Here is a 115,343-nt window from a genome sequence, read left to right on the forward strand (position 1 = left end):
CACCTGGACATCAAAAAAATAAGGATATTGAAAAGAAAGTGAAAGAAAAACTTAAAGAAGAGAAGAAAAAGTGGGAAGAACAATTTAAAAAGAATGGATAATGGAAATGCCCTGCAGACTGGATGCCTGCAGGGCATTTTTTTATCTCTAAGCTCTGTTAAACTTGGCTGTTGATTTCCGTCGCAGGCGCTCGCTTTCCGCGGGGGGGGGCGGTAAGCCTCCTCGCCGCTTTGCGTCTGCGGGGTCTCACCTGTCCCGCTGCTCCCGCAGGAGTCTCGCGCCTTCCACTCCAATCAACAGGTGTTAAAAATCAACACCATGCTTTAACAGAGCCTATCTCTAAAAAAATCGAAATTTATCTCCCGGCAAGCATTAACCCGAATATAGCCGGCCCTCTCAATAAGGGACCAAATAAAAAAACCTGCTCAGCAGGTTTTCGTTCTTACAGCATATTGATAATCCAAGCGATGACAACAATTGCTCCAATAACCATTAAAATTGTACGCAGCATGTTCATTCTCCTTTGCACTTTATAATTTAGTGTATCCATTGCCGGGTTGATTATACTAATTAATGCAGAGGTGAAAGAAGGGCGGAGTTTTCTTTCTCAAACAGTTCGCCTAGCTTTTCACTTACCTGATCATACTTATCTTTGTCGCAAATAATCTGAAGTTCCTTATTTTGAGATACTGTCAGCAAAAATGCGACAAGGGATGGGAGTTTAGATACATCTACTTTAGACCTTTCGTCTGCATTGATATATATGTCAGTATTAAGTGTTTTAGCAAGCTGGTTCAATTCGATTGCCTGTTCCATTTTCAAAGAAGAACCAACAAAATATGTAGCTTTTTCCATTTATAGTACCTCCCGATTTAGGATGTCATTTCTTTTTTTATTGTTGTGTTTCTATTACCTCTTTATTAAAGAAGTGAAACTGAAAAATATGAAAATGGGTAAAAAGGCCTTGTGTTTGGTAAGTGTTGATTACACAAAAAACATCCCCCTTCTTCAACGGACTAAGCCTCAAGTCCAATAGAAAAATATGACTTCAGTTCATTATGGGAAATGATGTAAATAAGTAAAGTGATAAAGGGAGGGAGCTTTTAAATAATAATAGAAATCAGGAATGCAATCAGTTAAACTAAAACAGGTTTAATTAGAAAAAAAAGTAATTTAATGAAAAATTTACAATTTTTTTAAATGAAGAGAACCTTTGTATCGTATTGTAAGGATGGGGTCATTCATTATTTATTCAGGGGGCTAAGAAATGTCGATCTTAACAAAGTTTTCATTAAAAAACCGTGCAGCACTTATCATTATGATTTTATTAGTAACGATTTTAGGGGTTTATTCTGCAGGGCGGCTTCCAATGGAATTATTCCCGAGTGTGGATCAGCCAATGATAAATGTTACAGCATTCGGTCAGGGGCTTGATGCAGAAACGATGGAAAAAGAAGTGACCTATCCGATGGAGAGGGAGCTGAAAAACGTCAAAAATCTGGACACGATGACCTCTTCAACGAGTGAAGGCTTTATTCAAATGACCCTCTTCTTTAAGACTGGGACCAATCTCAAAGAAGCGGGCCGCGACATTGAAAAGGCAACAAATCAGTTGAAATTGCCGCAAGGGGTAGATCGTCCAGTCGTATCGCAGCTTAACACGGATATGATTCCAGTTGTTCAGCTTGCATTAGAATCTGAAAATGGATTCACAAAAGAATTGGAAAGCAAGATTGAAAACGATGTCCTGCCGCAATTTCAGGAGGTGGACGGGGTTTCAACAGCGGCGGCATATGGCATGTCCGTTACCGAACTTTCCATTAAATTGGATGCAGATAAGCTGAAAGAAAAGAAGATTTCTCCCCAGCAGATAGCGATGGCACTGCAATCTCAAAATGCCTCCATTCCCTCAGGGGAAGTAACGGCAGACGGTAAAACGAATGCAGTAAGAATTCTCGGCACCGTAAAAGATGTTAAGCAAATCCAAAACATTCAGCTGAATCCAGCTGCAAAGCTTAAAGATGTAGCGGACGTCAAAATTGACCAGTTTTATGAAGCCGAAACACGCTTTAACCAAAAACAGTCCCTGCTTGTTGCAATCAATAAAGAATCAGGGGCAAATACTGTAACGGTCAGCAAAAAGATTGAAGAAAAAATAAAAGAAATCCGTGAAGATTATAAATCGGATTTTGCGATGAACGTTCTTATGTCATCCGGGGAGCAAGTCGAAAGCTCCGTATACAGTATGGCTAAGGAAGTAGCAATCGGAGCTCTTGCAGCAACACTGATCATCTTAATTTTCCTGAAAAATATCCGTACAACCATGATCGCAGTTGTCAGCATTCCGCTTTCGATCCTAATCACACTGTTCCTGCTTGACCTATCCGGAGTATCTTTAAATATTTTAACGCTGGGCGGTCTTGCTGTGGCAGTCGGAAGACTTGTTGATGACAGCATTGTTGTCATTGAAAATATCTATAGAAGGATGCAGCAGGAAGGACGGTCATTGGATGTTATTGTGAGTGGGACGAAGGAAGTTGCCGTTGCCATTACATCATCAACATTGACAACGATTGCGGTATTCCTGCCAATGATTTTTATCGGAGGAATCGGAGAATTTGCAAGCTCGCTCGTCCTTGCTGTTGTTTACTCCATTTTAGCTTCTTTACTGGTAGCTTTAACAGTGGTTCCGCTTATGAGCTACGGGTTATTGAAAAATATTAAACCGAAAAAGGCATCCCCTGCCAGAAGATATATTGCAGCGCTGACTTGGGCACTTAATCATAAATGGGTAGTGGCAGGCTTTTCTCTCCTTTTATTTATCGGATCGATTACAGCGTATGCCGCGATTCCGCAGACGAATGTTAAATCGGAGGATGAATCGTTCGTAACCGTCACGATGGCGTTTCCCGCAAACTATGATTTAAATAAAGCAAAAAATCAAGCAAAAGAAGTTGAAGCTCTTTTAATGAAAGAAGAAAAGCTTGATGATCTTTATATGAATATGGGAACAGACCGCGCTTCTGCACAGTGGGGCCAAGCCACGAAGGAAAATGAAGCTACCTTTCAGCTTGGATTTAAAGAAGGAAAAAACACGGATGAATTTATTGAAAGAGTGAAGAAGCTTGAAAAAGACTATAACCCGGCCACTCTAGAAGCCTCAAAAATGGACTATGGTTCCTTCGGAGGCGGAAATGGTCTGGAAATCAATGTTACGGCAGCGAATAATCAGGATCTTGTTAAATCAGCAGACAAGGTGATGGCAGAACTGAAAAAAATGGACGGCTTGGAGAAAATTAAAAGCAATCATGAGGATTCCAAGCAGGAGTGGATGATCGATGTCAATCAGGAAAAGGCAATGGCAGCCGGGCTCACACCTGCTCAAATAAGCGGGGATATTCAGCCGCTGCTAGGCCGGGTTCCTGCAGGTGAAATGACGATTGGAGATGAGAAGGTCCAAACGGTTTTATCAGCGGATAGCAGTGATTTCACTGCAAAGCAGGATATTCTTGATTCCCCAGTTTACTCCCAAACTGCCGGCCCCATTCCGCTGAAACAGCTTGCAGCCATTGAAGAGCGCGAAATGAAAAGCTTAATTTACCACAAGGACGGTAAAGAAACCATTCAGATCAGCGGTGAGATTGCAGGCGAGGATATGGCAAAAATCGGCTCAGAAATCAGTACGATACTAAGCAAGCTTGATCTGCCGGCCGGGGCAAAAGCAGATATGGGCGGAGCAACCGAATCCATGCAGGAAAACTTTATGGATCTGTTTAAAATCATGGGAATTGCCATCCTGGTTGTTTACCTGATTATGGTCATCACATTTGGCCAGGCAAGAGCACCATTCGCTATCCTATTCTCTCTTCCTCTCGCGGTAGTTGGAGGCATTTTAGGACTGATTGTGTCCGGAACGCCAGTTGATATTAATTCCCTTATTGGTGCCCTCATGCTTATTGGAATTGTTGTAACAAATGCCATCGTGCTGATTGAACGCGTGCAGCAAAACCGTGAAAAAGGAATGGAAGTGAGAGAAGCACTTCTTGAAGCCGGCTCTACAAGGCTGCGTCCAATTATCATGACCGCCATTACAACAATCGTGGCTATGCTGCCGCTATTATTCGGTTCAGCAGAAGCGGGAAGCTTAGTATCCAAAAGCCTTGCGGTCGTTGTAATCGGAGGACTAACCGTTTCGACTGCGCTTACCCTGCTCGTCGTTCCGGTTATGTACGAATTGCTGAATGGAAAGAGAAAGAAGAAAAAACATAGTGATGAGGAAACTAGCGCAGCTTAGGCGAGGGCTTTAGCGAACTCCAGCGCCCCTTGTTCGGAGGCCTGCAGGAGGCAGGTCAGTTCTGCGTTGCGACAGTACGTCGCGAACTTTGCAGAACTTCCTTTAATTAGTGCAGCGCTCGTACTCCGTCTAGCTCCGGCGGCTAGGCCTTCGGACGCTTCACTCCCTCGAGGCCTGCAGTAGGCAGGTCAGTTCTGCGTTGCGACACGACGTCGCGCTTTTAGCAGAACTTCCTTAGATAGCGCCCTTCGGTCGGGAGTTCCACCGTCCTTCAGGCCTGATCAAGCCGCCTCCGCTTTTGTGTGAAAATTTACAATTGACAAAAAGCTGTCACAAATGATATCTTTACAAAGACATTAAACAATAATTGGAAAGGAGGGACGCGTCATGAAGAGAGTGGATATTGTTAAGTTTAATTCTGTTCGTCAATCAGCGCGGCCTTCCTTTAACGTATATACAGCTTGAATATATGAGCTGTTATTAGTTAGGGCATGGTCCGTGATACAATGCGGTGCCATGCCTTTTTTATTTGGAAAAGGCATATCCTCTAAGGTGTGCCTTTTTTTTGCTTTTTTAGGCCTTTAACGGTCTTTTAAAGATAATAAAACGATTTTTAAGGAGGAAACGAAATGACCCGAAAAACAATATCCAGAATGCTTTTAAATGAAGGAGATCCAGATAGCGGCTAGTTGTAAAAATGAAGTAAAGGAGATGAACACATGTTTTCGGTTTTAGGTAAATTAAAATGGTTTTTCAAAAAGTATTGGCTTCGCTATACCATTGCGATTGTTCTGCTGCAAATGGTTAATATCCTCGAGGTCATCCCGCCAAAGCTTTTAGGTACAGTTATTGATGAAATTAAAGCGGGGAGTTTTTCATCTGAGTCTCTTATAAAATATGTTTTCTTTTTCTTGGGACTCGGAGCTGTGACTTATACGATGACATACTTTTGGATGTACAATTTGTTCGGCGGAGCGCAATTAATTGAGAAAATTCTCCGTTCGAAATTTATGGGGCACTTAATTAAAATGACTCCAAGGTTTTATGAGAAAAACCGGACGGGTGACTTGATGGCCCGTGCAACTAATGATTTAAAGGCAGTCTCGCTAACAACAGGCTTCGGGATTTTAACGCTCGTTGATTCCAGTTTATTTATGTTAACGATTCTTTTTTCGATGGCAGTGTTAATCAGCTGGAAGCTGACGATTGCTGCGGTTCTCCCGCTCCCGCTTATGGCGATTGCGATGAACATCTACGGGAAGAAAATTCATGAACGCTTCATGCTTGCTCAGGACTCATTTGGAGATTTAAATGATAAAGTACTTGAATCTGTTCAGGGTGTCCGTGTACTAAGGGCTTTCGTTCAGGAAAAAGAAGATGTAAAACGGTTCAGCTCGATGACAGATGATGTGTACCGGAAAAACGTGGCTGTAGCGAAAATTGATGCCCTTTTTGATCCGACCATAAAGCTTCTTGTTGGAATGAGCTATATGATTGGTCTCGGATATGGAGCTTATCTCGTTTTTAATCAGGAGCTGACGCTTGGAGAACTGGTTTCCTTCAACGTTTATCTTGGAATGATGATTTGGCCTATGTTTGCAATTGGTGAGCTGATCAATATCATGCAGCGGGGAAATGCTTCATTAGACCGTGTAAATGAAACATTGGCATATGAAGCCGATGTGAAAAATCATGAGCATCCGATTCAAGTCGATACTCCGGAAACAATTGAATTCCGGAATGTAACATTTACTTATCCCTCGTCAACAGTTAATAACTTAAAGGGGATGTCCTTCAAAGCCGGAAGAGGAGAAACAATTGGTATTGTCGGAAAAACAGGCAGCGGGAAGACAACCATTATCCGGCAGCTTCTAAGACAGTACCCGCTTGGCGATGGAGAAATTCTGATTAGCGGGGTTCCTATTCAGCGTATTCCATTGGAATCGCTGCAGAGGTGGATTGGGTATGTACCGCAGGATCATATTCTCTTCTCAAGAAGTGTCCGTGAAAATATTCTTTTCGGCAAGAATGACGGCACCGAAGAGGATGTGCAGCACGCAATCGATTCCGCTTTCTTCAGAAAAGATGTTGACATGCTGCCTGAAGGCTTGAAGACACTTGTCGGGGAAAAAGGGGTCGCTTTATCCGGCGGGCAAAAGCAGCGGATTTCAATCGCTCGTGCTTTAATCGCTAATCCTGAAATACTGATTTTGGACGATTCCCTTTCAGCTGTTGATGCTAAAACCGAGACGGCTATTATTGAAAACATTCGCCGTGAACGTAAAGGGAAAACGACATTTATCACAACCCATCGTCTTTCCGCTGTCGAGCATGCTGACCGGATTCTCGTTCTTGAGGATGGCAGGGTCATGGAAGAAGGAACGCACCAGCAGCTTATGAAAGAAGATGGCTGGTATAAAACACAATATGAGCGCCAGCAGGTTGAGGCGCAAAATGAAGGCGGGGTGGGCGCATGAGCACCGGGAACCGTTTAGTCCAATACGCCCTCATATACAAAAAAACATTATTGGCTGCTCTGCTAATGCTTGCGGTTGCCGTGGGCGCAGAGCTGACAGGTCCGATTATTGCAAAGAAAATGATTGATGATCATATTATCGGTATTGAAAAGCCTTGGTTTGAGACAGAGTCTAGCGGAAAGGATTCCGTCAGTTATAAAGGCAAAACCTATAAGAGAGAGAACCGATTTGCAGAGGGAGAAACAAAAGGCAAACAGGTTCACGTCCTGCAAACCAAATTGGATTACTATTTTATTCCTGAGGCAGTGAAGGAGGACGGGGAACGAAGAGCACAAAATGGAGAGCTTGTTATAAAAAACCGTGATGGAGAAACCTCTTATCCGGCAAGTAAACTGAGCAAGCAGGAACTTTTAGCATTCTACGAGCCTGAAGTCAGCGGGCTGATTTTCCTGATGGGGCTGTATTTTGGCCTTCTTGTTCTTGCATCATTCTTTAACTATGGCCAGCGATACTTCTTGCAGGTAACCTCAAACCGCATCATTCAAAGAATGAGAGAGGATATTTTTGAACACATCCAGCGTCTGCCGATTAAATATTTTGATAACCTGCCTGCTGGAAAAGTGGTAGCAAGGGTGACCAATGATACGGAAGCGATTAGAGAACTGTATGTAGCGGTTCTGGCTACATTTTTTACAAGTGCTATATACATTACTGGTATTTTTATAGCTCTCTTCCTGCTGGAAGCGAAACTGGCGCTGATTTGCATGGTTATTTTACCAATTCTGGTTTTATGGACGATTGCTTACCGGAAATTCTCATCTAATTACAATGAGAAAATTCGTACCCTTGTCAGTGATATCAATGCAATGGTGAACGAATCGATTCAAGGCATGACCATTATTCAGGCATTTCGCCGCCAAAAGGAGACGACAGAAGAGTTTGAAAAGCTGAATGAAGAGCATTTCCATTATCAAAACAAACTCCTTAGCATCAATGCCCTTCTTTCTCACAACATGGTTGGATTTATCCGGAATGTGGCCTTCGTTGCCCTTATTTGGTACTTTGGGGGAGCATCCCTGAATCCGGGATCCATGGTTTCGCTTGGTGTCCTTTATGCATTTGTTGATTACCTGAACCGCTTGTTCCAGCCGATTTCGGGAATCGTCAACCAGTTTGCGCAGCTGGAACAGGCACGTGTCGCGTCAAACAGGGTTTTCAGTCTGCTTGATGAGAAAGGAATCGACGTAGAAGAAGCCAATAACAGGCGTTATAAAGGAAATGTTGTCTTTGACCATGTCTCCTTTGGCTATACGGAGGATCATGATGTACTCAAGGATATCCATTTTGAAGCGAAGCAGGGGGAAACCGTCGCACTAGTTGGCCACACAGGTTCCGGAAAAAGCTCAATTATGAATCTGCTGTTCCGTTTCTATGATGTCAGGACGGGGAAAATTACGATTGATGGTGTGAACATTCAGGATCTATCGAGACAGGAAGTACGCAAGCATATGGGGATTGTCCTGCAGGATCCATTTCTGTTTTCAGGGACCATATCTTCGAACGTAAACCTTGAAAATGAGGAAATCACCGGAGAGCAAATTGAAAAGGCACTAACCGATGTCGGTGCGGAAAATCTGCTGAAGAACCTGCCAAAAGGTTTTGATGAGCCAGTGATTGAAAAAGGAAGTACCCTGTCTTCAGGGCAGCGCCAGCTCATTTCATTCGCGCGTGCCCTCGCATATGATCCGGCTATCTTAATTCTTGATGAAGCGACAGCAAGCATTGATACCGAAACGGAAACAATTATCCAGGAAGCTCTGGAAGTCCTGAAAAAAGGCCGTACGACATTTATCATAGCCCACAGGCTGTCAACGATTAAAAATGCAGATCAGATTCTCGTTCTGGATCGCGGACAAATCGTGGAAAAAGGGAATCATGATGAACTAATGAAGCTTGAAGGAAAATATTATCAAATGTATAAGCTGCAGCAAGGAAAGCAAAATGCAGGCAGCACCCTTGCAGGATGAAGGAAAGAGCCAGCTAATTAAAATTAGCTGGCTCTTTAAATTTTTAGTACGCTAACCCGACCCGTGTGCAGGGGTAATGATGTTTCTGCCACTCTGTATATACAAAGTGAGCCGTATCTTGAACAGAGATAGAGGTGCCATCTTCGGGAAGGAAGCCGGCTTCGCACCGATACGACTTTGTTAGTTTTCCATCAGGTAAATAAGTTGGGCAGGCAATCGTCCAGTCTAAATCAGATTTCAGGAGCATTTCATACACCCTTGCATGTTCCTCTGCAGCTCTTGTAGAGCGCCGCTTGGATTCGTTTGATTGAAAACGGTAAAGCGAGGGTTCGGATCTTGCCTGCAGAATTCCTGCCGTGCCCACGGTAATGATCCGCTTTATTTTGAACTCGTTTGCAACAGTCAAAATGTTCCTCATGCCAGCTGTTAGAGTGTCGTCACCATCGGTATTCAAACAGCTGATGATTGTGCTGCAGCCTTCAATTGTGCTATGTACATCCTCCGCATTCCTGACGTTTCCTTTGATGATTCTCACCTTGGATTTTGGAGGAAGCTTTTCAGGTGATCTGACCAGTGCTTGAAAAGGTTGTCCAGCTTCAGTTAATAAGGAGGTAAGCTCACGGCCTACTCTGCCTGTGCTGCCAAAAAGCGCGATGTTCATAAATGCCACTTCCTTTTTCCCCATCATACCTTATTGGATAGAAGGAAGGATATTTTACAGTTTTCTTAATATGATAAACCGGTGAAGAAAATCTGTTTCCTGCACGATGAATAAAAAGATAAAGCTGAAAAGACCCCAATCCAGCTGGCCGAACATGAAAAAACTCCTTCCATTAATTTTATTCCATTATATGGAGGAGTTGTTCAATTGGAAACGGCAAAAATAAAAGAAGGGAGATGCGCTGGGCATCCCCCTTCGAATCCATGTTATGAAATTAACGAGCTCCGCCGAAAGACTGTTGAGCCATTTGTACTAGGCGTTTTGTGATTTCTCCGCCTACAGAACCGTTAGCGCGAGCAGTAGTTTCTGCTCCAAGGTTTACTCCAAACTCAGTAGCGATCTCATATTTCATTTGATCGATAGCTTGTTGTGCACCTGGTACTACTAGTTGGTTTGAGCTAGTGTTGTTTGCCATGTTTTTCAACTCCTATGAGTGTATTTTTTGGTTGGACCAGCTGGGCTTGCACCAGCCGGAGAATCAGCGAGTGAACCTCCTGCCTCTATCGGCTTGACCCATCGCGCTTGCTACAGTACGTATTATGTTTCGAATGCGAATTTTTCATCCAAATTTAAATTTGGTAAATTATTCAACGGGCAAAAAAAGGGCACATATTTAATAAACACAGGTGAAAAATACGAACAGAATGACAGGTGAAGGAGTTGGATCTGATGAGCATGTGCCCGCTTTGCAATGGTTTCGAGGCAAGGGAGATTCTCTGTCCCAATTGCGGGACAATCATGACGGATGAAGGCAGAACGACGGATTATTTAGATGATTACAGTGCCTATATGGAAATTGATACAATGAAGCTGTTTGACGGGGTTCTTCATTCCTTGGAACGGCATGAATGTGTTCATGAGTACAGCTGTCCAAATTGTTTGCATGAGGAAAGTGCGGTTATAAAAGAATGAGGGTTCTATGTGAAGGTGTTTTAAAAAAAGAAGGAGCTGTCCAGAAAGTAGTTTTCAAGGCTGCTTTCGCTTTTTGAAACTGGATTGGTTTTGGCTGATCTCCGCTGCAGGCTGCTCTAAGCTGGAGTCGCGCACCTTCCGCTGCAATCAGCCTTACCAATTATGGGTAAAGAACAAAGTAAAAAAACAGAAAACAAAAACCCGGAAATGCTCTGCTGCGTTTCCGGGTTTTCATATTATTGCACTTGGCAAGGCTTTTAAAAAGCCCATTCTTTTTAATTTAAATTATACTAATACAGCTTTCGCTTCACTTGCAGGACGGATTCTGAATTCAGAATCTTTGTCGAAGAAGTGAACTTTGTTCATATCAAATGCAAGCGGAAGAACCTGTCCCGGATCGATATCTGTACGGGAATCGACGCGTGCGATGAATTCCTGGCCTGCTACTTGAGAATAAAGCATTGTTTCAGCCCCCATAAGCTCGGATACTTCGATTTTTGCATCGATTTTAGATCCGATGGAAGCGTCAACGAATACCGGCTCATCATGGATATCTTCAGGACGGATTCCCATGATAATTTCTTTGCCGACATAGCCTTGCTCGCGAAGGAACTTCATTTTTCCTTCAGGAACGGTTACTTTTTCGCCGCTCATTTCAAAGAAGCCGTCTGAAAGTTTCCCTGTCAGGAAGTTCATTGCAGGAGATCCGATGAACCCGCCTACGAATACATTTTCAGGCTTTTCGTAAACTTCTTTCGGAGCTCCAACCTGCTGAATCAGACCGTCCTTCATAACAACAAGGCGCGTTGCCATTGTCATTGCTTCCGTTTGGTCATGCGTTACATAGATTGTCGTTGTTTGAAGACGCTGATGAAGTTTGGAAATTTCTGCGCGCATTTGTACGCGAAGCTTTGCATCAAGGTTGGAAAGCGGCTCATCCATAAGGAAAACTTTTGCATCGCGCACGATCGCACGTCCTAGTGCAACACGCTGGCGCTGACCCCCGGAAAGCGCTTTTGGTTTACGGTCCAGGTACTGTTCAAGACCGAGGATTCTTGCTGCGTCTTTAACGCGGCGATCGATTTCATCCTTAGGGAATTTGCGAAGCTTTAAACCGAATGCCATATTATCGTATACATTCATATGTGGGTAAAGTGCATAGTTCTGGAATACCATCGCGATATCGCGGTCTTTTGGTGCTACATCGTTCATGCGCTTGCCGTCAATCACGAAATCACCTTTGGAAATTTCTTCAAGTCCTGCAATCATTCGAAGAGTCGTAGATTTTCCGCACCCTGACGGTCCTACGAATACGATAAATTCTTTGTCCTTAATGTGAAGGTTAAAATCGCTAACCGCGGTTACTTTATTGTCATAAATTTTATGGATGGAATTCAATACTAATTCTGCCATGTCTCTTCCTCCTATTTTGTGCAGGTTTTTTCTGAAAGTTGAAAGCGTTTTATCTATGCTTTCATTCTAGAAAAAGGAGGTGCAGACGTAAATAGACAAGTTGCACAAAAAAATGAAAGGGCTTTCGTGCAATTTGCCTATTCTGCGGAAGGAAGAGGGTTTTCCCTGTGAATGATCAGCAGATAAACGGCTAAAGCATTGGTGAAATACTTGATATCAATGCCGGTTCTTTCAATGAAACGGTCAATTCGATACTGCAGGCTGTTCCGATGCATATATAGTGCTTTGGAGGCGGAAGACACATTTAAATTGCAGGAAAAAAATACATTTAAGGTCGAAACCAGTTCTTCTTCTTCCAATGTATCAAGCAGCCGATCGGATATAGCATTCCGAACGCTAAAATAGCGCTGACCGGTCAGAAAGAGAGGACAGGCTTCATAAAAGGTTATGACCTTCCCTTTAGGAAGCTTACCGGGATATTCCCTGAACAATTGTCTTTCGGCTTGGAACTTCTCCCTGAGTTTAGGATTACTCTCGTGAATCTGTCCTATAAAAAACGCTGGCTCGATGAAGAAATCGCTTAAAAGGGAGGAGGAGAGAGCTGTAATGGATTCCATATCGAGCAAACCAGAAGGAGCCTTCTCAATGATGACTCCTGATTGATCAGAAAGCCAGATGACAATGGCTTCTTCCATGAATCCCGCCACTGCTTCTAACAAAGCAGGCTTATCCTCGATCCTCTCGCTGAATTCTGCGTGGATAAAGCGGACGGGAAGGTCATCTGGAGGAGAGTCTGCTTTGCCGGTTAAATAATGGAACCAGCTCTTTTCCTTATGGCTGACCCCGGATAAGAAAAGACGGTCTGAAGATGCTGCTTCTGCAAATAGGGCTTGAAGCAATTCTTCTTCATTCTGTGCCAGTCTTGATTTCCGAATCCCAAAGCTTTCTCCATCCGCCGTTTCAAACCATTTATATTCATCCAGCATCCTTGGAGGTCCGGATAAAAAATCATTATGAAAGTAAAGCATCAATTGCTGAAGCATAATCAGACTCCTTTGCCTGGTGATGCTTATATTATAGCAGGTAGTGAGACAGGCATGAAAATTGCGGTTTTCACTTTCAAATGCAAAAAAGAACGGAAGTGCTCCGTCCTTGGTAATAGTTATTCATAAACGTGGAAAAGCATTAGTTCATGAATCTGGGAGACCAGATGCTCCTCTTCATCCCCGGGAGGAATCGCTGTTCCCCACTCCACCTGCCCGTTCTTATGATAGATGCCATCGTAATGAGTTCCTTTAAAGTAGAAAGAAATCCGCCATCCCGGCAAATTTGCCTGCTTGAAAAGAGGTTTCCATTGAAAATGCTGGACCATCTGTTATCACTCCTTGTGTCTCTTATCTGTATTAAAATAAATACGGCATAAAAGAAACAAATCCTCTTGCCAATAAATGGTCAAAAGGATTTGTTTTCCGCTAATTGGATAAAAAGACGGCTAAGTTTGGAAATTCTTGCTTCTTCTATTTCAGGTTCATCAAATTTCATGGGCTTTGAGTTGATTTCATATATATAAAGGTTTCCGTTTTGGTCAACGCCTGCATCGATCGAAAATTCTCCGATAAGCCCGTAGCGATCGGACAACGCTTTGCCGGCGTTTTCCGTGATGAAATGGAGCTGCTCCATATCAATCCGGTTTTCAACGAATCGGAATGGGACCATTTGTCCTCCTGCAGGCACGTGGGTAGTCAAATTCTGTTTTTTCGAAGCGCGCACTCCGGTACCAACCAAAACGTGTGTGGTTCCATCAAAAATCCCCAGCAGGCGCAGGTCATATTTTTTTCCGTTCAGTAAATCGGAATCAATCGACTGCTGAACAATGGCAGGAGTATCAGATATTTGCTTCCACACTTCCCCGATCGTTGATTGATAGGGAGGAGCATCGATGGATTCTGCCATCACATTCTGTCCGCTCATCGCGGTTACTTTCATAATTCCTTTTCCTTGGCATTGGTTCACGGGTTTGATGTAGATCTGGCCAAGCCTTGCTGTCCATTCCATAAGATTCTCCTCGCTTTCAATAAGCGAAGTGATTGGAAGAAAGGGACGCAAAAGGGGTATTTCAGACAGCGTGTTCCAGATTTCCCATTTGTTAAAAAATGAAGGATTAAAGATGGTGACTCGCTTTTCCTTGAGCTTCTTCAGGCAGTCTTCTGCTTTTAATTCTGCAATTCTTGAGGGAATCCGGTTATAAATAACATCGGGGAGGGGTGCTTTAATCAATTGCCATTGATGCTTTTCAGCAAAAAAACTGAAGCCCTCCGCGTATTTTTCCTTTATCCCCTCTGTAGTGACTACGTAGCAGAGGCCCCCCAGCCTTGAGACCTCTCCAATTAACTTTTTAAAATAGAATTCACTTCCATAAAACGTACGGCTTTTTTTCCCTGGAGCTGTTAAAATTGCAATCCGCGGCTGTCCGCTCGTCATTGGACAATATCCTCAGGTGATTCAATCGATTTTTTCATCAGAAACATGGCATAATCTAAAAATTGTCTTCTGGAAAGCAAATCTCCTTCTTTTAGCTTTGGATGGGAGAAAATAGAACGCCCGGGTTTGGAATTGGCTTCAAACAGCCAAATCTTTCCTGCCTGGTCCAGACCAAGGTCAAAGCCAATTTCGCCGATAAATCCGGGAACATTTTCATCAATATATTGGCTGAGGAGAATGGAGGACTCTGTTAAATTATGAAGCACGCGAATCCGTTCCTGCGGATCCTCAAAGAGTTCTTCAAGGGTTTTGACAATCCCCCCGCTGTTCAAGTGGGTGGTCACACTCCCCTTTCCGGCTATCTTAGCAGCAATCGCTGTAACGCTCCATTCGCCCTCTGAATCTTTGTTCGTATGAATGCGGAAATCCACTGCCTGACTATTCTGCCGGAAAAGCTCGATTCCCTGCTGTGCCAAATATGAATCGAGTATTCTTCCATTAAAGGAATGCTTGAAAAAATGTTCAAGCGAAGGATATTTCCGAAGCTTATTTTGAAAGGCTTCATCCCGGTATTTACAGTAGTAGCATTCTTCCTTCCGGCTGTACATGAGCTGAAACACGCCAAGACCAAGACTGCCATTAGCGGGCTTTAAGTAAACACTTTTATAAGAGCTTAGCATTTGCTCGATTTGCTTAAGATCCGGTCCGAGGACGGTTTCAGGTAAAAATTCCTTCGCTTTTGGAATACGGGAAAGTGTTTGATGAATATCCCATTTATTAAAGAATCCCGGATTAAACCATGGAATGCCGTATTCTTCAATCAAACGCCGTTTAACGAGCTTCAATGCGTGATGATTTTCAGCTTTTCGGTTCGGAAGCCGATCGTAAACGACATTCGGGATGGGTACCTCAAGCTCACTCCAGCCTTTTTGGCCATATGTATAGCCAGTGACCGTCCCGTTTTCCCAGTTAATGTGATGTGCTCCAAACACCACTGTGTACATACCGGCTGTCTGATCCATACTCATCATTTTCGCGAAAAATAAAGACCGCTCGCCGATCGGTCTGAGTAAAGAATCGGTAAAACCTGCTGTGAAAATTCCAATTAAAGGGCCTAAATAAAGAATCCCGTCATGTATGAGCACCCGGGTTCTACCTGGAAAGGGAAGCTTGAGCTTTTCTGCCATCGCTGGATGCACTCCGATTTCCCATCCGTTTTGCCCTGTTGCCTGTGAAGTGCATGGAAGGCAAAATGTGCCAAAGGCAGCGTGGCTTACATCTTCAAATACATCATGTCCGGACGGAAAGACAAATTCCGGTCCGTTGTCTTTTTCACTCAGCAAATATAGCGTGTAAATATCGGACATAACGGCATTCAGGCTCCTTTCATTCTATTGCTCTTGTTCCTTTCCGCTGGTTGAATCTTCACGGGCGGTGTTAGCAATCAGGTGCTTGCAGTATGCAAGCGGCGCTTCATATAAATGGTTCTTTTGATCTGGCTGGGTCTGCATGATCAGCTGGCGTCCAGGCTTCGAATTCACTTCCAGAATCCAAATTGACCCGTCTCTTGAATACCCAATATCTATGCCAAGCTCAAATAATGAAGAGAAGGACTGCTCAAGAGCAACCGGCAACCTCGAAAGAATGGTTGAGAGGTCGTCATGGAATAAATAAGCCTGGCGGCGGGATAGTCTTTGGAACCAATCCTCGTAGGATAGTGCCTCACCGCCGCTTCCAAGATTGGAAATGAACGAGCCCTGATAGCCGCGCCTGATTCCGCGTCCGCGTTCTGCCCAATTTCCGTCCCCATCCTTTTGCATTAGAATACGGATATCAAATGGATAGCGGCTCCGGTCTGTGAGCTGAAGCAGAGGCTGAATGAGATAAGGAGAAGGGGATTGCTTGAGAAACAGGTTCATCCATGCTTCAAATTCCTCAATTGAAGAAAATCCTTTAGTCTTCTTATTTGCTCCGTTATGGTATACCGCTTCAATGGTTTTTCCGCTCAATGACAGTGCGATTATTCCGCGTCCTTGTGCACCTTTTACAGGCTTTAACATGCATTGCCTTTCCCTGAAGAGAAGGGGGAGGACGTCTTTAGCTGCTTCAATCTGTGCCGTATCCGGTAAATAAAAGGAGAGAGTCGAATCTTTCATAATCGCCTGATACACTGCCCATTTATCAGGCAGGCCTTTACCGAGGAATACGGTATCCGGTCTGTTTTTCAGCCATTCCGCGATTGGGCGGGATTTGGCTGAACGGTCGCCTTTGCTGTAGAAGCACCGATCATAAATAAAGGCTGGCAGCGGCTGAAGAGAAGGCTTCCATTCTTCATTCTCATAAATGAAGCCTTTTAAAAGAGCAGTGCCGGGCTGAATGTCTGCTGGACAAAACCTGAACACAGTCAGTCCAAACGAATCGGCTCTTTTGGCAATTTCAGTGGAATACGATTTTTCCGCTTCCTGATGAAGCGTCATAAACCCGAGAGTAGACTTCATTCCCTTCACACCCCATTTAGCTTACTTAAATAAATTCCATACTCCACTACCGCTTTGGCAGATGGCCTGACCTTCATCTGCCCAGGGACATACTCGCTGCTTTTGGAAGGCTTTGAATTAATTTCAATCAGCCATAGCCGTTCATCCTGATCCAGTGTTAAATCAATCCCAAGCTCGCCGTAGTAGCCGTTTGAATTCCGTTCGACAGCGAGACAGATTTCCCGGGACAGCTCAGCAAGCATATTCCGGATATTCCGGCCCTTTTTCTCACCATATAATTCTGCAAGAATCTTTTTAACAGGAAATGCAGCACCGCCTTGATAGAGATTTGAAACGAACGTATTTTCCGAAGAAACCCTTGCTGTCATAGAAGTGACGGCCCAATCGTGATCATTTTTTTTATGGCAAAGGATGCGGAAATCCATTGGCTTATGATGATACGTAATGATTCGGATCGTCTCCTGCAGCATATAAGGTTCCTTTGTAAGACGAGGATACATGTGCCTGAACATTTCATCCGTTTCTTTGAACAAAGCAGCAGGGTCAAGCGAAGAGGTATCATCAAGCAAATAGCCAGCATCCGTTTCCCTTATGCGGAATATTTTTTTGCCCTGGCTGCCGTAAATCGGCTTAACAAAAAAATCAGCGTAGGAGGCGGCATACATTTCGTAATCTCTTTTGGACGAAAGCTTTCTTGAAGCCGGGACATAGGGGAGTAAAACGGGATCGGCCTCCAGCCATTGATGAACTTCCCATTTGTTCAAAAAGCGGTGATTAAAATAAGGAATCTCAAGCTGATGAAGGTCCTCCGCGAATGCCGCAAACCGAACGTCGAGCTCGGTTCTTCTTTGGTGCAGGCGGTTATGCACGGCGTTAGGAAACGGCAAATATGTCTTCACCCATTTCTCCTTATGCCGGACCCATCCGCTGACATGGTTATCCGTCCAGTCCTTCAATGAAAAAAGATAAAAAAGATAGCCTTTCTCTTCGCAATAAGCGGCAAGCTCTTTGCAATAATCATCCATATTCCCGAGAGAAATGTTTTCCTTGGCAGACCGGATATCTGTGAGCAGGGCAAATATGGGGCCAATCCAAATCCTTTCAGCTTCGATACTTACTGACCAGCTCTGTCCGCCCATTAGCCAATCCGGAACAAAAGCGTCTTCAAGAGCCTTTATTGAAATGGAAAGAAAAAAATTCTTATCATCTATAATTACGAAGCGGACTTTCACACTATTCCTTCCAATCGAAAGGAAACTCCACCTGGAGTGAGAGGACTGGCCAAATTGATTCAGCAGTCCGCTGCTGATCTTTACGGAAGGGGAAGTATCCTCATGAAGAAAAATATCAGTTTTTATCCATTTCATCGCAATCCCTCATTTGCCGTATGGCGTAACTAGAATTATAATTTGTTCTAGGCAGATGTCCTTATCAGCAGTTTATGGAAAAGATGAAAAGTATGTGAAGATATGGAGTGTTAGAATGAGCGTACTATGGACTTTTATTTTTATGATTGGTATTGGAGCGGCAATTGGCGGAATTACAAACCACCTTGCCATCCAAATGCTGTTCAGGCCGTATAATCCGGTCTATGTATTCGGAAAAAGGCTTCCTTTCACACCAGGTCTCATTCCAAAAAGAAGAGACCAGATGGCTGAGCAGATGGGGAAAATGGTAATTGAGCACCTGCTGACTGCAGAAAGCCTCAAAAAGAAAATAATCGATTCCTCTTTCGGCCAAGCAGTCGAAAACTGGGCAGAAAAAATGGTGTTTGATTGGATGAATCAAAATCAGACCCTCCTGGAGGTCCTTGAAAAAGCAGGGGTCGAACAAGCTGATGAAAAAACGGAACAGCTGATTCTTTCTATGATTGAAAGCAAGTGGAGAGAATTTGAAGCGGAGAACCGGGAAAAAACGCTATCGCAAATGATGCCTCCAGCACTTGAGGCAAAACTCGATGGAAAAGCAAAAGAAATTGCCCATTATATTGTTCTCTCAGGCATCCAGTATTTTGAAAGCTTCGAGGGAAGAAATCGCATTAAAAATATGATCGATGATTTTCTTGCAGAACGCGGCCGCTTAGGCAGCATGATTCAAATGTTTACAGGAAACATGAATCTATCAGACCTTGTTCAGCCTGAGCTGATCAAATTCTTGAAAAACGGCGAAACTGAAGCGTTTATCGGTGACCTCATCACAAATGAATGGGAAAAAGCGAAGCAAATGAAGTTCGGGGAAGTTCAGGAGAAGCTGAATATGAATGAAGCTGCAGCTGAGCTGAAAAACCGTGCCATTCGCTCTCTGGGAATTAAAGACTGGTATGGAAAAACGGTTTATGACATTACAGCTCCATACCACAATTCAATTCGCGAAACCTTCATCCCGAACATGGTTTCCATGGCGATCAGCGGCTTAACAAACAACATGGAGACTCTTATGAATCAGCTCAACATCGAGCAGATCGTCAAAGAACAGGTGGATACATTTTCCACGCAAAGGCTTGAACAAATGGTGTTGTCAATAACAAGCAGTGAACTGAAAATGATTACCTATTTAGGTGCGCTCCTGGGCGGGCTGATTGGGATTTTTCAGGCTTTAATTGCGGTATTTCAAGGCTAAATAGCCAGGCGGACTCCTCCACCCATGAAAAACAGATCGATTTCTGTTATAGTGGGTGGGGGTCCGAAACGAGGACCGAAATCAAAGGAGGGCGATCACATGTCAGAGAACCTGTACAATGAAGCCGGCAACCTGGAAAAAGCACTGCGCGAAAGCACAGAATACAAGCAGCTTAGAGCGCTTTACGATCAAGTGAACGCAGATGAAGCAGCAAAAAATATGTTTGATAACTTCCGCGACATCCAGCTGAACCTTCAGCAAAAGCAAATGTCCGGACAGGAAATCTCACAAGAGGAAGTTGACCAGGCGCAAAAATCGGTTGCACTTGTCCAGCAGCACCCAACCATCGCCCAGCTGATGGAAGCCGAACAGCGCATGAGTATGGTCATCGCCGAACTGAACAAAATCATCATGAAGCCGCTTGAAGACCTTTATGGTGCGGTGGAATAACGAATAGAAAAAATCGCCTTCTTGGGGGCGATTTTTTTGTTGTATGGAGAGGGGATACTGAAAATCCGCCGGCCTCAGCATTAAACCTTGCTGTTTGGTCAAAGTCAGCATATATCGGAAAAAGTCAGCATATATCGGAAAAAGTCAGCAAAAACCCATAAAAAGTCAGCAAAAAGTTCAATGGACCCTGAATTCCGCTCTGACTTGGTCTCCTGATTTCCGAAATCCTCTTACTTTTTATCCATTTTCACCATAATTTCTATTTAATCTCCTCAAAAAGTTCATCCCTCACGTACTCCAGCATTCTCCGCTGCAGGTGCTCAGTCATTTCATGTGCGGTAAAAGGATGGACAGCGAGCTTTTTACGGGATGGGATCCTGTTGTATACAGCAATGATGGTTTCTGGAATGCAGACCGGATCCTTTAATCCCACTTGGATATGTACGGGAACTTTAATAGCCCGGGCATGATTCAGCACATCGAACAGGCTCAGCGTATAAAGGACTTTACTTAGATGCTCCGGGTGTTTGCGGACAAAAAAAGCTGCTTCGCTAAGCGAGCCAGTGGATTTCATTATCCCCAGATCCATGTGGCACATGCCTGGAAAAGCGGCAGATGTAAATTTTAGTTTTTCACCGCATAAGGCAGCCGTCATCAGCGCAAGTCCGCCGCCCTGGCTGAGACCGGCAGTGAACAGTCTGCTGCCGTCCACTCTCGGGTGGGAGGCTGCTGCGTCCACTGCTCTGACAGCATCCAGTACAATCGCTTGAAAGTAAGAATTTTCAGGATCCAAAATTCCTTGTGTGATCCAGCCGGATGCCATTCCATATGTACTCGTTAAATGGTTTCCTGTCTCGCCCCCTTGCCCTCTTACATCCACTGCAAATACTGCTACCCCCATTAAAAGAAGGGCTGCGTGTTTTTCAGGGAAGCCTTTGCTGTCCCCATACCCGTGATAGACAATCGCACAGGGCAGCTGCTCATCTTTTGCAAATCGCGGGATAAGGAGCTGGGCGTGAAGCGGTGTATCATCAGAGCCATAGAAAACAGCAGAATAAATATCAACCGAAGGAAATAGATCAGCAGTCTTTGAAAAACGTACATCTACTGGAATTCCATTAAACTTTGTCAGATTCTTTTTCCAGAAATCAGATAGTTTTTCCGGCGAAATTGTAGGAGCGGCTGAGTAAGCCAAAAGCTGCTCTATCTGTGTTTCCAAAGCGTTCATCGTTTATCACCTTCCTATAACCAAGTTTCTCGCTGAAAACTGAATTTCCTGCTATTTCAGATTGTTTACTTGACGTATCGGAATTATCAACTTTACAATATACCTATAAAATATATGGCTGATCAGAGAACTGAAGGCCCCTGCTTTCACTCGTTTGCAAGCAGGGGGTTTTTGCATTGCGGGTTATGTCCTTTCAGTATAAATCATAAATTGATAGAGAGACAGGCAGTTCTCATCAGAGACACAGGAAGGGGTACATCATGAATTTATTCTGGTTTTTTCCAACAGCTGGAGACGGCCATTATTTAGGAACACGTGCGGGAGAAAGAAAACCTGATATCACCTACCTAAAGCAAATTGCAAGTGCATTGGACAGCCTTGGATATGATGGGGCATTATTGCCGACAGGGGCGAATTGCGAGGATTCCTGGGTAACCGCTTCCTATCTCGCTTCTGTGACAAACAAATTGAAATTTTTAATCGCGCTTAGACCAGGTCTCATGTCTCCAACCCTGTCAGCAAGAATGGCTGCAACCTTCGATCATTTTTCAGGAGGCCGCCTTCTTTTGAATGTTGTGACAGGCGGGGACCCTGCAGAGCAGGCAGCGTTTGGCAGCTATCACAGCCATGATGAACGGTATGAAGTAACGGACGAGTATTTGGATATTTGGAGAAAAGTAATGGAAGGCAACCGGGTAGATCACAAAGGGAAACATCTGGAGGTAACAGGTGCTTACATTCCGGAGCCGCCTGTTCAGGAGCCGTATCCTCCGCTGTATTTTGGCGGATCCTCTCCGGCAGGGAAAGCAGTGGGGGCCAAGCATGCGGATGTTTACCTGCTATGGGGTCAGCCGCCCGCTCAAATTAAAGAAAAAATTCAAGAAATGAAGAAGATGGCAGCTGCTGAAGGGAGAACGCTTACCTTTGGTATTCGCTTGCATGCAATTGTCAGAGAAACTGAACAGGAAGCATGGGATGCGGCTGAACGGTTGATCAGCCATGTAGATGATGCAACCATCCGGGCCTTTGAGGAGCGGCATGCTGCCTTCGATTCGATTGCTCAAAGAACACAATCGTCCTTGCATGGAGGATCCAAAGTTCGTGAAAATCTCGAAATTTCTCCTAATCTATGGGCTGGAATCGGGCTGGCACGCGAAGGAGCGGGAACAGCAATCGTCGGCGACCCTGACATTGCAGCAGAACGGATGAGAGAATATGAGGAGGCTGGAGTGGATACATTTATATTATCCGGTTATCCGCATCTGGAAGAAGCCTATCGATTTGCAGAGCTTGTGTTTCCGAAACTGAATAAATAAAGTGTACGGCTCAAAAACCCGCAGGACTGCGGGTTTTTCTATAGCCTGAATGAGAATGAATCAACATTACAGAAAGCATCTTGTCAAAATCAGGAACGCTTGCGATAATGTATGTAAGTGCTTACATAAGATACCTTGCAAAATTAACTTAATTAACGAAGGGGGAGAGGCGGAATAAACGAAAACGAGTCTTTTAATTGTAGGAGAAATTTCTGCTGTCATAGTTTTGCATCGAAAAAAAGCATTTTCCTTTTGGTGTCAGAACAAGCGGTTAGGTGAGATTTCCACAACACTGTGAGGCACTGGACCCGTTAATCCGAGAGACAGCTTAAAGAAGTCATGAATTAAAATGGCTTTGCAGAGGGGGAAAAGCGGTGGCTAATCATTTAATCGGGAGCTTTCAATTAATGAAATCCCTGAACCGATCCCTGATTCTGAATATTATCCGCTCTTCAGGGACGATATCCAGGGCAGAAATCGCGAAGAAAACGAGGCTTACTCCGCCGACCGTAACAAATATCGTTCATGAACTTCTGAGCGAGGAATTAGTGATAGAAGGTCAGACCGGGCCTTCGAGCGGTGGCCGAAAGCCTATTATGCTGAGGATCAATTCCAGAAACTTTTATATCATCGGGGTGGATGTGGGTGTCAAAAAAGTCCGTTTTGCCGTTACTGATTTAAATGCGGAGATTCTGATGAAAAGCATCGTATCCATTAGCGAGAGAATGACAGAAGAAGAGCTTGTAAAAATGCTGATAAAGCAGATTTATATTCTGAAAAACAAGGCCGCTATTTCTATGGATAAAATTATGGGAATTGGAATCGGCATGCATGGAATTGTTGATGCCGAGCGCGGGATTTCTATTTTTGCTCCCAATCTTCATATGAAGAACATTCCTCTGAAAAGCATGCTGGAATCTGAATTCCTGATTCCTGTAAAGGTAGAAAATGATGTGAGGGCGATGGCTCTTGGCGAAGCATGGTTCGGCAGCGGCATTGGCTTTGAGGATCTCATCTGCATCAACGTTGGATATGGGATTGGGGCAGGAATTATTATGAACAACAAGCTGTTTAGGGGACGTCATGGCCTGGCGGGTGAAATCGGGCATACGGTCGTTGATTTAAATGGACCAAGGTGTACATGCGGAAGCTATGGATGCCTTCAAACCCTTACGGCACACGACGGATTAAAGAATGCAGCCATGAAGGAGATCATTCTTGGGAGGAGGACCCTTATTTCTGAGCTGACAGATGGAGATGTTGATAAAATCAGCGGGAAAATTATACATGAGGCAGCAAAACTGGGAGATGATTTGGGGATTGAAATATTACAGACGGCCGGCAAATATCTTGGGGCAGCCATTTCCAATTTGGTTCACATCTTAAATCCTCCCAAAATCATTATTGGAGGCGGAATTTCAAAGGCAGGTCCTTTTCTATTTGAACCTCTTAAGGAAGTGGTTCTTAAGCGGGCGCTGAGTGATGAGGCAAGGGAAACGATCATCGTCGAATCAGGACTTGGAGACCGTGCGGGACTTGTTGGGGCCGTCACTTTAATTTTAGAGGATATGTTTTCATTAAACTATGAAAATAGAAAACAAACTGTTTGAGAAAGCCCTTACATTTTTAAAAAAAGTGTGCTATTTTAATAGTAGTTCGTTATATTATTTAATTAATTAAGTAACACCTTTTATTTTGGGAGAAATGAAAGCGGATACAAAAAAGGGGGATTTATATGAAAAAGGTTTGGGCATTATTGATGGCTGCAGTCATGACAGTGGGGATGCTGTCTGCATGCAGTTCACAGGGATCAGGCGGTTCCGCTGGGGATGGCGGAAAGCCTAAGGGAGAAATTACCGTTTGGGGCTGGAATGTTGCAGCAAGCTCAATGGAATTGGCTGTAGATAATTTCAAGAAAAAATACCCGGATGTAGAAGTTAAAGTCCAGGATATCGGGCGTTTGGATTTATACGATAAGCTGACAGTCGGGCTTGCTGCCAATGGTGCCGGACTTCCGGATGTACTGATGGTTGAAAGCGACCGTCTGGATAACTATAAAAAGCAGTTCCCGAACGGTTTTATGGATCTTTCTGAAAAAGGGTTTGATAAATATGAAGATAAATTCGGGAAATCAAAGATTGCTACAGCTAAAAACAAAGATGGTAAATTTGTTGCTATGCCTTGGGACATTGGGCCAACCGGCGTTTATTACCGAACTGATATTTTTGAAAAAGCAGGAGTAGATCCTAAATCGATTGAAACGTGGGATGATTTTATCGAAGCGGGGAAAGTGATCAAAGAGAAAACAGGTTCTGCGATGGTTCCGGTGGATATCGCAAAGGATGATGCCCTGTACCGTATGATGCTGAACCAGCAAAGTGCGTTTTACTTTGATGATAAAGGCAACATTGACTTCCAGTCTGACGAATCCGTTAAGGCCATGTCCATGATTCAAAAGCTTCAGGAAAACAAGCTGGTAGCTAATGTGGACGGATGGGATGGAACCGTAACCGCGACTGTAAACGGAACCGTTGCAACCGTTCCGTTCGGCGTTTGGTATACAGGAACAATCATGGAACAGGCAAAGGATCTTGAAGGGAAATGGGATGTAATGAAGCTTCCGGCATTTGAAGCCGGAGGAAACCGCGATGCCAATCTTGGAGGATCGGATATCGTTATACCAGCAGCCTCCAAAAATAAAGACGCCGCATATGCATTTGCTGAATTTTTTACTACAGATAAAGACACACAAGTCAACGTGCTGAAAAAATATGGAATATTCCCGTCGCTGCTTGAAACATACGATGACAAGTACTTTGATGAGCCAGTTGCTTTCTTTAACAATCAGCCAATCTTCCGTATGTTCGCAGACGAAGTGGAAAATATTCCTCCTGCCAATTACACAAATGATTACCCTCGCGGACTGAAATATGCAGCAGACGCTCAGGCTGCGGCTCTTCTTGATAAGAAGGATCCGGCTGAGGCGCTGAAAGCAGCTGCAGATCAGCTTGCAAATGAATCGAAACGCGAAATTAATAAGTAAGTAATAGAAGGGAGGGCTGCTTGTTTAAGGGCAGCCCTCTTCTTTACCCGGTTCCTAAATTTAATTAACAAACGCGTTTCATTCAAGGTCCCGAGAGGAGGATTTCACAATGGCAGAGCTTCAAAAAGAGACCGCTGCCAAGCAGGTCTATGAACCAAAAGCTCATAAGAAAAATTGGATTACACCGAAAAACTTTCCGTATATTCTCATTGCCCCTACCGTGATCCTTTTCTGTTTATTCACGGTATACCCGGTTATCTCATCGTTTATCATGAGCTTTCAAAAAAGTGATGGGGCCGGGATGGCATTTGTCGGCTTAGAAAATTATGTAAGGCTATTTAGGGATCCTCTCTTTTTAACAGCCTTAAAAAATACGTTTTTCATCTTAATCATTCAGGTCCCGATTCAGCTGTTCCTGGCATTGATCCTTGCCGCAGCCCTGAATTCGAAGCTTGTCAAAATGAAAGCTTTTTTCCGGATTTCCTACTTTATGCCGGCCATCACAGCACTCGTTGCTTATTCCATTGTTTTTATGATCATGCTGGATGAAAATTATGGAATTATCAACTACTTTCTTTCCTTGCTTGGAATGGAAAAGGTCGGCTGGCTGACTAGTACGACATGGTCCAAAGTTGCTCTAATGATAGCCATTACATGGAGATGGACAGGCTACAATATGGTGATTTACCTCGCCGGACTTCAAAATGTATCTGAATCCTTATATGAGGCGGCAAGCATTGACGGCGCGGGCAGGATCCGGCAGTTCTTTTACATTACCATCCCGCAGCTGCGTCCGATTATTTTGTTTACATTCGTCCTGTCTACCATCGGAACACTGCAGCTGTTTGATGAACCGTTTATCCTGACAGAAGGCGGACCGAATAACTCCACGTTAACGATTTCGCTGTACTTGTACCAAAACGGTTTTAAATACTTTGATTTTGGCTACGCATCTGCCATTGCTTACGTGCTTGTGATTATGATTGCGATCCTTTCGTGGATTCAAATGAAAGTCGCAGGTGATCAGGACTGATGAAAACACAGAAAAACATTTCAAAAGTATTGCTGTATACCCTGCTAATTGCTGGTGTCATTTGCTCCATCGGCCCGTTTTATTGGATGGTGATCGGAGCTTCCCATACGAGCGGCGAAATTTTTAAAGTTCCTCCGAATTTTCTGCCTGGCAGCGAGCTATGGACCAACCTTAAAAACCTGGATGAATCCATAGGTATTCTAAAGGTTCTGGGTAATTCCTTAACGATAACCCTGATATATACAGCATTGGCCCTGATGATTTGTTCTGCTTCAGGCTATGCTTTTGCCAAGTTCAAGTTTAAAGGAAGAGATGCCATCTTCTTTGTTCTGTTATTAGCTATCATGATTCCGTATCATGTGACGCTGATTCCGCTGTTTAAAATGATGGCTGCTTTAGGCTGGATCAATACTTATCAGGCCGTTATTCTGCCGAATCTGGCCTATCCTTTCGCGATTTTCCTGATGAGGCAAAATATGAAGGCGCTGCCGGACTCGCTGCTTGAGGCAGCTAGAGTGGATGGAGCAGGGGAATTTAAAATCTTCTTTACAATTGTTTTGCCGACAATGAAACCGTCTCTTGCAGCGGTTGCGATCTTCCTATTTATGTTTCAATGGAACAACTTCCTATGGCCGCTTGTTATTTTAAATGAACAAGATATGTACACATTGCCTGTCGCATTATCCAGTCTGATTGGCCTGTCGAAAGTGGATTACGGACAGCTGATGATGGGAACGGCCATTTCGACTCTGCCGATTATGATTTTCTTCCTGCTGCTGCAGCGCCAGTTTATATCCGGGATGCTTGGAAGCTCTGTTAAAGAATAAATCGTAATATCTATAGATCAGAAAGCAATTTTTACATTTTGAAATTTGTGTATGGCTGCAGCAGCTCCAATCAGTCTTCCTTTTAAGCTCTGTTAAACTTGGCTGTTGATTGCAGCTACCAGGCGTGCGCCTTCCGCTCCAATCAACAGGTGTTAAAGAATCAAACACCATGCTTTAACATAGCCTTAAAAATAAACCCGGAAATGCAGCTTTGAGCGTTTCCGGGTTTTCATATTCGTATTTACCTTGCAGTAATCAGCCGCTCTATTTCCGCTCTTAATCTATCTCTCAATTTTTCTAATTCATCTTCCTCAGGCTCTACTTCCTCAGCAAACATATCTTCCCGGTCTACCTACCATACGGGTCCTTTTATAGGGGCATCGTTTTTCTTCCTGGGAAATAAATTCCAATGCATATGAGAATCCCCGTTTCCAAGCAGTTCATAATTCATTTTTTCAGCACCAAAAGCTTTTTGAACCGCTTCTGCAAAGATGCTAGATCCGCTTTGGGCACTTTGCCCCGTTCATAATGTAAATTCAGCTTCTCTTTTTGTTTACAAATATTATAAAAAATAGTTGTTATTGGTATAAGTAAAAGATATTGTAAATGTAAAACCGATTTTTCTAGAATTAAACTTATTATACGGGGGGAGGTTATTTATATGAAATATACTCTTTTAATCGTTCCATATATACAGATCTTACTGAGAATACCCTATTATCTGCAAAATTACGATTATAAATTATTAATGTTTTCTCATTTCATTACCAGCATTATTAACAGTACATTCGTTGCCATATTACTTTTTTTCCTTTTAAAAAACACCAAAATCAATAATTTTTTGAGCATTTTAGTTTTTGGGACTTTCTCATTTTATTTAAATTTCTTATTTACTGGGACTATTGGATTTCCTTTTCATTCAATCGTATTAAATCAAGTACACCCAACATACTTATTTACAGATAAAATGCAACTCCCTATAAACATAGTCCCTATACTCCCCATGATATCCACTTTGAACAATTCACTGGCGTTATTATATCTTTTTTATAATTTGATGTTATTAGCTCCTGCTACATTCACAATTCTTTACTTTGGATGGATAAAAAACATTAAAAAAATACTACTTTTAGCTTTTATTAGTAGTATATTTATAGAACTAATTCAGTTAATTGAAATGGTCATATTATCTTTTTATGAAATAGATGAACTTAGAGCTGCAGATATTAATGATGTTATACTCAATTTCATAAGTGGAGTAATCGGAATAATTGTTTTTAAAGTTTATTTTAAATTTTCTACTAAATTTAAGTCCGACAAAACTTTCTTAGTTTTTTTTAGAAGCTAAAAATCAAAACGCCATTTAAAAGGGGCGTTTGTTTTTTATAAAAGGACCAATAGTATCCGGGTCATTAAAATCTACCTTAAATGAATTAAAACATAAACACCTAATTAAGTCTTGCAAAATATGAAAACGCTTGCCATAATACATGTAAGTGCTTTCGTAAAAACATAATTAAATTAATTAATTTTCTGGAATAGAAAGGAATTAATTGTTTAAGCAGCAGGGAGGATGAATAGATGGCTAGCCATCTTGTCGGAAGCTTTCAACTAATGAAATCGCTTAACCGGTCTTTGATATTAAATATTATTCGGTCAACGGGCGGGATTTCTCGAGCAGAGATCGCAAAGAAAACGAAGCTGACTCCCCCTACCGTAACGAATATCGTCAGTGAATTGCTGAACGACGGACTGGTAGTTGAAGGCCAGCAAGGTCCTTCCAGCGGAGGAAGAAAACCGATTATTCTAAGAATCAATTCCAGGAACTTTTTCGTTGCAGGAATTGATGTAGGAGTAAGTAAAATTCGTTTTGCTCTTACAGATCTGGAAGCGGAAATTGTGATGCAGAATACGATTCCAATTGATGATTCGATGACGGAGGAGGATTTTGTCCAGATTATCATCCGGGAAATTCATCGTCTCGTGAAGACAGCAGCCATCCCAAAAGATAAGCTGATCGGCATCGGTATCGGCATGCACGGTATTGTCAACTCTTCCAAGGGGGTAGCATTGTTTGCGCCTAACCTTAATTTTAAGAACATCCCGCTAAAGGAGAGGCTCGAAGAGGCATTGCTCGTTCCTGTACGAGTGGAAAATGACGCAAGGGCAATGGCTCTTGGCGAGTCCTGGTTTGGAAACGGTGTTGGAGCAGAGGATCTGATTTGCATCAATGTCGGCTACGGAATCGGGGCCGGGATCCTGATGAACAATGAATTATTCAGAGGGCGCCATGGACTGGCAGGGGAAATCGGGCATACGGTCGCAGATTTAAACGGCACGAAATGCACATGCGGCAACTATGGATGCCTGCAAACTGTGGCAGGACATGATGGGCTAAAGCGAGCAGCCATGAAGGAAATCTCCTTCGGCAGAAAGACGATGATTACTGACCTGATCAATGGAGACGAGAACAAGATCAGCGGAGAATTGCTGCACAGAGCTGCACTACAGGGGGATGAGCTGGCGATTGAGATTTTCCGCAATGCCGGGAGATACATCGGTACAGCTGTAACGAATCTGATCCATATTATGAACCCTTCAAAAATTATTATCGGCGGGGGCATTTCTAAAGCAGGACCCTTCTTGCTTGATCCTATCAGGGAAGTAGTAAAACAACGGGCATTGGATGATGAAGCAAAGGAAACACGGATCGTTCAGTCCGGTCTTGGAGACCAGGCAGCCTTGATTGGAGCAGCCACGCTCATACTGGCAGAAATGTTTGCGGTGCAGTACCAAAATCAAAAAGAGATTATATAAGTCTAAATAGTTTGTTTCATAAATTAATTAAGTAACTAGATAGCCAGAATAATAAGGAGGGAAATCATGAAAAGAAAATTGAGCATGTTACTGTGCCTCGTTTTAGGAATCGGACTGCTGGGAGGATGTTCAGGTAAGGCTGATAATCCAAATAAATTAACAGCCTGGGTCTGGAATGTTAACGTCCCGGTATTGGAGGCTGCTGAAAAGCGATATCAGGAAGATCATCCTGAATTTGATCTTGAGATTGTTGAAATGGGTACAAGCGATGTTTATCAGAAACTGACCACGGGCCTGCTTGCAGGCGGACAGGGCCTTCCGGATATTGTTCTTGTGGAGGATGACCGTATACAAGGCTACATCGATTCCTTTCCGGATGCATTCCTGAACTTATCAAAACACGGATTTGATGAAAAGAAAGAATCCATGTTTCCCGAGTTTAAAAGAGATTTAGTTTCAAAGGACGGAGATATGTATGCGTTTCCTTTTGATGCGGGTCCTACCGGGGTCTTTTATCGAAAAGATATATTCGATAAAGCCGGCGTAAACGCAGAAGATATGAAAACATGGGCTGATTTTATTGAAGCTGGAAAAACAATTAAAGAGAAGACAGGCAAGGATATGATCGGACTCGATTTAAACGGGGATGACGGTCTCTACCGTATGATGCTGAATCAGCAAGGAACCTTTTATTTTGATGAAAATGAAAAGCCGAATCTGACTTCACCAGAGTCAGTTAAAGCCATGAAGGTTCATAAGCAGCTGAAGGAAGCGGATCTTGTGAAAAATACGGTTGGCTGGGACGCTTGGATCAGCTCCATGGTTCAGGGGGACGTAGCGACAGCTCCTTCGGGTGCGTGGCTTGCAGGCTCGATTACCCAGCAGGGGAAAGATTCGGCTGGCAAATGGGGAGTCATTCCTTTACCGGCATTTGAGGAGGGCGCAAACCGTGCCTCAAACCTTGGCGGGAGCAACTATACGATCATGAAATCATCTGAAAATGCGGAAATGGCGTATGACTTCCTGGAGTACTTTTCAACAGATGAACAAACACAGATTGAAGCAATGAACGGAGGGCTCTTTCCTTCACTGACCACCATTTATGATGAAGATGTGTTCACTAATGGAGTAGATTTCTTTGGCGGACAGGCTGTATGGAAAACGCTTGCCGATCAGATGACAGACATTCCTTCGGTTAACTATACCGGCGATTTTCCGTATGCCAAGGACGAAGCGGTGAAAGCGCAATCCCAGGCAATGGGAGGAAAGCTTACGATCGAAGAAGCATTTAAAGCAGCTCAAAAGCGTTTGAAGAATAGAATGCTTTAGAGTAAAAAATCCGGAAAGAGCTGGAGGGATTTAGCTCTTTCTCTACTAAAGGCGGGATTGCAGATGAGTCGTTCACGATTGTTTCCTTATTGGTTTTTAGCTCCGGCACTGGTTTTGTTTCTCATATTTACCGTATACCCTGTCGCTGCTTCATTTATTTTAAGCTTTCAGAAGTTTGAGGCAGGATCTTATGCATTTAACGGATTAAACAACTATATTCGTCTCTTTAATGACGAGATTTTTTGGACAGCACTGAAGAATACGTTTATCATTTTCGTTTTTCAGGTGCCGATCATGCTGCTGCTCGCCATAGTCTTAGCAGGAGCATTGAACAGCCAGCTATTAAAGCTGAAAGGATTTTTTAGGGTTTCCTTTTTCCTTCCAGCTGTAACCTCTCTTGTTGCCTATTCCATCCTTTTCTCGATCATGCTTCAGGAGGAAGGGATTATCAACAACGCGTTGAGCTATCTTGGAATTGCAGCCGTCCCCTGGCTTTCGGATGGGTTTTGGGCAAAGGCATCGATTATTCTTGCGATGACATGGAGATGGACGGGCTACAACATGGTCATTTTCCTTGCTGCTCTTCAAAATATTCCTGAGGAAATTTATGAAGCAGCCTCATTGGATGGTGCAGGAAAGATCCGTCAATTCTTTCATATCACCATCCCTCAGTTAAAGCCCGTCATCCTGTTTGCCGGTACATTGAGCACGATTGGAACACTGCAATTGTTCGATGAGCCATTTAACCTGACTAAAGGGGGACCGGCAGATTCAACGATGACGCTGGGACTTTACATTTATCAGAACGGTTTTGAATATTTCCAATTTGGCTATGCATCCGCCATTGCTTATGTGGTAGTTGTACTAGTAGCAATCTTGACCTTCATCCAATTTAAAGTGGCAGGTGATCGATAATGGAAGCAGTAAAAAGTGTACCTATGACACAGGAAAAAAAGAACAGGAAGCTTCCGCAAAAAATAGGCATGTATGCAATGCTGGGAATTTTTCTAGTCGTCTCTATTTTTCCTTTCTACTGGATGTTCATCGGGTCTACAAATGAATCCGGGAAAATGTTTACGAATCCTCCAACGCTGCTTCCCGGAACGAAGCTCGTGGAAAACTATCAGAACCTGAATTCCGCTATTGATGTATCAAGAGTGTTATTTAACTCATTGTTTGTTTCCCTGCTGTATGTCGTTTCCGCATTGATTGTATGTTCTCTCGCTGCTTATGCACTGGCGAAGTTAGAATTTAAAGGGAAAAATCTGATCTTTACAGCTTTTCTGCTTTCCATGATGATTCCTTATCAGGCAACCTTGATTCCGCTCTTTCAAATGATGTCTTCGGCAGGATGGCTGAATACGTATTTTGCGGTCATTGCTCCGCAAATCTGTTATCCTTTTGCCATTTTTCTGCTGCGGCAGAATTTCCTGGCTTTTCCGACTGAGCTGATTGAAGCGGCGCGTCTTGATGGGGCGAGTGAATTAAAGATTTTCGCAAAAGTCGTCATGCCGGCTATGAGGCCATCTCTTGCGGCTGCATCCATTTTCTTATTCATGACTCAGTGGAATAACTTCCTATGGCCGCTCGTTGTATTGAATGATTCATCTATGCATACTTTCCCTGTAGCTCTTTCCAGTTTAATGGGATTATCGTACATTGATTATGGACAAGTGATGATGGGTGTTTCCATAGCGACCATTCCAATCATTATCTTCTTCCTTGTTCTACAGAAACAATTTATATCAGGAATGCTTGGAAGTGCTGTTAAATAAGGAGGGTTTCTATGCTGACAGCAAAGGACGGACAATTTTTTCTGAACGAAGAACCTTTTCAAATCCTATCAGGAAGCATCCATTATTTTCGAGTGGTGCCGGAATACTGGGAAGACCGATTGAAAAAGTTGAAGATGCTCGGTTTGAATACGGTTGAAACGTATATTCCATGGAATGTGCATGAGCCGAAAAAAGGAGATTTCCAGTTTGAAGGAATGGCAGACTTGGAAAGATTTATTCAGACAGCGGATAAATTGGGTCTGCATGTGATCCTGCGGCCAGCGCCATATATTTGCGCGGAGTGGGAATTCGGCGGTCTGCCTGCCTGGCTGCTGAAGGGACAGGATATGGAGCTTCGAAGCTCCGATCCTGCGTTTTTGAATCACTTGACCGAATATTTTCACGTTCTCCTGCCGAAGCTGGTGCCTTATTTATCTGGAAATGGCGGACCGGTCATCGCGATGCAAATTGAAAATGAATATGGAGCCTATGGAAATGATCAGCAATATTTGAAATATTTAAGGAAGCTTTATCAGCAGGAGGGAATAGATGTCCTGCTCTTTACTTCTGATGGTCCCGAGTTTATCCAGCATGGTTCGCTGGAGGAAGCGGTAACTACGCTGAACTTTGGCTCCAGGCCGGAGGAAGCGTTCAGCGCGCTGGAAAGGTTCAGGCCGGGCTCGCCTCTAATGTGTGCGGAGTTTTGGATCGGCTGGTTTGACCACTGGGGCGGTGAGCACCACAGAAGGGACGCAGCGGAAATGACGGCTGTATATGAAACCATCCTTTCCAAAGGGGCATCCGTTAACTTTTATATGTTCCATGGAGGAACGAACTTCGGCTTTATGAATGGAGCCAACCATTACGAAACGTATACTCCGACGATCACAAGCTATGATTATGACGCATTGCTGACAGAATGGGGAGATCCCTCAGATAAATATTTTGCAGTGAAAGAGATATTGACCAGGTATAAGGAGGTTCCTGAAGAGGATCCGGAGCCCGGTGAGAAAAAAACATACGGCAAGGTGGCATTATCGGAAAGCACCAGCCTGTTTGATGGGATTCAAAATCTATCGACTCTTAAAGCCATTGCTCCCAGAGCAATGGAAGAGTTTGATCAAAGCTATGGAATGATTCTTTATCGTACTAAGGTAGAGAAGCAGGGAGAGCTGGAGATGGATATTTCGCCGATCAGAGACCGGGCGCTTATCTATATAAATGGAAAGCATGTGAAGACCATCTATCGGAATGATACGGAGAAAATGATTACGCTGCCCTTTGATCAGTCCATAAATGTCCTTGAAATTCTGGTGGAAAATATGGGCCGGGTAAACTACGGCAAGCATTTAAAAGACCGGAAAGGCATTATTCAAAACCTATGGATCGGCCAGCAGTACTGGTTTAATTGGGAAGTAATTCCGATTGAACTGAACCCTGAGCAAGTTGATTGGCTTCAGGGAACAGATACAAGGTTTCCGCGATTTTACAAAGGTACCTTTAAGGCAAAAGAATGTGCGGATACATTCGTCGATTTAGCCGGATGGACAAAAGGATATGTATGGGTGAACGGCTTCAACCTGGGCCGCTATTGGCAAACAGAAGGGCCTCAAGTAAGCCTTTACATACCGGCGCCCCTTTTAAGAGAGGGAGAAAACGAAATACTTGTGCTGGAGCTTGAAGAGACTTCATCGAGCATGGTTGAATTGTCAGATCAACCCGATATCGGATAAGAGGAGGAACCCCCATGCCAATCCATACCAACGAATCAACAAAGCAATTTCACTTAACGAACGGACAGATCAGCTATATTTTTCACGTGATGAAAAACGGGGAGCTTGGCCATTTATACTATGGAAAAGCGCTGAAGCACCAGGAGGATTTTTCCCATTTTCAGAATGCGTTTGTTCCCACAGCGGCTAGCTGCCATGTTGAAAAAAACGACCCTGCCTTTTCCCTGGAAACATTAAGACAGGAATATCCGGGCTACGGAACTACAGACTTCCGGGAGCCGGCTCTTTCGATTAGAAGAGAAAACGGAAGCTCTGTCCACCGCTTTGAATACGAGGCATATGCCATTACGGATGGGAAGGAACGAATTCCAGGCATGCCAGCTACCTTTGCGGAGCAAGGGGAAGCGAAGAATCTCGCTATTACTCTGATCGACCGGACAGCCGGACTGAAGCTGATCTTGAACTACACCCTATTCGAGCATCTTCCTGTTATTGCAAGGAGGACGACAGTAGAAAATATCGGCACTGAAAACGTTCAGCTTGAACGGGTGATGAGTCTGTCGCTTGATTTAAATGACCGTGACTATACGATGATGCATCTTTCCGGGACCTGGTCAAGGGAGCGCCATCTGAAGGAGCGTGTGCTTGAGACCGGCATTCAGTCCATTTCAAGTGCAAGAGGAGCGAGCTCGCACCACCATAACCCATTTATAGCACTTCGCCGCCAGGAAACAACCGAGACACTGGGAGAAGCAATTGGCGCTCATTTCATTTACAGCGGAAATTTTCTCGCCCAGGCCGAGGTAGACCATTACGACACGACGAGAATCACAATGGGAATTCATCCCTTCCAATTTAATTGGAACCTGAATCCAGGTGCGGTTTTCCACTCTCCTGAGGCTGTATTGACCTATTCGGATCAAGGGCTGAACGGATTAACAAAAAGTGTGCATGATTTATTCCGGAAACATTTGATTTCGCCAAACTGGCGCGATAAAGAAAGACCGGTTCTCATTAATAATTGGGAAGCTACGTATTTTGACTTTAGTGCAGAGAAGATTACGCAAATTGCGAGAAGGGCAAAAGAACTTGGAATCGAACTTTTCGTTCTCGATGACGGGTGGTTTGGAAAACGGAATGATGACACATCTTCACTTGGAGATTGGTATGTGGATGAAAACAAGCTGCCGGAAGGAATAGAAGCCCTTTCCAAATCGATACGCGGAGAAGGTCTGCAGTTTGGTTTATGGTTTGAGCCGGAGATGGTTAATGAGGAAAGCGATTTATTTGAGAAGCACCCGGATTGGGTGGTTCATGATCCCGAGCGTCCTAAATCCTATGGACGAAATCAATGGGTGCTCGATTATACCCGCAAGGAAGTCGTTGACTATTTGTATGAACGGATGTCTTTCTTTATCCGCTCTGCCAAACTCAGCTACATCAAATGGGATATGAATCGGAATATTACAGAAGCTTATTCTGCTTCTTTGGGCAGGGATCGGCAGGGTGAGTTTTTTCATCGCTATATTTTAGGCGTTTATGATCTGTACGAACGGCTCACCTCAGAATTCCCGGACGTCCTCTTTGAATCATGTGCGGGAGGAGGAGGCCGCTTCGATGCCGGCATGCTTTACTACGCTCCTCAGGCATGGACGAGCGATGATACGGATGCAGCTGAAAGAATGAAGATTCAATACGGTTCTTCTTTTGTGTATCCTATCTACAGCATGGGCTCTCACGTATCGGATATTCCGAATCATCAGACCATGAGAAAGACATCGCTTAAAACACGGGGAGATGTCGCGTATTTTGGAACGTTCGGCTATGAACTGGATCCCAATCGCATGACAGAGGAAGAGAAGGAAGAAGTGAAAGGGCAGATTGCGCAATACAAGCAGCTTCGCACCCTGATCCGGGACGGAGATTTTTACAGACTGATCAGTCCGTTCACATCGAACGAATTGCTTTGGATGATTGTGGCGAAGGATCAGTCTGCAGCCATCGCCGGCTGGTATAAAACACTGGCTGTTCCGAATCCGAAAAAAGAGCAGGTGATTAAGCTGACCGGGCTTAATCCTCAAGCAGCCTATTCGATTGAGGGCCGTTCCAGGACCTATATGGGTGATGAACTAATGAGTAGAGGACTGAACTTATCGACTGAATTCAACGGAGTCAATGCCAAGCACGCTGAAAGAGGCGGAGACTTCCAATCAGAAGTCTTTCTTTTGAAAAAAGTCTGACGCGGGCAAGCCGTCTTGTTCTACCCTCATAATCCTCTTCATACGCTGATAAGGGAACAACTTCAGACATCAAGAGAGGGGGAGCCTGCGTGGTTTACCGCATGCTTGCATTGAACATAGACGGAACGCTGCTTCGCTCAAATGGCCGCCTTCATCAGGCGACAAGAGAAGCCATTGAATTTGTGCAGAAAAAAGGTGTGTACGTCTCGCTTGTAACAAACCGCCATTTCCAGTCCGCCAGAAAACTTGCGAGAGCCTTAAAACTAGAATCGTTTTTGGTTACTCACAGCGGCGCCTTTATCGCAGAAAAAATAGATGAGCCGCTTTTTGAAAGAAGACTTGGAGAAACGCTGACGTATAGCCTTGTTCAGGTGCTCGAAAACTATGAATGCCATATCCGGATCATTCATGAGCGCTACAGCATCGGGAACAGGGTTAAGGTCACGCCTCATATGACAGGCAGTACGGTCATCCAGTCCTCTGAACCGCTTTTCTATCCGAACCAGTATGTAGAATCACTTGGTGATGCATTAAGAGATGAACCAATTGATGCTCCAAAGCTGGAAGTGCTTTTTCAGAGCAAAAGGGAGAAAGAGGCGGCTGCTGCTTTTCTGAATGAAACTTTTAATGAGGTGACCATTTCAGACCGGAATGCACTCCGCTTTGATCTAATGGCTAAAGGAGTGACCAAAGCAACCGGACTGGAGCTTCTTTGCAGCCATCTTAAGATACCGATGAGCGAAGTTGTCGCGATTGGAGACAGCTCGGATGACAGGGATATGATTGCAAATGCCGGACTTGGTGTCGCTATGGGCCAGGCGCCGTTTGAAGTTAAGCAGGCGGCCGACTGGGTCACACGCTCCAATGAAGATTCCGGAGTTGCCTACATGATCAAAGAACATTTCAGAAAACAGTACCGGCTTGGATACTTGGACAAAATTAAGCTGGACCAATAAGAGAAAGGCTGACCCTGAGGGGTTGGCCTTTTTTGGGGGTACAGACCATGGGGAAGGGGGGGAGACGAGAACGTTTTGCCAGGGTCAGGATCCATAATGTATGGCCTCTGCATAAGAACTTATGAAGGTCGAACACCTGGTTCAAGAATGGTGAAGGTATTAGCAGATGTATTTAAATTTGCGCGGGCCCCGATTGGAATGGCTGCCTTATAATATCCGTGTGCCGTCGTTACGTTTGTCATAAGCGGTTTTCCAAGAGGAATAAAAAATTCATTGATAAGGTCTTCATAGGATTTTCCGTATGCAGTTTCGCATTTTGTGCATTCACCGAGAACAATTCCGGCACAATCTTCTAGTTTTCCTGCAAGCTTAAGATGGTTAACATATCGGTAGATTTTATTAATGGGTTCTTCCGTCTCCTCAATAATGAGAATCTTTCCATTTGTATCAATGTCATAAATCGTTCCAAGCACATCCGTAAAGGAAGTTAGGTTCCCCCCAACCGTTTGGCCTGTTACATTTCCAGGTATTCTGCTGACCTGAGGAATCCCGGGAGGATTTGTAATTTGACGAGGGGATTGGAGGGTAGCCGTGGCGGCAAAAAACTGCTGAAAATTATAGGCCGGGGTTTCCGGCACAAAATCAAGCAGCAGCAGACTCTGAAACGTAATTAAATCTGCATATTGGAATAAGACATTTTGCAATACCGTAATGTCACTGTAGCCGCTCAGTATTTTTGGATTTTGACGGATAATTGAATAATCAAGATAAGGAAGAATTCCGGCAACACCCACCCCGCCTCTTGTCGGCAGGATCATTTTAACTTCCGGATTGGAAAACATCTTCATTAAATCCGCTGCCCTCTGTTCATCGGTTCCGCCCAGAAAACCGTTTACAGTGTATACGTAGTCACCAAGGACAACCTTAAATCCCATGCCTCTTAAAGTTGCAATCCCCTGGTTGATTTTTGCCTCATCAAGCGGACTGCCAAGTGTAACGATTCCGATGGTATCACCCTGCTGTAAAATAGGCGGTCTTTCTGCCATATCCTTCACTCCTTCAATCCAAATCATGCTGTAACATGTATATGTGGCAGTGATGCGAAAAAGAAGAGCCTTTATCCTGAAGTGCATTGCGTAGGTTTTTCATTGACCAGAAGTTCAATCATAAGATAGGATGGACATGTCAGATAAATTAGGAGGGCTTATATGGATTTGCATGCCGAAGTTCAAGGCAGCGGCCGCCCCGTTATTCTCATTCACGGGCCTGGAACGGATTTGCGTGAATGGGTTTTCATCATCCCTTATCTTCTTAAAACGTGCCAAGTCATTGCTTATGACGTCAGAGGGTCAGGAAAGTCTCCGTCTCCGGTTGAACCGATGAACTTAGTCGACGATTTAAGAATGCTTATGGACGGTCTTCACATTGAAAAAGCCACATTGGTCGGGCATTCAAGAGGCGGGCAGGTAGCTGCAGATTTTGCATTAACAGATCCTTCACGCATTGAGAAGCTCATCTTAATTTCTCCCTCATTAACCGGTTATGAATATTCACAGCAGTATAACTTTTGGATGAACAAAATAAATTCAGCACCCCGCGATATCAACGGCATTGCTGAACATATTATGAACGGCCCCCATCACTCAATCATTAAAACTTCCGAGCATTTTGCTCTTTTTGGAGAAATGATGAGGACGTATGTAAGAAAAGCTCTTACCGAATGGAAAAGTTACGAAATCATTTGGCCCGAGCCTCCGGCGATTCAAAGACTTAAAGAAATGCAAGCCGCTACTCTTTTTATTCAGGGAACGAAGGAATTTGAAGATATGTATCAAATAAGAGAACATTATGACAAAATTCCGTCCATTGAATTTGTCATTATCCCCCGTGCCGATCATATGTCCACCTTGACTCATCCTGAAGAAATTGCCGAAAATATTTTAGAGTTTATAAAGGAGGAAGCTAAACACTAATGCCGCGCACCCCTGAAGCTTATGAGAAGATAAGAAAGCAAAGCAGCGAAAGATTATTAACTGCTGCTTTAGACCTCTTCATAAAAAAGGGATATCACTCCACCTCTATTGAAGAAGTGACTAAACTTGCCCAAGTCTCAAAAGGGCTGCTTTATCATTATTACCAAGGCAAGGAAGGCCTCCTTGAGGCAATGATCCAGATGAGGATTGAAAACCTTCGGGCTGTGATGGATGGTGCCCTCACCAAAAGGACACCTAAAGAAAAGCTTTGCCACATAGCGGAAGGAACGCTGGATAACGTGTTTCAGAATCCTGAGCTTTACCGTTTTTATATGAATCTTCAAACCCAGCCCCATCAGGATCAGGTACTCGCAAAATATGCGGATATCCTGAAGAAGGAGTTTGAAAGAAATTTTGAAATTCAGAGCAGGATTTTCGAAATGCTAGGTATTCAAGACCCGAGGAAACGTTCCCTGCTTTTTTCCTCCACTCTCAATGGCATTATGCTGATGATTTGCAGCTATCCGGATCACTTTCCGATTGAAGAAATGAAGTCCCAGGTGATTGAGGAGTTTTGCAAGTAAGCCCTTATTGTGTTCGCATCCCCCATCATGTACACTAAGGACAGTTTTTAAATTTTTCCTAAAAGGTGATTATGTTGCGTATATATATAAAAGGAAATCAGGATGAACGGTTTCATCGGCCGCTTAGACTGATTTCCAATTTGTTTTTTGAAGAGACAGAACTTTTGTTTGAAGAAGGTGAAGCAGATTTAACCGCGTCTATTGTGATTGAAGACCGCGGACAATCAGTTCTCGTTTCCGGAATCGCGGAAGCAGGCTGCCGCACCTATACGGCAAGCCACGAAAAGGATCTGACTGCTTTCTCTATAGAAAAGGAACGGTTTAAACAGATTAAAAACACATTGGCCCGCGTATACCTCATGCTGCTTCAAGAGCATACCGGCATTATTCAGCAGTGGGGCATCCTGACAGGAATGCGCCCGGTCAAACTGCTTCACAAAATGCTGCAGGACGGCATGACGAAAGAAGCAGCCCACCATAAGCTGCGGGAAGAATATTTAATTACCGAACAAAAAATACAGCTCATGCAAAGCATTGTGGACCGTCAATTAAAGGTGATTCCCGATCTCTATGACCTCGGCAGGGAAATCAGCATTTACATCGGAATTCCATTTTGCCCGACTAAATGCGCTTACTGCACATTCCCTGCGTTCGCTATGAATGGAAAACAAGGCAGAGTCGATTCGTTCCTTGGAGGTCTCCACTACGAAATGGAAGAGATCGGAAAGTACCTGAAGGAAAGCGGCATCAAAATTACGACTGTCTATTACGGCGGAGGAACGCCAACAAGTATTTCTGCAGAGGAAATGGACATGCTGTACGAACGCATGATGGAAGTCTTCCCCGATGTGAAGAACATCCGGGAAGTGACCGTTGAAGCAGGACGCCCTGATACGATCACACCTGAAAAGCTGGATGTCCTGAAGAAATACAGCATTGACCGCATCAGCATCAATCCGCAGTCCTATACACAGGAAACACTAAAGGCAATCGGACGCCACCATACTGTGGAAGAAACGATTGAAAAGTTCCATCTTGCCCGCAAACACGGCATGAACAATATCAACATGGACCTGATCATTGGACTGCCAAATGAAGGGGTGGAGGAAATGGCGCACTCTCTTGCTGAAACGGAAAAGCTTATGCCTGAATCGCTCACCGTTCATACGCTCTCATTCAAACGCGCATCCGAAATGACCCAGAACAAAAAGCGCTATAAGGTGGCGAGCCGAGAAGAGACAAGCGACATGATGGGACTGGCTGTTGACTGGACTGCGAAAAACGGATATGAGCCGTATTACCTTTACCGTCAAAAGAATATCCTCGGGAATCTGGAGAACGTAGGATATGCGCTTGAAGGACAGGACTCCCTTTACAACATCATGATTATGGAAGAACAGCAGACCATACTCGGACTTGGCTGCGGAGCCGCCAGTAAATTCCGCGATCCTGAAACGGGAAAGATCTCACACTTCAACAACCCGAAGGATCCAAAATCGTATAATGATGGGTATAAGCATTATACAGAAGAGAAAATTCGGATTATGAGGGAACTGTTTGGTGTTAAGGAAGAGGTATAAGGTTTTTGGAAAGCCCGGCCGGAGAGCCGGGCTTTTTTCAGTTGTGCAGGATTGATGGTAGCGGGGGAGATATGTTTGGGGAGGTGAAAAAAGGATGAGGCTTTGAAAAGATAATAGTGAATCAGATTGGGTAAGCGGGCGTTATAATGATGGTCGGCGGGGCAAAAACCTGTGTGGAGTGCGGCTGTATAGTTTAAGTTTGCTACTGGATCGGAATCCGGCAGGTCGAAACGTCCCGAATCGAAAATATATTGAAGTTTTCGATCATAAAGGACGCGATGCCAGGCAATGCGGACCGGACCCAGGTACTGATTTGGTTTATGATGAAAAATTTTCGGTTTATGATGAATTTTTTTGGTTTATGATGAAATTCCTCCGGGTTATGATGAATTTTTCCAGATTATGATGAAATTCTGAAATATATGATGAAATTGCAAATTATATGCTGAAAACGCATTACCCAGGCATCATGCAGTAAGTAGTCCAAATACTGCGAACCGCGTTCAGACCTGCTGAACTGCATCCAGCCAATCTCTTCATTTCTCACAATCTGTAACTTTACATCCCCCGATACGTCTTTTAAAATAGAATTTCCTATAGGTTTTGCTTTAGGACAGGAGGATCTTATTATGTTTGAGATAAAACCAATTCAATCAATGGAAGCGATTCCGCTTCGCCAGATGGTGATTTCACCGGACTCGCCATTGGAAGAGAGCAAGTATACCGGAGATGAAAACGAAGATACCATACATATTGGAGCGTTTGCGAAGGATCAGCTTGTCGGGGCAGCCTCTTTTTATAAGGAGCAGCATGCTAAATTAAGCGGTAAAAGCATGTACCGCCTTAGAGGGCTTGCAATTGATCCCGGTCACCGCAATGAGTTAAGAGGGCAGACACTTATTCTGTTCGGTGAGAACCTTTTAGCACAAAATGGAATTGATGTGCTTTGGTGCACGACAAAGCTGTCAAATCTGCCATACTATCAGCATCTTGGATTCCAGGAGACAGAGCATACCTTCAATGAAGGAGAAAAAGGTCTTCAGGTTTTGATGGTTAAGCATATATGATTATTTCAGCCGAGCGGGCATGATTGAATGCCCGCTCATTTTTTATGGCGCAAAAGAAGGATTTTACCAGAATGATAGGAAAGTATATAGAGAGACATTCATTTTTACAGAAAAAATGAAAGCGATTCCAAATTTGGAGGGGATACGATGTATTCATCAATCGGGAAGCTTTTTGATTTAGCGGCGGAAAAGGGCAGGGATAAAGAGGCGCTTGCTGATGTTTCTCGCGGTATAAGAAGGACTTTCAGCGAATGGAAGACAGATGTGAATCAATGTGCAAATGCTCTTCATGAAGCTGGGGTGAAAAAGGGAGACCGTGTTTCCACTTTCCTTTTTAACTGTGCGGAGCTTGCGACGGTGTTCTTTGCCTGTGCAAAGATTGGGGCAGTGCTGAACCCGATTAATTTTCGCTTGAAATCACAGGAAGTAGCATTTATTTTAACGGACTGTTCTCCGAAGCTCGTACTGTTTGAGAAAGCTCTCACACCTGAAATTGATGCGCTGCATGAGCAATTCCCCTATACGCTTTTCTGGTCCATTGATTCGGCTCCTCCATCGTATGCGTCCTATTATCATGACAAGGTGAAATCCGCTCCTGTTCATGATGTGCAGACAGAGGTTGCTGAGGATGATTTGTATGCCATTATGTACACGAGCGGGACAACGGGCCGTCCAAAAGGCGTGCTTCACAGGCACCGTGACATGATTGATCAGGCGATGGTTTGCGCTATGGCACTTCGGCTCACTCCAAATGACTGCGGTCTGACAGCCGCTCCGATGTTTCACTGTGCCGAGCTTCATTGCTGCTTCCTTCCAAGAGTATTGATTGGGGCTAAAAATGTAATTCTGCACCATTTTGATCCTAAGCAGGTCCTGGATGTTATAGAAAAAGATCAGGTTACTATTATGTTCGGAGCCCCGACGATGTGGAATATGCTCCTGCAGGAAGACTTGGGGTTAGCTGACTTCAGCAGTATGAGGGTTGGTCTTTATGGTGCTGCCCCAATGGCTCCTGCTTTAGTAAAAGCCCTAAAAGAGGCGGTTGGTATTGATCTGGTTCAGGCATATGGCATGACGGAGATGGGTCCGGCTGTGACCTTCCTTGCTGAGGATGAACAGCTGACAAAGGCCGGTTCTGCAGGAAGAGTATGCTTTGGGCATGAACTGATTATCGCACGTCCGAATGAAGAGGGACCGGCCGAACCGGATGACCGGCTCAAGCCTTATGAGGTGGGGGAAATTCTCGTTAAGGGCCCATCCGTAATGGCAGGCTATCATCAAAGACCGGAGGCGAGTGAGAAGGCTTTGTATAAAGGGTGGTATCACTCTGGAGACCTCGGTTATTTGGATAAAGACGGCTATTTGTTCGTTGCAGACCGTGTGGATGACATGATAATCAGCGGCGGAGAAAACGTATATCCGCGCGAGGTGGAAGACGCTCTGTATGAGCATGAAGGTGTTCTTGACGCAGCCGTTCTCGGAGAGCCGGATGAAAAATGGGGCGAAACCGTGGTGGCGTATATTGTAAAGAAAAATCCAGAATTGACAGAGGATGATCTTGAAATTTTTTGCAAGGAAGGAAGCCGGTTAGCGGCCTATAAGCGACCGCGAAAATATATTTTTACTGAACAGCTGCCAAGAAATGCAAGCGGGAAAATCCAGAAGTTCCTGCTGAGGGAGCAGCTTGCCGCACATACACAAGCGTAACGGGAAGGATGAAGCAGCAATGACAGCAGCCGTCTATGTAAAAGAAGAGCATGCCATTTTCAGAAGTTCTTTGAGGAAGTTTTTGCAGAAGGAAGCCGTGCCTTTTTATGAGAAATGGGAAAAGGACCGTCTTATTCCAAGAGATTTTTGGATCAAAGCGGGGAAGGAAGGTTATTTATGTCCATGGGTCGATGAAGAATACGGCGGACTGAATGCAGATTTTGGCTATTCCGTCATCTTGAATGAAGAAATGGAGAAGGTCGGCTCAAGTCTGATCGGTTTCGGACTTCATAGCGATATCACCGTCCCATATATTCATGAATTCGGAACAACAGAGCAAAAGCAGCGCTGGCTGCCCGGCTGTGTAACCGGCGACTTGATTACCGCCATTGCCATGACCGAACCCGGAGCAGGTTCGGATTTAGCGGGGATCAAGACCACTGCGGTGAAAGAGGGCAATTCCTACAGGCTGAATGGTTCGAAAACGTTCATTACGAACGGTATACATGCGGACCTTGTGATCGTCGTCTGTAAAACAGATCCGAAGGCGGTTCCTGCGCATAAAGGAATCAGCCTGATTGCTGTAGAGAAAGAAACCATCGGTTTTCACAAAGGGAAAAAGCTCGACAAGGTGGGGCTGCATGCCCAGGATACAGCTGAGCTGTATTTTGAAGATGCGATCGTACCTGCAGAGAACCTGCTTGGGGAAGAAGGAAAAGGCTTCTACTATCTCATGCAGATGCTTCAGCAGGAGCGGCTGCTTGTCGGAATTTGTGCGCAGGCTTCTGCGGAACGGATTTTGGAACTTACGACCGATTATGTGAAGGACCGTGAAGCCTTTGGAAAATCAATCAGCAAGCTCCAAACCGTTCAATTCCGTCTTGCTGAAATGGCGACCGAAGTGCAAATTGGCCGTTCATTTTTAAATGAAGCCATTCAGGAGCATATGGAAGGAAAGGATGCCGTTCAAAAGGTATCAATGGCTAAATGGTGGCTCACTGACATGGCAAAGCGCATAGCCGCAGAAGGAATACAGCTGCATGGCGGGTATGGATACATGGAGGAATACGAGGTTGCCAGACGGTACCGTGATATTCCGGTTATGGCCATTTACGCCGGCACAAACGAAATCATGAAAACGATTATTGCGAAAAAGATGGGACTTTAAATAGGGGGAGAAGCTTATGGGCCTTACAAAAATAGCGGTGATCGGGGCAGGGTTAATGGGAAGCGGCATTGCCCAGTCGCTTGCAATGGGAGGGAAACGGGTCAAACTCTATGATTCCTCCAAACAGTCTCTGAAAAGGGCAGAAGACTCTATTGAAAAAAGCCTGCAGCGCTTCGTTAAAGCAGGGACAATGAATGAAGAGGCTGTTTTCACGGTTATGGAGCATATTCATCCCGTTCATGATGTGTGGGAAGCCGTAAAGGATGCAGAGCTTGTCATAGAGGCGGTTCCGGAATCACTCTCATTAAAAAAACTAGTATTTGAGGAAATCGACCGGCTGGCGCCGGAGGAAGCCATTTTGGCCACAAATACATCTGAATTAAGTGTTACAGCGATTGCGGCTGCGACAAGCCGGCCGGATAAAGTACTCGGTATGCACTGGTTCAATCCTGCGCCGGTCATGAGGCTGATTGAAATTGTGCAGGGCGAGGATACATCACCTGAAACCATTAAAGCCGTTGAAGAGGTTTCACAGGAAATAGGGAAGGAAACGGTTCTCGTCAAGGATCGGCAGGGCTTTGTCACGACAAGGGCTCTTACTGCACATCTGCTGGAATGCATAAGGATGCATGAAGAAGGGGTGGCAAATGCCAAAGATATTGATAAAGCCATCCGATTGGGTCTGAACTATCCAATGGGACCGCTGGAGCTTGCCGATCTTATAGGACTTGATACGATGCTGTTCGTCAGCGAAGGAATGACCGCTGCCTACGGCGATCGCTTTTTGCCCCCTCAGAGTTTGAGAAAAATGGTTGAAGCAGGTCATTTTGGACGAAAAACGGGAAAAGGTTTTTATACTTATACTGTTCAAAGGGAGACGAGTAAGCAATGAGCAGAGAAGCCGTCATCATTGAAGCGGTCCGCACACCCGCAGGCAAGAGAAAGGGAGTCTGCCGCGAAACGCATCCGGTGCATCTGGCTTCTGGAATCCTTAAAGAATTGACTCGGCGTTCGGGATTAGATCCAAGCCTAATCGAAGATGTGGTCATGGGATGTGTCAGTTCTATCGGGGAACAGGGCTTAAACATTGGCCGCCTGGCTTCTCTGGATGCTGGTTTTCCAGTAACCGTGCCATCTGTTCAGCTGAATCGGATGTGCGGTTCAGGATTGCAGGCGATCCAGTTTGCCTGCCAGGAAATTACGTCCGGAGATATGGACATTACGGTCGCCGCAGGAGTGGAGAGCATGACTAAGGTGCCGATTTTGAGCGATGGAAATGATCAAACCATTCCCCCTTCTTTAAAGGGAAAATATGACTTTGTTCATCAGGGAGTATCGGCCGAACTTATTGCAGAAAAATACAACCTTACACGGGAAGAACTGGATCAATTTTCATTTGAAAGCCACCAGAAGGCGCTTGCGGCTCAGAAAAATGGAAGATTCGATGCGGAAATTTTCCCTGTAACAGGAATTGACCGTGACGGAAATACTATCACAGTAGCACAGGACGAAGGACCTCGTGCTGATACATCAGTGGAAGCCCTGGCAGCATTGAAGCCTGTTTTTAAAGAAAATGGTGTCATTACAGCGGGAAATGCCAGCCAGATGAGTGACGGGGCTGCGGCTGTGCTGCTGATGGAAAAAAACAAAGCGCTAGAAATGGGATTCAAGCCCCGCGCGAGAATTGTCGCAAATACAATCGTTGGGTCAGATCCGATTTTAATGCTGGATGGAGTTATCCCAGCGACGAAAAAAGTGCTCGGTAAAGCCGGGCTGAAGATTGAAGACATCGATCTGTTTGAAATAAACGAAGCCTTCGCGCCTGTCGTTTTAGCCTGGATGAAGGAATTGGGACCGGACAGAGCGAAAGTAAATGTAAACGGAGGGGCCATAGCACTCGGTCATCCGCTTGGAGCAACTGGCGTTAAACTAATGACGACACTGCTTCATGAACTGGAACGCAGAAACGGCCGCTATGGACTTTTGACCATCTGCATCGGCCACGGAATGGCTGTCGCAACCATCATTGAACGATTAAACTAAAGGGGATGAAGCAATGAACACAGTAAATGTAGTGTATGAGGGAAGAGTTGCAAAAGTCGAAATGAGCAGACCGGACGTACTGAATGCGATGGACAGTGAGATGCTGAGTGAGCTTCTTGCAGCATTTAAAGAAGTGCGCGATAGTGAAGCCGATATTTTAGTGATTTCAGGAGCGGGAAGAGGATTTTCTTCTGGCGGTGATATTAAGTCGATGCTTTCGGATATGGATGAGTCCGCATTTTCATCCGTCATGTATACCATCTCGCAAATGATTACGGAGCTATATACGATGCCGAAACTCACCATCAGTGCCATTCACGGTGCGGCGGCGGGACTTGGTTTCAGCCTGGCACTTGCATGTGACCATGTAATCGCGCATGAAACGGCGATTCTCTCTATGAACTTCATCGGAATCGGTCTGATTCCAGACGGCGGCGGCCACTTCTTTATGGAAAAACGTTTAGGCGAAACGAAAGCGAAGCAGATGATCTGGGAGGGAAGAAGACTCTCAAGCGAAGATGCGAAGCAAGCAGGCCTTATCGATCAAATGGTGGCAGGGGATATGAAAGCGGCAGTTGAAGAGAAAATCTCTGAATGGCTTGAAAAACCAATTGCTGCCATGATTGAGACAAAACGCATTTACACATCCAGAAGTGCAGCAGATCTTGAATCCATTTTAAGTCTAGAAACCTCTTCTCAATATAAGATGAGACAAACAAATGATCACAGAGAAGGAATTTCTTCTTTCTTAGAAAAAAGACAGCCTCAGTTTTCAGGTAAGTAATTCAAATGCTATAGAATAGGCAAACACACAAAAGAGGTGCATATAGCACCTCTTTTCCTAACGCTCAAATAACACCATCTTGCCGGCCGCATTCACACAGCGGTGCGTTTTCTTTGTATAATTTTTTTCCTCGAGTTTTTGAATTCCGAGATCCTTTGCTTCCTGCTCGCTGGCTGCCTCGAAGCTTTCATCCAGCAGCTTTTCCCCATTTTTTTCAAATACTGTTAAGTAGTACTTTCCCATCGCTGTCTCCCCTTTGCATCATTAAAATCGTCATCTATTATTATTTCGGAAACGAATTCCGAAAATCCTTCTTCTAACTTCAGTTTTAATCATTTAAGATAAAATTGAAACTTTTTACCAGCAGGCACGTAACTAATCATTAGAGGAGGGATACTTATGGCTTTGATGTTAAATAAAGTAACGAAGAATTTCGGTGCACATACAGCTGTCAATCAGCTGAATCTTGAAATACCAGAGAAAGAGATTTTCGGCTTTTTAGGAGCGAATGGTGCGGGAAAAACGACCACATTCAGAATGGTTCTTGGGCTTCTGCATCCAAGCGGCGGTGAAATCAGCTGGCAGGGAGAGCCCATTAATTACAAGACCACTGATCAAATCGGCTATTTGCCAGAGGAGAGAGGCCTTTACCCGAAACTTAAGGTGAAGGACCAGCTTGTATATTTGGCTAAATTAAAAGGTATGAACAAAAACGAATCAGAAAAAGAACTGATTAGATGGCTTGATCGCTTTAAGGTGCCAGAGTACTTGAATAAAAAAGTAGAAGAGCTGTCTAAAGGAAATCAGCAGAAAATCCAATTTATCACGGCAGTGCTTCACAAGCCGAAGCTGCTAATTTTGGATGAACCTTTCTCAGGGCTTGATCCGGTGAACGTTGAGCTTTTGAAAGAGGCGGTTGAAGAATTGAGGGAGCAGGGTACGTCGATCGTTTTCTCAAGCCACCGAATGGAGCATGTTGAGGAGATGTGCAACCATTTATGCATAATGCATAAAGGAAAGCCGGTTGTTCATGGCGGACTAAAGGATATCAAACGGTCCTTTGGAAAGAAAAATGTAATCATTCATGCTGATTTTGATTTAGCTTATCTCAGTGATGTTCCAGGTGTAATCAAGCATAAGAAAACGTCGGAAGGCATCAGGCTCCAGGTAACCGGCGAGGAAGTGTCCCAGGATGTGCTGGCAGCCATTCAAAATAAAGGATTTATCCGGAAATTCGTCTTGGAAGAACCGTCTTTAAATGATATTTTCATTGAGAAGGTAGGTGCATCCTATGAGTAAATTTTGGGTTGTTATGATGTATACATACCAAAACAAAATTAAGTCAAAATCTTTTCTGATTACAACCGGTATTTCCCTTCTTTTAATATTCGGCATTTCCAATCTGCAGAATGTAATGGAGATGTTCAATAAAAACGAACCGAAAAAAATTGCTGTAATTGACGAAAGCGGCTCACTTTTCGAGCCGTTCCGCCAAAATGCAGAAGCACTTGATAAGGATTTGGAGATTAAGCCATCATCAGAAAATGAAGCCACTCTCAAAAAACAGGTGCTTGACGGAAAGCTAGATGCTTATGTGGTGCTGAAAATTGATGCAGAAGGCTTGCCGGAGGGAACCTTTAACGCTGAATCTGTCGTTGATACCGGTTTCGCGTACAGTCTTGATCAGTCGCTGCAGCAGACAAAGGTGGCGATAGGTACAGAAAAACTCGGTGTGGATACTGCTCAGATTTCAAAGCTTCTTGCTCCAGTGGAAATGGAAAAGATCGCACTTCAGGAAAATGCAAAGTCTGAGGAAGAATTGAATCAGGCCCGCGGACTTGTTTATGTCATGCTGTTTGTCATTTATTTCTCTGTCATTACGTATGCGAGCATGATTGCCATGGAGGTAGCAACGGAAAAATCCTCCAGAGTAATGGAAATCCTGATCTCAAGCATCTCGCCGATTCAGCAGATGTTCGCTAAAATTTTGGGAATTGCTCTTGTCAGCTTAACGCAGCTTGCGATCATGATTGGTGTCGGATTCCTTGCTGTCAAAGATAAAATGGCTCAAATTGATGCGATGAGCGGCGGGGTAATGGGCATTTCAAATACATCTCCTGCAACCATTGCGTATTGCTTCATTTTTTTCCTTCTTGGCTATTTCCTTTTTGCTACACTGGCGGCGTTCCTTGGCTCGCTGGTAAGCAGAATCGAAGACGTTCAGCAGATGATTACCCCGATGATATTCATCGTCGTTGCCGGCTTCATGATTGCGATGTTCAATCTTGGCAACCCGGATAATACGTTTGTTACGGTAACATCCTTTATACCATTTTTCGCTCCGATGATTATGTTCCTAAGGGTAGGGATGCTGGATGTTCCGTTCTGGGAGGTTGGACTGTCAATCTTTATTTTGATTGTTTCCATTTATCTGCTTGCTTATTTCGGTTCGCGTGTATACAAAGGCGGGGTGCTCATGTATGGAAGTTCAAGCTCGCTGAAGGATATAAAGAAAGCGATTAGCCTCGGAAGGGATCACTAAATAGAGAGCCCAGGTGTGAAGTCGGGCTCTTTTTTCTATACGGGATGATAATTAAAAGAACGGTACCGGCAGAAAACTCAAAGGTTACGAAGGGGCTGAAATCTAAAAAAACCTGCTTCATGAAAGCAGGCCTGTGCTTATTTCATTTCATGCACCTGTACAGATTGAACCTTTTTGCTTCCCGTTTTGTAATGAATCACAACAATCACTTGAATTGTTCTCTGTCCTTCTGCAAGTGTCAGATGATACTGTTTCAGCGATTGGTCTTTTTTTGTCTGCTCGAAAATTTGTTTCGCCATAATGACCTGGCTTAACGGATAAACTTTTACCGCTTCTTTTTTCGCTGCAGCCGTGAAATCAGGGGTTTTCGCTGCTTGTGCTGAATAACTGGAAAATGAAACCTTTTCCAGGTTCCAGCCGTATATAATTACAAGGGAAGCAAAAAGGGAAATCCACCACTTTTTCATTTTTATCACCTTCCTGCTGGATAGTCTTCCCTTATATCTGGTTGATATTCTATTAAATTGGAGGATCCGGACATGGAGGTTCGGGCGGTGGATTTTAATCGGAGAATACTAAAAGATTGGGGGAATCGTCATATGGCATGGATAGGTTTGGCTATTATAGCGGGAATAACATTTATCATTTATAAAGCGATTAAGGGAACGAAAAATCATCAGGGAAACAGAAACAGCAGCAGCTCAGGTTTTACCCCGTTTTTTTACTCAGGTGACTCAGGTGACTCGTCATCAGACGGCGGAGGCTTTGACTGCGGCGGGGGCGGAGATGGCGGAGGCGGTGGTGGAGGCGATTGACGCTTCCTCTTTTTATTCCCTTTTTTCAATAGTGTTCTTAAAGGATTTCCAGTACCTCACAGAGAATGACTAAAACAGACAAAAGGGGGACAATCATGCTTTCAGAAGAACAATTGTCAGATATAAAAAAGCTTCAAGCGGTATGTGAAGAAGCGGATGGAATTCAGTTAAAGCTCAACTGGGACATGCTGGAGTACCGGGAAAACGGAGTAAAGCAGGACTTCTTTCATTATGAAACAGATGGATTAGCGGCTTTCATAGGATTATATGGATTCGGCAATAAAGTCGAGGTGTGCGGGATGGTGAATCCAGGGTACCGCCGTAAAGGCCTGTTTTCTGCAATGTTTAAGGAAGCCCTGGAAGAAGCACGAAGTCAGGGATATCACACAATCCTGTTAAATGCGCCTTCTAACTCCAAATCGGCAAAAGGTTTCTTAGATGAGATCCAGGCCCCTTTTGCTTTTTCCGAGCATCAGATGAAATGGATGGGCGGGCCGCTTCCAGTTTCAGAGGACGTCATTCTCCGAACGTCGGAAAAAGAGGATTTTGCACTGGAGGTTCAGCTAGAAGCAGACTGCTTTGGATTCTCGTTTGAAGAAGCAGAAGCGTTCACAAAGCAGAGGAAACAGGAGCAGGACCATGAGTTCTGGATAATTGAGTACAATGGAAAAGCGGTTGGAAAAGTGCGGGTCGCAGGTGAAAAAGGAGAAGCGTGGATTTATGGGTTTGCTGTTTCTCCGGAGCATCAGAAAAAAGGGATTGGCCGAAAAACACTGTTCCGCATCCTGAAAGAGGAAACAGCTAAAGGCAATTCTGTTTTTCTAGAGGTGGAGGCAAAAAACACCCGCGCATTGAAGCTGTATGAATCGTGCGGATTCAGGGCTTATTATGCACAGGATTATTATTTATCGAAATAATCGTAAACGGAACTTCCTTAAGTGGAGGTTCTTTTTACTATTATGTAAGGAAATGTATAAGAACGTGCATTCGCCTTCCTGTGATGATAGAATATATGCAAAGGTCTAAAGAGAGTAGGAATTACCATGCCACCTATTAAATTTATTCATGCCGCTGATTTGCATCTGGATAGTCCATTCGCCGGGCTTAACCATCTGCCTGAATCCATTCTGCACCGGCTGAAGGAAAGCACGTTTGCAAGCTTTTCAAATCTGGTGTCATTCACAATAGAAGAAAAAGCAGATTTCCTTCTTTTAGCCGGAGATTTATTCGATGGAGAAAATCGGAGTTTAAAAGCGCAGCTCAGGCTAAAAAGAGAGTTTGAGAAATTGAACGAGTTTGGAATTCCGGTATATGTTATACACGGTAATCATGACCATTTAGGCGGAAAATGGCTTCAAATAGAGTGGCCCCAAAATGTCCATGTTTTCAGTCATGAACAGGTAGAGTGCCTGCCATTTTATAAAAACAAAGAACTGGCTGCACATCTTTATGGGTACAGCTATCCGGAGCGCTCAGTTACAAAAAACCTTACATCGCACTACATAAAACAGTCTGGGGCACCCTTTAATATCGGACTCCTCCATGGTTCGCTTGAAGGAGGAACGGAGGAGCATGATGTATACAGCCCCTTTACTATCCGTGAACTGGAGTCAGCCGGTTTTGATTACTGGGCACTTGGCCATATCCACAAAAGAGCCATTCTCCCTTCACACGAAACCACAATTGTTTATCCGGGAAACCTTCAGGGCAGACACCGGAAGGAAACGGGAGAAAAAGGGTGCTATACAGTCACAATAAATGAACCAGGTGTGAATACTGCTTTTTCGCCGCTCCATGATGTACTGTGGCTGGAACGTACCATCATTTTAGATGAAACGGAAACAGCGGATCAGCTATTGGAACTCATCAAAACAGAAAAAGAAGCCCTCCGGAAAGAGGGGTGTCCGGTTATCTTAACCATTAACCTGTCAGGAAAAACACAGCTTGCAGCAGATTTAAAGCGGGCCGAAACAGCAATAGACTTGCTTGCTGCGATTAATGAGGGCGAGGAAGATCGCCGCGAATTTGTTTGGACTGGAAAAATAACTGACAATACGGTCATTCATGCGGATAAAGAAAAACTTAAGCAGGATTCCGTTTTTTACAGGGACTTTTTGAACGTTACAGAACAATACGAATCCTTTGCAGAAGCGGCTGCACCTTTGTACGGAAATGCATTGGTTCGAAAATACTTAGAAGCGTTTTCGGAGGAAGAGCAGCAGGAAATGATCCGGGAAGCGGAGTCTCTCGTTTTAGCAGAGCTTTTGAAGGAGGGAGAGCTTCATAAATGAAAATCCGCGAGCTTAGAATTTATGGATATGGCCAGTTTACCAATCGGCACATCGTACTGGAGAATGCTCCGGCTGCTTTGTTTTACGGGCAAAATGAAGCGGGTAAGTCTACGATTATGTCCTTTATACATAGTATTCTTTTCGGGCTGCCTCAAAAACTGCAGACTGACAGCAAATACGAACCGAAAGATGGGCAGGTTTTCGGCGGGGCTATTATCGCTGAAGTGAGCGGTTCAGGCCTTGTGAAAATAGAACGTGTCCGCGGCCGCTCAGGAGGAGAGGCAAGAATTGATCTCCCGGACGGCAAGACAGCGGGTGAAGCCTTGCTGCGCGAGTGGACAGGGGGGATGGATAAAGCGTTCTTCCAATCTGTTTTTTCATTTGATCTGCATGGCCTTCAGCAAATTGAACGGCTCAACGAAGAGGAGATAGGCAAATTCCTTTATGTAACGAGCATGGTAGGGACAGATGCTATTTACAAGCTTGAGCAGAGGCTCGGCAAAGAACAGGATCGGTTATTCAAGCCCAATGGCAAGAAGCCTGTTCTAAATGAGAAGCTGGCAAAAGTGAAGAAAACGGCAGACGCAGTAAAAGCAGCTGCTCAGGCAGCCAGTGAATATCAGCCTTTGATAAAGCAGAAGGAAGATGCCGAGAAGGAAGTTCTTCAGCTGGAGTTTGATTTAAGAGAAGGCAGAAAAAAGCATTCTTATTTAAGCAGAGCAGTTTCTTATTTGCCGCTACTAAGGGATCAGAAAGTTTTAGGGGAAGAGCTTGAATCTTTGCCGGACACGAGCCGCTTTCCGGCAGATGGGATGAATAGACTTGAAAAACTATTAACAGAGATTGAACCCCTTAAAGCCCAAACTGAACGATTGAGGGAACAAATTCAGCAGCTGAAGGAAAAATCCGAAGCTTTTAAAGCGAATGGGAACATTCTTGAAAAAGAAGCACATATAGTTGAATTGAAAGAGCAGTCGGGCAGGTATCAGGCTCTGATAGACGAGCGTTCAGCACTGGAATCAGCCATTCAGGTTTTGGATGAGGAGCTGGCTGTTCTCGCAGGGCAAGTGTATGAAAACCCTCCAAGTCAGGAAGAAATATGCCGAATTGATACGACGATAAAAATGAAATCCGCCATAGCTGATTTAACGGAAGAAGCCAAAACTTTGTCCATGCAAAAAAAACAGCTGGATGAGCAGTTTGACCGGGCTAAAGAGGCGCTTGATATAAGTGAAAACCGCCATGCTTCCCTTTTAGAAAAAGGGATGGATCAGGATGAGCGGACTGCTTTGGAACAGGAGCTTTCTAATTTAGAAAAGGCGGATAACCACCAGCAGACCGGGCAGCTCAAAAAGGAACTTGAGAATATGAAGCTGGAGCTTGAAAACCAGCGGAAACGATCAGATAATAGCAAAAAACGAAGCTCTGCAAGCCTGATGTTCGTTTTACTTATTGCGGCTGCCGGCTGTATATGGTCGGTTATCCAGCAGCAATGGGTATTGGGAGGCCTTCTTTTTACAGGTTTGGCTGCTGGAGTGCTTTTTTTCCGAAGCTTACAAACTGACAGAGATCCGCTTCTTGAGCATTTGCGGAAAAGAAAGCGGGATTTGGAGCAGGAGCTGCAGGAACAAACAGATCCATCCCCTATTGTTTTACAGCGGCTGGAAGAGCTTAGGGGCATTCTGTGGAAGGATGAGCAAATAAAGCAAATGGCGGAGCTTGAGAAACTTAGAACAGAGCAGGAGACAAGAGTCTGTGACCGGGTCATTGCAAAGTACGAAGAATGGGAAAAGGAGCGTTTTCAGCTTGATCATAAGGTGAAGCCGGTTCTAAAAGCATTCTATTTACCTGAAACAGCCCCAGCTTCTTCTCTGGCGGAGTCACTTGCCATTCTTGAAAAATACAAAGAGAAGATATCAGAAAAACGCAGGAAAGAGGAACATAAACAATCAGGTTTATCGGATACCGCACAGTATGAGCAAAAAGCAGCCAGTTCCCTCAATCTTGCTGGAGCTTCCGGCAATGGCCTTCTCATACAGATCGATGAGCTCTATTCTGATCTAATACAGGAGAGAGAGAAAGCAAGAAAGCTTGAGGATCTGGATCTTCGCTTAAATGAGCTATCAGGAGAGTATGAAGAAAGGCTTCTGCTTCTCAATAATAAGAACGAAGCTTACCGAAAGCTTTTAGAAATGGCTTCTGCTTCAGATGAAGAAGCATTCAGAAGCATAGCTATTCAGCATGGGAAACGGGAAGAAATCAAAAAGCAATTAACGTGGACCTCCAGACAGCTTCAGACAAGTAACATCACTCAAAGTCTGGCAGAGGACTGGACCACGCTTGAAGACGAACTGGCTAAAGTCACGCTGCATATCGAAGAGCTGGAAAAACAGCTGAAATCCCGGCAGGAACAGGTGTCTTTTTTACAGGCAAAGCTTGAGGCACTGGAAGCAGATGGAAGCTATTCGGACCATTTGCATTTGCATGAACTGCAAAAGGAAGAGGCAAGACGAACAGCGAGAGAATGGATGATTCATACTCTTGCAAGGGATTTTCTGCTGCGGACGATTGATTATCATCGGACAGTTCGGATGCCCAAACTGCTGGAAAAGACCGTTCATTTCTTTACAAGCATAACTGACGGACGCTATGTGAATGTTTACCTGCCTGATCATGAACAGACGTTTATAGCAGAAAGGGCGGATGGACAAAGGTTTAATGCGGGTGAACTAAGTCAGGCTACCTCGGAACAGCTTTATCTTTCGCTAAGGCTTGCTCTTATTTCAAGCTTAAACGAGTCATTGAATATGCCGGTTCTGATTGATGACGGGTTTGTGCATTTTGATGCAAAACGAACCGATAAGATGCTTGGCATTTTAAGAGACATATCGGTTGAACAGCAGGTGCTGATGTTTACATGCCAGACGCAGCTGGCTAATCAGTTCTTAGGGCCAGTTACGGTTTTAGAGCGGCAGGGCCTTCTAGGTGAGAGGAAAGAAACCGTATAGAAAGGCAGACGGTTTAAAGGTTATGGTATACTTATTCACAGATAAAAACAGGGAGGAATCAGCATGTCTAAAGGAGTTATGCATTTTGATGTAGGGGAGCAGGTTGAACTTTATCTGCTCATTAAATCATCCACCAAGGGGGTAGCAAGCAACGGGAAACCCTTTTTGACCCTCATCCTCCAGGATCAAAGCGGAGAAATCGAAGCGAAGCTCTGGGATGCAAGCCAGGGGGACGAACAAATTTATGGAGCTCAGGGCATTGTGAAAATCGCAGGGGATATCCATCATTACAGAGGAAGAAACCAGCTGAAAATCAAAAACATCCGTCCGCTTCATGACCATGAAACGTTTGACGTATCGGACTTTTTGGAAACAGCCCCTCTGAAAAAAGAAGACATGATGGATACCATCACTCAATATATTTTTGAAATGAAAAATCCAAGTGTCCAGCGCATCACAAGACACCTTGTGAAGCAGCACCAGCAGGCATTTCTGGAATATCCGGCCGCGACGAAAAATCACCATGAATTCGTATCCGGTCTTGCATACCATGTAGTATCCATGCTGAACCTGGCTAAATCCATTGCAGCACTTTATCCGTCCCTCGACACTGACTTGCTCTATGCAGGCGTAATACTTCATGACCTTGGAAAAGTAACTGAGCTAAGCGGACCAATCAGTACAACCTATACGGTAGAAGGCAACCTGCTTGGCCACATTTCCATTATGGTTAATGAAATAGCGCAGGCAGCAAAAGAATTGGGAATTGAATCTGAGGAAGTAGTCGTTTTGCAGCATCTTATTCTCTCCCATCATGGAAAAGCAGAATGGGGAAGTCCGAAGCCCCCAATGATTAAGGAAGCGGAAATCCTTCATTATATTGATAACCTTGATGCGAAAATGAACATGCTTGACCGTGCGCTCGAACGAGTAAAACCCGGCGAGTTTTCCGAACGGGTCTTTGCCCTTGAAAATCGTTCCTTTTACAAGCCGGTTTTTCACAACTAGCATAAAGCTTTCTCCTTCAGCATAAGCATGAGATAAAGGCTTGGGCTAATGAAGGAGGAATATTTGGATGCTGACGTTGCCGTGGTGGATTTATCTTTGCATGGGCGGAGTGCTTTTCAGCGGTTTTAAATTTGTAACACTCACGAGAGAAGATATACGAACAGATGAGGAATTCATTGAACAGGAAGGACAAATTTATTTGGAGCGGATCAAAGCGGAAAGAGAGCGGAGAAAAGCTGAAAAGATGACTGTCTGAATCGTAAAGCTATTCCTTAAATGCAAAAAAAGACTCCTGCTTGCAGGAGTCTTTTTATATGGGTAAAACTTATGCTTTTTCTACGTTAGCAGCTTGGTCGCCACGGTTACCTTGAACGATTTCAAATGTAACTTTTTGGCCTTCTTCTAGAGTTTTGAATCCGTCGCCTTGGATAGCGGAGAAATGTACGAATACGTCGTCGCCATCTTCGCGCTCGATGAAACCGAAACCTTTTTCTGCATTAAACCACTTAACTGTACCTTCTAACATTTTGTTACCTCCTAGTGCATGACGCACAAACGTGTTACTATTCTTGCTCTAAAAATATCAAGCTGAAACGTATTCGATCTTAATATCCGAACAAAAATAATTCTTAATAAGGATAACAGGTACAGCAATAAATAGCAAGTGTCTAAAGCCGGGTGGAAAGAAAACGGTCCGGATCGGGACCAAAAAAGAGAGGAAGCCCAAATGGCTCCCTCTCTTTAATGAACTCTATTATTGAGCCGGCTGAGCAGGCATTGCTGGCTGTTCAGGGGCTTTAAAGGTATCTTTAAGCTGTTTGTCTTTTACTTCAACCTTAGCGTTTTTTAGCGCTTTATCGATTGCAGCCTGCATCGCTGCAGGGTCCTGGGTTTTTTGCTCTTTTACTTCAGCTTCCAGGCTTTTCTTCATTTGATCATACGATTTGTATGTTTCATCAATACGGATAATGTGGAAACCGTATTCTGTTTTAACAGGCTGACTGACTTCGCCTTCTTTAAGTTTAAAAGCAGCTGCTTCAAATTCCTTTACCATTTGGCCTTTACCGAACCATCCTAAAGATCCGCCGGTTTGTGCAGATGGATCCTGGGAGTATTCCTTAGCAAGGTCTTCGAATTTAGCTCCGCCATCCAGTTTAGTTTTAACTTCTTTAGCTGTTTTCTCATCCTTAACAAGGATATGGCTTGCTTTCACTTTGTCTTTTAAGCTTTCATGGTACTTTTTAATGTCTTCATCTGTCACTTTTGATTCAGCTTCTGCAGCTTTTTTACGCAAAAGTTCAGTTTTTACCATATTGTCCACTGCGGCTTGACCTTGCTTTTTAACTAGCATGTCAATTTGCTCAGCGCCATATTGAGCTTTAATGGATTCAAGCTCTTTTTTAATCTCATCTTTGGAAACTTTGTATTTTTCACCCAGCACTTTGTTATGAACTAATTCAGTCAATACTTGTTCACCTGCGCGGGATTTCATAGCCTCGTAAAGCTCGTCCTTCGTAACGTTACCAGCTTTCGTCTCAGCCACAACATCAGAACCGCCTGCTGCTCCGTTGCTGCATGCGCCAAGTGTGAAAAGGCTCGTAGCTGTAATAGCCGCAATAGCCATTTTTTTCATTAGTCGATACAACTCCTGCCCTAATAGTGTTTGTACTAAATACTATAAAACATTGTGCCATGTTCAGGGGACTTTTGCAACCTAATCTGAAAAGAGGAGAGGGAAGAGTGGAAAAAGATCATAAACACTTGAAAACCCCGATGCAAAGGGATTCTAGACAAGCTCTGTGTTTTCTGGGTTTTTTCATATAAGAACGGCAGTAATCTTACCGTGAAAATCCTAATATGTGAAATTATGTGAAATTCATGGGATATGCAAGAAAGTTTTTTGGATGTGGGCGAAAGGCCCAATCAAGCAAATTCCGTCTTCATATAATGAGTTGACTGCGAAAGGAGGCTATACGTCATGGGAGGATATAATTCCGGCTTTGCGTTGATTGTTGTTTTGTTTATTTTGCTGATTATTGTGGGTGCAGCTTATATTTGCTAGTCAATAAGGGCTGCTGATAACTGCAATATGCAGGATGAACGCCCATTCGCAATACAAGAAAATTGCATAGTATATCTTAACCATCAGTAAGGAGGTGTGTTCAATGGGCGGTTCTTACGGCGGAGGTTTCGCGTTAATCGTTGTACTATTCATTTTGTTGATCATCGTTGGTGCAGCTTGGCTATAAGAAAAGTGTAAGGCGCTTGCTCAGCCCTGAAAGACGGTGGAGCTTCTGACAGAAGGGCGCTTTTTGCCCTGACAGAAGAAGCGAAGCGGCCGAAGGGCTAGCGCCTGGAACTAGACACCAGTTCCAGGTGAAAAATGAACAGCTTTACATGAACAGAGCGCTCCTAATTGGGGGTGCTTTTTCCTTTGGTAATGACCTCGAGGGGCGAGCCGCAGCAGTGGTATTTAGCACCCAGCCAATAAATGCGGCGCTCCCAATCCGGGGTGCTGCTTCTAATGAAATATTGCTAAAAGAGGGGCGTGATGCCGTGCCGCAGAATGATCTTTGCACTGACCTTCAGTGCATCACCGCATCGGGGGAATAAGGAACAGACCGAATATTGCATGAGGCTCATAGGTTTTCAAGAAAGGGGGACGGAGATTTAGTGCTTTAGCAAAGCGGGGGTCAGTGCTAAAACTAATCCCAAACAAAAAAACCGACCACCAAGTGGCCGGCTTTTCTGTGTATAACTCGATCGGAGCTGCAGATTCCGAGTTCTATGTATAAAGAATTTCAATATACGAAGAGATCAGCAGAATCGTAACAAGGACATTAATCATACGAAACACTCTCGTTTGACGGTCTTCAGGAATCTCACGAACTAAACAAAGCCTGTTCGTTAAAGTGTTGATGTAAAACAGAATGAAGACAGCAAAGAAAATGAACAAGATGATCACATGAGATCCCCCTTTCCTTACTGATACATATAAGATTACCAAATATTCGCTGAAAAAGATAGGAAAAAGCCGGCTCATGCATGCGTTCTTCCTAAAGAAAAGAAGGAACCGTTATTACAGGGTTTCCTTCTCATTTCAAATCTTATTTTCTATTAATATCTCCAAAGCATTCCGGTCCTCTTCAACAATGCAGGTTCTTGGTGCGGCAATAATTAGACGGGCGTAAATCAAATCAGGAACACACCAGCCGATATGGAGGGCTGCAGCCATGCAGAAGTAGTGAACGTATTCCGGCATTAGTATGCTGGCCTGAATGCTGATTGCCGTAAATATGAGAAATGGAGAAAGCAGTGTTGCAAGCATTACTTGCTTTGTAATTCCCGCACATGGTTTGAGACGGATAATTGGAATCATTGCTGCATATTCCATTTTCATTTTTGGCATTTTACCGCAAAGCATTAGCGGAAGGGCATGAAGAATTTTATGCAAGGGCAAAATCACAAGCAAAATCGCTAATAGGTAAAGAACGTGTCCTGCATCAAGCTTGCGGCTGGAGTCTACCAACGACAGAGGAAGGTAGAGGATAATAAAAGCCGTAATCGATGCTAAGACAAAATATAAAAAGAGACGCTGAAACCCATAATCTTTTGATAGGTCGATGGTTTTCCAGCAGTTCATAAACGATCACCGTCCATAGAAAAATAAATCCTTACCTACTGTACTGCCGGCCGGTAAAAAAATCAACACGTTAGAAGGGAATGTAAGCGATTTAAATAAAAAAATGCTCAAAATCTTTTTCTGAGGGAGCACATCCGCTAAAATATGAGTATGAAAGAGAGAGAAAGAAGGGGTTTGCGTGGACTCATTTGAAGAAAGGCTGAATCGGATGGAATTTCAGATTCGTCTTTTGGCCTCATTGATTACCAAGGATGAGCATCCATATATGTATATGATTATTGAAAAACAGCTGTCTGAAAAGGAACATCAGCAGGTTATGGAATTGTGCGGCCGGCTGGAACAGCTTCACCAAAAACAAAAAGCGCAGGGATTTGTCCATTTTGAAGGACTCCTTACGCTTTTTGTTCAGGAATTAAATGAAAATCTGGAGGTTAAGGAAACGGCTCAAGCCCTTTTCAAACAGGGATTGTTTCCTCAGCTGATGAGTGATTTCCTGGTCATGCTGGACGATTATTGATTAGCTGCAGCTTTAGGCTGCTCCTCTTCAGTAATTTTCTTTAAGCGTCCATTCTCTTCGCCGAATTCCTTTTCGATGTTGCTGAAAGAACGTTCAAATATCTCCATAAAATCATCACCGTAAATGTTTCGGATGATGGCCATCATTTCGATAATCTCAGGAAATTTTCCGTACAGATTCTGCAGAGGCATGGCGCCTTTAAATACCGCATTTCGGGTAGGATCATAGTCCTCCATGAGCTGAAGAAGGATTCCCTCTCCTTTAGGAGTCAGCTCAATATACGTATTCCGTTTGTCATCCAGCTTTTTGGAAAATTCCAGATAGCCTCTTTCCTCGAGCTTTTTTGAAAAGTTGAAAGCTGTCGAGACATGCATCACTCCGAATTTAGCAATCTCGGAAATGGATGCTCCTTTCAGGTGGTAAGCAATCCAAAGAATGTGATGTTCGTTTATGTTCAAATCATAAGGCTTGATCCATTGCTGCCAGTCTTTTTCGATTGATTTCCACAAGGCTTTGCTTAACTGAGCGATTCTCTGGCTGAAGAGCAATGCCTCTTTTACAGTGTAATCCTTTTCATTTTTCTTCAAATTCACTCACCTACTTTTCCGCATTTCTAATATTCTCTATTATCCCAAAAAAGTAAAGATTAATAAAGATGTAAATTAACAAAATTTTTAAAAAAATATTTTGAATCCAGTATTGTTATAAAAAAATACGGAAAAAAGGTGCTAAACCGACAAAGTTTGAGCACCTTTTTGTTACAGATATTTCTTATATGGAAATATTCATCAATTTTTAATCGTATCTTCTAATTGTTTGATTTTTTCTTCAATTGCTTCAATCTCTTTTTGGAGGTTCTCGCGGTGGGGCTCTATTTCCTCCTGAAATTCTTTCAGAGAGGTTTGAAGTTCTGTAGACACCTCTTTAATAACGTCTGCACTTTCCTTAGCAGCCTGAACTACCTGCTCCTTGAGCGCAATGCTTTCTTGTTTTAGCTGATTGATGGTATCCAGCATGCGGTCTTTGCTGTCTTTAATTTGTCCTCTTAAATCTCTGCCGGAAGATGGGGCTGAAAGCAAAGCTGCTGCGCCTCCAGCAACGGTTCCGGCTAGAATTCCAAGTAAAATGGATTTGGCTTTTGACATTAACTCATCACTCCCGTTCTCCGTTCTCTTTACACATTCAACATCATCATGAAAAATTCCTTCTTTACATGATACCCCTCATACGGTGACTTAAACGGAAATTCATACAATGAAGAAACGCAGATTTGTCTTCCAAAACCAAACATGTCTCATAGCGCGGATTTTATGGCATATACATAAGCGTAAAAGGAGGAGAATGGGATGTATGCTAGGGATACTATTCTACTTAATTAGTCTTGTTTTCTTATTGGTTTCTTTGCATTATATAAGACAGGCGCAGCAGGCCGCTTCCTATCCGCCTAAATGGATTCTCAAGCAACGGGCTATGATTATGGCCGGCGGGGCCGGGGTCACGCTGCTGATTGGGATCATGCTGTCTTTTCTGCATTGACATAAAGAAAGGGACTGGCCGCAATGGGTCAGTCCCTTTAAGTTTAAGCTGAAATTGGTTTTGATCGTCTGTGAATGGATGTAACAATCGGATAAATCAAACTGATTCCAATCGTATTAAGAGCTGTTGTAGGAAGAACAACTGCAATAAACAGAGCTGTAAATCCGCCAGGAAGCCCAACAATCAGCAGCGCGCTTCCAAGAAAAATTACTCCTGAAATGATTGTTCCGGCTGCAGTAAGGATGGATACTGTTACAAGTTTAGATGCCAGTTTGCCAGCCAGCGTCAGCAGCAGGAAGAATGCTAGTGCTGTAATCGGCTTGTCAATGATGTTCGGCAGCTGTCCGCCTGGGAATCCAGTCGTCAAGGCTGATAATATACCCGTTAGTACTCCCAATAGCAGTGTGTTTTTAAGCGTTGGAAAAAGGGCAATTCCCAAAAACATCATCGTCAGCATCATGTCCGGCTTCATTCCAAGGAATATAGGCGGGATAATACTGTGCAAAGCAAGACCAATGGCAACAAACAGCGACATTGTAACAAGTTCTCTCGTTTTCATAACTCAACTCTCCTCTTCTTGGCTCAAAAGTATGCTTTCCAATGGTGAACTATTTTCCCATTGCAAAAGCGGTTAAATAGATTATAACAGGGGCCGCACTTATTGAAAAGTAAAAGAACGGGCCGGATGATTTTTCCTGTAGCTGTTCATAAATTCGGCCAGTTTCTCACATGCTTCATATGGGACTGCATTATAGATGGAGGCGCGGCAGCCTCCGATACTGCGGTGACCGTTCAAACCGATAAATCCATGTTCGGAAGCTTTTGCAAGAAAATCCTTTTCAAGATCTTGATCGGGAAGGGTAAAGGTCACGTTCATATGACTCTCGCTTTCTTTTAGGGCATGCCCGCTGTAAAAGCCTTCACTGCTCTCAATTGAATCATAAAGAAGAGCCGATTTTTCCTTGTTCTTCCTTTCGAGACCTGCGGTGCCGCCTTGTTCCTCTGCCCATTCCAGTACAAGCCCGAGCATATAAATCGCAAAAGTCGGCGGTGTATTATAAAGAGAATCAGCGGAAGCGTGAGTGTTGTAATCCAGGAATTTAGACAGGCTGTTTGTGCTCTGGCTCAGCCACTGTTTATTCGCGATTATGACGGTCACTCCAGAAGGACCCAGATTTTTTTGAGCACCGGCGTAGATGAGTCCGAATTTTCCAATGTCGAGCGGTCGGGACATGATATCGCTGGACATATCCGCAACAAGAGGAACATCTGTGTCAGGGAACTCATGCCATTGCGTTCCATAAATAGTGTTGTTGGATGTAATGTGGAGGTAGGCAAGACCTTTCTCGTCACTCCACTCAGAACGGGAAGGGATGGAACGGTACAGACCTTCTTTTGAAGAAGCGATCACTTTTGTCCGGCCAATCCTCTCTGCTTCTTTCAATGCTTTTTCCGACCATGAACCAGTCAAAATGTAGCCGGCGGTCTCATTCTCTTTTAGAAAATTAATCGGAACCATTGAGAATTGAAGACTTGCTCCCCCTTGGAGGAACAGGATCTCATGTGAATCAGGAACTTCCATCAGTTTTTTAAATCGTGCTTTAGCCCCGCTATGGACTGCATCATAATGCTTGCCTCTGTGGCTCATTTCCATGATCGACATACCGGTGCCTTGGTAATTAACGAATTCCTTTTGTGCTTTTTCTAGTACTGGCAGCGGCAAGGCAGCAGGTCCTGCGCTGAAATTCAAAGCTCTCACCATGTTTATAGCCCCCTAAAGCGTTAATTGAATAAATTAGTTTCATGGTAACACAAATAACTGAGAGTTTTGAATATTAATTGTTTTTTAGCACCATGTTGAGTTGCATTCAGCACAATTTACGAAAACAGCCTAAAAAAATAAACAGCCCATTGAAGAGCTGTTTGATAAGTTAAATGTGAATTCCATCACGGATTTGGGAGGCAATTTCCTGAAGCTTTTCAGGAGTATAATCATTTGTATGAGTTTTCCATACTGCCCCAAAACCATCGCCTTTACCATAGCGCGGGAGGATGTGCATGTGATAGTGAAAGACGGACTGTCCAGCAGCTTCACCGTTATTGTTAAGCAAATTTAATCCTTCAGGCTGAAATTGTTCTTTAATGGAGCGTGTAATAGCAGGGATTGCTTCAAAGAAATGACGGGAAATTTCAGGTGTCATTTCATAAATGTTTTCTTTATGTACTTTAGGAACAACAAGAGTGTGACCTTTCGTCACCTGGCTGATATCCAGAAAAGCAAGAACATGTTCATTTTCAAAAACTTTCGCTCCGGGAATTTCTCCATTAATAATTTTGCAGAAAATACAGCTCATCGAATCATTCCTTCCATAGGACTTGTTTAGGGGTATTTTACCATAATGAATAGATAGAATGAAACTTCAGCGGAAGTTCAGCGTATAAAGTCAAAGCAGGGAATTGGGCAGCAAAAACTACCAAGGCTATCCTGGAAAAGAGTAAAACGGTAACGGCAGTACGAGTTTGAAAAATGACCTGTTAAAGCACTATATGAAAATTACGGGGTTAAGAAGAAAGGGGAACACCCGGCCTGAGGATTATTAAATACGTGCACAATAGGAAAAGCAGGGCCAAGCCGATCAGCTAGCCCTGCTTAAGAAGAAGGGAAGGACTCATTTATTACGGTAACATGTCTTCGACAAACACCTCATTTACAGAAGTGACTGGCTTAAATTCGTTTCAATCAGAAATCTTGCCTTTAACAAACACCTCATTTTTAAGCGATGTGCTCGCGGATAAAATCCATGACTTTCCCTCTGGTGAATAAGTTTAAGCTAATACGTCTTTGACAAACACCTCATTCGCAAAAGTAAATGAACTTCCTTCTTCCTTAACTAGAATGTGCAGTTATCATAATGGTTATGCTTGGATTATTTTAGCAATAATCTGGCCAGCAGCAAGACATGAGTCCTTCTGTTTTGATATGATGGGAACACAAAGTCTTATATATAGAAAGGAATAACGAGATGACACTTTTACATGTAGATGGCATAACGGGTGGATATACCCGGAATCCAGTTTTAAAGGATGTTTCGTTTACCTTGGAAAAAGGCCAAATCGTCGGACTGATTGGCTTAAACGGAGCTGGAAAGAGTACAGCGATCAAGCACATAATCGGATTGATGGAGCCCAGGAAAGGCAAAATTTCCATTAATGGGCAAACGTTTGATGTAAATCATGAAGCTTACAGGCAGCAATTTACATTTATCCCTGAAACGCCGATTCTTTATGAAGAAATGACGCTGCATGAGCACCTTGAACTCACGGCCATGGCATACGGTCTTTCTAAAACGGAATTTGAAGCAAGACTCACGCCGCTAATCAAAGAATTCAGGATGGAAAAAAGGCTGAAATGGTTTCCGGCTCACTTTTCAAAAGGAATGAAGCAGAAGGTAATGATCATGTGTGCCTTCCTGGTAGAGCCTGAGCTCTATATAATCGACGAGCCGTTTGTTGGTCTGGATCCGCTCGCAATCAATTCATTGCTTGAGCAGATGAACACGGCTAAAAAAAGGGGAGCGGGCATCCTCATGTCCACACATATTCTGGCAACAGCAGAACGATACTGTGATGCCTTTATTATTTTACATAACGGAAAAGTCCGTGCAAAAGGGACGCTTAGTGATTTGCAGAGAGAGTTTGGAATGACGGGAGCCAATCTTGATGATTTATACATTCAGCTGACAAAGGAAGAAGAATATGAAGAACGTTCTTGACCTTTGGGGAGCCCGTCTTAAGGAGCATATTAAAGAAATCCGCTCTTATCTAAAATACATGCTGAACGATCATCTGCTAATTGTTATGATTTTCCTTCTGGCTGGCGGGGCTCTTGGCTATCAATCATGGCTGAAGCAGCTTCCTGACGATTTTCCGGCTGAGATCATCATATCAATTGTATTCGGGGCATTGCTGGTTCTCTCCAGCGTGAGGACGCTCTTCAAGGAAGCGGATCTTGTTTTCCTGCTCCCGCTTGAAAAGGAGATGGGAAAATATATAAAGAAGGCGAAGCAGTTCAGTTATTTTCAGTCACTTCTTCCGCTGATTGTTTTATATCTCCTGCTTGGTCCGCTTTATCTGTCTGTATCAAATGATGGGACGGTTTATATGTACACAGGGGTTCTGCTCCTCGTCCTGAATTATGTGAATATGGAATGTGATTGGTATGTTTCCTTTTCCCAAGAGAATTCCTCCGGCCTTTGGGATCGTGCCGTACGGTTTGCGTTGAATACTGTGCTGCTGTTTTTCGCGCTCTCTCACATGCTTTTATATGCATTGATTATAGCCGTGCTGATTGGTCTGTTTGTGCTCTATTTCAAACGGATTTCAAAAGGGAAAGGTCTTAAATGGGATCGCCTCATCCGTTCTGAAAACCGGAAAAAGCAATCATTCTACAGGCTTGCCAATCTTTTCACAGATGTTCCAAAACTGAAAAAAGAAGCCCATAGAAGAGCGTATCTGGATTGGATATTACAAAATATTCGCTATGGAAAAGAACATGTATATATGTACATGTTTGCCAGAGCTTTTATTAGAGGCACCGACTATCTGGGAATCTTTTTCAGGCTAACGGTTATAGCCGGTCTTATTTTGGGCTTTGTGGAAATGAGCGAAACCGGGGCTGTCCTTCTAACAGCTGGAACGATTTTTTTAACAGGTGTTCAGCTGATTGTGCTCGTCCGGCATTTTGATATGCTATCTCTGCCGGATCTATATCCGGTTGCAGAGGATAGCAAAAATAAAAGCTTCCTTGCTTTGCTGCGAAATATCCTGTTTGTACAGGGCTTTATTCTGGGAGTCATTCTTTTATTGAAAATGGAATGGATCCAGGGAGCGGCTGCGATTGGAGGAGCCATCGTTTTCGTCTTTATTTTCGTAAACGCTTATGCGAAGAAACGAATAGATAAGATGAACAGGGGGTAATTCATGAGCTATGAAAAAGAAGTGCTGGAGGAAGTTTTACTCTGGAAAAAGAGATTTTCGAAGCGTCCGGCAAAATGGCAAAGAAAATCAAAGGACATTCAAGCATTCATGACTGACCGAATACCCGGAAAAGTCCATGATGCTCTAACGGAAAGTATCCGGCTCATGACGGAGATGACGATTAAAGGATCCCAGTGGACCAATATGGCAGTGACGGACCTGGAAACTCTTAAGGAAAAAGATGTAGCCGTCCGATCGCTTCTATCCACTTATAAAAAAGCAGCGGCACTTGAAGGAGCAGCAACAGGTGCAGGAGGATTCGCAGCGGGTATGGCCGATTTTCCTCTGCTGCTGGGCATAAAAATGAAATTTTTATTCGAAACAGCGGGCATCTATGGTTTTTCCCCAAAAAGCTTACAGGAGAGAGTTTATATCTTAATGATTTTTCAGCTCGCCTTTTCAAGTGAACCTGTAAAGGGGAAAACGCTCAGCATTTTGGAACAATGGGAAACGCAGCCTCTGCCTATCGGGGATATGAACTGGCGGGAATTTCAGCAAGAATACCGGGATCATATTGATTTGGTTAAAATGCTTCAGCTCGTTCCGGGAATCGGAGCGGCTGTTGGAGGTACAGTAAATTACAGACTGCTAGACAAGCTCGGAGAAACCGCGATGAAGGTTTACCAGATGAGAATCCTGACCAATGGAGATTTTGATTAATCGAATAAAATTAAAGCGCCTGCCACATTCCGGCAGGCGCTTTCGTTTAATTTACTGCTGCGTTTTCAGTAGTAGTCTGATCGGCTCCGGCATGCTCATAATTCACAAACAGAGAGGCAAAGGTCTTCGCTGCAATCAGCATGGCCTTTTCATCAAAATCAAATTTGGGGTGATGGTGAGGCTGGGCTGCTTCTGGATCCGCGGGCATTGCTCCTGTGAAGAAGAAGCTGCCTTTCCGCTCCTGAAGATAGTAAGCAAAATCCTCTCCTCCCATTTGAAGCGGACTTTCCTCGACAGTGGCTACACCCGGAATGCTGCCTGCGATTTCTTTTAAAAAAAGAGTTTCTTTTTCATGATTCACGACAGCCGGATATCCCCGGTCATAGAGGCAGGTATACTCCGCATCATAAAGCAGGCACGCCGCCTTTACTGCACGTTCAACCTCCAGCTCTGCCTGGTCTCTTACTTCTCCCTTAAAGGTTCTGGCTGTACCAATTAATTTTGCTGTGTCCGCTATTACGTTAAAGGCATTTTCCGCTTTAAAAGTACCCACTGAAACAACTGCCGCTTCCACAGGATCCACTTTTCTGCTGACAATCTGCTGCAGGTTCGAGATTACCTGAGAACCAATCACAATCGCATCTTTTGTTAGGTGGGGCTGTGCGCCGTGACCGCCTTTTCCTTTTATGACAATTTCAAAACGGTCAGCAGCGGCCATAATGGGTCCAGTACGATATTGAATGGTTCCAAGAGGGGCTATGGACCAAAGGTGAGTGCCAAACACAGCATCTGCACCTTCCAGGCATCCCGCTTCCACCATGCTTTTTGCTCCGCCTGGCGCATATTCCTCTGCATGCTGATGGATGAGAAGGATATTCCCGCTAAGCTGTTCCTGATGCTTCAGCATGACCTTTGCAAAAACAAGCAGCAGTGCGGTATGTCCGTCATGGCCGCAAGCATGCATGACACCTGGAACTGTGGATTTATAAGGAACCGATTTTTCATCCTGAATAGGAAGAGCATCAAAGTCTGCACGGAAAGCTACCGTTTTACCTGGTTTGCTTCCCTTAATTACCGCAGTGAGGCCGTTGCCCCCGACTTTGTCTTTTACTTCAACCCCCAGGTTCTCGTAATACTCCTTAATAAAAGCGGCCGTTTTCCATTCCTGAAAGGAAAGCTCAGGATGCTGGTGCAAATGCCTGCGGATCTCGACCATTTCTTCATAAGAACGGTCTAGTTCCTCGTAGATCTCTGTAAGCATAAAACTCCCCCTATGTAAGATTTTACTATTCATGTTATAGGTAAATTCGGAAAATTACAACAATAAAGAAGGGGCTATATATGCCCCCTGGTTTACAGCATGAATATAGCCGTTATTGTAGCTGCAGCAAGCCCAAGCAAAACTGGAATCAGATTTCGGCGCGCAAGCTCGAAAGGATCGACTCCGCATATGGCAGCAGCAGGGATAAGGGCCCATGGCACGAGTGTGCCGCCTCCAACCCAAATGGCTGAAATCTGTCCAAGGGCTGTCAATACAGCTGTATGGCTGTCTGATTCCCCGAAAATCTGAGCCACTGAGCCAACAAGAGAAATGCCGGAAAAACCGGAGCCATCCAAGCCGGTTATAGCCCCGATACCCGCAACAGCAAGCGCACCTGTCTGAGCGGCGATTGGCACGGCAGAGGCAAGGGCTGCTCCGAGATCATTCACAATCCCATGGGAAGCATGAGGGAGGTAATCACCAATGATTTTTCCAAATCCCGCATCCCCAAGATAAAAAAAGGCAGCAATCGGTATGACAGGAGCGAATACTCTAAACCCGAATTGAAAACCTTCGATTAAATAGGCTGTTGTTTTTTCAAATCCTTTTCCTTTATGGGTAATTAAAGAAAAAATCAACAGAAGTAGAATCGCCGTACCGCCAATAAGGGCAGTAGCATCCCCTCCTTGAAGCTTGAAATGAAACATAATGGCTACATCGCACGTAAAAACAAGCAGAACGGTAAGGGCAAGCCATTTTCTCATGATGCCGGTAAGGATTCCTTCCTCAGCTGCAGCGGTTTTTTCCTCTAGGACCGGAAATGGACGTTCTAGCTTCATATCTTTTCTCAAGAAAAGAAAAGCAGAGATGGTTGTTACGGCACCCATTACGATGACGAGGGGAATACTTGCCTGGATAACCGTTTCTACTGGAAGACCGGCTGCATCTGCAGTAAGTTTAGGTGCACCCTGAATAATGAAATCGCTGGAAAGCGCGATACCATGGCCGAAAAGATTCATCGCCATCGCAGCACCAAGCGCAGGCAATCCTGCTCTGATGGCTGCAGGCATGAGGACTGCACCAACTAAAGCAACAGCAGGGGATGGCCAGAAAAACCAGGAAATCACCATCATGAATAATCCAATGATCCAAAAAGCAAGACCAGGACCCTTTATTAATTTTGCAAATGGAGCAACCATTGCTTGATTAATTCCTGCAGCAGAGAGAATTTTACTCATCGAAACAATGATGGATATGATGAGGATGGTCGGAAGCAATTCCGAAATAGCATATATAAAACTGTTAAACAGACTGCTGATGGCCAGTGTAAAGGAAGTGGTAGCTACGAGGGCAAGGATGAAGATACCGGCAATGCAAACAATAGATGTGTCTCTTCTGGCAATCATGAAAAAAATGATGGAACCTATGACAAGCACGTACAAACCGTGCAGAAGCGTGAGCTCTACCCCAATACAATCAACTCCTGGAATACGTATTAATATAGTTTACGCCCGCAGTGAAATTGGGTGAATTTCTATCCTGGGTTATGAAAATATGGCCAAAATTTGTCATTTCCCAGGGAATATCATGGTGAACCAGAAGTCATATACTGTCAAAATAACGCCGTCGTGGTATATTGTTTCTTATTAAACAGAAAAAAAGATCCGCATGAGCGGACCCTTCACCGTTATTTTAGTACTTGATAGGTTGTGACATAGGATGGACGAGGAAAGATTGATTTTTGGTCCACTCCATCGGATGTGCCTCTTTTTTTATGAGCATGTTCATAAGCTTTAGATTGCTGCCAATTTTTGAAGGATGCTTCATCCTCCCACAATGTCAGGATCACGTAAGTGTCATCGCGCAGAGGTCGTAGAACCCTGATTGCCGCAAAGCCCGGCTCGTTTTCAATCATTCTTGCTCTTTCGCTAAATCGCTGTTCAAAGAGCGGTTTCCCTTCTTCCGTAACAGGAATGTTGTTCAGTACTGCAAAACCTGCCTGTTCGAAGGAACCGGAAGAATCCAGAACCTCATACTTTTTAGGTTCCTTCAGCACTGTCTCTCCGTCCGTTTCGTGAATCAGCATCGCATTGTCATCTGTATGCATTAGCAGCATGGTTTCATTCGAATTCGATTTTACGATTCCTTCTAAATAATCAGCCGTTCCAAACGTCATGTACAAGTTCATCTGAATCACCTCGTTATTAATTATATACTTTTAATGGGGTTTGAAAACAAATATGCCATGCAGGAAAATGCTGTCCAGTTCCATCCGCGGGGTTTTATTTGAAAGCGGCAATCTTGCAGGACTGTATAAATCGGTTCAGCTTTTCCGCGTACATATTAATACCTTTAATTAACAATCCTAAAACATAACAGATTGGCCACATAATGAATCGGGGTGAAATGATGAAAAGTCTAATTGTAAGGGCAGGTAGTGCAGCAGCCATTTTAATTGTTATTTCCATCGCCGGATACTTATTTATCCTGCTCGCCGGCAGTGCAATGATTGACGAGAAGAAACTGGTTCTTCCATCAGCTACGAGGCTTGTAGATAAGAATGGAAAGGAAATCACCCGGCTGTATGAGCAGAATCGGGAAATTGTCTCCATTAAAAAGGTTCCGGAGCATGTTCAGCAGGCTTTTATTGCCGTAGAGGACCGCAGATTTTATGAGCATAGCGGAATTGATTTGAAATCAATCGGACGAGCTGTTTACAAGGATCTTACCGCTGGAAGCAAGGTAGAGGGCGGAAGTACGATAACACAGCAGCTCGCTAAAAATAGTTTTTTATCAAGCGAAAAGTCCTGGCTTCGTAAAACGAAAGAAGCGATGATCGCCATTAATCTCGAAAACAAATACAGCAAGGAAAAGCTGCTGGAAATGTATTTAAATCAGCTGTATTTCGGTCACGGAGCCTATGGTGTCGAAGCCGCTTCCCAGTATTTTTTCCAGAAGAACGTGTCCGAGCTGACCGTTGCCGAAGGAGCCATGCTCGCCTCCCTTCCGAAGGCACCGTCCTCTTATTCTCCCATTTTGCACCCCGTAAAATCGAAGGAACGAAGAGATACGGTTCTTTCATTAATGCAGGAACAAGGTTATTTGTCAGCTGAGGATACAGTCAGACTTCAAGGAAAGACCCTTGCACTCAACCTCAGCAAAAAAATGGATCATCCCTGGCTTTACAGTTATGTCGACCTCGTCATGGATGAAGCAGAAAATTTGTACTCTCTCTCCAATCAGGAGCTTTTAAGAGGAGGGTATACCATCCAGGTTCCCTTGCAGCAGGATATCCAAAAAAGAGCGTATGACATGTTTCAATCAAACAGCTATTTCCCGGGAACCGATCAGCATGCACAAGGATCATTCGTCTTGCTGGATAACCGTTCAGGAGGTGTCATGGCGGCAATTGGCGGAAGGGATTATACGCCTAAAGGCTATAACAGGGTAACGTCGAAAAGGCAGCCAGGCTCTACCTTCAAGCCGCTCGCGGTCTACGGTCCGGCAATGGAGGAAAAGCTTTATGAACCCTATTCGCTGCTCTCTGATTCCTATCAAACCTATGCTGGAAGCTATGCTCCGGAAAACAATGACGACCGCTATTCAGGTCAGGTTACGATGTATGATGCATTAATCAAGTCCAAAAATGCTCCTGCCGTATGGGCTATGAATGAGCTTGGTGTGGAAAAGAGCAAATCCTACCTTGAAAAACAGGGGCTTCCTGTTCCGGATAAAGGGCTGGCCATTGCTCTCGGAGGGCTGAAGGAAGGAGTCAATCCTTTGCAGCTCGCTAACGCATACCGGATTTTTCCGGAGGCAGGGGTTTATTCTGAGCCTTATTTTATTGAAAAAATAGAAGACCGTGACAACAAAGTGATTGCTGAGAAGCCGCAGAAAGAAGTAAGAGTATACTCTGCTCAGACTGCCTGGAACATGACAAGAATGCTGCAGCATGTTATCTCGGAAGGGACAGCTAAAAGCGGCAGTTACCCTGGAGAATTGGCAGGTAAAACAGGGACAACCTCTTATCCTGAAAAAGAAGGGGCGGTCATGGATGCCTGGTTTGCAGGGTATACGCCGGACGTAACCGGTGCTTTATGGATGGGCTACGATCAAACCTCCAAGGATCAGCATCTTACTGGTGGAAGTGCCTATCCGGCCAGGCTGTTTAAAAAAATCCTGAGCGAATCGGAAACCGTACGAAAAACGGCGTTTGCCGTTCCTAAGGGAGCAGATGATCTCGAAAGTCCGATCCGATTAAAGCCGCTGGAACAGGTAGACGCGGATTATGCATTTGATCCGCTGGGACTCATAACGGTTTCGTTAAAATGGAAAAAGCAGGAGGACCCGCGTGTAGAATACAGAATCTATGAAAAATCCGGAGAAAACGAGAAGCTGATTGGAAAAGTCAAAAATGACAGCACCTATGAAATCCCATTCAGCAATGTCTTCTCATCAGCATCCTATAAAGTCGTCCCGTTTAATGAGCAGACCAAACAAGAGGGGAAAGGAACCCCATACGCAGAACCTAAAATCTTTTCAGGCCGATAAAACAGGAGCTTCCGGGCTCCTGTTTTTACGGCGATTTTTTGACAATTACAGTCATCTGCTATACTAATGGAACGATAAAGTTTATATTGATAACAAATACATACGAGATCAAGTAAGGTGGGAGAATCATGGAGTCTAAACAATTCAATGATGCTTTTTTAAAGGCATGCAGAGGGGAAAAAACAGATCACGTGCCGCTATGGTTTATGAGGCAGGCAGGACGCTCCCAGCCGGAGTACCGCAAGATAAAGGAAAAGTACGGCTTGTTTGAAATCACTCATCAGCCTGAGCTGTCAGCTTATGTGACGAGGCTGCCAGTTGAGCAATATAATACAGATGCAGCCATCCTGTATAAAGATATTATGACGCCGCTTCCTGCAATCGGTGTAGATGTAGAAATCAAGACAGGCATCGGTCCGGTAATCAGCAATCCAATCCGAAGCCTTCATGATGTTGAAAAGCTTGGAGAGATTCATCCGGAGCAGGACATCCCCTATATTCTTGAAACCATCCGGATCCTCACTCAGGAACAGCTGAGTGTGCCGCTTATCGGCTTTGCAGGAGCGCCATTTACCCTTGCCAGCTACATGATTGAGGGCGGTCCATCGAAAAATTACAATAAAACGAAAGCGTTCATGTACGCAGAACCGAAAGCATGGTTCGCTCTGATGGACAAGCTTGCTGATACGATGGTTACCTATGTGGAGTCACAGGTGAAAGCAGGAGCAAAAGCGATCCAGATCTTTGATTCCTGGGTTGGCGCCTTGAATGTTCAGGATTACCGCACCTTTATTAAACCAGTGATGAATCGGATCTTTACAAGCCTGGCACCTCTAAATGTTCCGCTTATCATGTTCGGCGTCGGCGCGAGTCATTTAGCGAAGGAATGGCATGATCTGCCGCTCGATGTAGTGGGTCTTGACTGGAGATTGCCGATCAGTGACGCGCGTGCGATGGGTCTGACGAAGACACTTCAGGGCAATCTCGATCCTGCCATATTGCTTGCTCCGTGGCATGTCATTGAGGAACGTTTGAAGGAAATCCTGGATGAGGGAATGAAATCCGACAGCTATGTGTTTAACCTAGGGCACGGCGTATTCCCGGAAGTTCAGCCGGCAACGTTAAAAAAAGTAGCCTCCTTTGTTCATGAATATTCCGCTTCAAATAAATGATTGAAAAACATTCCAAGAGCATCCCGCTTGGAATGTTTCCGTCTGAAATGGCAAAATGGATTACATAGGGAAAAGGATTGTGTTTCTTTTCACAAAACAGAAGAGGTGCATGAATGATGAAAAAGAAGATGGGACTTCTTGTGATGGCTTACGGAACTCCATATAAAGAAGAGGATATTGAGCGCTATTATACGCACATCCGCCGCGGCAGACCGCCTGCTCCTGAAATGCTGCAGGATTTAAAAGACCGCTATGAAGCAATTGGAGGCATCTCTCCTCTTGCTAAAATTACTCAGGATCAGGCAGAAAAGCTTGAGCAGCACTTAAACAGCATCCAGGATACTATTGAATTTAAAATGTATCTTGGCTTGAAGCATATTGAACCTTTCGTCGAAGATGCAGTGAAGCAAATGCATGAGGACGGCATAACAGAGGCTGTCAGCATTGTTCTTGCTCCGCATTATTCTACCTTCAGCATCAAATCCTATAATGGACGCGCACAGGAAGAGGCCGAAAAACTTGGCGGGCTGACCATTACTTCTGTTGAAAGCTGGTATCAGGAGCCGAAGTTTATCCGCTATTGGTCGAACAGAGTTAAAGAAACCTTCAATTCCATGTCCGAAGAAGAACGGGCAAAAGCAGTCTTAATCGTTTCAGCCCACAGTCTTCCGGAGAAAATCATTGCAGCAGGCGACCCTTATCCGGATCAGCTCCAAGAGACAGCTGAGCTAATTACAGAGGCAGCCGGCGTCAAAAATTATGCCATTGGCTGGCAGAGTGCAGGAAATACCCCGGATCCTTGGATTGGTCCGGATGTTCAGGATTTAACACGCGAGCTTTATGAGGAAAAAGGCTTCCGCAGCTTTGTCTATACTCCTGTCGGATTCGTTGCGGATCACCTCGAAGTTCTTTTTGATAATGATTACGAATGCAAAGTTGTAACAGACGAACTTGGTGCAGCCTACTACCGTCCTGAAATGCCGAATGATCAGGCTGAATTTATCGATTGCCTGGCAACAGTCATAATGAAGCATCTTCAAATGTAATGTAAAGAAGGCGAAATGATGGAAAAGAAAAAAAGAGTGGCAATCCTCGGCGGAGGTCTAACCGGTTTATCCGCGGCTTACTATCTTCAAAAAGAGCTGCAAGAGGACGTAGAAATCACACTAATTGAAGCTAGTCCGCGGCTTGGAGGCAAAATTCAGACGGTCCGGAAAAATGGATGCATCATTGAAAAAGGACCTGATTCTTTTCTTGAGCGAAAGGCGAGTGCTCCGCAGCTTGTGCGGGAACTCGGTCTTGAAAACCAGCTGGTAAACAACTCTACCGGCCGTTCGTTTGTCCTGTTAAAAGACGGTCTTCATCCCATTCCGGGGGGAGCTGTTATGGGGATCCCTACTCAGGTTCGCCCATTCGTCACATCAGGTTTGTTTTCGTTCTCCGGGAAACTGCGTGCAGCTGGAGACTTTGTTCTTCCTAAGGGAGAGCGTAAAGGCGATCAATCGCTCGGCCAGTTTTTCAGAAGAAGACTTGGAGATGAGGTCGTTGAAAATCTGATTGAGCCGCTCCTCTCAGGCATCTATGCCGGAGACATAGATAAGCTTAGCCTGATGTCTACATTTCCGCAGTTTTATAAAACTGAACAGGAGCATAGAAGCCTGATTTTAGGAATGAAAAAATCATTGCCTCCAACGAGTCAGAAGCATGATCCTTCTAAAAAAGGAATATTTCAAACTCTGACCGGAGGACTTCAGACACTAATTGAGGCTCTTGAAAAAAATCTCAGTTCGGTCAAAGTGACGAAGGGCACAAAGGTCACGGGTCTTCAGAAGAAGCCGTCAGGGACGTATTCATTAGAACTAAGCGGGGGGACCATGATGGAAGCGGATGCGGTTATTATGACAATCCCGCATGCGTCCGCCGGCAGTCTCTTGAAGGAGAGCGAGTTTGATTATTTCAGGACAATGGAATCTACGTCGGTTGCAAACGTAGCGATGATTTTCCCCAAAGAGAACGTTCGAATGCTAAAAGAGGGAACTGGCTTTGTCATATCGAGAAACGGCGGGTATTCAATCACTGCCTGCACATGGACGAATAAAAAATGGCCGCATACAGCACCTGCTGATAAAGTGATTTTGCGGGCGTATGTCGGCAAAGCAGGAGAAGAAACCATCGTTGATCAAACAGATGAACAGCTCGTGAAAATTGTTCTGGAAGATTTTAAAAAAGCAATGGAAATTACCGGATTGCCGGAAGACTATGTTGTAAGCCGCTGGAAAAAGGCGATGCCTCAGTACAATGTCGGCCACATGGAAAATGTTCGGAGAATCTATAGCTTTGTCAGCAAACAATACCCTGGTCTTTTCCTTGCAGGAGCCTCGTTTGAAGGAGTGGGACTGCCAGATTGTATTGATCAGGGAAAAGCCAGCGTTGAACAAGTAAGGCAATATTTGCATTTGTAGAGCCAGCTGAAAAAGCGGCTCTTTTTTTCTTGCATTGTTTGCTTAAGGCGTGTATATTAAAAGTACTAACTGACTAAAATGTTCATTTGGTCATTTTTAGGAGTGGAACTGAAGTGAGTGTAGACCGGAAGCAATTAATTATCGAGGCGGCAAAGAAATCCTTTACGCAGTTTGGATACAAAGCAACGACGATGGACATTGTAGCAAAGCATGCAAATGTAGCAAAAGGGACGATTTATACATTCTTTAAAAACAAGGAAGAACTGTTTGGTGAAATCATTACGACTCTTTTAGCCGAAATCAAGCATGCAGCTGATGACGCAATCAGTCCGGAATGCAGCTTTTTTGAAAATGTTCACCGTGCACTGTACAGCGTGCTTGAATATCGGAAAAAGCATCAGCTTACCATCAAGATCTTTCAGGAGAGCACCGAGCTCGGTACTCCTGCCGTCCAGGAAGTTGTAGCCCGTCTCGAAGGAATGGTGATCGGCTACATTAAGCAAAAGATTCATAAAGCAATAGCTAAAGGAGAAATCCGCCCATGCGATCCGGAGCTGACCTCGTTCCTCATGCTGAAGCTTTACATTTCTCTTATTTTTGATTGGGAAAAACATCACGATCCGCTTCCTAAAGAAAAAATAGCTGAACTATTTGAACTTTATTTTCTAAAGGGATTATCCGCTTAGGATAGCCTATCTTTTTTGGTGAAAAATGACTAAATGAACAATATAGTCAGATGTACATTTACAGGAGGTTTTATACATGTCACTGCTCGCAAAAGAGTGGAAGGCGCTAGTTACAAACAAGAAAATTTTGATTCCCGTCATAGCGGTTCTCTTTATCCCTGTATTATATGCAGGAATGTTCTTATGGGCATTCTGGGATCCATATGAGAATCTTGAAGATCTTCCGGTAGCCGTTGTCAACCAGGATAATGGCGCTGAATATGAAGGAGAAAATCTGCAGGTAGGGAAAGAGCTTGTGGATAATCTAAGGGATAATCCAGAGTTTAAGTGGAAATTTGTTGATGAAAAAACAGCAGATCAAGGTCTTAAAGATCAAAAATACTATATGAAAATTGAAATTCCAGAGAATTTTTCAGCAAATGCAACAACCCTGCTGGATGATCAGCCGAAAGAGCTTGAAATGAAGTATGTTCCAAATGAAGGATTTAACTTCCTTTCTGCTCAAATTGGTAATACGGCAGTCGAACAAATTAAAGAAGAAGTGGCAAATGAAGTAACTAAAACGTACGCAGAAAGCATCTTTGGTAAAATTGGAGAGGTTGCAGACGGCTTGGGTGAAGCAAGTGATGGCGCAGCTGAAATCGATTCCGGAACTGGAAAGCTTAAAGATGGATCAGGAAAATTGAAGGAAAATCTGGCTAAGCTTGCAGAGAGCTCAGTTACCTTTAAGGAAGGTCTTCAATCAGCTTCTGACGGTACAACCCAGCTTTCTAAAGGAGCTGCAGATCTTGATAAGGGACTTGGCCAATTAAACCAAGGATATACAAAGGTTGAAGATGGCTCAAAGGCTCTTGCAGATGGGAATGCTAAGCTGGCAGCCGGTTCGAATGAACTGTACAGCAAAATGCAGGAACTAAACCAAGGTGTGCCTCAGCTTACGGATGGAACGAAAAAAGTAAGTGAAGGAGCCACTGCCCTTAACCAGGGATTGACACAATTTGATGCAGGCCAGCAGGATGCCAAAAAAGGTGCAGAGCAGCTTGCAGCCGGCATCGATCAGCTTCAGGCAAATATGAAGCAGCTGGAACCTGTACTTGCAGCTCTTCCGGAAGAAAAGCGTAACGAATTGACCGCTGCTCTTGAACAGCTCAACCAGGGCAGTGATAACCTATCAGCCGGAGTCGGCAAACTTGCTGAAAATTCAACGGTCATTGCCGGAAAATCAGGTGAGCTTGCTCAGGGAGCTACTGCTGTTTATGAAAACCAGCAAAAGGTTCAAAACGGCGTCAGCCAGCTAACCGAGGGCCAGAAAAAACTAAACACTGGTTTGAATGATGCTTCCAAAGGGGCTAATGAATTCAGCCAGGGCGTAGCGTTATTCGGCACGAAACTAGGTGAAGCAAAAGAAGGTTCCGCGCAATTGGCAAGTGGGAGCACGGAACTGAATTCCGGAATTTCCAAGCTTTCAGATGGATCTGGCCAACTTGAATCCGGAGCAGGCAAGCTTGCAAATGGAGCCGCTGATTTAGATAAAGGGGTCGGCGAACTTTCCGGCGGTACTTCCGAGCTCAGCTCTGCACTTGCAGATGCTGCAGATCAAACAAAAGAAACAAAAGGGTCTGACCCGCTTTATGACATGATGGCTAAGCCTGTTGATGTTAAAAATGAAAAAATTAATGAAGTGCCGAACTATGGTACAGGGTTTACGCCTTACTTCCTTTCACTGGGATTATTTGTAGGAGCATTGCTGATCTCTATCGTTTACCCTCTTAAACAGTCGGTGGGAGAACCTAAATCAGCGCTCTCATGGTTCTTTAGTAAATTTGGCGTATTGCTTGCCGTGGGAATAATTCAGTCCTTAGTGGCAGACGCGGTTCTGCTGATGGGCCTTCAAATTGAAGTCCAGAATGTCGGTTTGTTCATCCTGTTCAGTATTCTGACAAGCTTAACATTCCTTGCACTGATTCAATTCTTTGTAACTTCCCTCGGCGATCCGGGACGATTTGTAGCTATTGTTATTTTGATTTTGCAGCTGACAACCTCAGCAGGAACTTTCCCGCTTGAGCTTATACCGGAGCCTCTGCAAATCTTTAACTACTGGCTGCCGATGACGTACTCTGTTGCCGGATTTAAAGCCGTTATTTCAAGCGGCGACTACGGTTATCTGGGTACCCAATCCCTTGTCTTAGCCGGTATGATGCTGCTCATGATCATTGGGACCATCACGTATATGTTTTTCCAGGTTCGGAAAAACAAGCAAGAAGTTTCTGAAGAAGCACTTTAATAGAAAGCAAAACCCGGCTCCTTTATAGGACCGGGTTTTTGTATGTGTAAAATCATCCTCATCGCAACAGTGGATGAAGCAGAAATCAGCGGCAGCGGGGAAGAAGTCAGCAGAAAAAGTATTCTCTATGAATCTTTTATTGAAATTATGAAAGCATTTTCATATAATGGAAAATGTAAGCGCTTGCTTATGTTGGGGAGAGGTGGGAGAGAAATGGCAACGATCGAAGACGTGGCAAGAAGGGCAGGGCTTTCCCGGACAACTGTGTCAAGGGTAATTAATGAACACCCCTATGTATCAATTACGAAAAAAAAGAAGGTAATGGAAGCCATGGAGGAGCTTGGGTATGTTCCTAACTCGGCAGCGAGGAGTTTAAGAAACCAGCGGACAGGTGTTATTGCCGTTCTGATTCCACGGGTGATGAATCCTTTTTTCAGCCAGCTCATTGAGACACTGGAGCACGCAGCATCCGAAAGCTTCCACCAGCTCATTATATGTCAAACACAATATTCCGCTAAAAAGGAATTAACGTATTTAAATCTGCTGAAAACAAAGCAAGTGGATGGAGTCATCCTCACATCAGCCGAGAATGACTGGAGTGTTATTGAGGAATACCTCGATTACGGACCAATTGTTCTGTGCAATGAATTCGAAGAGAGAGCCAATGTTCCGATGGTTTTTATGGATCAAAAGGAAGCAGGCTACAAGGCAACGAAACACCTGATTGAAATGGGGCACCGGAAAATTGCCTACTGCTGTGGAAGGTACCGAAGCAACGTTGCGAGTGCCCGCGAGGAAGGCTTTAGTAAAGCGCTGGCAGAAGCAGGACTTGTTTTCGATGAACGAGATGCATTTCGTGAAGCAATAACTAGTGAAGATGGAATCGATATTTTCAATAGCATTCGAACAAGAGGCTCTAACAGGCCAACCGCTATCTTTACAGGCTCTGACGAGGTTGCAGCCGGCATCGTATCAGAAGCGGCCCGCAGCAATTGGAGCATCCCGCGCGACCTTGCCGTAACAGGCTTCGACAATCAGGTGATCACTGAACTGATGAATCCAAGAATTACGACTGTAGAACAGCCTGTTTGCGAGATGGCTCTGAAAACGATGGAAGTCATGATGGCTAGAATCAGATTGAGGCAATTCACAGGCAGGGAAATGCACAAGTTTTATATGAAGCTGATCATACGTGAATCAACGAAAATGCAGGCTGAACTGGCAAGGATTCCATATTAAATGGAGGAAGCCGGTTTGGCTCTTTTTATTAGGGCAGTGAGGGAATGAAACAAACAAAAAAAGAGCCTCGCCGGCTCTTTTTTCATTTACAGATCCTGTACATTCATACAATTGCTGCAGGTATTTCCATAGCATTCATGCTGCTCTTCAATTTCTTTTCCACATTCTGCACATTGTTTACCGGGCAAATTTCTGAAAAATTCAGTCAAATTAACTAACATGTTATCCCCTCCATGTTGTTTTGATATTTATATTGTATTATAACAGAAACAAAAGGTCAACTCCTGTTTTGTAACAAACTGCAAAAATAGCAAAAATGGGCAGATGGTCTTCTCAGAATAATTTATCGCACAGAACAGAAATGCTTTCAGCTTGCGGTTCCACGGATGTATTGGGTATATTGAAGGGTAGGAAATCATTTAGGAAGCAGGAGAGTGAACGATGAAATTAACCATAATCGGACACTGGGGCGGTTTTCCCGGCCCAGGAGAAGCCTCATCCGGGTATTTGCTGCAAAAGAACGGTTTCAATTTGCTGATCGATTGCGGAAGTGCTGTATTATCACAGCTGCAGTTTTATATGCCTTTGAAAGAGCTGGATGCTGTTCTGATTTCCCATTATCACCATGATCACGTTGCAGACATTGGCCCGCTTCAATACGGACGGCTTGTTGCCGGTTTTCTGGAAGAGGACATTCCCGTTTTGCCGATTTATGGACATAATGGAGATAAAGAGGGGTTCAGCAGGCTAACCTATAAACATACGACGCTTGGGAATGCTTATAATCCAGATGAAACACTTGAAATTGGACCCTTTCAAATAAGCTTCCTAAAAACAAATCATCCCGTGGAATGCTACGCGTTCCGGATTACAGATGGAGAGTCTGTCATTGTTTATACGGCAGATTCAAGCTTTAAAGAGGAATTTATTCCTTTCGCTGAAGGGGCTGACCTGCTGATTTCCGAGTGCAATTTCTATGCAGGGCAGGATGGAAAAAGCGCTGGACATATGAACAGCCTCGATGCTGCGGCTATTGCGAGAGATGCCGGTGTAAAACAGTGCATCCTGACCCATTTGCCGCATTTTGGGAATCATGAAGAGTTACTTGCAGAAGCAAAGACCCTTTACAAAGGTTCGCTGTCTTTAGCATCAAAAGGTTTAACATGGTACCGAGACGAAGGAGGAAAAGCGAATGGCCCAAATGCTGTTTATTGATAATAACCATATTACGGATCCAAGAATGAATCTGGCAATCGAGGAGTACTGCCTCAAAAATTTAGACCCCGAACAATCCTATCTGCTGTTTTACATAAATGAACCTTCCATCATCATTGGGAAAAATCAGAATACGATTGAAGAAATTAACACGAAATATGTGGAGGAACAGGGACTTCATGTAGTAAGAAGGCTCTCAGGCGGAGGCGCGGTATATCATGACCTTGGCAACCTGAACTTCAGCTTTATCACGAAGGATGATGGTGACAGCTTTCATAACTTCAAGAAATTCACCGAACCGGTGATTGAAGCGCTGAAGAAACTTGGTGTTAACGCAGAACTCAGCGGACGGAATGATATCCTCGCTGAAGGCAGGAAAATCTCAGGCAATGCCCAGTTCACAACGCGAGGAAGAATGTTCAGTCATGGAACGCTCCTGTTCGATTCTGAAATGGAGAATGTCGTGTCTGCCCTCGTCGTGAAAAAAGATAAGATTGAATCAAAAGGGATAAAATCGATACGCAGCCGCGTTGCAAACATCAGTGAGTTTTTGGAAAAGAAAATCACAATCGAAGAATTCAGATCGCTCTTGCTCAGCTATATTTTTGATACAAACGGGGAAGTCCCTCAATATGTCTTAACAGAAGATGATTGGGACAAGATCCGCAAACTTTCAGAAGAACGCTATCAAAATTGGGAGTGGAATTACGGAAAGTCTCCGAAGTTCAATCTTCAGCACTCCCATCGCTTCCCAGTCGGACAAATTGATGTCCGGATGGAAGTAAGCAAAGGAATCATCCATGAGTGCAAAATCTACGGGGATTTCTTCGGCGTAGGCGATGTTGCTGAAATTGAGGAGCTGTTGACGGGAGCCCGCTATGAAAAATCCGAGCTTGATAAGCTGATGAGACCAGTCAATGTCCAGCAGTATTTCGGAAATGTATCGAAGGAACAGTTTTTAGATTTGCTTTATTAAACGGGTGACTGGCGTAAAAGGGATTCCTTTTACGGCAGTTTTTTTGTGAGGAAAGGTGAGGTGGTGCCTGACCCGCGATTCTTCACCGCAATGGGGGACAGAGACAGAGGCTATTGAACCCTTGTGTATCAACAGATTGAAGAGAGCGGTGCCAGAGCTTTAGTACGGTGAAATTTTTGGGGACTGACACGGTGCCAGTCCCGTTCTTCTTCACCGCAGCGGGGGACAGAGACGCAGGCCGCTGAATCCTTACGTATCAACAGTTTGAAGTGGGTGGTGCCAGAGCTTTAGTACGGTAAAATATTTGGGGACTGGCACCACCACCGCCACTGTCATCAAATAATTCTTTCCTCTGCGTTCTAATCAATAATTTTCAGCAACTCGTCTTACCGTTTCCTGCTGTGACTTGTTAAGCTTCCGCCTTCCTTACTTAGATTCAAAATTCTCGAAGCGGGTATTGAAGAAAGTAAGCTTTCTCGATATAGAAAGGGATGAAATATCATGGCGAGAACTGGGGAAATCATGGCTGAGATCCTGGAAAAGTGGGAAATCGACCACCTTTACGGAATGCCGGGGGATTCCATTAATGAGTTTGTAGAAGAATTAAGAAAAGCGAAAAACGAATTGCGATTTTATCAGGTTAGGCATGAAGAGGTGGGGGCCCTTGCAGCGTCTGCCTATGCAAAGCTCACAGGAAAAATTGGAGTCTGTCTTTCTATTGCAGGGCCAGGAGCCATTCATTTGCTTAACGGACTATATGATGCAAAAGCCGACGGCGCTCCTGTATTGGTATTGGCAGGGCAGGTACATAGCACACAGGTAGGAACCGACGCCTTTCAGGAAGTCAATTTGGAGCGTATGTTTGATGATGTCGCCGTATATAACAAGCGTGCCGAATCCCACGAGCAGCTGCCGGATATGCTGAATCAGGCAATCCGAACAGCTTATGCTGAAAATGGGGTGGCTGTTTTAATTGTGCCGGACGATCTGTTTGCTGAAAAAGCGGAATGGGATCAGCCCTTAACTTCAGATATATTAGCAGATACAACCGGATTCCCTGATCAAAAAGACATGAAGCTTGCTGCAGAAATGATTGAGCGGGCCAAGCGTCCTGTTATTCTCGCAGGAAAAGGCGCGCTCGGGGCAAAAGAGGAATTGGCCTTATTTGCCGAAAAAATCGGCGCACCTGTCGCCGTTTCCCTTCCAGGGAAAGGCGCGATTCCTGATTTGCATCCGCATTGCCTTGGGCATATTGGCCAGCTTGGGACAAAGCAATCCTATCAGGCGATGCAGGAAACCGATTTGCTGATTATGATCGGAACGTCTTATCCTTACCGGGAGTTTTTGCCGGACAGGGCGGACGCGATTCAGATTGATCGTGAGACAAAGTTTATTGGCAAGCGGTATCCGGTTGCCTGCGGGCTAAATGGTGATTCCAAACGAGTCTTGGAGGCGCTGACGGCAACCGTTTCTTATAAAGAGGACCGGAAGTTTCTCGAAGAAAGTCAAAAGAGGATGAAAAGCTGGAGGAAGGAAATCGAAAAAGATAAATCAGAAAAAACCGATCAGCTCATGCCCCCGCAGGTCATGGCAGAAGTTCAGCAGGTTCTTGATGACGACGCGATTCTGTCCGTTGACGTCGGAAATGTTACAGTCTGGGCGGCGCGGTATCTTGACCTCGATCGTCAAAAAATGGTCATTTCAAGCTGGCTTGCAACCATGGGCTGCGGTCTTCCGGGTGCAATAGCTGCCAAGATTGCCGAACCGGATAAGCAGGTTTGGGCGTTCTGCGGAGATGGCGGTTTTTCAATGGTCATGCATGATTTTGTAACAGCCGTCCGCTACAAACTGCCCATCGTCATCGTTATTTTCAATAACCAGAAGCTCGGTATGATTCATTACGAGCAGCAGGAAATGGGCCACATTGAATATGGAACCGAGCTCGGCAGCATAGATTTCGCAAAGTTCGCGGAGGCATGCGGCGGAATCGGGGCCCGCATCCAAAACCGCGAGGAAATGAGGCTGGCTCTCAAGCAGGCGCTCAAAGCTGATAAACCTGTGATTCTGGATGTTCAAGTTGAAGAAGAACCGCCTCTTCCGGGAAATATATCATACGGTCAAGCTATTCATTACACTGAATATATGGTGAAGAAATTCTTTTCCGATAAAAGTGTGACGATTCCTCCCATTGGTAAAAGCATCAAGAGGTTGTTTTAAAGAAAAGCCTGCGGGTTTTTCTTTTTTGTTTTATGAGATTTTCGCAAACTATGTGCTTTGAATAGATAGGCTAAACAATTTTGTCAAATAATCAATTTTAAAGAATCTTTTATACAAGAAGGATTATTTTTGAAAAATTCCGCCTTTTTCCATGTTAAAATGGAATTATCAAGAAATCGGGAGGCGGAAAATGACATTTTTAACATGGATAGGTATGTTATTGCTTGCTGTGCTGATCTTTATGGTTATCAGGCTTCATGAATCGGTTAGAAGAAAAATTGCCATTGGAGCCGCTGGAATTCTTGCTGTTTTTTTCCTCATGCTCGACCAGCCGGCGACAAGCAGACAAGCCTCTGTGATAGAGGAAACGCCGGTAAAGACAGATCCCTCTTCTGACGAAGAAATTCAGAAGCTAAAGCAGCAGCTGGAGGAGGCTGAGAGCAAGAAAAAGGAAAATGAACAAGTCGCTGAAACGCTGAAGCAGCAGCTGGCTGATGCAGAAGCGAAAAAAACGGAGGACATTCAGGCAGCCGTTAAAGCAGCGGAAGAGAAAATGGCTAAAGCTCATCAGGAAGAGATGAAGCAGGTTCTGGATCATGCCTTCAAGCAGTCAAATGAAAAAGCAGAGCCTGTCCAAGCCTATGATGACAGTACCGGTGATCCTGAAACACCGTCGGATAAGCCTTCCGAATTCGATCCTTTTGGGCCTGATTTGGATTGCGGAGACTTTCCGTCACAGGCGGATGCACAGTCTGTTTATGAGACTGCCGGAGGGCCGGGGAAGGATCCGCATGATTTGGACCGCGATAATGATGGAATGGCTTGTGATGTCAACTAAGCTCTCCATTTTTAGGAATATAGTCGGTTTTATCCCTTGTTCAATTCGTTTTCTTTTAATATAATATATTTAGAATTTTTTTAAAATATAATGAATGACTATTCATTCATTGTTAGGGGTTGGGAGAATGAATGTAAGTTCACGGTTATCTGAAACAGCTGGGCAATATGGGGAAAAGCCAGCTTATTATTTTGAAGGGCAAGCTGTTTCTTACAGTCAGCTTGATGGGATGGTCAGCCAGTTTGCAGCCAGTCTGCAATCGATGGGTATTGAAAAAGGAGATCATGTAGCGTTATTGCTTGGAAATTCTCCATATTTTGTTATTGGTATGTATGGGGCATTAAGAGCAGGTGCAACCGTTATTCCGGTGAATCCGATTTATACGCCGGCTGAGATTGGGTATATCCTGAGCAATGGAGATGTTAAAGGGGTCATTGCACTGGATTTGCTGCTGCCGATGTTTGAGCAAATGGATGCGCAGCTCCCTGTACTTGAGCATATTATTGTTTGTGAAACTCCTCCATCAGAGAATAAGCAATTTAATCTGGAGAACGCATCGATTCGGCCAAAAATGAAATCGTTTACAAGTATGCTGTCAGCTAGCAGTACGGGTTATAGCCATCCAGAGCTTGAGCCAGAGGATCTTGCAGTTATTTTATATACATCGGGTACAACTGGGAAACCGAAGGGCGCGATGCTAACTCATAAAAATATTTACAGCAACGCATCAGATGTTGCCGCGTATTTAAAAATGAATGACCAAGACAAAGTCGTTGCAACTCTGCCGATGTTTCATGTCTTTTGCCTGACAGTGTCCTTAAATGCTCCGCTAATGAACGGTGCTTCGCTCATTATTGTGCCGCGGTTCAGCCCTAAAGAGGTCTTCAGGCTGATCAAGGAGTATAAGGCAACCGTGTTTGCGGGAGTGCCGACCATGTATAACTTTATGCTCCAATATGAAAATGGACTTCAGGAAGATGTTGAGTCATTAAGGCTGTGCATTTCCGGAGGAGCCTCCATGCCCGTTGCGCTCCTGAAGGGCTTCGAACAAAAATTCAAAGTCGTTATTTCAGAGGGATACGGATTATCTGAGGCATCACCGGTAACGTGCTTTAATCCTCTGGACCGTCCGCGAAAAGCCGGTTCAATCGGAATGAATATCCTAAACGTTGAGAACAAAGTGGTGAACGAACTTGGCGAGGAACTCCCTCCGAATCAAGTGGGAGAACTGATTGTGAAAGGGCCCAATATTATGAAGGGCTATTATAAAATGCCCGAGGAAACCGCCCACACCATTCGTGACGGGTGGCTCTATACGGGTGACCTTGCCAGAATGGATGAGGAAGGCTACTTCTACATCGTCGACCGCAAAAAGGACATGATTATTGTCGGCGGGTATAATGTATATCCGCGCGAGGTAGAAGAGGTGTATTACAACCATCCTGAAATTACAGAGGCTGCGGTGCTTGGAATACCGGACCCAGAGCAGGGGGAAGCGGTTCTGTGCTACATAGTGACGACCAATCCGGATTTAACAGGAGAGGCCCTGATCGAGTATGGAAAGGGCCAGCTTGCCAAATACAAAGTTCCGTCCGTCATCGAATTTTTGGATGAACTGCCTAAAAATACAACCGGAAAAATCCTCCGCCGTGCACTCAAGGAGCAAGTGGCAGAGCGATCGCGATTATGAGTCTGATTGATTTTTCAAAGGTAAATGGTATAGCCCATATCACCATTAATCGTCCGGACGTACTGAACTGTTTCAGCTACCAGACGCTGCTTGATCTGGAACAGGCAGTGGAAGAAATCCGGATTGACCGGGAAATTCGAACAGTCATTATCAGAGGCGCCGGAGAAAAAGCGTTTAGTGCAGGAGCGGATCTGAAGGAAAGAAAGACACTCACAGATGAACAGGTGAAACGGAATCTGTTTAAAATGGGCGAAGTGCTGACTAAAATAGAACAGCTTCCTCAGCCTGTCATTGCGGCTATTAACGGCTTTGCATTCGGCGGAGGACTGGAGCTTGCATTAGCCTGCGATTTCCGGATTATGTCTGATCATACGCAAATTGGCCTTACCGAAACAGGACTTGGAATTATACCAGGAGCTGGCGGAACACAGCGCCTGCCGAGATTGATCGGTACGTCCAAAGCACTCGAACTAATTGTAAAAGCGAAAAAATTGAATGCAGCGGATGCGCTTGCTTACGGTTTAATTAATGAAGCCGTTCCATCTGAGCAGCTGATGGATACGTGCATGGATTGGTCCGCAGCTATCGCCCAAAACGCGCCTATTGCGGTGCAGCAGGCTAAGTTCGCTGTGAAAAATGGAATGAATACTGATTTGCAGACAGGCATGCAGATTGAACGGAAGGCATACGAAGTAACAATTCCAACGGAGGACCGGTTAGAAGCGCTTCAGGCATTCAGCGAGAAACGCAAACCGGAGTTTAAAGGAAAATAATGAAGGAACGGCTGGCTTAAAAAGGGGTAACGGTGCCTCTTTTTGGGGCAGCTTTTTTGTGCGGGGGCGGTGTGCAGTACATAGACCTTAGGGTTTCGCCGCTCAATCGGTGTGAGGTGCCAGACCCGTCATGCTTCACCGCATCAGGGGACAGAGGCACCATCCGATAAACCCTTGTGGCTCAATGGCTTTCGGAGGAGGTGCCGGAGCTTTAGTTCTGTAAAAACTTTGGGGACTGGCACGGTGCCAGTCCCCTAATCCTTCACCGCAGCGGGGGACAGAGGCATCAGCCGATAAACCCTTATAGCCCAACGGTTTTCAAAGGAAGTACCAGAGCTTTAGTACGGTAAAATACTGGGGGACTGGCACCACTTCTTTGAGCTCCGACTTCCATCCTCTTTTCATTCCTCATTTCCCCCAAGCCTCATCTGCAATAGATGCAACATCAGGATCAGAATGAAAGTTGTAGTCTTTTATACGGCTGGTATCAAAAAACAGGGTCTCCTTTTTTCCTTCAAAAAGCTTGATTGAATAAGCATATCCGGCCCCTTTTTCCTGGTTTTTATCCGTTATGAATTTTACGTTTTTCAGTTTGGCAAGGAAATCTTTTACCTTTGATTTGTCCTTGATGTCCTTTGTTGTGCCATCTCCTTTTGTAAGGTAAACCGCGGTCACCTTATTCAAATCCTTCCCGTAAATTTCAGAAAATGTTTCGGTCTGAGGCTTACAGCCGGCTGCAATGCCTGCAAACAGAATCGCCGATATAAGAATTTTTCTCATGAATCTCCCCCCCTAATAATCAAACTTGTTCGAAAAATCAAACAAATGTATACTATATAAAACATTGTGAAGGAGCAGAGATGATCGATATTCAAAAGCAGATTTCGATGAATCTAAAACGGATCCGTAAGATGAGGGGCTTGAGTCTGGACAGGGTTTCTGCCCTTTCCGGGGTGAGCAAAGGGATGCTCTCCCAAATTGAAAATGGGGATTCGAGCCCGACCGTGTCCACTCTTTGGAAAATTGCCAATTGTCTGGAAGTCTCCTTTTCTTCTTTAGTCGAAGAAAAAGAGAGTGAGGTTTCAGTTGTTAGGGGGATAGAAGCGGCGGCGATCAAAGGAAATGAAGATTTGTATCAAGTATTCTCCTATTTTCCTTACGAGGAATCCCGCCGTTTTGAAATTTACCGTATGGAGCTGCTGCCAGGCTGCCGTCAGGTATCAGAACCGCACCATGGAGGAGCAGAGGAATATTTGTATTCGGCAGAAGGCAGTATTTCGGTTACAATTGGAAGCCGGGTAATCACCCTGGATAAAGGGGATGCGTTGAGATTCAGGGCTCACGAGAATCATATTTATGAAAATATTACCAATTACAAGGCGGTTTGTCATCTGCTAATTTATTATCCATGATAGGAGGGGATCGTATGCAGCCAGCTGCTGCATATGAAAGAAAATCATCGTTCGGAGAGGGTATGCAAGCGGGCATTTCGATTGCGGTCGGATATATGCCGGTTGCCCTGACGTTTGGGTTAATTGCCAAATCAACCGGCTTAAGTCTTGGTGAAGCGGTGATGATGAGCTTGTTTGTTTTTGCAGGAGCCGCTCAGTACATATCATTAAATCTGATTGCAGCGGGTACGGGTGCTTTTGAGATTGTTTTTACGACATTTATTATGAACATCCGCCATTTCCTTATGGCTGCATCTCTAAATGAGCGGGCGGAGGACGCACCTTCGTGGAAAAAAGCTTTATACGCATTCGGGATAACGGATGAGACGTTTTCGGTTGCATCCTTGAAACAGGGCAGGCTCACCGCAGGCTACTTGTTTGGATTAATTTTCATCTCTTATTCGAGCTGGGTTGTGTTTACCGGGATTGGCCACTGGGCAGGGAATCTGCTCCCCGTTCTTCTGCAGGAGAGCATGTCGATTGCTTTGTACGCCCTCTTTATTGGTCTCCTTGTGCCTTCACTGAAGGGACAGCGCAAAGTCATGGTCCTTGCGGCAAGTGCGGCTGTCATCAATACCCTCTTTGTTCTATCCGGCTATTTATCGGCAGGCTGGTCGATTGTGCTTGCCACGCTTATCTCCTCTGTCGGGATTGAATTGATCTGGAGAGGGAGAAAGGAGGAGGCGTCAATTGAATGAATCCATGATCCTCCTAATTGCGGGAATGGCTGTTGTAACCTACATTCCAAGGATGGTTCCCTTCCTTGTTTTCAGAGTTGCGGTTCTTCCTGATTTCCTTCAGAGTGTATTGAAAAATGTGCCTTACGCCATCCTCGGGGCTTTGATTGTTCCCGCCATTTTCATGACGGATGGGGGATTCATGTTCGGTGCGGTGGGAGCGGCAGCCGCATTGGCAGCCGGGTATTTTGGATGGAATGTTATTTTCGTTGTGCTTGCTTCGATTCTAGCTGTGATGGGATATGGCTACTTTTTTAGCTGAGCAGTTCTATTTAGGCCCTGTTTGTCTTACACTAGTACAAACAGGGCTTGGTTCATGAGGAGGACGGCAGCATGCGAAGATGGCTGACTGCAGCGGTACTGGGTTATTTTTTATACGGCCTTTTTATTTATTGGTATTTATTTATGACGTCAGACGGAGCTCTCCCGCAGCATCTGGAAGGGACCCCCGCTGATCCGAAAACCTTTATGAACGGCAGGGAGCTTCTGCTTTCTGAACAATATTCGAAAATAAAAGACTTTCTCTTTTTTGTGACAGCGCCATTTGAATGGTTTTTGTTTTTAGTCATGCTCATAACCGGACTTGCGCGGAAGTTTCAGCATTGGGCAGAGGGAACATCCCGTTTTTTTGCAGTGAGAACAGCCATCTTCTGGTTCTGGGTTTCGCTTGTCATAAGTGCGGTTTCTCTGCCGGTTGAATACATCAGTTATCATTTGTCCAAATCCTATCACATTTCCACACAGACATTCCCGAGCTGGATGAAGGATCAGCTCATTGATTTCTGGACGAATTACGCCATTATGGTTCTCATTGTGGGAGTGCTTGTTTTTCTGATCCGCAAATTTAAAAAGCGCTGGTGGCTGGCAGCCTGGGGGCTGTCTGTGCCGTTTACCTTGTTTCTTATGTTCCTTCAGCCGGTCGTCCTTGACCCGCTTTACAATGATTTCTATCCGCTGAAAAATAAAGAGCTTGAGACGAAAATCCTTGAAGTGGCAAAGCGGGCTGATATTCCAGCCGAGCATGTGTATGAAGTGAATATGTCGGAGAAAACGAATTCGATGAATGCATACGTTACAGGAATCGGATCGAACTCAAGAATTGTCTTATGGGATACAACGCTTAAAAAGCTTGATGAAAAGGAAATTCTGTTCATCATGGCTCATGAAATGGGTCACTACGTAATGAAGCACATTTACGTAGGGATTGGAGGATATCTGCTGCTTTCGCTTGCCGGATTGTACCTCGTAAAACAGCTGATGGATTGGCTGATCCGCCAAAGAGGAAAAAGGCTGAATATCGAGTCCCCCAAGGAACTTGCGGCCATGCCTCTTTTCTTTCTGCTGATTGGTGTGCTTTCTTTTGCATCCAGTCCGCTTACTAACGCGGTTTCCCGCATGCAGGAAAAATCTGCGGATATGTACGCGATTGAAATGACCAGGGATAAAGAATCCGCAGTGCGGAGCTTCCAGGAGCTATCACGGAGCGGATTAAGCCGGGTCAATCCTCCGGAACTGGTCAAGCAATTCCGCTACACCCATCCTACGATGGCCGAACGGATTACGTATATGGATGAACTGGTTATCCTGGAAAATAAAAAGTAGCATCGCCGAGTGTTCAATCCTTTTAGGGTTGGCACTCTTTTTCATATGAAAGGAAAAAAGGGAATGGGAGAGGAGATGAAGAAGGTAGTAAGGTAGATCATTCGAATGGGGGGATGGAATGAGGACATCTAACGCATCACAAATATTTTTGAATTTCTCAGCAAACGAATGCAAAGGCTCGAGCAGGCTGTACGAAATCCTGTCAAAAGAGATGGCTCAAGACAGGGAATTGCTTGAGCTTTCATTAAAAGCCAGAGCGGGGCAGCCCCTTCCGAACCTGTTTTTTGGAGCAGTCCATTACCTGCTGCTGAAAGGCACAGATAACAGGCTATCTGAGATTTATCAAAATTCTGTAAATGAGGAGAGCTGGTTTCCGGCGTTTAAGGAGTTTTGTCAGGAACATAAAGATGAAATTGTCTTCCTGCTTAAGACGAAGCTTGTCCAGACGAACGAAGTCAGAAGATGTGCTTACCTTTTTCCTGTTTTTCAATACATATATGAATTGACGAACAAACCGCTTGCCTTGCTTGAGATAGGGACGAGCGCCGGGCTGCAGCTGCTTTGGGATCAGTATGCCTATTCGTATGGAACGGAAGATGTGTATGGAAACCCCTCATCCGATTTTCAGATCCAGTCGGAATGGATTGGGAACAAAGAGCCTCCTTTGAAAAAGTACGTTCCTCCCGTCTCTGTAAGAATGGGATTTGATTTAAATATTGTGGACGTAAAGGATCAAGAGGAGTACTTGTGGATGAAGGCGCTCATTTGGCCCGAACACAAAGAGCGCCTTGCAATGTTTGAGCGGGCAGCAAGCTTAGCGGGCTCGCAGCCTGTCCAATTTTTTGAAGGGGACGGGACGGCGCTGCTGGCATCCGCTGCTGAAGCCGTTCCAGCTGATTCCGTCATCTGTGTGTTCCATACACACGTTGCCAATCAGATGCCTGACGAAGCAATAGAGCGGCTGCTTTCAAGCATACAGGAAATAGGACGTAGACGAGATGTGTTCCACCTCTACAATAATATAGAGGATCGTCTTCTGCATTTGGATTATCGATTGGAAGGGAAAGCGTATACGGAAACAATAGCGGAAACCGATGGCCATGGGCGCTGGTTTAAATGGCTGCTGGAAAAATAGCTAACTATAGGAGGCATGCATAATGAACGTTATTCAGCTAGGAAAAGAATGGTTCAAGGAAGCAACGAAGCTATCAGAATATGCATTTATTTATAAGGTTCCTGAATCTGAATTGGAAGAAAGACTGCAAGTAATGGAAAGGCATCATCAGCTATTTGGAATTTTAGAGATGGAGGAGCTTGCCGCAAAGTTCCATTTCCTGACCCATGATATATATTTTAATGGACAGAAATTGAAAATGGGCGGCTTGGCCGGTGTAGCGACCTATCCTGAATACAGAAGACAGGGGCATGTAAGGGAAATGCTGACGTTTGTCCTTGAAAAAATGAAGAGTGAAAATGTGACGGTATCCATGCTTCATCCGTTTAACGTTGCGTTTTATAGAAAATACGGATGGGAGCTGTTCAGCAGCCGCCAAAAGACCACGCTATCGGCAGGTGACCTGAAAATCCAGAAGCATGTCGGCGGTACGGTTAAGCGTTATAACAAAGAGACACATAATGAAGATATTGAGCAAATTTATGAGTCCTTCGCATCCCGCTACACCGGAATGCTCGTCCGCGACCGTGAGTGGTGGATGCGTGCCATTTATGATGAGGAAACAACAGCCGTTTATTATAATGAAAATGGAGAGCCGACCGGATACATCCTTTATCAGTTTAAGGAAAAGAAACTCCTTGTAGATGAATTTGTCCCGCTCGATCCAGAGGCAAGACACGGCCTTTGGAATTTCATTTGCCAGCATGATTCCATGGTTAAAGAAGTAGAAATGGACACCCATGAAGCGGAGCCGCTCTTTTTTGCCCTGCCTGAGCCACGACTAAAAACCGAGCGCAGACCATACTTTATGGCGAGGATTGTAGATGCGGAAGCGTTTCTTGCAAACTATGCATTTACACCTGGAACAGAGGTGCTGGTTCATGTGACCGACCATCATGCACATTGGAATAACGGATCATACTTAATTGGACAAAACGGAGCGGCAAAAAAAATATCAGATGCCGAAGCAGTAGCATCGGACCTTGAGGGGGTAGATCTTTCCATTAACGCACTGACAGCCATTCTCTTTGGCTATAAAACCCCTTCAGAGCTTTTTCAGCTTGGAATGGCAGGAGGCAGCGCCGAAGAAATCATGCTGATGGAAAAAGCTGTGCCTAAGCATGAGCCATTCTTTTATGACTTTTTTTAAATGATGATGAAATAGCAGGAGGATTCCTACATGATAACAGGCAAAAAGATTTATCTTAGATTTTTTACGCTCGAAGATGCCTCTGAAAGACTTCGTCTGCAGCAGGAGAACAGAGCTTTTTTTGAAAAGTTCTCTATGGAGCGGCAGGAAAGCTTTTATACATTGGAAGCCCAGGAACAAGCTATTGCCAATCAGATAGAAGGCAAGGAAAATGATGAGGAATACCAATTTGGTATTTTTACAAAAGACGATGTTCTTATTGGAACCATCAATCTATTCTTCGTTGCGCGCGGAGCGATTCAGAGCGGATTCATCGGTTATTTTATGGATGAACGGTATAACGGCAGAGGGTATACAACAGAAGCAGTAAATTTGCTTGTTCAATACGCATTTGAAGAATTAAAGCTTCACCGTATTGAGGCGGGAGTGATGCCTCACAATATCGGTTCCATTAAGGTCTTGACCAAGGCCGGCTTTCATAAAGAAGGTCTGGCGAGAAAAAATGTGAAAATCAATGGCAGGTGGGAGGATCATGAGCTGCTGGCGATTGTGAATCCGAAGGACTGAAAAAAGTACTAAGATTAGCAGCGCAACCCAAGGACATGGATTGTGCTGCTATTTTTATGAAAAGGTAGAGATTAGGCTGTGACAGCCCCTGAACTTTGAGTTCGCATTAAAAACAGACATGCTTAAACACCTTCGCAAAATAAAGGTACATTGCTGCCGCTATTTTTCGGAGGTTTTTTTGCGTGGGCAAACAACTATAGTACTGCGTGAAACCCTCTAATTCTCTCATCATTTTCCCATTATTAGGTTTTAACAAGATCAACTTTTAAAAAATAATTCTACAAAATTATCAAAAAAGTGTTTCTTTTTCAAATTATCTGTTATATATTAATCTTAGATTTTTAAATCTGTATTATAACAATTTGGAGAGGTGATTTCGTGGCAACCCAAACAGCAGGTATTCGAGTCATTGGAGAATGGGAAGATGCGTACAAGGATTTGCTCACACCTGAAGCTCTTGCATTTATAGGGCAGCTTGAGGAAAAATTCGGGCCCAGGCGCAGAGAACTGCTTCAAAAAAGACAGGAACGTCAGACTCAGCTTCAAGCAGGAAAACCATTCGATTTTTTGAAGGAAACCGAAGATATTCGAAACGGACAGTGGACCATTGCTCCGCTGCCGGCCGATCTCCTGGACAGACGGGTTGAAATAACAGGCCCTGTCGACCGAAAAATGATCATTAATGCCCTAAACTCAGGTGCGAAAGTCTTTATGGCGGATTTTGAAGATGCAACTGCGCCTGTCTGGAGCAACCTAATGGATGGTCAGGTGAACTTAAGGGATGCCATAAGAAGAACAATCCGTCTTGAACAGGCGGACGGAAAAGTTTACAAACTAAACCCGAAGCCTGCTGTCCTGAAGGTCCGTCCAAGGGGCTGGCATTTGGAGGAAAAGCATGTCCTGCTTCATGACGAGAGGATTTCGGCAAGTCTGTTCGATTTCGGATTGTATTTCTTTCATAATGCACGGACACTCATTGAAAATGGAAGCGGTCCTTATTTTTACCTTCCAAAGCTTGAAAGCCGCCTTGAAGCAAGGCTTTGGAACGATGTGTTTATTTTTGCACAGAAAGAGCTTGGAATTCCGAACGGTACAATTAAGGCAACGGTGCTGATAGAAACGATACCGGCAGCGTTTGAAATGGATGAAATTCTCTATGAACTGAAGGAGCATTCAGCGGGACTTAACTGCGGGAGATGGGATTATATCTTCAGTTATTTAAAAAAACACCGCAGCCAATCGAATGTGATTTTGCCAGACCGGGTTCAGGTGACCATGACATCTCCATTCATGAGAGCGTATTCACTGCTCGCCATTAAAACGTGTCACAAACGAAATGCTCCGGCAATCGGGGGAATGGCTGCACAAATTCCCATCAAGGACAATCCGGAGGCAAACGAAGCAGCGATGAATAAGGTCAAAGCTGACAAACTCCGCGAAGCAAGCGACGGGCATGATGGCACATGGGTTGCCCATCCGGCACTCGTTACTGTTGCAATGGATGTGTTCAATGAATACATGCCTGGAAAAAATCAGATTGAAAAGCAGCTTGACGAAATGGAAGTAACGGCAGCTGATTTGCTTGAAGTGCCCGACGGTACGATAACAGAAGCAGGTCTCAGGATGAATATTGACGTTGGCATCCGCTATCTGGCTTCCTGGCTTTCCGGCAGAGGAGCCGCCCCGATTCATCATTTGATGGAGGATGCGGCCACAGCTGAAATTTCCAGAGCCCAGGTTTGGCAGTGGATCCGGCATGATAAAGGGATTCTGGATGATGGAAGACCGGTAACGATGGAGCTTTATGACCAGCTTAAGCGTGAAGAAACGGCGAAAATTGCGGAAGAACTCGGGGATAAGTTCTATGCGCAAATGAAGTTTCCTGAAGCCGCTGACGTATTTGACGAATTAGTAAAGAACGATGAATTTACCGATTTTCTGACATTGCCAATCTACGAAAAAATCTAACGAAAACAAAGGGGATGGATTTACATGGAGAGAAATGAACGGATCAATAAGCTGAACGAACAATGGGAAATGGACAGCCGCTGGAAGGGCGTTACCCGCACATATACAGCAGAGGAAGTAATCAGGCTCCGCGGCTCACTGGATGTGGAGCATACATTGGCGAGACGCGGATCTGAAAAGCTATGGGACTTGCTTCATAAGGAAGACTATGTTCATGCGCTTGGAGCCCTGACAGGAAATCAGGCAGTGCAGCAGGTGAAAGCGGGTTTGAAGGCGATCTACCTGAGCGGATGGCAGGTGGCAGCCGACGCCAATCTTTCCGGCCATATGTATCCGGATCAAAGTCTGTATCCGGCCAACAGCGTGCCAAGCGTTGTGAAGCGAATCAATCAGGCGCTGCAGCGCGCAGATCAGATTCAGTACTTGGAGGAAGATGGAGAGATTGACTGGTTCGCACCGATTGTGGCTGATGCGGAAGCAGGCTTCGGCGGGCAGCTGAATGTGTTTGAGCTTATGAAAGGCATGATTGAAGCGGGAGCGGCAGCTGTTCACTTTGAAGACCAGCTTTCCTCTGAAAAAAAATGCGGCCACTTGGGTGGGAAGGTTTTGCTTCCAACCCAGACAGCCGTTAAGAATCTTATTTCCGCTAGACTCGCAGCTGATGTGATGGGTGTACCAACCTTGATCATTGCGCGTACGGATGCGGACGCGGCTGACTTGATTACAAGCGATGTGGATCCTGCTGATCACCCGTTCATCACAGGTGAACGCACGCCGGAAGGATTTTTCCGCACAAAATCAGGCATTGAGCAAGCAATCGCACGAGGACTTTCCTATGCGCCTTATGCCGACCTGATCTGGTGCGAAACAAGTGAACCAAACCTTGAACAGGCTCAAAAGTTTGCGGACGCCATTCACGAAAAATTCCCGGGCAAGCTGCTTGCCTATAACTGTTCCCCATCCTTTAACTGGAAGAAAAAACTGGACGAAGCCACAATCGCAAGCTTTCAAAAAGAACTTGCTAAGATGGGCTACAAATTCCAATTCGTTACACTTGCCGGCTTCCACGCCCTGAACCATGGCATGTTCGAGCTTGCGCGTAAATACAGAGACCACGGCATGGCCGCTTACTCCGAGCTGCAGCAGGCTGAATTCGGCAGCGAGCAGTACGGCTACACTGCAACCCGCCATCAGCGCGAGGTTGGCACCGGCTATTTTGATGAAGTATCGCAAACGGTAAGCGGAGGAACCTCCTCTACCACAGCTCTGAAAGGATCAACAGAAGCAGAGCAGTTTACGTCGGAAACGACGACAGTATGACGACAGTATAAGGAAGGAAAGCGGGCTGAGGCCCGCTTTTTTGTGTGTTTTGGAAGTACTTAGCGGGACGGGGAGATGCAAGTCGATTGCAGGCCGTACTTTGCCGCTTATGGGCAGGTTCGTGTCGATAACGGGCAGGTTCGTGTCGATAACGGGCAGGTTCGTGTCGATAACGGGCAGGTTCGTGTCGATAACGGGCAGGTTCGTGTCGATAGCGGCCAGGTTCGTGTCGATAGCGGGCAGGTTCGTGTCGATAGCGGGCAAAACGGCCATGATCACCCAATAAAAAAGCCAATCCAAAAGGATTGGCTTCGTTATTGTAGACACTGAATCACGTTGGCGTATTGCTTGGATAAATCCATAAATAATGGCTTGTTTCTTTGGTCAAGAGCATCATTGATTTGAGTTTCGAGGAGCGCCAGTTTTCGTTTCAGTCCTGCTTCGTCCAGAATCATTTGAATGTAGATATCCAGCATTGTCGCGGCTTCTGCTTCGTTCTTCATTGTGTGACGGGACTTCATAAGCTCTGCATACGATTTTTTATTTTTCATAGGATCACCCCTGATGCCTTTTTCTTATTATATGGACTGAGTGGAAGAAAATCAACTAAATATTTATAATTTTTAGACAATTAATACTGCGGGTTATATTTGCAGTAGATAAGCATTAAAAACACAATTCGAAATGAGTTTTTGTTAAAATATTACACTTATGTGGGTTTTGTGTAAATTTGTGGATCCGTGTGATGGTTGCGTGTTAAATTTTTCTTGGTTAAATATACCTAACAAATTTGAGGTGAATCAATCATGGAAAAAATCAGTCAATATGAGGCAAATCGGTTAACGATGGCAATTTTAAGCAGTGAAGCGTGCGGGACTCTATCCTCCTTTGTAATGGAGGTAGAAAAGGAATACGAGGTTTCCATGAAGCCTCTGGACATCGTTGATCGAAGCTGCCGTTATTTCGGTTCAAGCTATCAGGGGAGAAAGACTGGCACGAAGGACACGATCGGCATCACCCATAAGCCTCCGATTGTTGTAGACGCAGGAAACTCCATCTATCTTTTCCCGACAGCCGCATCTTCCAGACCGCATTGCTCATGGATTTCGCACCAGCACATTGAAGATTTTTCACCTGCCGGGGAAGCGGAAACGCTGGTGACGTTCTCGAACAGGAAATCGCTTACCCTCCCAGTATCCATCCATTCTTTTGAAAATCAGCTTTACCGGACTGCCCAGCTTCGCGCGGTGATTACATCCAGGGTGGAAAATGAAAAGCGGATATTCACCCAGCTTTTATACAGCAGAAGTCCAGGTGAAACGTTTCATACTTAAACCTTAACCAAATATTCCTGCAGCAGCTCGCACACTTTATTGCGGATGCGCGGATTAAAATAGTTGTGCTGTTCCTCATACCCCTGGTAGAGGAAGGAATACATCGTAAACGCTTCGTCATGCTTAATTTTGCTGACTTTGATTTTCTGGCGGTGAAGCTCCCGTTTGACCTGCTGGAGATCTTTTTGGGCAAGCTTGAGTGATTCTTCAATCAGGTGGAGGTACGGCTGCTTCAGTTTAAATGGACTTTTTTCAACGACGGAGAGATCGCGGTTCAAGATCGAGATGGTCATGGGCAGGTAGATGGCCTGGTCGATCATATCTCTCACTTCTTCAGGTATTCTTGTCATATTCATTGGCCTCGCTTTATCCTCTGTTTTTTCCTCTTTGACAGGCGGACATGTCACCTGATGCAGATTTTCTGGACAGAGAAGTTCTATCTTCTATTATAGAACGTTTGTTCGTAATTTATTCTATTCCGATTCGAAAAAAAATTCAAGAGGGATTTCTTTTCCAGCACCTGCTTATTTAAGTTTTCCCCGAAAAACGGTAAAATAGGAGGATACATAAATCTTAAGGAGCTTGGAATGGACCTGCATACGCTGTTTGATTCGTTTACTTTAGAAAAAATGATGAAAATCTTTGAACAGTACCGCTCATTCGGGCCCCTCCTTGGAATTGGCCTGCCGATGCTGGAAGCATTTTTGCCCTTCCTTCCGCTTGTCGTTTTTATTGTGGCAAATGTGAATTCATTCGGATTTGGACTTGGCTTTCTGTTATCGTGGCTTGGGGCTTCGGCGGGTGCTTTTATTGTTTTCCTGCTGGTCAGGAAATTTGGACAGGAGCGCTTTTTCCATTTTTTAAGCCGGCATAAAGGAATCAGCCGGATGGTCAGCTGGGTAGAAGAAAAAGGATTTGGGCCGCTGTTCATTTTGCTGTGCTTTCCGTTTACTCCCTCTGCCGCGGTGAATGTGGTCGCCGGATTATCGAGAATCAGCATCTGGAATTTTATGCTCGCTGTTTTTACCGGGAAGCTGGTCATGATTTTCATCGTGAGCTACGTGGGGCAGGATCTGCACGCGCTGATCACAGATCCGATGAAATCTATAACGGCCGGCGCTGTTCTCCTGGTTATGTGGATCATTGGCAAGATTCTTGAGAAAAGACTGAACGCAAAAATGGGTCGGAAATTGGACAAGCGGTAAGCTCGGATGATTATAAGTCCGGGCTTTTTATATCCCGGTGCTGTCCAATAATAAGCTGCAGATAATTGAACAGATAAGACGCTATTACACTGCATACAGTGCATTTGTCCATTTATTTGGAAGATGAAAACGAACGTGTATTCGTATATAATGAATACAACTATTGAAAAGGGGGCTTTTTTATGACGATCCGGTTTATGGCGGGACGCTCCGGCAGCGGCAAAACCACGATGATTCTAAATGAAATTAGAGAGAAGCTGAAAGAGCAGCCTGACGGTCCGCCGATCCTTTTCCTTGTACCTGATCAGATGACATTTGCCATGGAGTATGAGCTTGCCCGGACTCCTGGTTTGAGCGGCATGATCCGGGCTCAGGTATTCAGTTTTTCACGGCTCAGTTTAAGAATTCTTCAGGAAACGTCAGGCGCGGCCAGACAGCCGATTACTTCAACTGGTGTCCAGATGATGCTGAGGAAAATAATTGAAGATGAGAAACAAAACTTTAAGGTTTATGGAAAAGCCGGTGACAAGATCGGATTCATTCAGCATGCAGAAGCGATGATTACGGAATTCAAGCGATACAATTTAAATCCGGCTGATTTGCTTGAGCAGATTGAAGCGGTACGAAAACAGATGAACGAAAAGGAAAGGGTTCTTTCAGGGAAGCTTGAGGACCTGCATGCCATTTATGAACGGCTTGAAGAAGCGCTTGCCGGCCGGTATGTGGACGCAGAAGATACGCTAAGAATGCTCTCGGAACGAATTCCAGAATCCTCATATCTTGAAAAAGCAGAGGTCTACATAGACGGTTTCCACCATTTCGCTCCAATGGAACTGGAGGCAGTGAAAAGCCTCCTTGGAAAAGCGGCACGGGTAACGGTCACTATAACGGCAGATAAACTGTTTGACAGGCATTTGCCGCATGAACTGCATTTATTCCGGATGACAGGCATGACCTACACACAATTTAAGAAAATGGCCGAAGAGCTTCACATTGAAACCGAGGAGCCGGTCCTGCTGAATGAGCTTCCGAGATTCACCGGCTCGCCTTCCCTTCAGCACTTGGAGCAAAATTACGATTCAAGGCCATCGCAGCCATTTAAAGGGCTGACGGATATCTCTATCTGCCAGGCGGCAAGCCACCGTGCGGAAATAGAAGGAATTGCGCGCCGGATTCAGGAGCACGTCAGGAAAAGGGGAGCACGTTTCAGGGATACGGCGATTTTGCTGCGCAATCCATCCAGCTACCATGATTTGATTGAACAGGTATTTACGGATTATGAGATTCCTTTTTTCATAGATCAGAAGCGTTCGATGCTCCATCACCCTCTCGTAGAATTGATTCGATCTTCTCTGGAGGCTGTTACAGGAAGCTTTCGATACGAAGCCATGTTCCGGACGATTAAAACGGATTTGCTGTTTCCGGCGGGAGCTGATAAACCTTCCTTAAGAGAAGAAATGGATCTTCTGGAAAACTACGTGCTTGCGCATGGAATAAGCGGGTCAAGATGGACATCCGAAAAAAGGTGGATTTACAGAAGGTTCCGCTCCTTGGAGGGCGGAAACGCAGTAACGGATGAAGAACTGAACAAGGAAGAACAAATCAACCGGCTAAAGGAGCTTGCAGCGAAACCGGTGAAAGATCTGGCTGCGGGCCTTAAAAAAGCGAAAACAGGAATACAAAAGGCCGGGGCATTGTATCTGTTCCTTGAAAATCTTGAGATTCCTGCGAAGCTCGAGGAACTTAAACAGGAGGCGGAATCAGCCGGCCGTCTTATCGAGGGCCGTGAGCATTCCCAAGTCTGGGATGCTGTTATAGGCCTGCTGGATGAATTTGCGGAAATGATCGGGAATCACCCCGTCTCTTCCGAGCAATTTACGGAGATGATTGATACCGGCCTGGAGAGTCTGAAGTTCTCCCTTGTACCGCCGGCGATTGATCAGGTACTGATCGGAGATATGGAACGTTCCCGTTTTTATGGTCTGAAGCATACATACGTGGCCGGAGCAAATGATGGAGTTATTCCGGCAAGACCGATGGAGGATGGCATCCTTTCTGATGAAGACCGCGAGCTGCTTGAACAGAACGGGGTCCAAATGGCGCCGTCTGCAAGACAGCAGCTTCTGGATGAGAATTTCGTGATTTATATGGCGCTCGCGAGCGGTTCGGAGCACTTGTCTGTTTCTTATCCATCAGCCGATCCGGAAGGGAAGTCCCTGCTGCCGTCTATTTTAATCAGCCGTCTTGAGGAACTCTTTCCGGATGCGGTTAAAGAGTGGTTCGTGAATGAACCGGAGTCACTGGAGGAGCATGAACAAATTTCCTTTATGCCGAATAAATCTGTTGCACTTACGTACTTAAGCTCCCAGCTGCAGACGTGGAAAAAGCAATACCCGGTGCATGACAGCTGGTGGGATGCTTACAATTATTTGATTGAGCATGATCAGAGCGGCAATGTGGAAATGGTGATCGGGAGTCTGTTTTATAAGAATCAGGCAAAACCTCTTAAGCAGGCTGTCACAAAAGAGCTTTATGGCCAGCATATCTTAGGTAGCGTATCCAGGATGGAGCAATTCAGAAGCTGTCCGTTCTCCCATTTTGCGAGCCACGGACTGAAGCTTAGAGAACGCGAGCAGTTCCGTCTTGAAGCTCCGGATGTGGGCCAGCTGTTCCACTCGGCGCTCAAAATGATCTCTGACAGGCTCGTGGAAATGAACGTATCCTGGCGGGATGTAACGAAGGATCAATGCAGGTCCCTCTCCAGCGAAGCGGTAAACCGCCTCGCTCCCATGCTTCAAAAAGAAGTGCTAATGAGCTCGAACCGTCATCAGTATTTGAAACGCAAGCTTGAAAAGATTATTGCCAGAGCGGCCGGGGTGATTGCCGAACAGGCAAAGGCTTCGCTATTCACGCCAATTGGACTGGAGCTTGGCTTTGGAAAGGGCGGTCCGCTGCCGCCGATGAGATTTAAGCTCGACAACGGCTATACGATGGAGCTGACCGGAAGGATCGACCGTGTGGATTCCGCGGAAAGCTCCAGAGGGCTTCTGCTCCGCATCGTGGATTATAAATCAAGCGACCGCGCTCTGAATCTAAGCGAGGTCTACTATGGAATCGCCCTCCAGATGCTCACTTATTTGGACGTCATTATTTCCTATTCCAAAACGTGGCTGGGAGTGGAGGCGAGTCCGGCGGGCGTCCTCTATTTCCACGTTCATGATCCGATGATTCAGACAGGCGCCAAACTCAGCCTTGAGGATCTGGAAGAAGAAATCTTTAAAAAGTTTAAGATGAAGGGTCTGCTTCTTGGAGAACAGGAGACGATCCAGCTCATGGATCAGACGCTTGAAAGCGGTTCGTCCAATATTGTGGCAGCCGGGTTCAAAAAAAGCGGCGGCTTCAGCTCAAGCTCTTCGATTGCGAGCAATGAAGAGTTTGATATGCTGCGCCGGCATGTGCGAAGTGAATTTAAGCAGATAGGAACGGAAATTACCAATGGGGTGACCGACATCAGCCCATACCGGATGAAGGATAAAGTGCCATGCACATTTTGTCCGTATAAAGGAGTCTGCCAGTTCGACCAATCCCTTAAGGACAATGATTACCGGATTTTGAGAGAAGAGAAAAATGAGCAGATATTTATGCGCCTGAAAGAGGAGGCAGACAATGAATAATCATATTCCCAAACCGGCGGATAGCCAATGGACGGATGACCAGTGGTCGGCGATTGCTTCGTCCGGACAGGATATTCTTGTAGCGGCAGCAGCAGGATCCGGTAAAACGGCGGTTCTTGTAGAGCGCATGATCCGAAAGATTACAAGCCGGGATAATCCAGCCGATGTCGACCGGCTCTTAGTGGTGACGTTCACCAATGCATCGGCTGCTGAAATGAAAAACCGGATTGGCGAGGCGCTAGAGGAAGCACTGAAAAGCAACCCGGCTTCGCTTCACTTGAGAAGACAGATTACCTTGCTGAACCGGGCATCCATTTCAACGCTCCATTCCTTTTGCCTGAATATGATCCGGAAATATTACTACATGATTGACCTTGATCCCGGTTTCCGGATTGCGGATCAGACAGAGGGAGCACTCATGATGGATGAGGTGCTCGATGATTTATTTGAAGAAGAGTATGGAAAAGAGGATAACGAAGCGTTTATTGATCTGGCAGACCGCTATTCTTCAGACCGGAGCGATCTAGCGCTGCAGGACTTAATCCGAACGCTTTATGATTTTTCAAGATCAAATCCGAATCCTGATGAGTGGCTTAGCCAGCTATCAAGCCTTTACGATGTGAACGAGAATTCAAGATTGGAAGACCAGCCGTATTTCCCTATCATTAAAGAAGACATTGCGATTAATATAGGTCTTGCAAAGGAAAGGCTTGAGCAGGCGATGATACTGATCCGGACGCCTGGGGGCCCAGCTCCAAGAGCCGATGATGTTTCCGATTATCTGAATCAGGTAAACAGCCTCCTGGAAAAGGAATTTTCATGGGAGGAGCTTGCAGCAGGCATTTCCTCTCTAAAGCCGAAGCGGGCCAAGCCTGTAAAGGGAGAAGAATACGATCCGGTTCTGGCTGAAGAAGTAAAAACGTTGAGAGACAGCGCTAAGAAGCAGCTTGAAAAAGTGGAAGAGGACTGGTTTAAACGCGATATCCGCCGTTCACTGAAGGACCTTGGCGAACTGAAACCCGTCATTGATACGCTTGTTCAGTTTGTTAAAAGGTTTGGAGAGCATTTTCAGCAAAAGAAAAAAGAAAAAGGACTGGTGGATTTTTCTGATCTTGAGCACCTGTGCCTTTCCATCCTTTCAGTAAAAGATGAGAATGGCCGCCTTCTTCCGGCGGAACCGGCTTTAGCGTGCCGCCAGCAGTTTACGGAAGTTATGGTGGATGAATATCAGGATACGAATCTGGTGCAGGAAGCGATTCTCCAGCTGGTTAAAAAAGAATCGGAAGAAGCAGGGAATCTGTTTATGGTAGGAGATGTTAAACAGTCCATTTACCGCTTCCGTCTTGCGGAACCGATGCTGTTTTTAAATAAATACAAACGGTTTACACCTGACGCTGAAAACACGGGACAGCGCATCGATTTAAATAAAAACTTCAGGAGCCGTTCAGAGGTGCTGGACGGCACAAACTTTCTTTTTAAACAGCTGATGGGCGAAAAGGTAGGGGAGATCCATTATGATGACCAGGCAGAGCTGAAGCTTGGTGCAGCCTATCCGGAAAGTGAAGGTATGGAAACCGAGCTTCTTCTTGCCAATCGGACCGGCCTTGAAGAACTGGAAGACCAGCCGGGAGGCAATGCCCTGAATGAACCTGAAGCTGATACCGTTCAGCTTGAATCCAGGCTGATAGCCAAAAAAATCCGGGAGCTCGTGGACAGCCGGTCCCCTATTTATGACCGGAAAAAGAACGGAACCCGCGGTGTCATGTACCGGGATATTGTCATCCTGCTCCGTTCCATGCCATGGGCGCCTCAAATAATGGAAGAATTGAAAAAGCAGGGGATCCCGGTGTATGCAAACCTTTCGGGAGGATATTTTGAAGCGACCGAGGTCGCAATTATGATGTCGCTCCTGAAAGCCATCGACAATCCGTCACAGGATATTCCGCTTGCAGCGGTTTTAAGGTCGCCAATCGTCGGTTTGAATGAGACCGAAATGGCGGCAATTCGTACGTACGATAAAAAAGGAACCTACTACGAAGCGTGCAAAGCAGCGCTGGCGCATCCAGTTTCTTCAGACCGGACACTTGCTGAGAAGCTGCTCCGTTTTTTCACCCGCTTAAATGAGTGGAGAAGCGCAGCGAGAAAAGGTGCGGTATCCGATTTGATCTGGAGAATTTACAGGGAAAGCAAATTTTTTGATTTTGCAGGCGGGATGCCCGGAGGAAAGCAGCGGCAGGCCAACCTCCGTGCTCTCTACGACAGAGCCCGTCAATATGAGGCGACTTCCTTCCGGGGCCTGTTCCGTTTCTTGCGCTTTATAGAAAGAATGCAGGAAAGAGGGGACGACCTTGGGGCTGCGAGAGCGCTTGGCGAACAGGAGGATGTTGTGCGGATCATGACAATCCACAGCAGCAAGGGGCTTGAATTCCCGGTTGTTTTTACTGCGGGACTTGCCAGGCAGTTTAACATGATGGATATGAATAAAAGCTTCTTGCTGGATAAGCATCTCGGGTTCGGAACGAAGTACATTCATCCCGAATTGCGTTTCAGCTATCCGGCACTTCCGCTTCTGGCCATGAAAAAGAAGCTGAAAATCGAGCTGCTTTCCGAGGAACTGAGGGTCCTGTATGTCGCCTTGACGAGAGCGAAGGAGAAGCTGTTTCTTGTCGGAACGGTGAAGGACCGGGAAAAAGCATTGGTCAGCTGGAAAAGATCCCTTTCCCATCAGGCATGGCTGCTTCCGGACGGGGACCGTCTTCAAGCAAAATCCTATCTGGACTGGATTGGCCCTGCCCTGACACGCCACCGTGACGCCATTGAGCTTCACGAGGGCGAAGCACCAGTGTCTGAACTGGCCGGGCACCCCTCCAAATGGAAGGTTCAGTTCATTCATCAAAGCAAACTGCTCGAGCCGGATGCGCAGCGTGAGGAAATGGAACTTAAAATTATGGAGGCTCTTTCGGAAAGAAAGCCCATTCCGCTTACGACTCCCTGGAGTGAGGAAGTGGAAAAGGAGCTGTCCTGGGTATACCCTCATCTGGCTGCCTCTCTTCAAAGCTCAAAACAGTCAGTTTCTGAGATTAAGAGAATGCAATCCTATAACGATGAATTTTCCGAGCATCTGCCTCCTAAGGAAGGAACCGTTATTTATGACCGTCCGAAATTCCTTCAGCAGAAGACGCTGACAGCAGCAGAACGGGGAACGGCCATGCATGCGGTCATGCAGCATATACCGCTTGAAGAACCTGTCACCAGTGAAATCATTCTATCAACGGTTGAGGATATGAGAAGGAGAGAGCTGCTGACGGAAGAACAGGCGGGCATTATTGATTCTGATGCCATCGTATCCTTTTACTCATCTGAAATAGGCCTGAAAATTCAGCATGCAAAACGGGTGCTGAGAGAGGTGCCATTCAGTTACGCCCGTACTCCGGAACATACTTCCGCCGAGGACAAGGTGCTTGTGCAGGGAGTCATCGACTGCCTGATTGAGGATGAGCAAGGACTGACAATAGTAGACTACAAGACGGATTCCATTAAAGGGAGATTTCCTGGCGGGTTTTCAGAAGCAGAAAGCACGATGCGAAGCCGCTATGAAATTCAGCTCCAGATTTACAGTGAAGCCGTTGAATCCATTTTTAAAAAGCCGGTAACACGAAGAGTGCTCTATTTCTTCGATGCGAACCAGCTATTGGACGTATAAAAGCAGAAAGGGGACGGAAGATGAGAATTTTGCATACAGCCGACTGGCATCTGGGAAAAACTCTGGAGGGCCGCAGCAGGCTCCCTGAACAAGCCGCTTTTTTGGACGAGCTTGCCGACATTGTGGAAAAAGAGAAGATAGACACGGTCATTATGGCAGGAGACGTGTTTGATACCGTCAATCCCCCATCCGCAGCAGAAAAATTATTTTATGAGAGTCTAAGCAAACTTTCAGACAAAGGTAAAAGACCGGTTGTTGTGATTGCAGGGAACCATGACAATCCTGAAAGGCTCGCAGCGGCTTCCCCTCTTGCAGGGGACCATCGTATTCATTTAATCGGCTATCCGGCGGATCACCTTTTAAAGGTGGATGTTCCGCTTGCAGGCCAGACGATGAATATTGCTGCGCTTGCCTATCCGTCAGAATCACGGCTGGAACAGGTTTTATCGGAGAACTTTGATGAACTCTTGATGAGAAACCACTATGATGCAAAAATTAAAAGTCTTTTTGAGAGCATGTGCCGGGGATTCGGACCAGATACGGTGAATGTGGCAATGAGCCATCTTCACGTAGCGGGAGGCAGCACCTCAGATTCCGAACGGCCGATCGAGGTAGGAGGAGCATATACAGTCGCAGCCGACAGCCTCCCTGCTGCTGCGCAGTATGTGGCGCTTGGCCACCTTCATCGCCCGCAGACAATTAAAAGGGCTTTGACTCAGGCTCGCTATTCCGGCTCTCCGCTTGCATACAGCTTCTCAGAAGCGGGCTATGCGAAATCAGTGACGGTCATTGATTTAGTTCCGGGGGGAGAAGCTCAGGTGGAGGAGATATTCCTTTCCAGCGGCAAGCCTTTAGTGCAGTGGAAGGCGGCCGGCGGAATTTCGCAGGTACATGAATGGCTTGAGCAGGGCAAAGACGTGAACGCTTGGATAGACCTTGAAATTCATCTTACAGATGCTCTTTCCATCGAAGATATTCAGAAGGTGAGAAAGTGGCATCCCGGGATTGTGCATATCCGTCCGGTATTCCAGTCAGAAGGTGCAGTCCTTCAGCCTGAGTCCAGATCGACCGTTCCGATTGACGAGCTTTTTGCCAGGTTTTACGAAAGGCAGACAGGGGGAGCCAAGCCGGATGAGAAGCTGATCCGGCTGTTCAGGGAACTCGTCAGCGAAGAAGACACGGAGGAGGGAGAAGGCGCATGAAACCGATCGAGCTGACCATATCCGGTCTTCATAGTTTCAGAGAGAAGCAGACAATTGATTTTGAAGGGTTATGCGATGGAGGGGTGTTCGGTATTTTCGGTCCGACGGGGAGCGGCAAATCCTCGATATTGGATGCGATTACCCTTGCCTTGTACGGAAAAGTGGAACGGGCCGCAAACAATACCCACGGCATCCTGAATCATGCCGAGGACCAGCTTTCTGTTTCTTATACGTTTGAACTTCAAAATGGAACATCTGTCAAACGGTACAAAGTGGAAAGAACCTATAAAAGAACGGATGAGCACCGTGTTAAAGGCTCCATCTCCAGGCTGGTGGATTTACAGGCGGAGCCGGTTGTTTTAGCTGATAAAGCAAGTGAAGTAAATGAGAAGGTTCACGAATTGCTTGGACTGACCATTGACGATTTTACAAGGGCCGTTGTACTGCCACAGGGCAAATTTGCTGAGTTTTTATCACTGAAAGGTTCCGAACGCAGACAAATGCTGCAGCGGCTGTTTCATCTTGAGCAATATGGAGATGAACTTTTAAAGAAGCTTCGGGGCAGGCTTTCCAATGCGAAGTATCGGCTTGGTGAAACAGAAGCAGAGCAGGCAGGCCTCGGTGATGCTTCAAAAGCCGCTTTAAAAGCGGCGGAAACGGAATGGCAGTCAAGCTCAATTCTGCTTGAGAAACGGCTTGCTGAACGGAAAACAGTCAGAGATGCATATGATGAACAGAAAAAAGTGTGGGAGCTTCAGCAGGAACGCAAGCAGCTGGAGGAAAAAGAAGCGAAGCTTGAGCAGCAGACAGAAGAAATGGAAAGCATAGAGAACCGTTTGAAAACTGCTGACCAGGCTGAGCGGCTGAAGCCGTATGCCGATCAGCTTGAATCGTCTGAAAAAAGACATGCTGTTCTTTTAGATGAAGAAAAGAAATGGTCTGCGGAATGGGAGAAACAAAAACAAAGTACGGCGGAAGCGAAACAGGCATTTGAAGAAGCAAGGAAGCAAAAGGAAATGAATGAGCCTGTTCTGGCGGTTAAAAAAGAGCGTCTGACCCAGCTGCTTGAAGTAGAAAAAGAGCGGGATTTGCGCATAATCGAGACCGAAAAGCTGATTAAAGAACTCGAGCGTCTTGAGCACGCCGGTCAGAAGGCGAAACAGGAGTTTGATCACGCTGGGCAGCAGCTGGAAAAAGCAAAGGCCAAGCAGCAGCAGCTAAAGCTCGAGCTCGAAAAACTTGCGGTTTCTCCGGTTTACAGGCGGAGCATACAGGCTGCTTCCGATTTGCAGAAGGAATGGAAGTATGCGGAAGAACAAAAGAAGGAAGCGGAACAGTTTCACTCACAGTTGCTTCAGCAGCAGAAAAGTTTAGAAAAGGATATGCAAGACCGTAGAGGCAAAAGGGAGCTGGAAAGTGAAAAGCTCGTGTTCGTCTACAGCGGACTCCTTCGCACATTTGAACGGACGAGCGAGCTGAAAAGCAGGCTGGAAAAAAGCATCGCCAGGAGCAAGGAAAGGGCAGCGGATGCTAAAGTGATGCTTGAAAAGGAACGAGTCCATTCGATTGCACGCCAGTTATCCGCTTCCCTTCAGGAAGGAGAGGCTTGCCCCGTTTGCGGATCAACAAGCCATCCTATGCCTGTTCATGGCGAGCTGGAGGAAGGAAGCCGGGTGCAGCTTGAACAATTGGAAAAAGAACTGGAACACAATCGGGTGCTGCTTCAGGAAGCGGAGCTTTTAAGGGTCAAAATGGAAGAACTCTCGACCTATCTTATCGGCGAATTCAGCTGGATAGCGGAAGGAAGCGTTCATTCAGAAAGTGCGGCCGCTCTTGAACCTGCTGAAGAGGACTCCCTCACTGAAATGAAGGCTTTAAAACAGGATCTGCTTCACATAAGGGAGAAGGCTTCAGCAAGTGTGAAAATGATTCAGCAGCTGAAGAATGAGGAACAGCAATCCGTCCAGTTCATGGAGAGATGTAAACTGGATCTCCAGGATGCATTGGCTAAACTTCAACAGCTGAATGAAAAAGATCAGGCGTTTAAAAGGCAGTGGGCTGAAGCTTATCCGGATATGAAGCAGGAAGATGTACAGGATCGAATGAAGGAGATAGATGAGAAGGACACGCAATTTGAAGCACTTCAAACGAGGGTAAATAAAAGCGTAGAGTATATAGAGGAGCAGGAAAAGCTTAGGCAGGCTGCCCAGGAAAAACTGGCAGAGCTCGATAGACTCCAGATTCAAACAAAAGAGAAAAAACAAGCTTCACAGGAAAGACTGGATGAAAAAGAGCGGGTGCTTGAAAAAGAAAATCAAAATGGCACCATTCCAGCTCAGCTTGAAGGGATTGAAAAACAGCTATCACAATTAGCAGCCCGTGAGAAACAGCATCGCTCCCGTTATGATGAAATGGACAAGCATCTTCAAGAGGCGGAAAAGGAACTGGCAGCGGCAGGAAAAGGTCTGATTAATGCCGCAAAATCTGTTGAGGAAGCAAGAAACAGCTGGCAGAGACAATTAAAACAAACGGCTCTTCGTACGATTGGAGAAGTTCATTCAAGCCTGCTTAATCAGCAAGAGAAGGAAAGCATTGCTTCGAGACTGGAAGCATTCCGGGATAATTGGAAGCAATGCAAGGCAGACTTAAAACGACTGAACGAACAGCTTTTAGACCGGAAGCTGGATGAAGAAACGTGGCAGAAAACGAAGGAGCTCATCTCGGAATGCGAGGCACTCGT

Annotated in this window: 102 protein-coding genes (2 of these 102 only partly in view); 72 read left to right on the plus strand and 30 right to left on the minus strand. The window is 44.8% G+C overall.

The genetic code is table 11. The features are described 5' to 3' along the window. On the plus strand, positions 1 to 101 hold the 3' end of the coding sequence (locus J9317_RS05435; protein WP_211556839.1) for a transglycosylase domain-containing protein. The gene continues 1,924 nt to the left of window position 1, outside the view; the window shows 101 of its 2,025 coding nt (coding positions 1,925-2,025); the start codon falls outside the window, past its left edge; it ends in the stop codon at positions 99 to 101. Between the two features lie 469 nt (positions 102 to 570). On the opposite strand, the gene J9317_RS05440 is transcribed toward J9317_RS05435, so the two are convergent. Then, complete coding sequence (locus J9317_RS05440) at positions 571 to 855, minus strand: hypothetical protein (RefSeq protein ID WP_211556840.1); 285 nt, start codon at positions 853 to 855, stop codon at positions 571 to 573. A gap of 412 nt (positions 856 to 1,267) precedes the next feature. Here J9317_RS05440 and J9317_RS05445 point away from each other — a divergent pair, with 412 nt between their 5' ends. From J9317_RS05445 to J9317_RS05455, 3 genes are all read left to right on the plus strand, one after another. Then, positions 1,268 to 4,294, plus strand: a complete 3,027-nt coding sequence (locus J9317_RS05445) for an efflux RND transporter permease subunit (RefSeq protein ID WP_211556841.1) — start codon at positions 1,268 to 1,270, stop codon at positions 4,292 to 4,294. A 719-nt stretch (positions 4,295 to 5,013) separates the two neighbouring features. Beyond that, on the plus strand, positions 5,014 to 6,771 hold the full coding sequence (bmrC, locus tag J9317_RS05450) for a multidrug ABC transporter ATP-binding protein BmrC (protein WP_211556842.1): 1,758 nt from the start codon (positions 5,014 to 5,016) through the stop codon (positions 6,769 to 6,771). Then, positions 6,768 to 8,798 (plus strand): ABC transporter ATP-binding protein, encoded by a 2,031-nt coding sequence (locus J9317_RS05455; protein ID WP_211556844.1) that lies wholly within the window; start codon positions 6,768 to 6,770, stop codon positions 8,796 to 8,798. The genes bmrC and J9317_RS05455 overlap by 4 nt, the downstream gene beginning before the upstream one ends. Before the next feature lie 43 nt (positions 8,799 to 8,841). Here the strand turns inward: J9317_RS05455 and J9317_RS05460 are convergent, their stop codons facing one another. Next, the gene (locus J9317_RS05460; protein WP_211556845.1) at positions 8,842 to 9,459 is read right to left on the minus strand and encodes an NAD(P)-dependent oxidoreductase; all 618 of its coding nucleotides are present in this window, start codon (positions 9,457 to 9,459) and stop codon (positions 8,842 to 8,844) included. Between the two features lie 274 nt (positions 9,460 to 9,733). Then, the gene (locus J9317_RS05465) at positions 9,734 to 9,934 is read right to left on the minus strand and encodes an alpha/beta-type small acid-soluble spore protein (RefSeq protein ID WP_211556847.1); all 201 of its coding nucleotides are present in this window, start codon (positions 9,932 to 9,934) and stop codon (positions 9,734 to 9,736) included. A gap of 254 nt (positions 9,935 to 10,188) precedes the next feature. Between J9317_RS05465 and J9317_RS05470 the strand changes: the two genes are divergently transcribed. Beyond that, on the plus strand, positions 10,189 to 10,431 hold the full coding sequence (locus tag J9317_RS05470; protein ID WP_211556849.1) for a hypothetical protein: 243 nt from the start codon (positions 10,189 to 10,191) through the stop codon (positions 10,429 to 10,431). Between the two features lie 285 nt (positions 10,432 to 10,716). Here the strand turns inward: J9317_RS05470 and J9317_RS05475 are convergent, their stop codons facing one another. The 7 genes from J9317_RS05475 to J9317_RS05505 form a co-directional block, all read right to left on the minus strand. Beyond that, complete coding sequence (locus tag J9317_RS05475) at positions 10,717 to 11,844, minus strand: ABC transporter ATP-binding protein (protein WP_211556852.1); 1,128 nt, start codon at positions 11,842 to 11,844, stop codon at positions 10,717 to 10,719. Positions 11,845 to 11,981: 137 nt separating this feature from the next. Beyond that, entirely contained in the window at positions 11,982 to 12,887 is a 906-nt protein-coding gene (locus J9317_RS05480; RefSeq protein ID WP_211556854.1) for a helix-turn-helix domain-containing protein, read from the minus strand. A gap of 119 nt (positions 12,888 to 13,006) precedes the next feature. Beyond that, on the minus strand, positions 13,007 to 13,216 hold the full coding sequence (locus J9317_RS05485) for a YheE family protein (protein WP_211556856.1): 210 nt from the start codon (positions 13,214 to 13,216) through the stop codon (positions 13,007 to 13,009). A gap of 80 nt (positions 13,217 to 13,296) precedes the next feature. Next, a complete protein-coding gene (locus J9317_RS05490) occupies positions 13,297 to 14,325 on the minus strand; it encodes a YheC/YheD family endospore coat-associated protein (protein WP_211556858.1) in 1,029 nt (342 codons plus the stop codon). Beyond that, a complete protein-coding gene (locus J9317_RS05495) occupies positions 14,322 to 15,692 on the minus strand; it encodes a YheC/YheD family endospore coat-associated protein (RefSeq protein WP_211556860.1) in 1,371 nt (456 codons plus the stop codon). Before J9317_RS05495 ends, J9317_RS05490 begins: the two co-directional genes overlap by 4 nt. A 24-nt stretch (positions 15,693 to 15,716) precedes the next feature. After that, positions 15,717 to 16,823 (minus strand): YheC/YheD family endospore coat-associated protein, encoded by a 1,107-nt coding sequence (locus tag J9317_RS05500; RefSeq protein ID WP_211556862.1) that lies wholly within the window; start codon positions 16,821 to 16,823, stop codon positions 15,717 to 15,719. Between the two features lie 5 nt (positions 16,824 to 16,828). Next, positions 16,829 to 18,190, minus strand: a complete 1,362-nt coding sequence (locus J9317_RS05505) for a YheC/YheD family endospore coat-associated protein (RefSeq protein WP_211556863.1) — start codon at positions 18,188 to 18,190, stop codon at positions 16,829 to 16,831. 115 nt (positions 18,191 to 18,305) lie between these two features. Between J9317_RS05505 and J9317_RS05510 the strand changes: the two genes are divergently transcribed. Together J9317_RS05510 and J9317_RS05515 are read left to right on the plus strand one after the other, a co-directional pair. Further along, entirely contained in the window at positions 18,306 to 19,442 is a 1,137-nt protein-coding gene (locus tag J9317_RS05510; RefSeq protein ID WP_211556864.1) for a DUF445 domain-containing protein, read from the plus strand. Between the two features lie 99 nt (positions 19,443 to 19,541). Further along, the gene (locus tag J9317_RS05515) at positions 19,542 to 19,892 is read left to right on the plus strand and encodes a YlbF/YmcA family competence regulator (protein ID WP_211556865.1); all 351 of its coding nucleotides are present in this window, start codon (positions 19,542 to 19,544) and stop codon (positions 19,890 to 19,892) included. 259 nt (positions 19,893 to 20,151) lie between these two features. On the opposite strand, the gene J9317_RS05520 is transcribed toward J9317_RS05515, so the two are convergent. After that, positions 20,152 to 21,120, minus strand: a complete 969-nt coding sequence (locus J9317_RS05520) for an acetylxylan esterase (RefSeq protein ID WP_211556869.1) — start codon at positions 21,118 to 21,120, stop codon at positions 20,152 to 20,154. 260 nt (positions 21,121 to 21,380) lie between these two features. Here J9317_RS05520 and ssuD point away from each other — a divergent pair, with 260 nt between their 5' ends. The 13 genes from ssuD to J9317_RS05585 all read left to right on the plus strand — a co-directional run bounded on the left by ssuD (position 21,381) and on the right by J9317_RS05585 (position 38,189). Then, the gene (gene ssuD / locus J9317_RS05525) at positions 21,381 to 22,436 is read left to right on the plus strand and encodes an FMNH2-dependent alkanesulfonate monooxygenase (RefSeq protein WP_211556871.1); all 1,056 of its coding nucleotides are present in this window, start codon (positions 21,381 to 21,383) and stop codon (positions 22,434 to 22,436) included. Between the two features lie 374 nt (positions 22,437 to 22,810). After that, a complete protein-coding gene (locus J9317_RS05530; RefSeq protein WP_347880501.1) occupies positions 22,811 to 24,046 on the plus strand; it encodes an ROK family transcriptional regulator in 1,236 nt (411 codons plus the stop codon). Positions 24,047 to 24,171: 125 nt separating this feature from the next. Beyond that, on the plus strand, positions 24,172 to 25,479 hold the full coding sequence (locus J9317_RS05535; protein WP_211556872.1) for an ABC transporter substrate-binding protein: 1,308 nt from the start codon (positions 24,172 to 24,174) through the stop codon (positions 25,477 to 25,479). Positions 25,480 to 25,588: 109 nt separating this feature from the next. After that, positions 25,589 to 26,512 carry a carbohydrate ABC transporter permease gene (locus tag J9317_RS05540; protein WP_211556873.1) on the plus strand — a complete coding sequence of 308 codons (924 nt, stop codon included), beginning with the start codon at positions 25,589 to 25,591 and terminating at the stop codon, positions 26,510 to 26,512. Then, on the plus strand, positions 26,512 to 27,339 hold the full coding sequence (locus tag J9317_RS05545) for a carbohydrate ABC transporter permease (RefSeq protein WP_211556874.1): 828 nt from the start codon (positions 26,512 to 26,514) through the stop codon (positions 27,337 to 27,339). Before J9317_RS05540 ends, J9317_RS05545 begins: the two co-directional genes overlap by 1 nt. Before the next feature lie 748 nt (positions 27,340 to 28,087). Further along, positions 28,088 to 28,687 (plus strand): VanZ family protein, encoded by a 600-nt coding sequence (locus J9317_RS21110; protein ID WP_488656182.1) that lies wholly within the window; start codon positions 28,088 to 28,090, stop codon positions 28,685 to 28,687. Between the two features lie 233 nt (positions 28,688 to 28,920). Continuing rightward, positions 28,921 to 30,156, plus strand: a complete 1,236-nt coding sequence (locus tag J9317_RS05555) for an ROK family transcriptional regulator (protein WP_211556877.1) — start codon at positions 28,921 to 28,923, stop codon at positions 30,154 to 30,156. Between the two features lie 66 nt (positions 30,157 to 30,222). Beyond that, positions 30,223 to 31,485: an ABC transporter substrate-binding protein gene (locus tag J9317_RS05560; RefSeq protein ID WP_211556878.1), complete on the plus strand. Its 1,263-nt coding sequence runs from the start codon at positions 30,223 to 30,225 to the stop codon at positions 31,483 to 31,485. A 63-nt stretch (positions 31,486 to 31,548) separates the two neighbouring features. Then, positions 31,549 to 32,400 carry a carbohydrate ABC transporter permease gene (locus J9317_RS05565; protein WP_211556879.1) on the plus strand — a complete coding sequence of 284 codons (852 nt, stop codon included), beginning with the start codon at positions 31,549 to 31,551 and terminating at the stop codon, positions 32,398 to 32,400. Beyond that, the gene (locus J9317_RS05570) at positions 32,400 to 33,260 is read left to right on the plus strand and encodes a carbohydrate ABC transporter permease (RefSeq protein ID WP_249292012.1); all 861 of its coding nucleotides are present in this window, start codon (positions 32,400 to 32,402) and stop codon (positions 33,258 to 33,260) included. Before J9317_RS05565 ends, J9317_RS05570 begins: the two co-directional genes overlap by 1 nt. An 11-nt stretch (positions 33,261 to 33,271) precedes the next feature. Further along, positions 33,272 to 34,993, plus strand: a complete 1,722-nt coding sequence (locus J9317_RS05575; RefSeq protein ID WP_211556881.1) for a glycoside hydrolase family 35 protein — start codon at positions 33,272 to 33,274, stop codon at positions 34,991 to 34,993. Between the two features lie 14 nt (positions 34,994 to 35,007). Further along, positions 35,008 to 37,233: an alpha-galactosidase gene (locus tag J9317_RS05580; protein WP_211556883.1), complete on the plus strand. Its 2,226-nt coding sequence runs from the start codon at positions 35,008 to 35,010 to the stop codon at positions 37,231 to 37,233. An 89-nt stretch (positions 37,234 to 37,322) separates the two neighbouring features. Further along, positions 37,323 to 38,189 (plus strand): Cof-type HAD-IIB family hydrolase, encoded by an 867-nt coding sequence (locus J9317_RS05585; protein WP_211556885.1) that lies wholly within the window; start codon positions 37,323 to 37,325, stop codon positions 38,187 to 38,189. Positions 38,190 to 38,308: 119 nt separating this feature from the next. On the opposite strand, the gene J9317_RS05590 is transcribed toward J9317_RS05585, so the two are convergent. Next, positions 38,309 to 39,235 (minus strand): S66 peptidase family protein, encoded by a 927-nt coding sequence (locus tag J9317_RS05590; RefSeq protein WP_211556887.1) that lies wholly within the window; start codon positions 39,233 to 39,235, stop codon positions 38,309 to 38,311. A gap of 162 nt (positions 39,236 to 39,397) precedes the next feature. Between J9317_RS05590 and J9317_RS05595 the strand changes: the two genes are divergently transcribed. The 9 genes from J9317_RS05595 to J9317_RS05635 all read left to right on the plus strand — a co-directional run bounded on the left by J9317_RS05595 (position 39,398) and on the right by J9317_RS05635 (position 49,095). Then, positions 39,398 to 40,162: an alpha/beta fold hydrolase gene (locus tag J9317_RS05595; RefSeq protein ID WP_211556889.1), complete on the plus strand. Its 765-nt coding sequence runs from the start codon at positions 39,398 to 39,400 to the stop codon at positions 40,160 to 40,162. Then, the gene (locus J9317_RS05600) at positions 40,162 to 40,746 is read left to right on the plus strand and encodes a TetR/AcrR family transcriptional regulator (protein WP_211556891.1); all 585 of its coding nucleotides are present in this window, start codon (positions 40,162 to 40,164) and stop codon (positions 40,744 to 40,746) included. Before J9317_RS05595 ends, J9317_RS05600 begins: the two co-directional genes overlap by 1 nt. A 74-nt stretch (positions 40,747 to 40,820) precedes the next feature. Beyond that, positions 40,821 to 42,326 carry a coproporphyrinogen III oxidase gene (locus J9317_RS05605; RefSeq protein WP_211562144.1) on the plus strand — a complete coding sequence of 502 codons (1,506 nt, stop codon included), beginning with the start codon at positions 40,821 to 40,823 and terminating at the stop codon, positions 42,324 to 42,326. Positions 42,327 to 42,955: 629 nt separating this feature from the next. Then, positions 42,956 to 43,393 carry a GNAT family N-acetyltransferase gene (locus tag J9317_RS05610; RefSeq protein ID WP_211556892.1) on the plus strand — a complete coding sequence of 146 codons (438 nt, stop codon included), beginning with the start codon at positions 42,956 to 42,958 and terminating at the stop codon, positions 43,391 to 43,393. 147 nt (positions 43,394 to 43,540) lie between these two features. Continuing rightward, positions 43,541 to 45,100, plus strand: coding sequence for a fatty acid--CoA ligase (locus J9317_RS05615; protein WP_211556893.1), 1,560 nt, complete (start codon positions 43,541 to 43,543; stop codon positions 45,098 to 45,100). 19 nt (positions 45,101 to 45,119) lie between these two features. Then, the gene (locus J9317_RS05620; RefSeq protein ID WP_211556894.1) at positions 45,120 to 46,268 is read left to right on the plus strand and encodes an acyl-CoA dehydrogenase family protein; all 1,149 of its coding nucleotides are present in this window, start codon (positions 45,120 to 45,122) and stop codon (positions 46,266 to 46,268) included. Positions 46,269 to 46,284: 16 nt separating this feature from the next. Next, positions 46,285 to 47,160, plus strand: a complete 876-nt coding sequence (locus J9317_RS05625) for a 3-hydroxyacyl-CoA dehydrogenase family protein (protein WP_211556895.1) — start codon at positions 46,285 to 46,287, stop codon at positions 47,158 to 47,160. Then, on the plus strand, positions 47,157 to 48,311 hold the full coding sequence (locus J9317_RS05630) for a thiolase family protein (RefSeq protein ID WP_211556897.1): 1,155 nt from the start codon (positions 47,157 to 47,159) through the stop codon (positions 48,309 to 48,311). The genes J9317_RS05625 and J9317_RS05630 overlap by 4 nt, the downstream gene beginning before the upstream one ends. A 13-nt stretch (positions 48,312 to 48,324) precedes the next feature. Further along, positions 48,325 to 49,095 carry an enoyl-CoA hydratase gene (locus tag J9317_RS05635; RefSeq protein ID WP_211556900.1) on the plus strand — a complete coding sequence of 257 codons (771 nt, stop codon included), beginning with the start codon at positions 48,325 to 48,327 and terminating at the stop codon, positions 49,093 to 49,095. A gap of 57 nt (positions 49,096 to 49,152) precedes the next feature. Here J9317_RS05635 and J9317_RS05640 read toward each other — a convergent pair whose 3' ends face one another. Beyond that, positions 49,153 to 49,338 carry a YhzD family protein gene (locus J9317_RS05640; RefSeq protein WP_035406504.1) on the minus strand — a complete coding sequence of 62 codons (186 nt, stop codon included), beginning with the start codon at positions 49,336 to 49,338 and terminating at the stop codon, positions 49,153 to 49,155. A 156-nt stretch (positions 49,339 to 49,494) separates the two neighbouring features. Between J9317_RS05640 and J9317_RS05645 the strand changes: the two genes are divergently transcribed. Both J9317_RS05645 and J9317_RS05650 read left to right on the plus strand, forming a co-directional pair. Beyond that, a complete protein-coding gene (locus J9317_RS05645; RefSeq protein WP_211556902.1) occupies positions 49,495 to 50,394 on the plus strand; it encodes an ABC transporter ATP-binding protein in 900 nt (299 codons plus the stop codon). After that, a complete protein-coding gene (locus tag J9317_RS05650) occupies positions 50,387 to 51,637 on the plus strand; it encodes an ABC transporter permease (protein WP_211556904.1) in 1,251 nt (416 codons plus the stop codon). The genes J9317_RS05645 and J9317_RS05650 overlap by 8 nt, the downstream gene beginning before the upstream one ends. Positions 51,638 to 51,774: 137 nt before the next feature. Here J9317_RS05650 and J9317_RS05655 read toward each other — a convergent pair whose 3' ends face one another. Then, positions 51,775 to 52,104: a DUF3889 domain-containing protein gene (locus tag J9317_RS05655; RefSeq protein ID WP_211556906.1), complete on the minus strand. Its 330-nt coding sequence runs from the start codon at positions 52,102 to 52,104 to the stop codon at positions 51,775 to 51,777. 72 nt (positions 52,105 to 52,176) lie between these two features. Between J9317_RS05655 and J9317_RS05660 the strand changes: the two genes are divergently transcribed. From J9317_RS05660 to J9317_RS05685, 6 genes are all read left to right on the plus strand, one after another. Continuing rightward, the gene (locus J9317_RS05660; RefSeq protein ID WP_211556907.1) at positions 52,177 to 52,452 is read left to right on the plus strand and encodes a hypothetical protein; all 276 of its coding nucleotides are present in this window, start codon (positions 52,177 to 52,179) and stop codon (positions 52,450 to 52,452) included. Positions 52,453 to 52,547: 95 nt separating this feature from the next. Then, positions 52,548 to 53,369 (plus strand): GNAT family N-acetyltransferase, encoded by an 822-nt coding sequence (locus tag J9317_RS05665; RefSeq protein WP_211556908.1) that lies wholly within the window; start codon positions 52,548 to 52,550, stop codon positions 53,367 to 53,369. A gap of 126 nt (positions 53,370 to 53,495) precedes the next feature. Further along, positions 53,496 to 54,743, plus strand: a complete 1,248-nt coding sequence (locus J9317_RS05670) for a metallophosphoesterase family protein (RefSeq protein WP_211556910.1) — start codon at positions 53,496 to 53,498, stop codon at positions 54,741 to 54,743. Then, positions 54,740 to 57,751, plus strand: coding sequence for an ATP-binding protein (locus J9317_RS05675; RefSeq protein ID WP_211556912.1), 3,012 nt, complete (start codon positions 54,740 to 54,742; stop codon positions 57,749 to 57,751). Before J9317_RS05670 ends, J9317_RS05675 begins: the two co-directional genes overlap by 4 nt. Before the next feature lie 63 nt (positions 57,752 to 57,814). Further along, complete coding sequence (yhaM, locus tag J9317_RS05680) at positions 57,815 to 58,759, plus strand: 3'-5' exoribonuclease YhaM (protein WP_211556914.1); 945 nt, start codon at positions 57,815 to 57,817, stop codon at positions 58,757 to 58,759. Positions 58,760 to 58,826: 67 nt separating this feature from the next. After that, entirely contained in the window at positions 58,827 to 59,015 is a 189-nt protein-coding gene (locus J9317_RS05685) for a sporulation YhaL family protein (RefSeq protein WP_035406467.1), read from the plus strand. Positions 59,016 to 59,084: 69 nt separating this feature from the next. Here the strand turns inward: J9317_RS05685 and J9317_RS05690 are convergent, their stop codons facing one another. Continuing rightward, entirely contained in the window at positions 59,085 to 59,285 is a 201-nt protein-coding gene (locus J9317_RS05690) for a cold-shock protein (protein WP_035406464.1), read from the minus strand. A gap of 228 nt (positions 59,286 to 59,513) precedes the next feature. After that, complete coding sequence (locus J9317_RS05695; protein ID WP_211556916.1) at positions 59,514 to 60,392, minus strand: peptidylprolyl isomerase; 879 nt, start codon at positions 60,390 to 60,392, stop codon at positions 59,514 to 59,516. A gap of 345 nt (positions 60,393 to 60,737) precedes the next feature. Here J9317_RS05695 and J9317_RS05700 point away from each other — a divergent pair, with 345 nt between their 5' ends. Together J9317_RS05700 and J9317_RS05705 are read left to right on the plus strand one after the other, a co-directional pair. Then, positions 60,738 to 60,821 carry a YjcZ family sporulation protein gene (locus J9317_RS05700; protein ID WP_035406462.1) on the plus strand — a complete coding sequence of 28 codons (84 nt, stop codon included), beginning with the start codon at positions 60,738 to 60,740 and terminating at the stop codon, positions 60,819 to 60,821. Positions 60,822 to 60,924: 103 nt separating this feature from the next. Further along, the gene (locus tag J9317_RS05705) at positions 60,925 to 61,008 is read left to right on the plus strand and encodes a YjcZ family sporulation protein (protein WP_035406457.1); all 84 of its coding nucleotides are present in this window, start codon (positions 60,925 to 60,927) and stop codon (positions 61,006 to 61,008) included. 536 nt (positions 61,009 to 61,544) lie between these two features. On the opposite strand, the gene J9317_RS05710 is transcribed toward J9317_RS05705, so the two are convergent. Further along, positions 61,545 to 61,724 carry a hypothetical protein gene (locus tag J9317_RS05710; RefSeq protein ID WP_035413651.1) on the minus strand — a complete coding sequence of 60 codons (180 nt, stop codon included), beginning with the start codon at positions 61,722 to 61,724 and terminating at the stop codon, positions 61,545 to 61,547. Between the two features lie 135 nt (positions 61,725 to 61,859). Beyond that, positions 61,860 to 62,402: a DUF3267 domain-containing protein gene (locus J9317_RS05715; RefSeq protein WP_211556917.1), complete on the minus strand. Its 543-nt coding sequence runs from the start codon at positions 62,400 to 62,402 to the stop codon at positions 61,860 to 61,862. Between the two features lie 178 nt (positions 62,403 to 62,580). Here J9317_RS05715 and J9317_RS05720 point away from each other — a divergent pair, with 178 nt between their 5' ends. After that, complete coding sequence (locus J9317_RS05720) at positions 62,581 to 62,919, plus strand: DUF1878 family protein (protein WP_211556918.1); 339 nt, start codon at positions 62,581 to 62,583, stop codon at positions 62,917 to 62,919. On the opposite strand, the gene J9317_RS05725 is transcribed toward J9317_RS05720, so the two are convergent. Beyond that, complete coding sequence (locus tag J9317_RS05725) at positions 62,913 to 63,506, minus strand: HTH-type transcriptional regulator Hpr (protein WP_211556919.1); 594 nt, start codon at positions 63,504 to 63,506, stop codon at positions 62,913 to 62,915. The genes J9317_RS05720 and J9317_RS05725 overlap by 7 nt on opposite strands. Positions 63,507 to 63,707: 201 nt before the next feature. Continuing rightward, positions 63,708 to 64,064 carry a YtxH domain-containing protein gene (locus J9317_RS05730; protein ID WP_211556921.1) on the minus strand — a complete coding sequence of 119 codons (357 nt, stop codon included), beginning with the start codon at positions 64,062 to 64,064 and terminating at the stop codon, positions 63,708 to 63,710. A gap of 205 nt (positions 64,065 to 64,269) precedes the next feature. Between J9317_RS05730 and yhzF the strand changes: the two genes are divergently transcribed. Then, positions 64,270 to 64,455 carry a membrane protein YhzF gene (yhzF, locus tag J9317_RS05735; RefSeq protein WP_211556922.1) on the plus strand — a complete coding sequence of 62 codons (186 nt, stop codon included), beginning with the start codon at positions 64,270 to 64,272 and terminating at the stop codon, positions 64,453 to 64,455. A gap of 43 nt (positions 64,456 to 64,498) precedes the next feature. On the opposite strand, the gene J9317_RS05740 is transcribed toward yhzF, so the two are convergent. The 3 genes from J9317_RS05740 to J9317_RS05750 form a co-directional block, all read right to left on the minus strand. Continuing rightward, on the minus strand, positions 64,499 to 65,014 hold the full coding sequence (locus J9317_RS05740; RefSeq protein WP_211556923.1) for a tryptophan transporter: 516 nt from the start codon (positions 65,012 to 65,014) through the stop codon (positions 64,499 to 64,501). Between the two features lie 99 nt (positions 65,015 to 65,113). After that, positions 65,114 to 66,217, minus strand: a complete 1,104-nt coding sequence (gene serC / locus J9317_RS05745) for a 3-phosphoserine/phosphohydroxythreonine transaminase (protein WP_211556924.1) — start codon at positions 66,215 to 66,217, stop codon at positions 65,114 to 65,116. A gap of 169 nt (positions 66,218 to 66,386) precedes the next feature. Beyond that, the gene (locus J9317_RS05750) at positions 66,387 to 66,809 is read right to left on the minus strand and encodes an HIT family protein (RefSeq protein WP_211556925.1); all 423 of its coding nucleotides are present in this window, start codon (positions 66,807 to 66,809) and stop codon (positions 66,387 to 66,389) included. A gap of 669 nt (positions 66,810 to 67,478) precedes the next feature. Between J9317_RS05750 and J9317_RS05755 the strand changes: the two genes are divergently transcribed. The 3 genes from J9317_RS05755 to J9317_RS05765 are packed head-to-tail and all read left to right on the plus strand — an operon-like array spanning position 67,479 to position 70,152. Further along, positions 67,479 to 68,228: an ABC transporter ATP-binding protein gene (locus J9317_RS05755; protein WP_211556929.1), complete on the plus strand. Its 750-nt coding sequence runs from the start codon at positions 67,479 to 67,481 to the stop codon at positions 68,226 to 68,228. Beyond that, entirely contained in the window at positions 68,212 to 69,432 is a 1,221-nt protein-coding gene (locus J9317_RS05760; RefSeq protein WP_211556931.1) for an ABC transporter permease, read from the plus strand. Before J9317_RS05755 ends, J9317_RS05760 begins: the two co-directional genes overlap by 17 nt. 3 nt (positions 69,433 to 69,435) lie before the next feature. Beyond that, positions 69,436 to 70,152, plus strand: coding sequence for an EcsC family protein (locus J9317_RS05765; protein WP_211556933.1), 717 nt, complete (start codon positions 69,436 to 69,438; stop codon positions 70,150 to 70,152). 46 nt (positions 70,153 to 70,198) lie between these two features. On the opposite strand, the gene J9317_RS05770 is transcribed toward J9317_RS05765, so the two are convergent. The 3 genes from J9317_RS05770 to J9317_RS05780 form a co-directional block, all read right to left on the minus strand. Continuing rightward, positions 70,199 to 71,413, minus strand: a complete 1,215-nt coding sequence (locus tag J9317_RS05770; RefSeq protein WP_211556935.1) for a M20 family metallopeptidase — start codon at positions 71,411 to 71,413, stop codon at positions 70,199 to 70,201. Positions 71,414 to 71,505: 92 nt separating this feature from the next. Further along, the gene (locus J9317_RS05775; RefSeq protein ID WP_211562146.1) at positions 71,506 to 72,885 is read right to left on the minus strand and encodes a hypothetical protein; all 1,380 of its coding nucleotides are present in this window, start codon (positions 72,883 to 72,885) and stop codon (positions 71,506 to 71,508) included. A 215-nt stretch (positions 72,886 to 73,100) separates the two neighbouring features. Beyond that, positions 73,101 to 73,601: an antibiotic biosynthesis monooxygenase family protein gene (locus J9317_RS05780; RefSeq protein ID WP_211556937.1), complete on the minus strand. Its 501-nt coding sequence runs from the start codon at positions 73,599 to 73,601 to the stop codon at positions 73,101 to 73,103. A 218-nt stretch (positions 73,602 to 73,819) separates the two neighbouring features. Here J9317_RS05780 and J9317_RS05785 point away from each other — a divergent pair, with 218 nt between their 5' ends. From J9317_RS05785 to J9317_RS05815, 7 genes are all read left to right on the plus strand, one after another. Further along, the gene (locus J9317_RS05785) at positions 73,820 to 75,964 is read left to right on the plus strand and encodes a transglycosylase domain-containing protein (protein WP_431190671.1); all 2,145 of its coding nucleotides are present in this window, start codon (positions 73,820 to 73,822) and stop codon (positions 75,962 to 75,964) included. Between the two features lie 128 nt (positions 75,965 to 76,092). Continuing rightward, the gene (hemE, locus tag J9317_RS05790; RefSeq protein ID WP_211556940.1) at positions 76,093 to 77,136 is read left to right on the plus strand and encodes a uroporphyrinogen decarboxylase; all 1,044 of its coding nucleotides are present in this window, start codon (positions 76,093 to 76,095) and stop codon (positions 77,134 to 77,136) included. A gap of 113 nt (positions 77,137 to 77,249) precedes the next feature. After that, complete coding sequence (gene hemH, locus J9317_RS05795; protein ID WP_211556946.1) at positions 77,250 to 78,182, plus strand: ferrochelatase; 933 nt, start codon at positions 77,250 to 77,252, stop codon at positions 78,180 to 78,182. Between the two features lie 15 nt (positions 78,183 to 78,197). Next, on the plus strand, positions 78,198 to 79,598 hold the full coding sequence (gene hemY, locus J9317_RS05800) for a protoporphyrinogen oxidase (RefSeq protein WP_211556947.1): 1,401 nt from the start codon (positions 78,198 to 78,200) through the stop codon (positions 79,596 to 79,598). A gap of 113 nt (positions 79,599 to 79,711) precedes the next feature. Next, a complete protein-coding gene (locus J9317_RS05805) occupies positions 79,712 to 80,284 on the plus strand; it encodes a TetR/AcrR family transcriptional regulator (protein WP_211556948.1) in 573 nt (190 codons plus the stop codon). Between the two features lie 76 nt (positions 80,285 to 80,360). After that, complete coding sequence (locus J9317_RS05810) at positions 80,361 to 82,568, plus strand: YhgE/Pip domain-containing protein (RefSeq protein ID WP_211556950.1); 2,208 nt, start codon at positions 80,361 to 80,363, stop codon at positions 82,566 to 82,568. A gap of 213 nt (positions 82,569 to 82,781) precedes the next feature. Beyond that, on the plus strand, positions 82,782 to 83,807 hold the full coding sequence (locus tag J9317_RS05815; RefSeq protein WP_211556952.1) for a LacI family DNA-binding transcriptional regulator: 1,026 nt from the start codon (positions 82,782 to 82,784) through the stop codon (positions 83,805 to 83,807). Positions 83,808 to 83,893: 86 nt separating this feature from the next. On the opposite strand, the gene yhfH is transcribed toward J9317_RS05815, so the two are convergent. After that, positions 83,894 to 84,028: a protein YhfH gene (gene yhfH, locus J9317_RS05820; protein WP_211556955.1), complete on the minus strand. Its 135-nt coding sequence runs from the start codon at positions 84,026 to 84,028 to the stop codon at positions 83,894 to 83,896. 220 nt (positions 84,029 to 84,248) lie between these two features. Between yhfH and J9317_RS05825 the strand changes: the two genes are divergently transcribed. The 6 genes from J9317_RS05825 (at position 84,249) to J9317_RS05850 (ending at position 91,516) form a co-directional block, all read left to right on the plus strand. Then, positions 84,249 to 85,022 carry an MBL fold metallo-hydrolase gene (locus J9317_RS05825; protein ID WP_211556956.1) on the plus strand — a complete coding sequence of 258 codons (774 nt, stop codon included), beginning with the start codon at positions 84,249 to 84,251 and terminating at the stop codon, positions 85,020 to 85,022. Further along, positions 85,009 to 85,998: a lipoate--protein ligase gene (gene lplA, locus J9317_RS05830; protein ID WP_211562156.1), complete on the plus strand. Its 990-nt coding sequence runs from the start codon at positions 85,009 to 85,011 to the stop codon at positions 85,996 to 85,998. The genes J9317_RS05825 and lplA overlap by 14 nt, the downstream gene beginning before the upstream one ends. Positions 85,999 to 86,499: 501 nt before the next feature. After that, positions 86,500 to 88,215: a pyruvate oxidase gene (locus J9317_RS05835; RefSeq protein ID WP_211556959.1), complete on the plus strand. Its 1,716-nt coding sequence runs from the start codon at positions 86,500 to 86,502 to the stop codon at positions 88,213 to 88,215. A gap of 190 nt (positions 88,216 to 88,405) precedes the next feature. Then, positions 88,406 to 89,053: an OmpH family outer membrane protein gene (locus J9317_RS05840; protein WP_211556961.1), complete on the plus strand. Its 648-nt coding sequence runs from the start codon at positions 88,406 to 88,408 to the stop codon at positions 89,051 to 89,053. Between the two features lie 127 nt (positions 89,054 to 89,180). Then, a complete protein-coding gene (locus tag J9317_RS05845; RefSeq protein WP_211556962.1) occupies positions 89,181 to 90,743 on the plus strand; it encodes a fatty acid--CoA ligase family protein in 1,563 nt (520 codons plus the stop codon). Further along, positions 90,740 to 91,516, plus strand: a complete 777-nt coding sequence (locus J9317_RS05850; RefSeq protein ID WP_211556964.1) for an enoyl-CoA hydratase-related protein — start codon at positions 90,740 to 90,742, stop codon at positions 91,514 to 91,516. The genes J9317_RS05845 and J9317_RS05850 overlap by 4 nt, the downstream gene beginning before the upstream one ends. A gap of 408 nt (positions 91,517 to 91,924) precedes the next feature. Here the strand turns inward: J9317_RS05850 and J9317_RS05855 are convergent, their stop codons facing one another. Continuing rightward, a complete protein-coding gene (locus J9317_RS05855) occupies positions 91,925 to 92,296 on the minus strand; it encodes a hypothetical protein (protein ID WP_211556967.1) in 372 nt (123 codons plus the stop codon). 80 nt (positions 92,297 to 92,376) lie between these two features. Between J9317_RS05855 and J9317_RS05860 the strand changes: the two genes are divergently transcribed. From J9317_RS05860 to aceA, 9 genes are all read left to right on the plus strand, one after another. Further along, entirely contained in the window at positions 92,377 to 92,928 is a 552-nt protein-coding gene (locus J9317_RS05860) for a helix-turn-helix domain-containing protein (protein WP_211556969.1), read from the plus strand. A gap of 14 nt (positions 92,929 to 92,942) precedes the next feature. Continuing rightward, positions 92,943 to 93,665, plus strand: coding sequence for an AzlC family ABC transporter permease (locus J9317_RS05865; protein ID WP_211556970.1), 723 nt, complete (start codon positions 92,943 to 92,945; stop codon positions 93,663 to 93,665). After that, positions 93,658 to 93,966, plus strand: coding sequence for an AzlD domain-containing protein (locus J9317_RS05870; protein WP_211556971.1), 309 nt, complete (start codon positions 93,658 to 93,660; stop codon positions 93,964 to 93,966). The genes J9317_RS05865 and J9317_RS05870 overlap by 8 nt, the downstream gene beginning before the upstream one ends. 71 nt (positions 93,967 to 94,037) lie before the next feature. Further along, positions 94,038 to 95,306, plus strand: a complete 1,269-nt coding sequence (locus tag J9317_RS05875; protein ID WP_211556972.1) for a M48 family metallopeptidase — start codon at positions 94,038 to 94,040, stop codon at positions 95,304 to 95,306. Positions 95,307 to 95,424: 118 nt separating this feature from the next. Beyond that, positions 95,425 to 96,441, plus strand: a complete 1,017-nt coding sequence (locus J9317_RS05880) for a DUF2332 domain-containing protein (protein ID WP_211556974.1) — start codon at positions 95,425 to 95,427, stop codon at positions 96,439 to 96,441. A 22-nt stretch (positions 96,442 to 96,463) separates the two neighbouring features. Then, a complete protein-coding gene (locus J9317_RS05885) occupies positions 96,464 to 97,630 on the plus strand; it encodes a GNAT family N-acetyltransferase (protein ID WP_211556976.1) in 1,167 nt (388 codons plus the stop codon). A 30-nt stretch (positions 97,631 to 97,660) separates the two neighbouring features. Continuing rightward, on the plus strand, positions 97,661 to 98,197 hold the full coding sequence (locus tag J9317_RS05890; protein ID WP_211556978.1) for a GNAT family N-acetyltransferase: 537 nt from the start codon (positions 97,661 to 97,663) through the stop codon (positions 98,195 to 98,197). A gap of 378 nt (positions 98,198 to 98,575) precedes the next feature. Further along, positions 98,576 to 100,165 (plus strand): malate synthase A, encoded by a 1,590-nt coding sequence (aceB, locus tag J9317_RS05895; RefSeq protein WP_211556980.1) that lies wholly within the window; start codon positions 98,576 to 98,578, stop codon positions 100,163 to 100,165. 24 nt (positions 100,166 to 100,189) lie between these two features. Further along, on the plus strand, positions 100,190 to 101,485 hold the full coding sequence (gene aceA / locus J9317_RS05900; protein ID WP_211556982.1) for an isocitrate lyase: 1,296 nt from the start codon (positions 100,190 to 100,192) through the stop codon (positions 101,483 to 101,485). Between the two features lie 314 nt (positions 101,486 to 101,799). Here aceA and J9317_RS05905 read toward each other — a convergent pair whose 3' ends face one another. Further along, positions 101,800 to 102,036, minus strand: a complete 237-nt coding sequence (locus tag J9317_RS05905; protein ID WP_211556984.1) for an IDEAL domain-containing protein — start codon at positions 102,034 to 102,036, stop codon at positions 101,800 to 101,802. A gap of 255 nt (positions 102,037 to 102,291) precedes the next feature. Here J9317_RS05905 and J9317_RS05910 point away from each other — a divergent pair, with 255 nt between their 5' ends. Beyond that, positions 102,292 to 102,819, plus strand: a complete 528-nt coding sequence (locus J9317_RS05910) for a competence protein ComK (protein ID WP_211556986.1) — start codon at positions 102,292 to 102,294, stop codon at positions 102,817 to 102,819. Here the strand turns inward: J9317_RS05910 and J9317_RS05915 are convergent. Further along, positions 102,816 to 103,169 carry a YhjD family protein gene (locus J9317_RS05915; protein ID WP_211556987.1) on the minus strand — a complete coding sequence of 118 codons (354 nt, stop codon included), beginning with the start codon at positions 103,167 to 103,169 and terminating at the stop codon, positions 102,816 to 102,818. The genes J9317_RS05910 and J9317_RS05915 overlap by 4 nt on opposite strands. Positions 103,170 to 103,406: 237 nt before the next feature. Here J9317_RS05915 and J9317_RS05920 point away from each other — a divergent pair, with 237 nt between their 5' ends. The 5 genes from J9317_RS05920 to J9317_RS05940 all read left to right on the plus strand — a co-directional run. After that, complete coding sequence (locus J9317_RS05920; protein ID WP_211556989.1) at positions 103,407 to 104,024, plus strand: TVP38/TMEM64 family protein; 618 nt, start codon at positions 103,407 to 103,409, stop codon at positions 104,022 to 104,024. A 182-nt stretch (positions 104,025 to 104,206) separates the two neighbouring features. Beyond that, positions 104,207 to 107,698, plus strand: coding sequence for a helicase-exonuclease AddAB subunit AddB (gene addB / locus J9317_RS05925; RefSeq protein ID WP_211556991.1), 3,492 nt, complete (start codon positions 104,207 to 104,209; stop codon positions 107,696 to 107,698). Beyond that, positions 107,691 to 111,401, plus strand: coding sequence for a helicase-exonuclease AddAB subunit AddA (addA, locus tag J9317_RS05930; protein WP_211556993.1), 3,711 nt, complete (start codon positions 107,691 to 107,693; stop codon positions 111,399 to 111,401). The genes addB and addA overlap by 8 nt, the downstream gene beginning before the upstream one ends. 20 nt (positions 111,402 to 111,421) lie before the next feature. Then, positions 111,422 to 112,603, plus strand: coding sequence for an exonuclease SbcCD subunit D (locus J9317_RS05935; RefSeq protein WP_211556994.1), 1,182 nt, complete (start codon positions 111,422 to 111,424; stop codon positions 112,601 to 112,603). Next, positions 112,600 to 115,343 carry the 5' portion of an AAA family ATPase gene (locus J9317_RS05940; RefSeq protein WP_211556997.1) on the plus strand. It continues 622 nt past the right edge of the window, so only the first 2,744 of its 3,366 coding nucleotides appear in the window; its start codon is at positions 112,600 to 112,602; its stop codon lies off the right edge, out of view. The genes J9317_RS05935 and J9317_RS05940 overlap by 4 nt, the downstream gene beginning before the upstream one ends.

This window comes from Metabacillus flavus, assembly GCF_018283675.1.
Taxonomy (GTDB): domain Bacteria; phylum Bacillota; class Bacilli; order Bacillales; family Bacillaceae; genus Metabacillus_B; species Metabacillus_B flavus.

Excerpts from the sequence above, each read along its gene's own strand:
- J9317_RS05470 (WP_211556849.1), top strand. The coding sequence starts at position 10,189 with ATGAGCATGTGCCCGCTTTGCAATGGTTTCGAGGCAAGGGAGATTCTC.
- ssuD (WP_211556871.1), top strand. The coding sequence starts at position 21,381 with ATGAATTTATTCTGGTTTTTTCCAACAGCTGGAGACGGCCATTATTTA.
- J9317_RS05890 (WP_211556978.1), top strand. The coding sequence starts at position 97,661 with ATGATAACAGGCAAAAAGATTTATCTTAGATTTTTTACGCTCGAAGAT.
- J9317_RS05500 (WP_211556862.1), bottom strand. The coding sequence starts at position 16,823 with ATGAAGTCTACTCTCGGGTTTATGACGCTTCATCAGGAAGCGGAAAAA.
- J9317_RS05765 (WP_211556933.1), top strand. The coding sequence starts at position 69,436 with ATGAGCTATGAAAAAGAAGTGCTGGAGGAAGTTTTACTCTGGAAAAAG.
- J9317_RS05845 (WP_211556962.1), top strand. The coding sequence starts at position 89,181 with ATGAATGTAAGTTCACGGTTATCTGAAACAGCTGGGCAATATGGGGAA.
- J9317_RS05615 (WP_211556893.1), top strand. The coding sequence starts at position 43,541 with ATGTATTCATCAATCGGGAAGCTTTTTGATTTAGCGGCGGAAAAGGGC.
- yhfH (WP_211556955.1), bottom strand. The coding sequence starts at position 84,028 with ATGTTAGTTAATTTGACTGAATTTTTCAGAAATTTGCCCGGTAAACAA.
- J9317_RS05750 (WP_211556925.1), bottom strand. The coding sequence starts at position 66,809 with ATGAGCTGTATTTTCTGCAAAATTATTAATGGAGAAATTCCCGGAGCG.
- J9317_RS05685 (WP_035406467.1), top strand. The coding sequence starts at position 58,827 with ATGCTGACGTTGCCGTGGTGGATTTATCTTTGCATGGGCGGAGTGCTT.
- J9317_RS05885 (WP_211556976.1), top strand. The coding sequence starts at position 96,464 with ATGAACGTTATTCAGCTAGGAAAAGAATGGTTCAAGGAAGCAACGAAG.
- addB (WP_211556991.1), top strand. The coding sequence starts at position 104,207 with ATGACGATCCGGTTTATGGCGGGACGCTCCGGCAGCGGCAAAACCACG.
- J9317_RS05660 (WP_211556907.1), top strand. The coding sequence starts at position 52,177 with ATGGAGGTTCGGGCGGTGGATTTTAATCGGAGAATACTAAAAGATTGG.
- J9317_RS05780 (WP_211556937.1), bottom strand. The coding sequence starts at position 73,601 with ATGAACTTGTACATGACGTTTGGAACGGCTGATTATTTAGAAGGAATC.
- J9317_RS05905 (WP_211556984.1), bottom strand. The coding sequence starts at position 102,036 with ATGAAAAATAAAAAATCGTATGCAGAGCTTATGAAGTCCCGTCACACA.
- J9317_RS05705 (WP_035406457.1), top strand. The coding sequence starts at position 60,925 with ATGGGCGGTTCTTACGGCGGAGGTTTCGCGTTAATCGTTGTACTATTC.
- J9317_RS05610 (WP_211556892.1), top strand. The coding sequence starts at position 42,956 with ATGTTTGAGATAAAACCAATTCAATCAATGGAAGCGATTCCGCTTCGC.
- J9317_RS05600 (WP_211556891.1), top strand. The coding sequence starts at position 40,162 with ATGCCGCGCACCCCTGAAGCTTATGAGAAGATAAGAAAGCAAAGCAGC.
- J9317_RS05810 (WP_211556950.1), top strand. The coding sequence starts at position 80,361 with ATGTCACTGCTCGCAAAAGAGTGGAAGGCGCTAGTTACAAACAAGAAA.
- J9317_RS05510 (WP_211556864.1), top strand. The coding sequence starts at position 18,306 with ATGAGCGTACTATGGACTTTTATTTTTATGATTGGTATTGGAGCGGCA.
- J9317_RS05635 (WP_211556900.1), top strand. The coding sequence starts at position 48,325 with ATGAACACAGTAAATGTAGTGTATGAGGGAAGAGTTGCAAAAGTCGAA.
- J9317_RS05475 (WP_211556852.1), bottom strand. The coding sequence starts at position 11,844 with ATGGCAGAATTAGTATTGAATTCCATCCATAAAATTTATGACAATAAA.
- J9317_RS05650 (WP_211556904.1), top strand. The coding sequence starts at position 50,387 with ATGAGTAAATTTTGGGTTGTTATGATGTATACATACCAAAACAAAATT.
- J9317_RS05760 (WP_211556931.1), top strand. The coding sequence starts at position 68,212 with ATGAAGAACGTTCTTGACCTTTGGGGAGCCCGTCTTAAGGAGCATATT.
- J9317_RS05545 (WP_211556874.1), top strand. The coding sequence starts at position 26,512 with ATGAAAACACAGAAAAACATTTCAAAAGTATTGCTGTATACCCTGCTA.
- J9317_RS05535 (WP_211556872.1), top strand. The coding sequence starts at position 24,172 with ATGAAAAAGGTTTGGGCATTATTGATGGCTGCAGTCATGACAGTGGGG.
- J9317_RS05495 (WP_211556860.1), bottom strand. The coding sequence starts at position 15,692 with ATGTCCGATATTTACACGCTATATTTGCTGAGTGAAAAAGACAACGGA.
- J9317_RS05625 (WP_211556895.1), top strand. The coding sequence starts at position 46,285 with ATGGGCCTTACAAAAATAGCGGTGATCGGGGCAGGGTTAATGGGAAGC.
- J9317_RS05655 (WP_211556906.1), bottom strand. The coding sequence starts at position 52,104 with ATGAAAAAGTGGTGGATTTCCCTTTTTGCTTCCCTTGTAATTATATAC.
- J9317_RS05675 (WP_211556912.1), top strand. The coding sequence starts at position 54,740 with ATGAAAATCCGCGAGCTTAGAATTTATGGATATGGCCAGTTTACCAAT.
- hemY (WP_211556947.1), top strand. The coding sequence starts at position 78,198 with ATGATGGAAAAGAAAAAAAGAGTGGCAATCCTCGGCGGAGGTCTAACC.
- J9317_RS05580 (WP_211556883.1), top strand. The coding sequence starts at position 35,008 with ATGCCAATCCATACCAACGAATCAACAAAGCAATTTCACTTAACGAAC.
- J9317_RS05485 (WP_211556856.1), bottom strand. The coding sequence starts at position 13,216 with ATGGTCCAGCATTTTCAATGGAAACCTCTTTTCAAGCAGGCAAATTTG.
- J9317_RS05595 (WP_211556889.1), top strand. The coding sequence starts at position 39,398 with ATGGATTTGCATGCCGAAGTTCAAGGCAGCGGCCGCCCCGTTATTCTC.
- J9317_RS05910 (WP_211556986.1), top strand. The coding sequence starts at position 102,292 with ATGGAAAAAATCAGTCAATATGAGGCAAATCGGTTAACGATGGCAATT.
- serC (WP_211556924.1), bottom strand. The coding sequence starts at position 66,217 with ATGGTGAGAGCTTTGAATTTCAGCGCAGGACCTGCTGCCTTGCCGCTG.
- J9317_RS05540 (WP_211556873.1), top strand. The coding sequence starts at position 25,589 with ATGGCAGAGCTTCAAAAAGAGACCGCTGCCAAGCAGGTCTATGAACCA.
- J9317_RS05505 (WP_211556863.1), bottom strand. The coding sequence starts at position 18,190 with ATGAAATGGATAAAAACTGATATTTTTCTTCATGAGGATACTTCCCCT.
- lplA (WP_211562156.1), top strand. The coding sequence starts at position 85,009 with ATGCTGTTTATTGATAATAACCATATTACGGATCCAAGAATGAATCTG.
- J9317_RS05640 (WP_035406504.1), bottom strand. The coding sequence starts at position 49,338 with ATGGGAAAGTACTACTTAACAGTATTTGAAAAAAATGGGGAAAAGCTG.
- J9317_RS05590 (WP_211556887.1), bottom strand. The coding sequence starts at position 39,235 with ATGGCAGAAAGACCGCCTATTTTACAGCAGGGTGATACCATCGGAATC.
- J9317_RS05565 (WP_211556879.1), top strand. The coding sequence starts at position 31,549 with ATGAGTCGTTCACGATTGTTTCCTTATTGGTTTTTAGCTCCGGCACTG.
- J9317_RS05755 (WP_211556929.1), top strand. The coding sequence starts at position 67,479 with ATGACACTTTTACATGTAGATGGCATAACGGGTGGATATACCCGGAAT.
- yhzF (WP_211556922.1), top strand. The coding sequence starts at position 64,270 with ATGCTAGGGATACTATTCTACTTAATTAGTCTTGTTTTCTTATTGGTT.
- J9317_RS05715 (WP_211556917.1), bottom strand. The coding sequence starts at position 62,402 with ATGAACTGCTGGAAAACCATCGACCTATCAAAAGATTATGGGTTTCAG.
- J9317_RS05865 (WP_211556970.1), top strand. The coding sequence starts at position 92,943 with ATGCAGCCAGCTGCTGCATATGAAAGAAAATCATCGTTCGGAGAGGGT.
- J9317_RS05480 (WP_211556854.1), bottom strand. The coding sequence starts at position 12,887 with ATGCTTCAGCAATTGATGCTTTACTTTCATAATGATTTTTTATCCGGA.
- yhaM (WP_211556914.1), top strand. The coding sequence starts at position 57,815 with ATGTCTAAAGGAGTTATGCATTTTGATGTAGGGGAGCAGGTTGAACTT.
- J9317_RS05740 (WP_211556923.1), bottom strand. The coding sequence starts at position 65,014 with ATGAAAACGAGAGAACTTGTTACAATGTCGCTGTTTGTTGCCATTGGT.
- J9317_RS05690 (WP_035406464.1), bottom strand. The coding sequence starts at position 59,285 with ATGTTAGAAGGTACAGTTAAGTGGTTTAATGCAGAAAAAGGTTTCGGT.
- J9317_RS05520 (WP_211556869.1), bottom strand. The coding sequence starts at position 21,120 with ATGAACGCTTTGGAAACACAGATAGAGCAGCTTTTGGCTTACTCAGCC.
- J9317_RS05560 (WP_211556878.1), top strand. The coding sequence starts at position 30,223 with ATGAAAAGAAAATTGAGCATGTTACTGTGCCTCGTTTTAGGAATCGGA.
- J9317_RS05855 (WP_211556967.1), bottom strand. The coding sequence starts at position 92,296 with ATGAGAAAAATTCTTATATCGGCGATTCTGTTTGCAGGCATTGCAGCC.
- J9317_RS05875 (WP_211556972.1), top strand. The coding sequence starts at position 94,038 with ATGCGAAGATGGCTGACTGCAGCGGTACTGGGTTATTTTTTATACGGC.
- J9317_RS05840 (WP_211556961.1), top strand. The coding sequence starts at position 88,406 with ATGACATTTTTAACATGGATAGGTATGTTATTGCTTGCTGTGCTGATC.
- J9317_RS05850 (WP_211556964.1), top strand. The coding sequence starts at position 90,740 with ATGAGTCTGATTGATTTTTCAAAGGTAAATGGTATAGCCCATATCACC.
- J9317_RS05880 (WP_211556974.1), top strand. The coding sequence starts at position 95,425 with ATGAGGACATCTAACGCATCACAAATATTTTTGAATTTCTCAGCAAAC.
- J9317_RS05665 (WP_211556908.1), top strand. The coding sequence starts at position 52,548 with ATGCTTTCAGAAGAACAATTGTCAGATATAAAAAAGCTTCAAGCGGTA.
- J9317_RS05515 (WP_211556865.1), top strand. The coding sequence starts at position 19,542 with ATGTCAGAGAACCTGTACAATGAAGCCGGCAACCTGGAAAAAGCACTG.
- aceA (WP_211556982.1), top strand. The coding sequence starts at position 100,190 with ATGGAGAGAAATGAACGGATCAATAAGCTGAACGAACAATGGGAAATG.
- J9317_RS05570 (WP_249292012.1), top strand. The coding sequence starts at position 32,400 with ATGGAAGCAGTAAAAAGTGTACCTATGACACAGGAAAAAAAGAACAGG.
- J9317_RS05695 (WP_211556916.1), bottom strand. The coding sequence starts at position 60,392 with ATGAAAAAAATGGCTATTGCGGCTATTACAGCTACGAGCCTTTTCACA.
- J9317_RS05465 (WP_211556847.1), bottom strand. The coding sequence starts at position 9,934 with ATGGCAAACAACACTAGCTCAAACCAACTAGTAGTACCAGGTGCACAA.
- J9317_RS05700 (WP_035406462.1), top strand. The coding sequence starts at position 60,738 with ATGGGAGGATATAATTCCGGCTTTGCGTTGATTGTTGTTTTGTTTATT.
- J9317_RS05835 (WP_211556959.1), top strand. The coding sequence starts at position 86,500 with ATGGCGAGAACTGGGGAAATCATGGCTGAGATCCTGGAAAAGTGGGAA.
- addA (WP_211556993.1), top strand. The coding sequence starts at position 107,691 with ATGAATAATCATATTCCCAAACCGGCGGATAGCCAATGGACGGATGAC.
- J9317_RS05815 (WP_211556952.1), top strand. The coding sequence starts at position 82,782 with ATGGCAACGATCGAAGACGTGGCAAGAAGGGCAGGGCTTTCCCGGACA.
- J9317_RS05645 (WP_211556902.1), top strand. The coding sequence starts at position 49,495 with ATGGCTTTGATGTTAAATAAAGTAACGAAGAATTTCGGTGCACATACA.
- J9317_RS05670 (WP_211556910.1), top strand. The coding sequence starts at position 53,496 with ATGCCACCTATTAAATTTATTCATGCCGCTGATTTGCATCTGGATAGT.
- hemH (WP_211556946.1), top strand. The coding sequence starts at position 77,250 with ATGATGAAAAAGAAGATGGGACTTCTTGTGATGGCTTACGGAACTCCA.
- J9317_RS05555 (WP_211556877.1), top strand. The coding sequence starts at position 28,921 with ATGGCTAGCCATCTTGTCGGAAGCTTTCAACTAATGAAATCGCTTAAC.
- J9317_RS05445 (WP_211556841.1), top strand. The coding sequence starts at position 1,268 with ATGTCGATCTTAACAAAGTTTTCATTAAAAAACCGTGCAGCACTTATC.
- bmrC (WP_211556842.1), top strand. The coding sequence starts at position 5,014 with ATGTTTTCGGTTTTAGGTAAATTAAAATGGTTTTTCAAAAAGTATTGG.
- J9317_RS05620 (WP_211556894.1), top strand. The coding sequence starts at position 45,120 with ATGACAGCAGCCGTCTATGTAAAAGAAGAGCATGCCATTTTCAGAAGT.
- J9317_RS05575 (WP_211556881.1), top strand. The coding sequence starts at position 33,272 with ATGCTGACAGCAAAGGACGGACAATTTTTTCTGAACGAAGAACCTTTT.
- J9317_RS05935 (WP_211556994.1), top strand. The coding sequence starts at position 111,422 with ATGAGAATTTTGCATACAGCCGACTGGCATCTGGGAAAAACTCTGGAG.
- J9317_RS05915 (WP_211556987.1), bottom strand. The coding sequence starts at position 103,169 with ATGACAAGAATACCTGAAGAAGTGAGAGATATGATCGACCAGGCCATC.
- J9317_RS05460 (WP_211556845.1), bottom strand. The coding sequence starts at position 9,459 with ATGAACATCGCGCTTTTTGGCAGCACAGGCAGAGTAGGCCGTGAGCTT.
- J9317_RS05455 (WP_211556844.1), top strand. The coding sequence starts at position 6,768 with ATGAGCACCGGGAACCGTTTAGTCCAATACGCCCTCATATACAAAAAA.
- J9317_RS05630 (WP_211556897.1), top strand. The coding sequence starts at position 47,157 with ATGAGCAGAGAAGCCGTCATCATTGAAGCGGTCCGCACACCCGCAGGC.
- J9317_RS05730 (WP_211556921.1), bottom strand. The coding sequence starts at position 64,064 with ATGTCAAAAGCCAAATCCATTTTACTTGGAATTCTAGCCGGAACCGTT.
- J9317_RS21110 (WP_488656182.1), top strand. The coding sequence starts at position 28,088 with ATGTTTTCTCATTTCATTACCAGCATTATTAACAGTACATTCGTTGCC.
- J9317_RS05770 (WP_211556935.1), bottom strand. The coding sequence starts at position 71,413 with ATGCTTACAGAGATCTACGAGGAACTAGACCGTTCTTATGAAGAAATG.
- J9317_RS05440 (WP_211556840.1), bottom strand. The coding sequence starts at position 855 with ATGGAAAAAGCTACATATTTTGTTGGTTCTTCTTTGAAAATGGAACAG.
- J9317_RS05920 (WP_211556989.1), top strand. The coding sequence starts at position 103,407 with ATGGACCTGCATACGCTGTTTGATTCGTTTACTTTAGAAAAAATGATG.
- hemE (WP_211556940.1), top strand. The coding sequence starts at position 76,093 with ATGGAGTCTAAACAATTCAATGATGCTTTTTTAAAGGCATGCAGAGGG.
- J9317_RS05825 (WP_211556956.1), top strand. The coding sequence starts at position 84,249 with ATGAAATTAACCATAATCGGACACTGGGGCGGTTTTCCCGGCCCAGGA.
- J9317_RS05490 (WP_211556858.1), bottom strand. The coding sequence starts at position 14,325 with ATGACGAGCGGACAGCCGCGGATTGCAATTTTAACAGCTCCAGGGAAA.
- J9317_RS05785 (WP_431190671.1), top strand. The coding sequence starts at position 73,820 with ATGATGAAAAGTCTAATTGTAAGGGCAGGTAGTGCAGCAGCCATTTTA.
- J9317_RS05860 (WP_211556969.1), top strand. The coding sequence starts at position 92,377 with ATGATCGATATTCAAAAGCAGATTTCGATGAATCTAAAACGGATCCGT.